This is a genomic window from Luteococcus sp. Sow4_B9 (assembly GCF_052116585.1).
Lineage (GTDB): Bacteria > Actinomycetota > Actinomycetes > Propionibacteriales > Propionibacteriaceae > Luteococcus.
Map to the genome: position 1 here is coordinate 113,132 of NZ_JBQKKT010000001.1, position 114,485 is coordinate 227,616.

Genomic DNA, 114,485 nt, shown 5'->3' on the forward strand with positions numbered 1-114,485 from the left:
GCTGTCCCTGTTCGGCCTGGACTACCGGATCGAGATCTACGTCCCGCAGGCGCGCCGGCGCCATGGCTACTACGTGCACCCCTTCCTGGTGGGGGAGGAGTTCGCCGCACGGGTGGACCTCAAGGCGGACCGGGCTGCGAGCGTGCTGAGGGTCAAGTCGAGTTGGTTGGAGGAGGGCACCAGCCATCCGGTGGACGTCGTGACGAACCAGCTCGCCGACGAGCTCGAGCTCCTGGCCCGCTGGTTGGGTCTGGGCGCGGTCGTCGTGGACGATGCGGGGGACCTGGCCGACGCCCTGGCCGCGGAGGTGCAGAGGCGGACCTGACCGCCGTGACGGCGAGGACATCGAGAGTTCCGCGCTGCTGGCTGTGATTTGCCTGCTGCCGCGGCGTTGCCGGTGTCGGATTGCCCGGAGCCCCCTAGGATGGGGTGGGTTCGGCCGCTCCGTGGGGGGCTGCCGCGACGGACCGGCACGCAAGACCTGCACGAAACACAGGGCGCACTGCGCCAACGAGTAACGGCTTAAGGAATCGACCACATGGGCTTCATGGACCGCCTGCTGAGCGTTGGCGAAGGCCGCACGCTGAAGAAGCTGGCCAAGATCGCCGACCAGGTGAACAGCATCGAGGACGACTTCGTCTCCATGTCCGATGACGAGCTGCGCGGACAGACCCAACTGTTCAAGCAGCGGCTGGCCGACGGTGAAAGCCTCGACGACCTGATGCCGGAAGCCTTCGCCGTCGTGCGCGAGGCCACCAAGCGCGTGCTCGGCAAGCGTCCCTATGACGTGCAGATGATGGGTGGCGCGGCGCTGCACCTGTGCAACATCGCGGAGATGAAGACCGGTGAGGGCAAGACCATCGTCGCCCTGATGCCGGCCTACCTCAATGCGCTCACGGGCAAGGGCGTTCACGTGGTCACGGTCAACGACTACCTGGCGCGCTACCAGAGCGAGCAGATGGGCCGCGTGCACCACTTCCTCGGCCTGAGCGTCGGTGTCATCCTGGCCAACATGGACCCGGCCGAACGTCGCGCCGCCTATGCCTGTGACATCACCTACGGCACCAACAACGAATTCGGCTTCGACTACCTGCGCGACAACATGGCGTTGAGCCTCGAGGACTGCGTGCAGCGTGGACACTACTTCGCCATCGTCGACGAGGTGGACTCGATCTTGGTGGACGAGGCCCGAACCCCGCTGATCATCTCCGGTCCCGCCGAGGACAACCACCAGTGGTATCCGGAATTCGCCAAGCTCGCCCAGAAGCTGGAGCGCGACGTCGACTACGAGGTGGACGAGAAGAAGAAGACCATCGCCGTCCTGGGCTCGGGCATCGAGAAGGTGGAGGACCGTCTGGGCATCGAGAACCTGTATGAGAGCGCCAACACCCCGCTGATCGGCTACTTGAACAACTCCATCAAGGCCAAGGAATTGTTCAAGCGTGACAAGGACTACGTGATCATGGACGGCGAGGTGCTCATCGTCGACGAGCACACCGGCCGTACCCTCATCGGGCGCCGCTACAACGAGGGCCTGCACCAGGCGCTGGAGGCGAAGGAGGGCGTCGAGATCAAGGACGAGTACCAGACGCTCGCCACGATCACGCTGCAGAACTTCTTCCGTATGTACGAGAAGCTCTCCGGCATGACGGGCACCGCCAAGACGGAGGAGAGCGAGTTACAGAAGATCTACGGTCTGGGTGTCGTCGTCATCCCCACCAACAAGCCGATGCAGCGCATCGACCAGAAGGACCTCATCTACCGCACCGAGCAGGCCAAGTTCGAGGCCATCGTGAAGGACGTCGCAGAGCGGCACGCCAAGGGCCAGCCTGTCCTGATCGGTACGGCGAGCGTGGCCAAGAGCGAGATCATCTCGCAGCTGTTGACCCAGGCCAATGTGCCGCACGAGGTGCTCAACGCCAAGCACCACGAGCGCGAAGCCGCGGTGGTGGCGCTCGCCGGACGCAAGGGGGCCGTCACCGTGGCCACCAACATGGCGGGTCGAGGCACCGACATCATGCTGGGTGGCAATGCCGAGTTCCTGGCCGACCAGGTGCTGCGCAACAAGGGCCTGGATCCGGTGGAGACCCCGCAGGAGTACGAGGCGGCCTGGCCGGAGACGCTGTCCGCGATCGAGGAGCAGGTGCAGACCGAACACGAGGAAGTGGCCGGGGCTGGTGGGCTCTACGTCGTGGCCTCGGAGCGGCATGAGTCCCGACGCATCGACAACCAGTTGCGAGGCCGCTCGGGCCGACAGGGAGACCCCGGCGAGTCCCGCTTCTACCTGAGCCTGGGCGACGACCTGATGCGCCTGTTCAAGGCCGACGTCGTGGAGCGCGCCATGGTCTCGCTCAAGGTGCCGGATGACCAGCCGATCGAGCACAAGTGGCTCAGCAACTCGATCGAGAGCGCCCAGAAGCAGGTGGAGGCCCAGAACTTCGAGATCCGCAAGAACGTCCTGAAGTACGACGACGTGATGAACCGCCAGCGCCACGCCATCTACGCCGATCGGCGCAAGGTGCTCGAGGGCGCGGATGTGGAGCAGCAGCTGCGCGACACCACCCAGCGCGTGGTCGAGGCACTGGTGCGCTCCCGCACGCAGGGCTTCCACGAGGACTGGGATCTGGCGGCACTGTGGACGGAGATGCGGACCCTCTACCCGGTGGCCTTGGTACAAGAGGAATGGGCCGACGAGCAGGACCAACAGACCATCGTCGACGCCTTCGTGGAGGACGCCATGGGCGCCTACGACGAGCGCGAGGAGGCTCTGGGCGCGGACAACATGCGCGAACTGGAGCGCCAGGTGCTCCTGACGGTCCTCGACCGGAAGTGGCGCGAGCACCTCTACGAGATGGACTACCTGCGCGAGGGCATCGGCCTGCGCGCCATGGCGCAGCGCGACCCGCTGGTGGAATACCAGCGTGAGGGCGGCACCATGTTCAACGCCATGATGGAAGCCTTCATGGAGGAGGTCGTCGGCTTCCTGTTCAACCTGGAGGTGCAGGTGAACGACAGCCCGCAGGTGGGGCTGGTCACCGGCAGTGATGGCCAGGCCGTGGATGTGGACAGCCTGCTGGGAGGCGTCGAGGCACAGTCAGCGCCGCAGGGTGGTGCGATCGGCGCACCGCGGATCGAGGCCAAGGGGCTGGGGGAGCGTCGCCAGCCGCAGAATCTCACCTACTCCGCTCCCGACGAGCAGGGCGAGGCCGAGGCCCGGCGCGAGACGCCTGCCGAGGACGAGTACGCCAATGTCGGGCGCAACGAGGCCTGTCCCTGTGGCTCGGGCAAGAAGTTCAAGATGTGCCACGGAGGCAAGGCACGCTGACGCGCGGGGAGTCCACGGCCTGCCCGAGCCCACGTTCGGTCAGGCCGCCCCAGCCGTGAGTGCCGGTGGACGCAACACTTCGAAGACGGTGACGCGCCACCGGCCGTAGGCATGCTCCACGCGGAGCATCAGCGCCCCTTGACTGTCCTCCTGCGTCAGCAGCACCGTTCCCTCGATGATTCTGAGGTCCACCCGGCAGCTGCGCACACCGGTGATCCGGGCAGCAGCCCACCGGTGCTGCCGGCTCCAGGCCCGGAGCATGTGCAGGCAGTCCTCGCTCATCCAGTGGGCTGCCTGGTCGCTGTTGCGTCGGCCCTGCAGCACCTCCAACAGAGCCCGGCCCAGGCCGGCCACCAGGCGTCGCGCATCATCGGAGGCCGGACGAGCGTCGTCCTGCGCTGCTGCCTGGTCCTGAACCTCTTCCAGGGGCAGCCCCGGCTGGCCTCCATCCGGAAGGGGAGTGGGATGCAGAAGAGGTGCGTTCAGGCGCAGTCGCTGACCGTGGATGGTGAGTTCGTGTGGTCTCATGCTGCCAGCGTGGTGCGACCGCGCCGCAGTGGGAAGGGATCGCGTGAGATCTGTGGATGAGGGTCCCGCTGCACCACTGCCGTGCCCGCTAGATTGGGCACATGAGCACAATCCTCGCCCTCATCCCCGTGGGCCTCGAACAGGTGCGGCAGCTGTGTCGTGACGGCCAGGTGCCGGACGCCCAGGCCTTCATGGTCAACGCAGCCCTGCTGGAAGCCCTGGACCTCGACGCCGGAGATGACGAGGAAGCCGAGTTCGGCTGCATGGTGCTTGCCTCGGTGTGGGGACTGGCCCACCAAGGCATGCGCGTGGTGCTGGCGGCGCAGGTGCGGGCGGCCCAGGTGCAGCCCGGCGCCGAAGCCCACAACGGCGGCATCACGGTCACGGGCGTGGGCCTGCGGCAGGTGCAGAGCTACTTCGCCGATGAGGATGGTCAACCGCTGCTGCAGCAGGCCGTGGCGGCAGCCCGGGGCCTCAGCCTGGACGATGCGTGGGAGACCGACGCCGTGCAGGAACTCGTGCAGCGGGCAGACCTGCTCTGGCACGGGGTCGAGGAACTGCCGCAGCTCCTCGAGGCAGACGACGAGACGACAGGAAAGGGTTGATCGCGATGGTGTCCAGGATGCACTTCGAGGATGAGGACGAGGCCATCAAGGCGGCCGAGGCGATCGACGCCGCGGGCCACGAAGTGGCGCTGGTCAAGGAACGATTTGCCGGTGAGGACGACGACGAGGACATTGACTTCGTCGTCGCGACCCCCGCCACCGTCGACCAGGTGAAGGCGCTGGTGGGCGAGGACGTCTTCGTCGAGGTCGACTGAGCACTACGTCACGCCCACTGGGCACTACGTCACACCCACTGGGCACTACGTCACCCAGGTCAAACCGTCCACCCCGTCCGGTCGGGGTGGACGGGCTGGCTCAGCTGTGAGCCGCCAGCCAGTCGTCGCCCGCGGACTGCTGGGCGTCGATGGCGTCCTTCACGTACGGGGCGGCCTGCTGTTCGATCTTCTTGCCCATGAACGGGATGTTGACCGTGAGGTCGCCGGTGTAGTCCACGACGGTGCCCTTGCCGCCCGGATACAGACGCGCACGTCCGTTCATGTGCACCGGCATGCCCGGAACCTCGATGACCAGGCTGCCCTCACGGGAACCGTCCGCGGCTGCGTCGCCCCACTGGATGGTCTGGTTAAGCTTGAGGGCGCTTCCGGCGAAGCGGGCCAGGTCCTGCGGCGCGGGAAGTGCCATCTGGATCCGGGTGGTGTCTCCCGCGATGTCGATGGTGTGGCTGGTGGCATCGGTCCGGCTGACCAGCTCCTCCAGCCACTGCTTGTTCGTCATCATCTGGTGAACGGTCTTCGGGTCGGCCGCGAACTCGAGGCGAGAGTTGATGTCCATGCCCCCATTGTGACGTGATCACGGCCATCCCACGAGCGCCAGGTACGGGAAGGCAGCCCGCAGGTGTGAAGAGACTCACGCGGGTCTCACAAGCTTGCCGCTTTCGTGGCGCGGCACCAGTACGTCGGGCATGATGGGGTTCATGCGGATCGATCTCCACACTCACTCGGTTGTCTCGGATGGCACCGACACTCCCACCCGGCTCGTCCTCAAGGCCCAGGAGGTGGGGCTGGACGTCATCGCACTGACCGACCACGACACCTTCGACGGCATCCCCGAGGCGGTCGAGGCAGGCAAGCGCATTGGCGTCAAGGTGCTGTGCGGCATCGAGATGTCCACCCAGTTCGAGGGCCGCTCGGTGCACCTGCTCGGCTATGGCTGCGACCCCTTCCATCGCCCGCTCGTGGCCGAGCTCGCGAAGATTCGCGTCGCCCGCACCGGACGCCTGAAGGCCTTCGCCGAGCGCATGACGGAGCTGGGGATGCCCATCACCGTCGACGACATCATCTCCACCGCGGGAGCATCGCCGTCGATCGGTCGCCCCCACGTGGCGGACACCCTGGTGGCCAAGGGACACGTGGCGAACCGTGACGAGGCCTTCGACCAGTGGCTGGCCGAGGACAAGCCGGGCTACGTTCCCCGCTACGCCTGCGAGCTCGGTGCCGCGATCGAACTGATCCATGAGGCCAAGGGCATCGCCGTGCTGGCCCATCCGTGGGCTCGTGGCAACGAGTCCCTGCTGACGGCCGAGGTGATCGAACGTCTGATGACCCAGCACGGCCTGGAGGGCATCGAGGTGGACCACCCCGACCACGACGAGCGCCAGCGTGAGCTGTTGTTCGCCCTGGGAGGTCGTCTGGGCCTGATCCGCACTGGCTCGTCCGACTACCACGGCGACGGCAAGCGCAACAATCCGCTGGGCGGCGAGGACACCCGCGACACGGCCTTCCGGGAGTTGATCCGGCGCATTCGCCTGCGTGGCGGCCTCGTCCCGCTCTGACCGACGGGGCGCCAGCGCTGCGCTAGGCTGGGCGCATGTTGATCACACGCACCTGCTGGTGGCCGTCCCGCGGCGGCCGTCCGATGCACTGATCAGCAGCACAGATCATGTGAACACACAAGGGTCGCCGGCTTCGGCGGCCCTTGTGTGCGTCCGTGGGGAGCCGGCCGGCACGACGAGAGGGATGTCATGAGCGATAAGCAGCACGAGATGGAGCCGGAACCGGCCGAGGAGACCTTGTCGGAGGAGATCACCGACGCGTCCCTGCAGCACTCCCTGGAGCGAAGCCGTCAGATCGAGGCGGAGATCGTCACCCATCCGGGCAAGTACCGCATCCTCACCGGTGATCGCCCCACCGGAAAGCTGCACATTGGACACTACTTCGGCTCTCTGAGCAACCGCGTGCGGTTGCAGAACCTGGGTGTCGAGACGATGCTGATCATCGCCGACTACCAGGTGATCTATGACCGCGACGGCGTGGGCACCCTGCAGGAGAATGTCCTCAACGGCATGGCGGACTACCTCGCCTGTGGAATGGATCCGGAGCGGTCGACGATCTTCACCCACTCGTCGGTGACCGCCCTGAACCAACTGATGTTGCCCTTCCTGAGCCTCGTGACGGTTCCGGAGTTGCACCGCAACCCGACGGTCAAGGATGAGATGGCGAACAACCCGCACCGGCCGATGAGCGGGCTGATGCTGACCTTCCCCGTGCACCAGGCCGCCGACATCCTGTTCTGCAAGGCCAATCTGGTGCCCGTGGGCAAGGACCAGCTGCCCCACATCGAGATCACCCGGGTGATCGCGCGTCGTTTCGACGAGCGCTATGGCCGCGCCGATGCAGACCAGCCGGTCTTCCCGCAGGCAGACGCCCTGATGAGCCCTGCGCCGGCCATTCTGGGCCTGGATGGCACCAAGATGAGCAAGAGCAAGGGAAACACCATCGAGATCGGCATGACGGCCGACGAGACGGCCAAGCTCATCAAGCGCGCCAAGACCGATTCCGACCGGCACATCACCTACGACCCCGCCAACCGTCCCGAGGTGAGCAATCTGGTCATGCTCACGGCGCTGGCCACCGGTGGCGACCCCGTCCAGATCGCCGACGAGCTGGGTGACGCTGGCGGCGGCGGCCTGAAGAAGATGGCCACTGAAGCCATCAACGAGCACTTCGCGCCGATTCGTGAGCGACGCGCCGAGCTGGCAGCCAATCCGGACCACCTGCGCGCAGTCCTGCGGGCAGGAAACGAGAAGGCCAATGCAATTGCCGAGCAGACCCTGGCCGAGGTTCGCCAGGCGATGCAGATGAACTACTGATCAGATGAACTACGGAGCAGATGAACTCCTGGTCCGGGTGAGCTACTGATCGGGAGCGATGGGCAGGAATCAGTAGGAGGAGCGGCGGGTCGGGTCGGCACCCCGGGTTGCGAACTCGGCCGCCAGCTTCTCCGAACCACGGGCCAGCATCGCGACATCGGCGGCCACCAGCATGTAGTCGATGCCGGACCGGAGCATCTGGTGGGCCTCCTGAGTCTCGAAGGTGTTCACGCCCACCGGCTTGCCGGCGGCTCGCACGACGTCGAAGGTGTGCTGCACGGCGGCGATGACATCGGGATGGGACTGTTGCCCCAGCAGTCCCATGGATGCGGCAAGATCAGCGGGTCCGACGAAGATGCTGTCGATCCCGTCGACGGCCGCGATTTCCGCCGCATTCTCGACGCCCTCGGCGTTCTCGATCTGCACGTGGACGCCGACGTGTTCGGAGGCCTGTTCCAGGTAGCCGTCCACCCGATTCCAGCGGCCTGAACGGGCCAGCGCCGAACCCACCCCGCGTCGGCCCCTCGGCGGGTAGTGGGCGGCGTCGACGATCCGTTGCGCCTGCTCGGCGGTGCTCACCATTGGCACCAGGATGTCCTGGGCCCCCAGGTCCAGCACCTGCTTGATCAGGACCGTGTCACCGACGGGAACACGCACGACCGGCTCGATCGGGTAGCCGCCGACCGCCAACAGCTGGGCCAGGACGGACTCGATGCCGTTGGGGGCGTGCTCCATGTCAATCAGCAACCAGTCGAGGCCGCTGCCGGCACAGATCTCCGCCACAAGCGGGCTGCCGGAACACACCCACATTCCCACCTGGGGGCGGTTGGCGGTCTTGAGGACGGTGGCAAAGGTCGGCTTCAGGGTGTGTGGCATGGCCCTGAGTCTGCTCCGCGCTGCCGCGCTTGTACAGCACCTGTCCCGCTGAGAGATTCCGTCGTCCGGTGAGCCCATGGAATGCGTCGGCGCCCCGACCACTGTGGGTCGGGGCGCCAAGGTCCAAGGGTGGGTGAGGAATCAGTTCTGGCTCGCGTCAGTCGTGGCTCGCGTCAGTCCCGGTCCCCGGGGCCTCCTGGGCGCCCGACTGCTCGGCGGTCTGTGCGGCGGCGGTGCCACGTCCACGACCGCGGCTACGACGGCGGCGACGGGGCTTGCCTTCGCCTTCGCCCGACTCGTTCGACTGCGCCGGTGCCTGCGAGTTCGCGTTTGGCGAGACCTGCGCCTCGTCAGCGCCTTCGGCCACCGGCTCGCCATTCTTCAGGCGACGACGGCTGCGGTTGCGGGCCGGACGCGGCTCGCGGGGGCGTTCGGTGCCCTCGTCGTTGGTGTGTCCACCGCGCCCACCGCGACCCGTGCGGCCTCGGTCGTCGCGCTTGGGGCGTTCCTTCGGTTCGGCACCCGGCAGGCGACCCTTGGTCCCTTCCGGGATGTCCAGATCGGTGTACAGGTGGGGCGAGGTGGAGTAGGTCTCCACTGGGTCGTCGAAGCCGAGTTCCAGTGCCTTGTTGATGACCTTCCAGCGCACGATGTCGGCCCAGTCCACGAGGGTGATGGCGACGCCCTTCGCCCCGGCGCGGCCAGTGCGACCGATGCGGTGCACATAGGTCTTCGCATCCTCGGGGCACTCATTGTTGATGACATGGCTCACGCCGGTGACGTCGATGCCTCGGGCCGCGACGTCGGTGGCCACCAGGACCTTGACCTCGCCAGCGCGGAAACGCTTCAGTGCCTTCTCGCGCATCGACTGGTTCAGGTCACCGTGGATGCTGGCAGCGGCGAAACCGCGATCCTCCAGGTCATCCGCAAGCCGCTGGGCGGCACGCTTGGTCTTGCAGAAGACCATCACCTTGTCGACGTCGTTGGCCTGCAGGACGCGGGCGACGATCTCGGGCTTGTCCAGGTCATGCGACTGGTAGACGAACTGGGTGGTGTCCGGCACGGTGGCCTGGGCATCGTGCCCTTCCGCCCGGACATTGATGGGCTGGTTCATGTGGGCGCGGGCCAGACCGACGATCGCGGCGGGCATCGTCGCGGAGAACATGAGCATTTGACGCTCGGCCGGGGTCTTCGCGATCAAGTGTTCGACGTCGGGCAAGAAGCCCAGGTCCAGCATCTCGTCCGCCTCGTCGAGGACCAGCATCCGCAGCCAGGACAGGTCCAGAGCGCCTCGATCAGCGAGGTCCTTGATCCGGCCCGGGGTGCCGACGACCACATCGACGCCGCGTTCCAGAGCCTCCAGTTGGGGCTCGTAGCCGACGCCGCCGTAGACGGTCAGCACTCGGACCTTGCGGATCGTGGAGGCCACTTCCAGGTCCTTGGCCACCTGCAGGGCCAACTCACGCGTGGGGCACAGCACCAGGGCCTGGGGCTTGCCCGGCGGCATGGCCAGTTCCTCGTAGCCTTCGTCGCCCTCGAGGAGGCTGCGCTGCAGGATCGAGATGCCGAAGGCGAGGGTCTTGCCCGTTCCGGTGCGGGCCTGGCCCATCAGGTCCGTGCCGGCCACGGCGATCGGGATGGCGAGGCTCTGGATCGGAAAGGGATGTGTGATTCCGACGCGTTCCAGAGCCTCCTGGATCTCCGGCATGACGCCCAGGTCATCCCAGGTGGTCTCGACGTCGGGCTTGGGGGTGGGGGAGGCGAGGTCGTCGCCCACCAGCGCATCGACGCGTTCCGCGTCGGCATTCAGTTCGTTGGTCACCGTTCATGACTTTCTCATCGACCGATCGTCAGACCGGCTCGTATCGCGCAGGCGGCCGCAACCGGCGGTGACCGTTCGCAAGCGTTCGGTTTCCAGGCTCGGGGCCCATCCTGCCCACTGCACGGGAGCGTGCAATGCCGCAAGTTTACCCGCTTGACGGATCTGGCGCAGTCAACCCCGGATTCGCGGCTCGTCGCAGGGCGTGGACGAGACTCCGCGGGACACGCGACGAAGTGGCGGAGTGGGGGCGGGGCTGCGGATAGATTGGCCACGTGAGCACCGCACGCAATGGAGCCGCCGTCCGCGCGGCAGAGGTCGAGTTGTTGGGTCTGGTGGCCTATGGGTCCTTGGCCGCCTTCGAGCGAACGGCCGCATCGTCGGCGGCCGCCGAGTCCATCGCGGACAAGCTGCAGCTGGCCAGGATCGCGGCCCAGCGCTTCAGCCATCTGGACCGGCTCGAGCAGGAGCTCGTGACGCGATCCAGCAATCTCCAGGCTGCGATGACGCCTTTTGCCCCGCCCGTGGACGCGTTCAACCAGCACACGGAGCCGAAGACCTGGAGCGAGGCGTTGGTGAAGCTGTGCGTCGTCGGCGGGCTGGTGCAGGACTTCGCATCGCTCGTCGGCCCGGGACTGGATCCCGAGCTGCAGGCCATCCTGACGGGGTCGATCGATGATGCCGAGCTGGCACCGGCTCCCGGCCGAATGCTCGCCGCGGCACTGGCGGCAAACCCTGATGACCAGGGACGACTGACGCTTTTCGCACGTCGGTTGCTGGGAGAGCTCCTCAGCCAGGCCCAGCGCGTCGCGGCCCGCCATCCGGGGCTCACGTCGTTGATCACCGGTCACGACCAGAACAGTGGCGATGACCTGGCCGAGGTCAGCGAACTGATGTCCCGCCTGGCCGCTGCGCATGCCGATCGCATGATCGCCCTGGGGCTCGCCCAGTAGCACACGCGTCATCTCTGGAGGAGCGTGGCGAAACAGCGGTCCGTTGCGCCGTTGGGACAGACGTGAGGGTCTGGCGGCGGGAGATCGAAGCGCTCGAGGTCCGCACCGGATGTGGGTGCGGACCTCGAGGGGTCTGGCTATTGTCGACGGGTCTGGTTCTTGGCGACGGGTCTGGCTCCGGTGGGCAGGGCTGGGGCCCGGTTTCCACCAAGTCTGATTTACACGAGGTCTGATTTACATCAGGTTTGGTCAGACGGCGCCGAACCCGACCGGGCGGCTGTGCTCCTTGCCAAGGTCCAGGTAGCCCACTTGTGCGGCCGGGACCACGACACGGCGACCCTTCTCGTCGGTGAGAGTGAGCAGACCGCCCTCAGTGATAGCGGTGCGCAGGGCCTGCTCGACCTCGTCGGCCGTGGCCTGGGTCTCGATGCTCAGCTCACGGGGAATGTTGTTCACGCCAATCTTGATCTCCACGCAGTCCAACCTACCCGGTGGGGGAAGGGGCTGCCATCAGCCGCTCCGTGGGGTCCAGGCGCACCAGGGCCGTCGTGATGTTGTCGCGGCCACCCTGTTCCTTGGCCCACTCCACCAGCGCCTCGCATGCCCGCTCCGGTGTGGAGTCATCGCCACCGGTCACCCGCCGGAGCAGGGTCGCCATGTCCTGCGGGGATGAGCAGTAGTTCCACAACCCGTCACTGCAGACCAGCAACCAGCCGGCCCCCGGGATGGGACGGGAGCTCTGACGGGGGATGACGTCGGTGGCGTCAGGGCCGAGCCACCGCGTGATCGCGTGCGCCTGGTAGCCCTGCTCCGCCTCCTCGCGGCTCATGCCCAGCTCGATCCTGGCCTGTGCCACGGAGTCATCGACGCTCAACAGCAGGGCCGAGCCGTCGTCGCCGATCCAGTAGGCACGGCAGTCGCCGATGTTGCCCACTGTGAGCTCGCCACGGAAGATCGTCGCGACGATGAGCGTGCAGGAGCCTGCCTGTCCGTCGGGGCCGGCGGTGGACAGCACGGCGTCGTGCGCGGCCGCGAAGGCGTCATCCATCGTGGCGGCAACCTGATCGGCCCCGGCGCTCGGCATGGAGCGCAGCATCGCCACCAGGGTGGAGCACGCCACCTCGGCAGCGGCGGCGGCCGACTTCTCGGAACCGAGCGAGGTGGAGACCCCGTCGCTGATGCAGACGATGGCGATGCGCTCGCCATCGGCCTCCCGGCCACCCAGTGCCATGGCATCCTGGTTGGTCTCGTGCCGGTGCCCACGATCGCTGGATCCGGCCAGCCACGTCAGCGGGGCCACGGTGTAGTGGTCGCGCAGCCGAATGGCGGAGTCCCCGGGGCCGACTGTGCCAACGGCCATCCGGTGGCTGGGGCCACCGCCAGCGCCGGTCTCGTGGTCGGTCATGGGTGCATCTCACCACGGGAGACGGGGCCGGTGCCAGTCCGTGAGGGGCACGAGAGCCCACTGCGGGTGCCCTGCCGCCGTGGTTGGTCCATCAATGATTGAAGGTCTGGCTGAATGGTCAGGAGCTCGACGCGATCTCGCGGATCCCTGTGGGGAGTGGTTCCTGGGGGGGGGGAGTGGTTCCTGGGGGGGATTGGTTTCGCGGCGTGTGGTGGGTAGCGCGCAGAAGGAGTGGGCCCCGGAGAGCGTGTCTCCGGGGCCCACTGGGTCGACGCTGACCCTCATGCGCATGACCCTCAGGTCCGCAGCCCGGGTGGCGTTGCTCGCACTCTAGCCCAGGTGAGACCAACCGCATGCGCCTGTCCGAAATTGTCGGAGGGCTCTGGTTGCATGGTGCACGTGACCGGACGACAGTTCCTCCTGACCCCGCCTCTGGAGCGAGGGGTGCACACCTTCACGCCCGACGACGACCAGCGACGTGTGCTGGAACACCGCGCGTCTGCCTCTGGTGGTGCCCTCCTGGTGGTTGGGGGGCCGGGCACTGGAAAGACTTCGACGCTGGTGGAATCGGTGGCCGCCAGGGCTGTCGACGGGGATCTGGGCCCCAGTCTGGTGCTGACCTGGTCGCGTCCGGCGGCTCAGGAGCTGCGTGCCCGGATCGTGCGCCGCCTGGGCCGCAGCCAGCTCGCCCCCAAGGTGATGACTGTACACGGCTTCTGCCACGCGCTGCTGCGGCGCCACGGTGCCGCCGAGGGTGAGGAGGCGGTGCGTCTGTTGACCGCTCCGGAGCAGGAGTTTCGCGTCCGCGAACTGTTGGCGGGACATGACAGCTCGGACTGGCCACAGGACCTCATGGCGGCCCGGTCCACCAGGGCCTTCGCCACGGAGGTCCGCGCCGTGCTGGCTCGCACCCGCCAGCTGGGGATGGACCCCCTGGACGTCGCCGCGGCTGGGCGTGCTGCCGGCCGGCCCGAATGGGTGGCTGTCGGGCAGTTCTACGACGAGTACCTGGACGTCCTGGATGCCGAGGGCGCCATCGACTACTCAGAACTCGTGCACCGCACGCGACTGCTGTTGCTGCAGACCCCAGTGCGGGAGAGCCTGCAAGCAGAGCTGTCGACGGTGCACGTCGACGAGTTCGCGGAGTTTGACCGTGCCCAGATCGAGTTGCTCGCAGACCTGGCCGGGCTGGGCCTCGACCTGGTTGCCTTCGCCGACCCGAGCACCACTGTCTTCGCCTTCCGGGGCGCGGAACTGCGCGGTGTCACGGACTTTGCCGAGATCATCGGCCGGGGGGCCATCCCGACCGAGCGGATCGATCTGGGCGTGAATCATCGCAACGCGGCGGACATCGTGCGGGCCTGTTCCGGGGTGTCGGCCAGGTTGCCCCGCAATGGCTCTGGCCCTGCTCCCCGTGCCGGCCGCGCGCAGGCCCGGGGGCGAGTTGTGGCACAGGTGCACGAAAGCTTCACCGCGATGGTCGAACACACCGCCGAGCTGCTTCGAACCGCTCATCTCGATGGCGGTCTGGACTGGTCCGAGATGGCCGTGATGACCCGATCCGGGCGAGGTGACCTGCCAGCGTTGAGCCGCGGTCTGGCGGCCGCAGGTGTGCCGGTGCAGGTGGCAGGAGATGACATCGCCCTGGCCGGCGAACTGTCCGTGCGCCCGCTCTTGATGGGACTCGAGGCGGCCTCGGACTTGGCGCGAGGTAAGGGGGTGGCGCCTGATCTGGCGGCCCGTCTGCTGCGCTCCCCGTTGGGCGGCCTGGACAGTCTCGAACTGAGGCGACTCGGGCGGCTCCTGCGTCGCGCTGAGTCGGCCGAAGTCGACGGTGAGATCCCGTTGACAGCATCCGCCCACCTGATTGCCGCTCTGGTGGCAGACCCGGGGGCGGTTCCCGTCGCGCTGCGTGAGTCCGACGAGCCATCAGCCGAACTGCGTCGCGCACAGGCGCTGGGCGAGCTTCTGGCCCAGGTGGGCGGCAGCATCAGCAGGGGTGGTTCGGCACAGATGGCGCTGTGGCAGCTGTGGAACGGCACCCCGTGGCCAGAACTGCTCCGCGCCCGGGCACTCGGCGGCGGCGACGGCGCCGATCGCGCCCATCGTGACCTCGATGCGGTCTGTGCCCTGTTTGATCTTGCTGCCCGCGAGTCCCATCTGGTGGGGGAGCAGGGTGTGCGTGCGCTCGTTGCGGAGGTCTCCGCGCAGGCCATTCCGGCGGACACCAATCGGGAGTCGGATCTGCGTGATCGCGGTGTTCGGGTCGTGACGGCGCATCGGGCCAAGGGTGAGCAGTGGCCCTTGGTGGTGGTTGCCGGGGTGCAAGAGGGAACATGGCCCAACCTCACCCGTCGCGGGACCCTGTTGGAACCGGACAGGATCTCTCGCCAAGGGGTTCTGCCCCCGAATCCCACCAGTACCGTCCTCGCGGAGGAACGACGGCTCTTCCACCTGGCATGCAGCCGCGCCACCGACACGCTCGTGGTCTGCGCGGTTGAGGGTGCCGAAGGGGAAGGGGAGCAGCCATCCCGTTTCCTGCAGGAACTCGGAGTCGACGTGGAATGGGTGCCAGCGCGTCGGCGCAGGGCGACCACCCTCCCGGCCCTGGTGGCCGAGCTGCGGTGCGTCTGCACCGACCCGACGGCCGCACCCGCGTTGCGTGAAGCGGCTGCGGTGCGACTGGCACGCCTGAGTGAGGAGACCGACCCGGCGGGCAAGCCACTGGTGCCAGGTGCCGACCCCGGCTCATGGTGGGGGATCCTTGACCACTCGCAGGCGACCTCAGCCGTGGTGGAGGCCGACAAGGAGATCACCTTGTCCGGATCCCAGGTGGAGTCCTTGCTGGACTGCCCCCGTCACTGGTTCCTGGCCCGACAGGCGAGAGCCGAGGCCCAGCGCGGCAGCGCAGCCTCACTGGGCTCGGTGGTGCACGTGCTGGCCCAGCACGCCATGAGTGATGACCTGGACCTGGAGGACCTGACCGGCCACCTGGACGAGGTCTGGGGACAGATGCGCTTCGACGCTGAATGGCTCTCGGCGTCGGAGCGAGTCGAGGCCCAGGCAGCCCTCGAGCGTTTCGTTGCCTGGGCCGACGCAGCCGCCGAGAGGGAGGTTCTCGGCGTTGAGGTCGCCTTCCGCACCACGGTCCAGATCGGCGATGAGGAGATCGTGCTGGTCGGCAGTGTCGACCGGCTGGAACGCGACGGGCAGGGCCGACTGCACGTGGTCGACTTCAAGACCGGACGAACGGTCCCGACCCAGGCACATGTCGACCAGATGGACCAGCTGGGTATCTACCAACTGGCGGCACAGCAGGGCGCATTCGATCATCTGGCGCCGGGTGAGCGCCGCGTCGGCGGGGCGGAGCTCGTCTACCTGCGCAAGCAGCTGGGGGAGAGCCCGTGGCCCAAGGTGCTCACCCAGCCCTCGCTGGAGGACCTGCCCCACGGCAGACGCGGGCAACCGCGGCCGGACAACGCTGCCGAGGATGGTCGTGACGCAGAGCAGAACCACCCCACGTGGGTTCATGAGCACCTGGATCGGGCCGCCCGGACGATCCGGTCCGAACGCTTCGAGGCAACCCGGTGTGACCGCTGCCAGTTCTGCCCCTTTGCCCTCAGCTGTCCCGCGATGACAACCGCCCCGGAGGTCGGTCGATGAGCATCTCCGCCCGAACACGACGCACGCTGGCCAGCACCGAGGAGTTGTGCGATGCCCTGGGCATCGGCTTCTCACAGGAGCAGTTGGCGTGCATCACCGCACCGCTGGAGCCCGCCGTGATCATCGCTGGCGCCGGCTCGGGAAAGACCACCGTGATGGCCGCCCGGGTGGTGTGGTTGGTGGGCACCGGCCAGGTGGCCCCGAACGAAGTGCTCGGGCTCACCTTCACGCGCAAGGCGGCAGCAGAACTGGCCTCGAGGGTGCGTCAGGCCCTGGACCGTGCCGGAGTGCTGGCTCGGGAGGGAGAGGATGCGGAAGGGGAGGAGGTCATCATGACCTACGATTCCTTCGCCGCGCACCTGGTCGACGAACACGGCCTGCGCATCGGGGTGGAGAACGATCCTCGAATGCTCACCGGAGCGTCGCGCCACCGGTTGGCCTCCCGTGCTGTCAGCGAGGCGACGGGGCCTTTCGAGCAGCTGTCTCGACTGCGACCCGTCAGCGTCACCGAACGGGTCCTGAAGCTCGACGCCGACATGACCTCACATCTTGTGGAACGCGAACAGGTGGTGGCGCACTCGCAGGAGTTCGTCGAACACCTGGCGGAGGCGCCCCGCAACAATCGCGGCAATGTCTACGCTGCCGTGGCCCAGGCGAGCGCGGCGGCCCAGGAACGGCTGGAGCTGTTGGATCTGGTCGACGGTTACCAGCGACTCAAGCAGGAGCTGGGTCTGGTGGAGTTCGCAGACCAGATGGCCGTTGCGGCGCGCTTGGTCCAACGCGTCCCTGCCGTGTCTGCCGTCCTGCGCGACCAGTTCAAGGTGGTGCTGCTGGACGAGTACCAGGACACGTCCTCTGCGCAGGCGCAACTGCTGCGCGGGTTGTTCAGCGGCCCGCACCCTGCACAGGGGCGTGGGCATGCCGTGACGGCTGTGGGAGACCCCTTCCAGGCCATCTACGGGTGGCGAGGTGCAGCGGCCAGCAACATTCTCCAGTTCGCAGAGGAGTTCCCCACAGCACAGGGCCAGCCTGCCGGCACCTACAGTCTCAGCACGAACCGGCGCAGTGGCCAGCGCATCCTGGACGTGGCCAATGTGGTGGCCACCAGCCTGCGCGACGATCCACTGCTGGTGCGCGACGGTCGCGTCCCCATCGAGCTCCGAGCTCCCGAGGAGAACCAAGGGGGAAGTGTCCGCGCGGCCACCTTCGACACCTGGCCAGAGGAGGTCGCCTGGCTGGCCAACCAGGTGGTGGCCGAAGGACAGGGTACGCGCGGGCCGCACGGAGAATCCGACTGGGCCCGCATCGCGATCCTCGTTCGTCGCAATGCAGACATCGCGCCAATCTTCCAGGCCCTGGCGGACCGCGACGTGCCAGTGGAGATCGTGGGGCTGGGCGGGTTGCTGCGACTGCCTGAGATCGCCGACATCGTGGCCACCCTGAGACTGGTGCACGACGTGACGGCCAACCCGGAGACCGTCCGGTTGCTGACTGGACAGAGATGGCGGATCGGTGAGAGGGATCTCGTCCTGCTGGGCCGTCGCGCTGTGGAGCTCGCGCGTGAGTCGCGGGGGGAACACCCCGCGGAATCCAACCTCCAATCGGACCTGGCCGACGCCATCGCCGAGGTGGATCCGGCGGAAGTCGTCTGCCTGCTGGACGCGGTGGACAGCCCTGGCAACCTGGACTACAGCCCGGAGGCTCGAGAGCGTCTTGCCCGCTTCAGCGCCGAAATGGCGCAGCTGCGCAGCCATGCCGACGAACCAGTCCCAGAACTGGTCCAGCGGGTGATCGAGGCCCTTGGGCTGCACATCGAGCTGGCGGCCAGTGAGGAACTGGTGCGCAGCAACCGGCTCGGTCAACTCACCGCCTTCACTGACGCGGTGGCCGAGTACACCGACGTCGACGGGGACGGCTCACTCGGGGGACTGTTGGCCTGGCTCGACGCAGAGCTGGAACATGGCGCCGGACTGGACCAGGCCACTCCGAGCGAGCGCAACTCCGTCAAGCTGCTCACCGTTCACCGATCGAAGGGCCTGGAATGGGACGTCGTCTACCTGCCCAGTCTGGTGGAAGGAGTCTTCCCCTCGGACCGGGTCAGCGACAACTGGACCAGGAATGGGGCGGTCCTGCCCGCTGAACTCCGCGGTGATGCCGCGGGGATTCCGCAGTTGCAGGATGCCACCAACCAGGCGCTCGACGACTATGCCAAGGAGCTGAGGTCTTCCCAGTCACGTTCAGAGGACCGCCTGGCCTATGTGGCCGTCACCAGGGCTCGCAGCCAGCTCACCGCCAGCGGTCACACCTGGCGGCCGGGGCAGTCCAGGCCCCGCAAGCAGGCCAAGTACCTGGGGGCAGCGATGGCCGAAGCTGAACGCCAGGGGCAGGTGCTTTCCGTGGCCGGGCCGGTGGCCGAGGAGAATCCGGTGGCTCCACCACAGGCTCGCGTGCCCTGGCCCGTGATGCCCGATCCGGATGCCCAGGAACGTCGCCTCCTGGCCGCCGAGCTGGTGGAGCGGGCTCGAAGCACATTCCGGGCCACCGGGTCCTTCGAGGCAACTGCCGAACCCCTGACCCTCGACCAAGAGGCGATCGTGGCCGGCTGGGATGTCGAGATCGACCAGCTGCTGGCCGAGGCCCACGACACTCGGCGTGAAGTGGTGGAGGTGGCCATGCCGTCAGCCCTGTCGGCCTCCGCGTTGATGGCGGCGCGACGAGACCCCGAGGGCTATGCCGCATCATTGGTGCGGCCGATGCCTCGCCCAGTCTCCGCCGCCGCGACATTGGGCACTCGCTTCCACGAATGGGTTGAGCGCCGTTTCGGGTTGGCGACGCTGGTTGACCCCGAGGACTGGCCCGAGACGGAGCTCACCGAGTCCGACCTGGCCCTCCAACGCCTCATCCGATCCTTCGAAGAAGGGCCCTACGCGAATCGACAGCCGCTGGCCGTCGAGGTTCCGTTCGTGCTGGTCCTGGGCAGCAGCCTGCTGCGCGGTCGCATGGACGCCGTCTACACGGCAGTGTCCGGCTCCGAGCACCGCTACCAGGTCGTTGACTGGAAGACGGCCAATCGCGCCAGCGACCCCACACAGCTCGCGATCTACCGGTTGGCCTGGGCGCAGGCCCGGCAGGTTCCGCCGGAGAATGTCGATGCCGTCTTCTATCACGTGCTCAGCGGGGAGGTGGAGCGTCCGCCGCAGCTGCCCGGAGAGGAGGAATTGTTGGAGCTGGCCCGCGGCGGGGCGCTCCCGGTGGAGAAGGTCGGCCGGTAGCCTCGGGCTCGTGAACCCTGCCTGGAATCTCGAGCCGCAACTGGACCGTCTGGCCCCGGTGAGGGCAGATCCTGGGAGTTTGCGCGCCCTGTGGCGTGAACCCGGAGCACGGCTGCTCGTCGTGGACCGCTCTGGTCGCGTCGCGCGTGACGCAGCGGGCGAGCCCACGCTCGAGTCGGGGCCGGACTTCGATCCACAGCGGCATGTCCTGCTTGGCCGGGTCGGCCGGACAGCATGGTTCTGTGCCCGCGGTGAGGTCGTCGACGGGTGCTCGTTGCGTGACAGTGTTTTCGACTCGGCAGCCTGTGAACTCGTCACGGCCGCCACCGCCGTGCTCGCCTGGCATGACAGCGCAGAGCACTGCCCACGGTGCGGAGCGTCGACCCGCATCGTCCATGGCGGCTTCCAACGCAGCTGCCCCAGTTGCGGCGCGGAGCACTTCCCCCGCACGGATCCGGCCATGATCGTCGCGGTTCTCGACGCCGAGGACCGGCTGCTGCTGGCGCACCACAGCGCGTGGCCCGAAGGTCGTGTCTCGATCCTGGCGGGCTTCGTCGAGGCCGGCGAGAGCGCCGAGCACGCCGTGGTCCGTGAGGTGCGGGAGGAGGCAGGGATCGACGTCGTGGAGGCGCGTTTCCTGGCCAGTCAGCCATGGCCCTACCCACGCTCGCTCATGCTCGGGTTCGTCGCCCGGGGCAGGGGACAGATCGAGGTGGACGGGGTCGAGATCGAATGGGCCCAGTGGTACACCCCTCGACGGTTGCGCGATGAGGTCGAGCGGGGATTGACCCTGCCGGGAACCGGTTCGGTGGCCGGCAGGATCATTGAGCTGTGGAGCAGGGGAGGGCTCCCAGCCCCGGAGGGCGCCATCCGGGTCTGAACCGGGTCACCAACCCCGGGCGAGCCCCGAGGCACGCACGGCGCGGTTCTCGATGGCCTTGGTGACGGCCTCGCGGCTGCCCACCAACCGCACCCGCTGGCTGGCCCTGGTCACGGCGGTGTACAGCAGCTCTCTGGTGAGCAGTGAGGACTCCGCTGGGGGGAGCACCACCGTCACGTCCTGGAACTGGCTGCCCTGCGCCTTGTGGATCGTCATGGCGTGCAGGGTGCCGACGTGGTCCAGCAGGAATGGCGAATAGGTCCGAGCCTGCTCTGCGGTTCCGATCGCCACTCGGGCTCCCTGCGGGGTGGCGACGACGACACCTGCGTCACCGTTGGACAGTTGCAGATCCCTCAGGTTCTGCGTGATCAGGACCGGGCGGCCCAGGTACCACTCGCCTTCCAGACCGTAGTCGGGGACCTCTCGGCGCAGCGTCTCCTCCACCATGCGTCCCCACCGGGAGACTCCCCAGCGCCCCTCGCGGTGTGCGCACAGGATCCGATGGGTGTCGAGGGCGGTCAGGGCAGCCGGCACATCACCTGCCACCGCCGCCGCGTGCACCGCGTGACCAGTCGCAAGGATCCGATCGTGCACCGCGCCCAGTTCCTCCAGGAGCAGCCCGCCCGCATCCGCATCGACGAGTTCCACGTCGTGTCCGGCATCGAGCAGGTCAAGGCTGGCCTGGGCCTCACCTCGTCGGATTGCCTCTGCCAGGGCCGCGATACCGCGTCCGAAGCGCCATGTGTGCGTGAGCACCGTGACGGCGCCGCGAGCTGGCCGCTCGGCGCCCTTTTCGAGGTCGGCCGCCCGGACCAAGTCGGACAGTACGGCACCGGCATCCACCGAGGTGAGCTGGTTCGGGTCGCCGACGAGTACCAGGCGGGTCTGCGGCCGCAGTGATTCGAGGAGCCGCGCCATCAGCGGCAGGGCCACCATGGACATCTCGTCCACCACCACGACGTGGTGCGGGAGGGGGTTGCTCGGTCCGCGCCCGAATCCACCACCGGGGCCCCGGGCATCGAGAAGTCGGTGCAGGGTGGAGGCGCTGGCGATGGCCGGCCGGGGGATGGTGTCGGGCAGATTGCCCAGTGCACTCGTCACGGCTTCCTCGAGCCGTGCCGAGGCCTTGCCGGAGGGGGCAGCCAGCGCAATGCGCAGCGGTTGGTCGCTGACGGTCTGCAGTACTGCCAGGAGCTTCGCGACGGTGGTCGTCTTGCCCGTGCCCGGGCCACCGGCCACGACGCTCGTCCAGTGGTGAGCCGCCTCGAACGCGGCATTGCGCTGGTGGTCCACCTCGTCCGGAGCGAGCCCTCGACCGTCGAAGAGTTGGTCGAGGACCTTGGTCAGGGCATCCTCATCCACCGCGGGCGGCAGCTGCTCGCCACGGTGGTCGAGCGCGAGCCGGACGGTGCTTTCCTCTGCCCAGTAGCGTTCGAGATAGAGCAGGTCTTCCACCAGCCGAACCGGACGTTGATTCACCTGGATCTCGGCTCCCTGCGCCACCAGGTGGGATTCGCGCAGACAGTCCAGCCAGTGCTGGGGCTCCGGCCACGCCAAGCTGGCCGCATCCTGTTGCGCGGCGGATGACTGTGCCAGTGCTGGGTCGAGCATTTCCGCCACCACGCGTTCCCGCACTCCCGACAGGTCCAGACAAACCGATCCCAGGCGGAGAGCCCGAACAGCCAGGGCGACGGCCAGCAGCACCTCCTGTGACTGTTCTGCGGCCAGCCGACCCAGTGTCTGGGCGACGTGGACGTCCGGCGGCAGCAGGACCCCCGCCTCGTTGAACTGCTGCAGCAGTCCGGTGGCCGAGACGACTTCCGCAGCCTTGTTCATTGCCATCCTCCTGCCTTGACGCGGCGGTTCATCGGGTGCTTCCCATCAGCTCGGAGCAGTGTTCCACCAGTGCGGCCGAGGGCAGCCAGGTGAACACGCCGCATGGGGTCTGATCGACGACTGGGGTGGCCTTGCCAGCCATTCCGCGGACGAACAGGTAACCGATTCCGCCCAGGTGCCGGGCCGGTGTGTACTCGGGAAGCCGCAGGCGAAGGTGGCGGTGCAGCGCCACGGAGTAGAGCAGTGCCTGCAGGGGGTAGTGGGCCTCGATCATGGCCCGGGCCATCGGCTCTGGCGTGTAGTGCTCGCAGCTCAGGGGAACGCCTTCCGGGACCGGGATTCGGTTGGTCTTGTAGTCCACCACCCAGAAGCGCTGGTCATTGCCACCCGTGCGCAGGACCGCGTCGATCGATCCGGTGAGGAATCCGTTGAGGGTCTTCTCCGCCACGGGACTCTGGGCGAGGTGCCGGCCATAGCGGGCGGCGAAGGCGTCGCCCCCGGTCAGCACCGGATCGCTCAGGGCATCGGCCAGGCTGCCCAGGGTGGCATGGGCGCGCTGCCGTCCACTTCTGTGCGTGCCGTCCGTGTGGGGTGCGCCCATGGGCAACTCGAAGTCGAGTTCGGCCAACCGGTCGGCGGGAGGGATCTGTCCCAGGGACAGTCCGTCGGCGATGCGGCCCAGTGGGGTTTCCAGCACCTGCTCGAGCCCCCGGACGAGCGCCTCCGGGTCCAGCCCGGTCAGGGTCTGACGCGCACTGTGGTGTGCCACGAGGTCTGTGAGGTCCTGGTGCAGGGTGTCAGAGGTGACGTCGACGGCCTCCAGGACGGCGTGCACCAGCGTGCCGAACTGGGTGCCACCGGGCAGTTCGGCCAGCGCCGAGGCGGGCCCGGCAGGCCGCTGCGGTCCGTCGGCCCTGTCGGGCGCGAGATTGCCCTGGTTGGCCTCCTCCAGCCCGGCCTCGTCCAGCCCGGCCTCGTCCAGCTCCACTTCGTCGGGCGGCATGTCGTCGGCTTCGGCGGCGGTCGAAGGGAGGGTGGAATGGCCGTGGACCTCCTGCGTCAGACCCGAGTAGGAGGTGCGCCGCCATGTCGTGTCGATGGCGCGGGTGAAGGGACGTGCCACCAGTGTCGGCATGGCTGTGGGCGGGATCTCGAGGCGGCCGGTGCCGCCGCTGCCCGCGCGGACCAGTGCTACCAGGGAGGTGTCCAGACCGACGACGGACAACGGGTCCTCGGGCAGTTCGTAGGCCGATTCGGGCTCGGAACCCGCTGTCCGGGGCCCACGCAAGAGGCGATGCAGGGCGGAACCCTGGGTGTGCGCTCGGGTGGGTGCCCACCACAGCACGAGGCGAGACTTGGCACGCGTGCTGGCCACGTAGAGGGTGCGCAGGGACTCCGCCCGCTCCTGTTGCTGCCGGATGGCCTGACGTCCCTGCCATTCGGCGTCGATCCCAACGTCCAGAACCCGTCGTCCGTCCAGCTGCAGGACGCTCGGATCGCCCTGCCGGGGCTCCCTGGGCGCCTCGTGTGCGGCCTCGGGCAGCAGGACGACGGGGAACTCGAGTCCCTTGGCTCCGTGGATGGTCATGACCTGCACACAGGAGGAGTCCGTCTCCAGCCGTCGGGTGCGGTCATCCGAACGGCTGCCGCGCGCCTCCGCGATGCGTTCCTCCAACCACGCAGTGAGCGCCGCCGGCCCCAGCTGGTTGCGCACGGCCGCGTCATTGAGCAGTTGGGCGACGTGGCGAACATCGGTCATGATCCGTTCCCCGTCAGAGCGGGACAGGAGCCGCCGGGACAGGTCGGTGTGGTCGGCCAATGCCTCGTGGACGGCGGCGATGCCCTGTGACTCGAGAATGCGTCCCAGGGTCTTCACGAGCACGGCCAGGGTCGCCAGGGACCGGGCGCCCGGACGTTCGTCGACCGAGGCGGCCAGACCCACCTCATCCCATCCGACGAGCGGGCCGAGCGCAGCTCGCTTCATGGCCTGGGCCGAGGGTTCCACCAGTGCCCGGAGCAGATCCAGCCATGACTGGGCGGCCTCGCTGGCCATGACCGTGCTGGCGCCACCGAAGACGGCACTCACGCCCGCGGCGTCAAGCGCGCTCTGGATCTGTTCGCCGCGCCAGTTCGAGCGGACCAGCACTGCGATGTCGCGTGGTCGCAGATCGCGCCACCCACCGCCGTCATCCACCTGCCAGCCGTCGCGGAGCATGCCAACCACCTGGTCCACCAGGTCGGCGTCCACGGCCCGAGCGGCGGTGGGTGACGAGAATCCGTGCCGGCCGGGTGCCTCCAGACAGCGCACCTGCACCGCGGGATCGGCCTGTGGCCCCCGGATGCGAGCTCGTGTGCAGCGGGCGGTGACCGGGCGCACCAGGATCCGCGGGGAACCCAGGGTGGACCCGCTGAAGAGCTCCAGGACGCCGTTCACGACGGCGGCATCCGAGCGGTGGTTGACCGACAGGGTGCGCACGTCCGTCGCACCCTCCACGGCGTCGAGGTAGCTGTACACGTCCGCACCTCGGAAGGCGTAGATCGCCTGTTTGGGATCACCGATCAGCACGACCGTTGACCTGCCCACGAAGGCGGACTCGACGATCTCCCACTGCACGGGATCGGTGTCCTGGAATTCGTCGATCATCACGAGCGGGTAGCGCTCTGCAAGCGCTGCGCGGGCCAGTTCCCTGGTGGGCAGGACGACGAGGGCATCGCGCAGGCGATGGACCATGTCGTCGAAGGTGTAGATCCCGCTGCGTCGCTTGCGAACGTCGAACTCGCGGCGAACCGCCTGGGCAAAGGCCACCCGCTCGGCGGACAGGCCGCGGGGCTCGACGGGGACCAGGTCGGCCGCCGACTCCCGCAGCGCAGCTCGGCCCACTGCGGCGAAGCGGGCGAAGGTTGCCAGGCGGCCCGGCGGGGTGGCGGAGCCATTCACCTCGTGGGCCAGATAGACGTCGTGGATCACCTGGGTGGCGAGGTCGTCCTCATCGTCCACGAAACGGGCGGTGTGATCGTGGTCCACCAGCAGACCGAGGCTGCTGATCATGCGTTGGCAGAACTCGTGGGTGGTGGCGATCGTCGCCGAATCGATGGAGGCGAGGGCTTCCTCGACGTTTCCCAGGCGGGCGCGGACCTGCTCGTCAGGTGCCCGGGTGAGGAAGAGGTCAACGTCTTCGGCTGGCGGCGTGCGCTCGGCGAGCCAGGTCTCCAGCGCAGCTCGCGTATTTCGCAGCCGGGCATGGACGCGGTGGCGCAGCTCGCCCGTCGCAGCCCGGGAGAAGGTCACCATCATGATCTGGTCGATCCGAAAATGCCCCTCTGCGATGTAGCGCACGGCAAGGGCCGTGATGGCATGGGTCTTGCCGGTTCCCGCGGATGCCTCGAGCACGGTGGTCCCCTCGGGCAGGGGACCGCACAGATCAAAGGTGGTCATCTCGGTCACGTCGTGGTCCTTCGGGCCGGTGGGGTCAGTCATCGCAGGTTCCCCACGCTCAGGTGCTCGCGCAGTGGTGTGAACAGCCAGTCGGCCAGATTCTCGAATCGGGACGGCCCGATCGGTCCCGGATCGCCGTCGATGCGCTCGATGCTGCGCAGCACATCGAGCCGGGGGCCCATGAAGCGGGCCCAGTCCGAATCATGTTCGTAGCGGAATTCGCTCACTGCCCGTGCCTGTGGATCGTGGTCTCGATAGGGGCGCAGCGGCGTGGCGCCGGTGAAGACCGCTGCCGTCTTGACTGGCAATGGAAGCAGCCTTCGCAAGCCTTGGTCGCGCATGCGGACCAGTTCGTCCAGGAGCCGAACGCACTGTTCGGGCGGCGGTGCGGTGAGCGTTGCGACGGCATCGCGGCCAATGTGCACCGAGCGCCAGCCGGTTGGTGGACTGGGATGGCAGGAGGACAGCGCCAACAGGTCGAACCAGGCCTGCAGGAGGTGCACCGCATTGGTTCGGGAGAAGCCGTACCTCACGCACTGGCTGCCATGGATCCGGACCCTGCCCGAGAGGCTCCCGCCACGGCTGACCTGGACCGAACAGTCAAGGTCACGGCCCTCCACGTCACGTTCGCGGTTCACGCAGTCCACCACGCGCGCGACGGTGGGCATCAACTTCTCCAAGGTGCGGCTGCCGAGCTGGCCCGGCGGAAGAGCGCCGCGCAGCCGCTCGGCCGCGGCCACCTGCCCGGGAGCCAGACCATCGAGCGCCAACCGCACCATGCGCTCCCCGATGGCCCATTCCTCGAGCCCATTGGGCTCCACGGGCAGGTCGGTGTGCAACTCCTGTCGCCACGCCGTCATGGTCACGCCGAGGCGTCTGCGCAGGAGTTCCCGGGCGGGATGGCGGTAGAAGTCCACCAGATCCGTGAGGTCCAGATCGGTCGACTCGTCCGCAAGGGGACCGAAGTCGGCCTGCCAGAGCGGGATCGACTCCTTCTCGATGCTGGAGAGCAACAGTTGCCTGGCACGAGCACCATGGGCTGCGGCCACGTCGAAACTGAAGGGTGGTTCCTCCTGCGCCGAGTGGAAGTTGAGGCTCGACTGTGGTTGCAATGTGTGCTGGTGTCGAGCCAGCCGCACCCGGGGGGATGCCGTGGCGGCAGTCACCAGGTCCACGACGGCCACGGGCTCCGGGACCGCCTCGTTGGTACGTGGATTGAGGCCTTGGTGGACCACGACGAGCCGTTCACGGGCACAAGCCGCTGCATCCAGGAGGAGCTGGCGCGATCGAGCCCGCGGACCAGTCTCTGGATCGCCACCGTGGCTGGTGGCCGTGAGGTCATCTCCGTCCAGCAGCAGGCGTCGCGGGAATCTCTGGTCGTCCAGGCCGAGCACCACCACGACCCGGTGTGGAACCCGCCCCAGATCTTCCAAGCGGGCGAAGAGGAGGGAGCCATTGCCAAAGTTGGGGCGGCCACCGGAGCCCGGCAGTAACCGGTCGAAGAGGGTTTCCATGTCCGGCAGGTCAAGCAGCGCCGTGCGGCCCGACGTCTGGTCGGCGAGTTCGGCCAGTTCGGTGCGGACCTCCGTGATCTGCCAGGAGTGCTCCGGCGGCATGTCCACCAGGAGGTCGAGTGCCTCCTGCAGACGCTCGACCCAGTGGTTGGCCGTCGCCGGAGTGCGCCACTGAGCAACGAGCTTGCGCGTGCGCGAGACCAGTTCCGCCAGGGCTCCGGCGGCCAGCACGTCGGTGCTGTCCACCTGTTCCACGGGCAGGGCGGTACCCAGCCAGGCAAGGGGCTCCGGGCCCATGGCGATTCCAGTGAGGATGCGGTCCAAGCCAGCCAGCCAGGTTGACTGTCGAACCTGGTCCAGGCCGAAGGCAGCGCGATGGTACCCGTCGAGCCCCCAGCGGATGTTTGCCTGTGCCACCAGTCGCGTGATGCGTTCGAGCTGGTCATCGTCGAGCCCGAAGGCATGCCTGACCGGCATGCTGGAACACAGGTCAACCAGGTCCTGCGAGCTGGCACGTTCCCCGGCCAGCCCCAGAAGGAGCCGCAGGGTGGCCAGCACCTGGTTCGGTTGTGACACCGACGCCCGAGAGACCTGCACGCGCAGTCCATGGCCCGGGTGGAGGGTCCCCTCGACGGCCTTCGGGTCAAGACAGAAGGCCGCGCGCACCAGCGGGGCGAATTCGTCCAGGTCCGTGCAGGCGACGATGACGTCGCGCGGCTGCAGGGTTGGATCGTCCTCGAACAGGCCACAGAGACGTTCACGCAGCACCTCGACCTGTCGGTCCGGACCATGCGACGCGTGGATCTCGACCCATGGGGGCAGCAGCTCGCCGTCCCCATGGGTCGAGCAGCTCGACGTTGAGGTGGCGACCGTGGTCCAACGCTGAAGACTGGTCGCCTCGGTGGCTCCCCACGCCTGGGCGAGAGAGCTGTGCGGGTGCGATTGCGCCACCTGCCACAGGGTGACGGGTCTGGTCCTGGCCAGGGCTGTCACCAGTTCGCGGTCGAGCGGAGAGCACGGGCTCTGGTTCACCAACAACAGCGGTGCTCGGTCCGTCTGGTCACGCGGTTGGTCAAGGCATTGCAGGAGCTGGTCATGTCGGCTGACCGGATCGGGCACTGGCAGGAGGGAACGGACCCGCCGCCACATCTGTGGCTGCCAGTCATGGCGCTCGTCCAGGGGCGTGCCGTCGGGCAGGACGTCGTCACCCGCGGTCCAGGCCCGGATGAGCTCGGGCGCTGTGCGGCAGTAGCGCACCAGGAGCTGCGCAATGCGATCTGCGGTGGCTGTTCGCCGCCCGGGACGAGCTTCCGGCGTCGTGCTGCTCGCCCCCAGATGCATCGCCACCGGCGCGAACCAGTGCTCGTCGTGGTTGGCGTCCATGACCTCGAGCACTGCGGCCGCCAGGCCTCGGCTGCGCCAGGGGTCCTTGCTGCCCACGATCCCCAACAGGTCTTCTTCGAGGCGCCGCCGCAGTGTGTGCAGGCCGATGAAGTCCACCCCCGAGCTTATTCCAGCGGCGCTGGCGAGCTCCTGCGAGAGGGCACGGCGGGCTGCTGGTGAGTCCGTGACGACGACGTGGGTGGCAAAGGGGTCACCCGGTGACTCCGCCAGCAGGGTGGCGGTGACCTGCCTGCTGACATCCTCCCAGCGTGGGCACAGCACCAGATGGAGCCCCGGCTGGCCGGGCTCTGGGCTCGCCGAGAGTACTCGAGGTGCTTGGGCACCGTGCTGGGGGGATTGCTGAGGGGAACTGGTCATCGTGCACCCAACCCTAGAGGCGGGCACTGACAGTTTCCGGCGACACCTCGACGACCACGGGCACCCGGGAGGTCGCGGGCGGGCACCCGGGGACTGTCATAGGTGGTGGATAGGGTGACCTTCGTGTCCAGTCCTGCCCAACCTCCCGCAGACCCGTCCGTCGTCCTGGAAGCCCTCGACGCCGAACAGCGGCAGGTTGCGACGACCTTCGATGCGCCCGTGGCCGTCATCGCGGGTGCCGGGACCGGCAAGACCCGCGCCATCACGCACCGGATCGCGTACGGGGCCCTGACCGGCGCTCTTGATCCGCGTGGTGTGCTGGCCGTCACCTTCACCACCCGAGCTGCCGGCGAAATGCGCTCCCGGCTGCACCAGCTGGGGGTCGGCAGCGTCCAGGCGCGCACCTTCCATTCGGCGGCGCTGCGTCAGATCCAGTTCTTCTGGCCCAGGGCCTATGGTGTGGAGCTGCCCGAGGTCACGGATCGCAGGATGTCACTGGTGGCCGAGGCCGCCTCCCGCAGCGGGCTGCAGGTGGACACCGGGCTCCTGCGGGACCTGGTGGGGGAGATCAGTTGGGCCAAGGTCTCCAATGTGACGGCGGGGGAGTACCCGGCCATCGCCCGGGCGGCGAACCGTGTGCTGGCAGGGGCAGACCCGGAGACCGTCGCGCGGGTCTTCACCGCCTACGAGACGGCCAAGAGAAATCGTGGGCAGATCGACTTCGACGACATCCTGCTGTGCACCGCCGCGCTCCTGAGCGAACACGAGGACGTCGCGATGCAGGTACGCCAGCAGTACCGACACTTCGTCGTGGACGAGTACCAGGACGTCTCGCCGCTGCAGCAGACCGTGCTGAACCTGTGGTTGGGGGAGCGGCGTGACCTGTGCGTGGTGGGAGATCCCCACCAGTCCATCCATGCCTTCGCCGGGGCGCGCGCGGACTTCCTGACGGGTTTTGCAGTGGCACATCCTGGTACCAGGGTGATCCGGCTGGTGCGGGACTATCGCTCCACGCCCCAAGTGGTTGACCTGGCCAACAAGGTCATGGCCCCACGTCGGGCGGCACAACTGGCGGCTCATGCCGCTGGCACGGCGGGCAGTCTGCAGGGCGTGAACCTGGTGGCACAGCAGCCCAGCGGTCCGGCCGTCGAGTTCGGTTCCCACCCGGAGGAGGCGGAAGAGGCCCGGGCCATTGCCGAGTGGTTGACGGCCCGCCATGGCGAGGGCGTCGAGTGGCGCGAGATGGCGGTGCTCTTCCGCATCAATGCCCAGTCACCTGTGCTGGAGGCCGCCCTCAGCGAGCGGAGGATCCCCTATCTGGTCAGGGGCAGCGACAAGTTCTACGAGCGGCCGGAGATCCGACAGGCGCTCGCGCAGCTGCGCGCTGCGGTGCGGGCTGAGCCGGAGGGGCCGGGACTGCCCCTGCTCAAGGATGTGCTCGCGGGAGTCGGGTGGTCGCAGGAGCCGCCGGAGGGATCCGGATCGGTGCGTGAGAAGTGGGAATCGCTGAACGCCCTGGTGGATCTGGCTCATGACATTGCCGTGGACAATCCGGAGCACGGTCTGGTGGAGCTGGTCGGTGCCCTCAACGAGCGAGCCGCCCTGCAGGAGGCGCCCGTCAGTCAGGGAGTGACCCTGGGCACGCTGCACGCCTCCAAGGGCCTGGAGTGGGATGCGGTGGCGCTGTTCGGAATGCAGGAGGGGACGCTCCCGTTCGTCCTGGCCACCACCCCGGAACAGCTCGACGAGGAGAAGCGGCTGCTCTATGTGGGCATCACTCGTGCTCGTCGCCATCTGCGCATCTCGTGGAGTCGGTCCCGTACCGGGGGCCGGGGCAACCGTGGGCCGTCCCGCTTCCTCGACGGGCTGACGCCGGCCGCCGTGGCGCAGGCCGCGGAACAGGCGGCAACTCCTCGACGCCGCAATCGACGCAGCGCGCAGTCACAGACCTGCCGGGTCTGTCACAAGAGTCTTGGCACCGGTGCGGAACGCAAGCTGGGTCGCCACGAGGGCTGTCCCTCGGACATCGACGAGGAGCTGCTGGCCCGGTTGAAGGCGTGGCGGCTCAGGACGGCGCAGGCGGCCAGCCTGCCGGCCTTCGTGATCTTCACCGACGCAACACTGGTGGCGGTCGCCGAGTCACGCCCTCGAACCGAGCAGGACTTGCTGCGCATCGCAGGGATTGGGCGTTCCAAACTGGAACGCCACGGGGCGGACCTGCTGGCACTCGTGGCGGGCGAGTCCCCTGGTGCCGATGAGGAGCTGCCGATGGACGGCGAAGGGCGTCAAGACCCCTAGTCAAAAATACCTTGCAGGTTCTTTCGGCAGACCATAGATTGGGCACCACGAACTCGCACGGAAGGGCCGTGTGGGACGAGATCCGAAGGGAGGGCTGAGACATGAACAACCAGAACACCGCGATTGCGATGAAGCTGCGTCCGTCGTCCGCCCTCGCCTCGGCTGGCTGGACCGTTCCGGGCACGCGTCGCCCCAAGACGGTTGGGGCCGACAACAGCACCCTCGTCAACCACACCCACCAGCACCCTTCTCCGAGTCCCATGGTCTGAGCCACGCACTGGCAGGCCGTGACGTCGGGGAAACCCGGAGTCACGGCCTTTTTCCTGCTCCGGATCCGCAATCAAGGCCTCCAGGAGTTTCCAGTCATGAGCAGCACCCTCACCACCGCCGACGCGTGGGATCTCGAGGAAGTGGATCTCAGCACCCCGAGCACGCCGGCGGCGTGTTCAGACGCCGAGCCAGAGCTCTTCTTCTCCGACGACATGGGCGTCGTGGACCAGGCGAAGCAGATCTGTCGCAGCTGCCCGGTCCGCGAGCAGTGTCTCGCCGCAGCTCTGGACCGTGCCGAACCCCACGGTGTGTGGGGCGGCGAGCTCTTCCAGGATGGCGTCGTGATCGCCCGCAAGCGGCCACGCGGAAGACCTCGAAAACATCCGATCCCGGACCAGACTCCCCTCGGGATGGGAGCTCGGGCGGCCTGACGCTCAGACGGGGGACCAGCAACAGCCACAGTCGTCGTGGTCCCCGAAGGTGGACCTACGGGGCCGTGGGTGCTGCAGGTCATGGAATTCGACGCACCCCACCAGGTGCTCCGCAGACCCGAGCGAGCGCGCCATCCAGCCGACCTCCAGCACCGTACGGGCTGCGATCCAGTTCTCCATGGCGGGGTGGGCTGCCGTCCGCATCCGGCACAGGTGGGCGAGGACCCGCGGCCAGGCAGGATCCGTGACACCCAGAGCCAGATCGTGGCACGTGACGCAGGGGGTGCGGCCCGGCAGTACCAGCGGGCCGATGCGGCCGATGTCGCCGTGACACCCCACCACCAGGTGGGGAAGATCGTGACGGGTGAGCTGGCTCAGCAGCACACGGTCCGCCTCAGCCCGGTCTGGTGCCACGACCACCAGGTCCACCTCGGCCCGGGCCATCGCTGCTACATCGTGCAGGGCCCGCACCCGCACGTGGTGGCGTGGCCGCAGCCAGTGGGCCATCGCCTGCCCTCCCGAGATCTGTGTTCCCTGTCCCCAGATCGTGCGATCGGGTCTGGCGGGATCATGACAGGTCAGCTGCATCCCGCCGGCGCGCAGGAGCCCCTGGGCGATTCCGCGCGCCAGCCGTCCCGATCCAGCCACGGCCACGTGGATGGTCGACATGGCGGAGCGGCCTACCTCGTCGACGCAGAGGCCGTGCTCGTCGAACAGGTCCAGCAAGCCGTCCAGCTGTTGCCGCTCGGGGCTGGCCAACCCGCGCACCAGACCATCCCGGGAGAAGGGGCTCTTGGCCCAGCCGAGCCGCGTTTCGATGCGTGGATCGGGCTGTTGGATCTCCGCCCAGCAGGTCTCGTCCACCCAGTAACGCACGGCGTCGCCCGTTGGGATGCGGTGGGCGCGCAGACAGGTCTTCATGAATCCCATCCTGCGACGGGATCCATCCGGTGTGGAGTGCGGACAACACCGTGACAACGAGCTGCCAACACCCCAGCGTGGGCGGGGGCTTCGGGTGGACTCGGAGACGACGAAGGGGGCGAGCCCCATGGGCTCGCCCCCTTCGAAGGAAGCAGTCGACGCCTGGGCGCCGTGTCCTGGACTACGCGATCACTTGGCCTTGCCGAGGATGCGGTTCAGATTGGTGCCACACTCGGGGCACTTGGCCTTGGCCATGCGGGTTCCCTTGTCGTTGACGACGACATTGCCCGAAGCCTCGCGCTTGTCCTTGCACTTCACGCAGTAGAACTCACCGCTGTAGGTCTCTTCGTCGGCCATGTTTTCCTCCTGAGGTGTGTTGTCCGGCCGGCAGCCAGAACTGAGGCGGCCACCGGGCTCGACGTTCACTGTAGCGATGCCCACACAGCAAAAGCGCGCCATCTGCCGCGGCACGCCGACGTGATGGGGGCAATTTCGCGCTCAGCGGTGCTCGGATGGTGCTCGCGGGGAACGGACGAGGCCCCCGGCGATCAAGATCGTCTGCCTTCCCCTGCACACGATCGACCAGCCGAGGGCCTCTGGAACAACGTAGTGGCGGCCGGGCCCTGCGTCAACCCTGACAGCCGACAGCCCCGTTCGTTCCTCTGCCAGACTGGGCAGGTGATCCAACCCTCCTGCGAACAGCTGGTCGTCGACGGATTCCCCGTGGCACTGCGGCGCAGTGCGCGACGTCGCAAGACCGTCTCCGCCCGCCGCGAGGGCGAGGGCTTCGTCCTCCTGCTGCCCCAAGGCATGAGCGCGTCCGACGAGCAGCAGTGGGCCGAGCGTCTGGTCCGACGCATCGTCCGGCGAGACCGGGCGCGTCGCAGCACACAGCAGCCCGACGCCCTACTGGATCGCGCGGTCCAGCTGGCCCAGGAGCACCTCGATGGGCCAGCAGGCCAACTCTTGCGCCCTGCCTCGGTTCGTTGGGTGGACAACCAGAACCATAGGTGGGGATCCTGCACCCCCGCCGATGGCACGATCCGGCTGTCATCGCGGTTACGGGACATGCCGCAGTGGGTCCGTGACTACGTCCTGGTGCACGAACTGGCACATCTGGCGGAAGTCCACCACACGCCGCGCTTCCACTGGCTGGTGGGCCACTACCCGCAGGCGGAACGGGCCCGCGGATTTTTGGAGGGCTGGACCTCGGCACGTGTCACGGCCGCTGGCGACGCCACGATCCCCGAGATCGACTGAAGTCGAGTCAGGGCAGGAATCCTGCGTGCGACCGGCTCAGTGATCGGTGGCAGGCGAGCCGGAGCCCGAGTCGCCCTCGTCGCGGCCCTCCTCGGCCAGCAGCCTGGCCAGCTCCGCATCCAGGTCGTCGGCGGCAGGGCGTGCATTCTCCCCACTCACGTAGCCCAGGGGATCGTCCAGATCTGCGGAGGTCGGGATCAGGTCCGGGTGGTTCCACACCGCGTCACGGCCCCCGACGCCCCGGTCGGCGGTCAGTGCTGCCCACAAGTTTGCGGCGTCGCGCACCCGTCGCGGGCGCAGCTCGAGCCCGACCAGGGACTTGAGGACATCCTCGGAGGGGCCACCAGCGGCGCGGCGGCGGCGCAGCGTCTCCGCCAGGACGGAGGAATTGGGCATCCAGCGTGCAGTGGCCTGGGCCACCACCTCGTCCACCCAGCCCTCCACCAGAGCCAGCAGATTCTCCAGTCGGCCCAGGATCTCCACTTGCTCCTGAGTCTGGGTGGGCTCGAACAGGCGGCCCTGCAGGTTCTCGGAGATCTCCGCCATCTTCTCCGGCGTCAGCTGACCCATGTCGTCGATGTCGATGGCACTCTCCAGGGCGGTCGCGTCGATCCGGATCTCACGCGCGTAGTGCTCGACGAGTGCGAGCATCTGTGGGGCCAGCCAGCCCACCTGGTTGAACAGGCGCTGGCGAGCCGATTCGCGCAGCATCAGGTACAGCAGCACGTCCTGGTCGCTGACTTCCAGCCCCTCGGAGAAGGAGCGGACATTCGTGGGCAGCACAGCGGCGCGAGCGTTGCGCAGCAGCTGGAATCCGATCTCCGAGCCGGTCACCACCTCGGTGGAGGCCTTCGCGATCGCCTGGGCCAACTGCAGCGAGTACATGGCGCCAGCCGCCTGGCGCAGCATGGGCTGCATCATGGCCCCGAAGGCCCCGAGCTCCGCGGGCAGATGAGCGGCCTGTCCGCCCATCATCTCGCCCATGGCCTCGGCAATGTTGGTGACGATGGGGCCCGTGACCTGCTCCCAGGCGGGCATGGTCTCCTCGATCCATTCCGCCCGGCTCCAGGCCACGGCGGGATGGGGCAGCTCGGCGAAGTCGCAGGCCTCGTCCAGCCAGAGGTTCGCGAGGCGCTCCGCATCGGCCACCTCGCGCTGCTGTTGCGAGGTGGTGCTGGGATCGGGGCCCAGACCCGCAGCCACCTGACGGGCCGCATGCCGGGTGCGTTCCCAGTTGATCCCGGCACCACTGGAGCTCTGGGCGGCAAAGGCACCCATCTGTTGCTGCAGTCGAGCCATCAACTGGTTCAGGTCGAGCTGGCCGTCTGCGCCTGGCGTGAGGCCCAGCTGGCGCAGGATCTCGGCCATCGGGTCGTTCGGCTGGTCGTCGCGGGGGGCTCCGGTCGGGTCGCTCATGGTCCCATTGAACCCCACGACCCAAGTCGTCCGCACGACACTGCCCCAAGTCGTCCGCACGACACTGCCCCAAGTCGTGCGCACGGTACTGCCCCAAGTCGTGCGCACGGTACTGCCCCGTATGTGCGCGGGGCGCGGCGGGATCATCATGGCTCGCGGATGCGGGCGGGGTAGGGTGGCGCCATGCTTCCCGTGCCCTGCGCGGGCGCCCCCGTGTGCCCTGCCCCGACCGCCTCCATGGTGGTGGGCCGTCGATGACCCGTCAGACCTGGACGGCCATCGTCTCGGCGGTCTGCTTCGTCGTGCTGGCGATGCTGCTGGCGCTGTTGCCCGTGCCCTTCGTGGCCTGGGGGCCCGGCCGCACCCTCAATCTGCTGGGCCAGGGCGACACCGGACAGCCCGCCGTGAAGGTCGACGGGCTGCGGAACCACCCCGTCACGGGCGAGCTCCAGATGACCACCGTGTCCGTGACGCGCGTCGATTCGCGGCTGAGCCTGCCCGAGGCGGTGATGGCCCACCTGCTCCCCAAGCGCGACGTCTTGCAGCGGGACGTGGTCTACCCGCCCAGCAAGACCGTCACCCAGGTGCGCACGGAGGAGGTGGCGATGATGGATGACTCGAAGTCCCAGGCTGTCGTCGCTGCCCTGCGCGCTGCCGGCGAGGAGGTGCAGCAGATGCCGGTGGTGAAGTCGGTGGGGCTGTCGGGCCCTGCCTACTCCCGGCTGGAACCGGGCGACCTGATCGAACGCGTGGACCAGACCGAGGTGCAGCGCCCGGCCGACGTCGATCGACTGGTGGCGCGCCACGCCGTCGGAGACCCGGTGGTGCTTTCCGTCCTGCGTGACGGCAAGCAGATGGACGTGACGGTGACTACCGTCTCGTCGAATGAGGACAAGAAGGTACCGGTGATCGGTACCCGCACTGCGGAGGGATACCTGTACGCGCCCAAGGTGACCTTCGGGATTGATCCGGCTGTGGTGGGTCCCAGCGCAGGGCTGGTCTTCAGTCTGGCGATCTATGACATGATCACGCCCGGTGACCTGCTGGGTGGCCGCAAGGTGGCCGTCACCGGCCAGATCTCCGCAGACGGCCGGGTCGGCCCGATCGGCGGCATCCAGGAGAAGATCGCGGGCGCCGAACGTTCCGGAGCCGAATACTTCCTGGTACCGAGCGGCAACTGCACCGACATCGCGGGCATGGAGAGTTCGATGGAGCTCGTGAAGGTCGGCACGATGGGGGAGGCCGTCAAGGCCCTCTCGGACCTGCGGGCCGGCAAGCAACCGGCCAGCCTGCCCCGGTGCCAGTGAGGGCACCCGCATCCGGACACGCATGACACGAGAACCAGTCACCGCAGCGAAACCGGTGACGACAAGACCGAAACAGAGATGAGCAGCATGACCGACGACAGCAGCGCCGAGACCCGACCTGCCGCCGAGCAGGTGTCCGAGCTCCCCGAGGCCCTGGTGGCCGCCCTGGTGGAGATCGAGCAGTATGTGGGGCAGTCCGGGTGGGACCAGCCTGCCCGGCTCTTTGCCCTGGTGCGCACGGCAGACCTGGTGGCCGCGGAGCCCCAGTTGGCCGAGCAGCTCACGGTCACCAGCGACGATGCGCTGAGTTCGATCGAGCAGGAGGACTTCCGAGATGGCGAGGACCTGTTCGAGACGCTCTCCCGAATTGGCTGGTCCGACGACGTGCACGGTTGCGCCCTGAGTCTGGAGCGTAGCTTTCTCCCGGCGGGCCTGGAGGACCAGATCCCAGCCCACCCCGACGACGCGGCGCGTTTCGTGGCCAACCATCCGCAGCACCAGGATGTGCGGGTGGTCGTCGGCGCCCTGCGCGATGGCAGCACCCACGGGTTGGCTCGTCTGGTCACGCAGCCCGACGAGTTGCTGGGGGGCCATGACCTCGTCCCCGGTCTGTCCCGCGTGCTCGCGGAGACCCTGAGGTGAATCGATGAGCACTGCACATCCCGCCGGGGGACCGGCTCGGCGCCCGGGCCGCCCCCGCCCCGCCCAGAGCGGAACTGAGCAGACCCGTCTGCCCCGTGTGTTGGCCGTGGCCGGTCTGCTGCTGGTGGCCATCGGCCTGTACGCCCGCATCTGGACCGACTGGCTGTGGTTCAAGCAACTGGGATTCACCAATGTCTTCCGCACCCGTCTAGGAACCGGACTCCTGCTGTTCCTCGTCTTTGGAGGACTCACCGCGGCGGTGGTGGCGCTCAATCTGTGGCTCGCGCACCGGATGCGTCCCCGCACTCGGGGGCCGGAGACTCCCTTCACCGGTGTGACCCGATCGCTGCTGGAGAGCAGGCACCGTTTGGCGATCGCCCTTGCCGCGCTCTCCTTCGGCCTGCTGAGTGGGCTGACCGCCTTCACACAGCGCGACCTCTTCCTGGCGTGGCGCCACGCCACTGCCTTCGGCACCACCGAGCCTTGGTTCGACCGAGACGTGTCCTTCTACGTCTTCGACTACCCGTGGTGGCGGTTCGTGCTCTCGCAAGCCTTCTGGATGGTGGGGGTGAGCCTCTTCCTGGTCCTGGTGGCGCATCTGGCGCTCGGCGCCCTGCAGTCCTTCACGATCACCACGACCCCGTCGGGGCAGAACATCGTCCGGCGCCAACCGGCTCGCCTGTCGGGAGCCGCCCAGGCCCACATGTCCGTGCTGGCCGGGGTGATGTTGGTGCTCTACGCGGTGGACTGCTGGCTGGACCGTTACGGATTCGCGGTCACGGACAACTGGCTGTTCACCGGCATCGGGTATGCGGACCTGCGCTCCCGCGTGGTGGCCAAGAACATCGTCGCGATGATCGCCCTGCTGTGTGCGCTGCTGTTCTTCCTCAACGCTCGGCTACGCCGCTGGAACATCCCGCTTCTGGCCGTGGTCCTGATGCTGGCCAGCTCGGTCCTGATCTCCGGTGCCTACCCGGCCGTCGTGCAGCGCTTCGACGTGCAGCCGAAGGGCCCGGCCCGCGAACGCGACTACATCTCGGAGAACATCACGGCCACCAGGGCCGCCTTCGGGATCAACTCGGTGGAGATCACCGAGGACTATGACGCGACCACCAGTGTCTCTGCCGGTCAGCTCAAGCAGGATGCCGAAGCCCTGCCCGGAATCCGCCTGATCGACCCTTCCCTGATTGGGCCCACCTTCGAGCAGCTGCAGCAGGTGCGTGGCTACTACTCCTTCCCCAAGGTGCTCGACGTCGATCGCTACACGATCGACGGCCAGTTCACCGATGCGGTGGTGGCCGCTCGTGAGATCAACCACGACAAGATTCCGGACAAGAACTGGACCAATCTGCACACCGTCTACACGCACGGCTACGGAGTGGTGGGGGCCTATGGCAACCGTCGCCAGGCCAACGGCGAGCCCGAGTGGATCGCCCGGGACATCCCCACCAAGGGCAAGCTCGGCGAGACCCAGTCCCGGATCTACTTCGGCGAACGCACCAACACCTATGCCGTGGTGGGCGCCCCGCAGGGAGCCGATCCCGTCGAGCTGGACACCCCCGGCGGTGGCAAGCAGGGCGCCGTCGAGACCCGCAACACCTATGACGGCAAGGGTGGCGTGGGCATCGGCAATCCCCTCATCCGAGCCCTGTACGCCATCCGCTTCGGCGACGTCAACCTGTTGCTGTCCACCGGCCGCGTGAACGAGGCCTCCCGGATCCTGTACGACCGGACGCCACGGGAGCGGCTGCAGAAGGTGGCTCCCTGGCTGACCCCGGACTCCGACGCCTACCCGGCAGTGGTCGACGGACGGATCGTGTGGATCGTGGACGCCTACACCACGTCGGGGCTGTACCCGAACTCCAACCAGGTGGAGTTCCGCCAGGCGACGTCCGACTCGCAGACCAGCGTGGCGCAGCAGTCACGTCCCGTGAACTACCTGCGCAATTCGGTGAAGGCCGTCGTGGATGCGGGTGACGGTGAGGTCACCCTCTACGCCTGGGACGAGGCCGATCCGATCCTGAAGACCTGGCAGAAGGTCTACCCCGGCAAGGTGAAGCCCCGCACGGCGATTCCCGAGGACCTGCTGGACCACATGCGCTACCCGTCGGACCTGTTCAAGGTGCAGCGCGAGGTGCTGTCCCGTTACCACACGACCAATCCCGACACCTGGTTCCAGCAGTCGGACCTCTGGGAGGTGCCGAACGACCCTGTGGCCGAGGGCAAGGAGGCGCCCAACTACCTGTCCATCAAGTGGCCTGGGGACAAGGAGCCGGTCTTCAGCCAGACCAGCGTGCTGGTGCCACGAGGTCGTGAGAACCTGGGTGCCTACATGGCGGTGAATGCCGATGCCTCGAGCCCTGACTATGGGCAGATGCGGGTGCTGAAGCTCAGCGACAGCAAGCAGGTGGCCGGCCCGGGGCAGACCTTCAATGCGATGAACACCGACGAGACGGTGGCCTCCAAGCTGCGCCCCTACCTGATGCAGGGTTCGGCCCAGGCGCACTTCGGCAATCTGCTCACCATTCCGGTGGGTGGCGGCCTGCTCTACGTGTCGCCGGTCTACACGCAGCAGAGCACCACCAGCGGTGGCTACCTGGTGCTGCGCTTCGTCGTGGTGCGCTTCGGTGAGCACATTGGCATCGGTGCCACCCTGCAGGAGGCACTGGACAGTGTCTTCAAGGGCGACGCGGGTGCCTCCACCGGAGAGGAGACCGCGGGGGAGACGCCCCAGCCCGGCGCCCCCGGCACGCCAGCGGAGCCGGTCACCGGGCAGGAGGCCGCCCAGAAGCTGCTGAACGAGGCGGCGACGGCCTTCGAAGCGGCCGATGCCGCCCTCAAGAAGGGCGACCTGGCGGGCTACCAGAAGCAGATGGATCTGGCCAAGCAGAAGGTGAAGGCGGCCGACGCGGCACTCCGCTGATCAGCGACGCTGGGGTGACAGTTGCTGGTGCCGCTCAGGGCACCAGCAACTGCACGGCGTAGCCGGCGTCCTCCAGCTGCGGGGTCAGGGCCTTCGCATCGCCCACCAGCACGACGTGCGCATTGTCCTTCCGCACGACACGTCGGTAGGCATTGCTGGCCGATGCGGTACTCACCTGGGCGATCCGACGAAAGTGCAGGTTGACGAAATCCGGGTGCCAACCCGCGGCTGCCAGGGTGGCCGCCTGGCTGGCGATGGCACCGGCCGTGTCATAGCGCAGCGGTGCGATGCCCAGCTTCTGGCTCACCGCGTCACTGATCTCGTCCGGGCTGAAGTCCTCATCGAGTTCGATGATCCGCAGCGTGTCCTCGAGGGCCTCGGCGGTGACCTCGGTGCGCACGCTGGAGGAGACGGCCCAGGTGCCGCCCAGGCGGCTGGGTGCGACGCTGAAGTGCACCCCGTAGGTGAACCCCTTCTCCTCACGCAGCACGGAGTTCAGCCGGCTGCCGAAACTACCGCCCATCGCATTGGCGGCCACCTGCAGCGGTGCGAAGTCCGGGCTGCTGCGGTCCAGGCCGATGCCGGTGACCCGGATCTCCGTCTGGACGGCATCGGGCAGGTCCACCAGGTGGACGACGCGTCGGCCCCCTTCCGTGGTTGGCAGTGCGCGTGGCATCGGGACGGTGTGCTGGGCGGGAGTACCCGAAGCAGGCCAGTCGCCGAAGGCGGCGTCGATGACGGCATCGACGTCCGCGTCCAGCTCTCCCGCGATCACCAGGGTGGCGCCGTCGGGCCGCCAGTGCTCGGCGTGGAAGGCGGCCACCGCCTCGCGGGTGATCGCGGCCACCGTGGTCTCCTCACCGCCCTGGATACGGGAGTCGCGTGAGGCGGGGTCGAAGAGGACCCGCCGCACCGCCAGGGCCGCCAGGGCCGGGGCGGAGATGCGGGTTTGTTCCAGCTCGGTCAGGCGCAGCGCGACGTGACGGGCGATGTCGGCAGCCTCATGGGTTGGTTGGCGGACGATCTCCGAGAAGAGCGGCATCGCGTCGGCGAACCGGGTGCGCGGGACGTCGAGCGAACAGACGGTGGCGGTGGCGCTGGCTCCTCCGTCATAGGCAGCGCCAACGGACTCCAGCGCGTCGATGATCTGTTCGCCGGGGTGCGGCACGGTGCCCTCGTCGCTGGTGCGCAGTGTGATGGTGGTCACGCCCTCCAGGGCCGGATCCTCGACGGACAGGGGCAGGTCCAGCACCAGCGTGGCGGTGACGACGTGCTGTCCCGGCAGGTCGAAGGCCCACACGCGAAGACCATTGGGCAGGGTGCGTTCCCGGGCCTGCGGGAAGCTCCATGGCCGGGCCGCCCGCAGCTCGGGGCGGGGGAGTCGCTGCTGGGTCATGCCTGCTCCTTGGTGGTGCCGGTGCTCTGTTCCGCAGTCTCGGTGTCCTGACCACGTTGGTAGTACAGGACGCTGCGCTGGTCAGGGTGCAACCAGTCCCGGGCGGCGCGCTGGACGTCCTGGACGGTGACGGCCCGCAGCCGCTCCAACTGCGTGTTCAGCCGGGTGGGGTCGCCGTGGAGAGTCGCGAAGGCGCCGAGCTGGTCGGCGCGGCTGTCGATCTGCGCCAGTTCGCCGAGCCATTCGCGCTCGTAGGAGGCGCAGGCTCGGTCGAGTTCCTCATCCGTGACGCCCTCGTCGATCAGCGCGTGGAGTTGTCGCAGGAGCTCCTCCTCCACGCGCTCCAGATCGACTTCCTCGCGCGCGCGGGCGGAGACCAGGGCGATCGAGCCGCGCTCCAGATCGATCTGGGAGGCGCCGGCACCCTCCGCCAATTCCAGTTCCCGGACCATCACCTTGTGCAGGCGGCTGGCTGGTCCTCCGCCCAGGATGGCCAGGGCCTGTTCCAGGGGCAAGTGGTCCGGATGGGTCAGGGGAGGCGTGCGCCAGCACAGATGGAGCGCCGAGCGGGGGACGTCGCGCACCACGTCCAACCGCGGGACTCCCGTATGGGGCGGCAGCGCCTGCACCGCGCGGCGCTCGGGCGCGGGGAGGGTGGGCAGCTGGCCGAAATACTTCTCGGCCAGGGCGAAGGCCTCGTCGGCCTCGATGGCTCCGGCGAGGGTCAGCACCAGGTTCGATGCCCGGTACCAGGTGCTGAAGAAGTCTCGGACGTCGTCCAGACTGGCTGCGTCCAGGTCCTCCATGGAACCGATGGTGGTGTGTCCGTAGGCGTGTTCCGACGGGTGGTTCAGCGCCAGCAGGAGGTGCAGCTGGTCGCCATAGGGCACGTTGTCGTAGCGCTGGCGCTTCTCCTCCTTGACCACCTCACGCTGGTTGTCCAGATTCTCCTGGCTGACGTCGAGCGTGCCCAGGCGATCGGCCTCCAGCCACAGCGCTAGTTCCACCGCGCCTTCCGGCACGGTCTCGAAGTAGTTGGTCCGGTCGAAGCTGGTGGTCGCGTTCACATGACCGCCGGCTGCCTGCAGGGCGGAGAGGTGTTCACCGCTGTCCACACCGGCCGAGCCCTGGAACATCAGGTGCTCGAAGAGATGGGCAAAGCCGCTGCGCCCTGGTACCTCGTCGCCGGAACCCACGTGGTACCAGAGGTTCACCGCCACGGCCGGGGAACTGGGATCGGGGTTGGCAACCACCCGCAGACCGTTCGGCAGGGTGCGCTCGACGATCTCGTAGTGCAGCGTCAGTGCTTGTGACATGCCCACCAGCGTGCCACATCACCGCGATGGGTGGCTCCCAACGGTTGGCGAGGTCACAGGCCGTCGACCACGCGCGAGACGAATCGGTCCAGATTGGCCTGCAGCCGTTCGACGCGGGCGGTCAGGTCCAGCGTCTCCTGGGGCTGGACCCGGCGGGGCTGTTTGATCTTGCGCGCGTACAGGGAACAGGCGAGATCGGCACACATCGCGGCGCCGACGGAGTTGCCCTCCCGTCCGCGGCTGCCTGCTCGCCGGGCACCCATCATGGCGACGTCGGCGCTGGGGTGGAAGGTATGGCACAGCGAACACATGCCCTGCTTCATGGAGGCCGTGCGGGCGGTGGCGCGCAGGGCGATCGATACGGTTTCGTCGCCGCGCCACAGTGCCAGTCCACCGACTGCGGGGGAGCCTGGGTCCCGCCAGCCGAAGTAGTCCAGGTTTTCCCAGTCCACGGAATCGAGCGATGGGAGGGCCATGCGCTTGGCCTCGCCCTTCGTGCAGTTCACGAAGCCGGCGCGGATCTGGTCGTGGGTGATGGGGTGCACCAACCGATCCTACTGCCACAGATCGGGATCGCCCGCCTCCCAGGCACAGCAAGGTCTCCCAGGGACAGCAAGGTCTCCCAAACACAGCAAAGTGCCGCTGGCTCGGGAGGTGATCCCGGTCCAGCGGCACTTTCATCTCGTAGCGGGGACAGGATTTGAACCTGTGACCTCTGGGTTATGAGCCCAGCGAGCTACCGAGCTGCTCCACCCCGCGTCGGTGAGAACTACATTACACGCCGACCAACGAAAGGCAAAATCGAGGATCAGTCCGCCTCCGGGACCAGCGCCCGGGACTCGGCATAGCTCAGTCCGGTCAGCTCCAGGAGGTCCACCAGCATGGAGCGAGACTGGGCCAGAACCACGATGCCGGAGAGCGAACCATGCACCCCGATCCCGTCGGTCTCCTCCGCGACGGCGATGATCCTCGGTCGTGCGCGTTCGGGCAGCCGGCGGGCGGCCAGCTCGGTGGCGCAGAAGTCCACGGCGTCGGCCAGATGGTCGAGCACGTCCAGATAGTCGTCGGGCACCGACTCGCTACGCCAGGTGGCGATCGTTGCGCGCCTGGCCAGGACGCGGAGATTGCGGCACAGCCGGTCGAGCGGCGCCACCAGTTCCGCGACGGCCTGCACGTGATGGCGCTCGGAGCGCAGGAAGGGGGAGTAGCGGGTCACGGCAACACCCTCCGATGCTGCGTCGGCCAATTGGCGCAGCTGCTGCTCGGTGGCTCTGGCAAGGTCCAGCACCTTTTCGCCCTTGGTGCGGTCCTGGGTCCGCAGGGCCTCTCGAGCCTCCCTGATGGTCCTGGAGCACTGTTCCAGTACGGCGCCGGCAATCAGCCGTGGCTTCTGGATTGGGCTGGTTGGCGCCACCAGGGCAAAGGCCATCGCCAGCGCACAGCCCAGCAGGGCGTCCTGCCATCGGCTCAGGCCCTGGCCTGGAGCTGGCATCAGGGTCATGACGGTGGCGGCCTGGATTCCGGACTGGTTGATCATCAGAGGTTTGGCATTGAACCAGGTGGCCACGGACATGGCGACGAAGCAGACGAGTGCGATCTGCCACGGGCCGGTGCCGAAGAGCATGACGAACAGGTCGCCCATGAAGACGCCGATGAAGACACCGAAGGAGACCTCGACGACACGCGAGACGCGCTGTCCGAAACTGAATCCCAGACACAAGATGGCGGCCACGGAGGCGAAGAAGGGCATCGGGTGGCCCAGGATGCGCTGTCCCAGGAACCATGCGGTGCCGGCGGCGAGCGCAATCTGGACGATCATGAAGCGGCGTGCGCGCCAGCGCTCCAGGCGTCTCTGCTGCTCGGCCAGCCCGAACCTCGCGGCCTGTTCGGACAGGTCGAAGGCCTGCAGCGTCATCTCATGCAGCGCAGAGCGCTTCCACCGCTCCTGCATCGTGGCTCCTTCCCAGGGACAGTTGGGCGGCGTGGTGCTCCATGATGGTCCGCTGTTCGATCATCCGGCTGGCCCCTGCATCCACATGTAGAGTTTGCCCGAGCCTCCGCTGCGCTGCGGGATGCTTGCCGATCAATGACTCAGGAGTGGGCGGATGGGATCTTTCAGGATGGGTGCGCGCAGGGCGGTGGCGTGTGCCGCCGCGCTGGTGCTGGCGGTTACGGCAGGGTGCACGGCCAAGACACCAGCCGAGGACTCCGAGCAGGCGAGAAATCTCGTCATCGGTGCCACGGCCCAGCCGCAGTCGATGGATCCCACCACGCAGAGCGGTGCTCAGATCCCCCAGGCCCTCCTGTACAACCTGTACGAAACGCTCGTGAAGATCGACGGTGACGGTCAGATCAAGCCGCTGCTGGCCCAGAAGTGGTCCACGTCGCCGGATCGGCTCACCTACACCTTCGACCTGCAGCCGAAGGCCAGGTTCTCCACGGGGGATCCGGTGGACGCCGAGGCCGTCGTGGCCAATATCAAGCGCATCCAGAACCAGAAGAATGTGCTTCCCCTGTTGAAGCGCCAGATGTCGGTGGTCTCGTCGGCCCAGGCCACCAGCCCGACGGTCGTGACGGTGAAGCTGAAGCGCCCGTCGCAGACCTGGCTCTATGACATGGCCTCCGCCACCGGCGTGATCGCCGATCCGAAGGCCTTCGGGTCGCTGGCCAGCACACCGGTGGGTTCCGGCCCCTTCGCCTTTGACGAGTGGAAGCAGGGCGAGTCCGTGGCCCTGAAGCTCAACGAGCAGTACTGGGGCACCCCGGCCCGTTTCGACCACGTCCGCTTCCGCTATTTCGCCGACGCCAACTCCATGAGCTCTGCGATGCTCGCCGGAGACTTGGACATCATCAGTGACCTGACGGCACCCGAGGCCCTGGACCAGTTCAGCGACACGTCGCGGTTCACGGTGCTGGAGGGCACCACCAATGGCGAGGTCGTGCTGGGCATGAACCAGGGCAAGGGCGGCAATCCCGCTCTGAAGAATGTCAAGGTGCGCCAGGCCATCCTGCACGCCATCGACCGCAAGGCGTTGTTGGATGCCGTGTGGGGTGGCAAGGGACAGTTGATCGGCTCGATGGTTCCGCCCACCGATCCCTGGTACGAGGATCTCTCGCAGGCCTATCCCTATGACCAGGCGAAGGCCAAGGCGCTGCTCGAGGAAGCGGGGGTCACCAACCTCAAACTTCGTCTGCGGGTCCCCACCCTTCCGTACGGCCCGTCGGCTGCGCAGTTCATCACCAGCCAGCTGAAGGCCGTCGGGATCACGGCGACGGTCGAGGAGCTCGACTGGGCCCGCTGGCTCAAGGAGGTCTTCACCGACGGGAACTACGACATGACGATCGTGAACCACGTCGAACCCAGGGACATCGTGAACTTCGCGGATCCGGACTACTACTGGCACTACGACAATCCAGCCTTCGCCAAGCTGGTGGAGCAGGCCGACCAGGCCGACGATGCGCAGCAGGTGGCGCTGATGAAGCAGGCCGGGAAGATGCTCTCGACGGATGCAGCGGCGAACTTCCTGTGGCTCTTCCCGCGCATCGCCGTCACCACGGCGGACATCACCGGAATGCCGGCCAATGCCACCAGTTCGAGCTTCGACCTGACGACGCTGGCGTCGCGCAACGGCTGATCGTTGAGCAGGTCCAGACTCCTGTTGCGCAGGCTCGTCACTTTCGTGGCGAGCCTGTTGCTCGCGTCCGCGATCATCTTCTGCCTGGTCAACCTCCTGCCAGGGGATGTTGCCACGGCCATCCTGGGTGACCAGGCCGACGAGGCCTCGCTCGCGGCGCTTCGCAGTGAGCTCGGTCTGGACCGACCCATCGTCGTGCGCTACGTCGAGTGGCTTGGCGACCTGGTCACCGGCAACTTCGGCACCAGCGTGCGCACCGGCCAGAGCGTTGTCAGCCTGATCGCACCCAAGTTGGCGGTGACGCTCTGGCTGGTGGGTCTCGGCATGCTGCTGGCTCTGGCGATCGCAGTTCCGGTGGGCATGTTCGCGGCCCTGCGCCGCCGCCGCTGGTCCGGCGCAGTCGTCTCCGCCCTCAGCCAGCTGGGCATGGCAGTACCCGCCTTCCTGGCCGGCATCATCCTGGTGGTCGTGTTTGCGGTGAAGCTGCGCTGGCTTCCGGCGAACGGCTATGTGCCGATCTCGTCGGATCCGCTGGAAGGGGCCCGGCGACTGGTCCTGCCGGTGCTCTCCCTGGCCCTCGTGCAGTCCTCCGTACTCACCCGCTATGTCCGCAGCGCCTTCATCGAGGTACTGGGAGAGGACTGGTTCCGCACTGCTCGATCCGTGGGATGGACCACGCGCGCCGCGATGGTGCGGCACGGGCTGCGCAATGCGGCCCTCAGCGTCGTGACCGTTCTGGGGCTGCAGTTGGCGACTCTCTTCGTCGGCGCCATCGTGGTGGAGAGCGTCTTTGCGCTGCCCGGGCTGGGACGCCTCTTGCTGGACGCCGTGCAGCAGCGGGAGTTGGTGCTGGTGCAGACCATCGTCATGATCCTGGTGGCGCTGGTGCTGGTCATCAACGCCCTGGTGGACATGTCCTATGTGCTGATCGACCCTCGCTTGCGCGGCAGTCAGGCAGGCCAGGCATGATGCGTCGCTTCTCGCTCTGGGCCGGTGCCGTGCTGGTGGGCGGTCTGGTACTCACCGCGCTCGTCTCGCTGGTGTGGACGCCCTTCGACCCCAATGACGTGAACCCGTCGACGCGGATGCTGCCGCCGGGCTGGCCCCACCTGATGGGTACCGACGTGATGGGTATCGACGTGCTGAGCCGCCTGATGGCCGGGGCTCAGATCTGTCTCCTCGTCGGTGTGGTGGCCGTGTCCATCGCTGCAGTGATCGGCGTGCCGCTGGGCATGCTGGCCGGCATGCGAGGCGGCTGGGTGGGGCGCCTCGTCATGCGCATCACCGACGTCCTCTATGCCTTCCCCGCTCTGCTGCTGGCCATTCTGCTGGCCGCTGCGGTCGGAGGATCAACGCTGACCGGCATGGTGGCCATCGGTGTGGCCACGATCCCTGTCTTCACCAGGATCACCCGCGCGGCCTGCCTGCAGGTGATGAGCCAGGACTACGTCTTGGCAGCCCGTGGTTGTGGCACCACGTGGCCGACCATTGCACGTCGCCATGTCTGGCCCAACATCGCCCCGCTGGTGGGGGTCCAGGCGTCGGTGAGCTTTGGCATGGCCATCCTGGCGGAGGCCGCGCTGAGCTATCTGGGGCTGGCCACTGCCATCACCACACCGTCCTGGGGACGCATGCTGTACGAGGCGCAGAGCAAGCAGCTCTTCAGCCACCCCGAGCAGGTGATCTGGCCCGGTCTGGCCATCGCCCTGGCCGTGCTGGGTTTCAACCTGCTGGGCGACGGGCTGCGCGAGCTGCTTGATCCGAGACTCCGGGAGGTGCAGTGAGTCCTCTGGTCGAGGTCAAGGAGCTCGATGTCAGCTTCGGTCGTCGCCGCGTGCCCGCGGTGACCGGCCTGTCCTTCACGCTGGAGCCCGGCCAGCGAGTGGGCCTGATCGGCGAGTCCGGCTCGGGCAAGAGCGTCACCGCCCTGGCGATGATGGGCCTGCTGCCGGACAATGCGCACGTGTCAGGCACCATCACGGTGGGCGGCCACCAGATCGTGGGGGCCAGTGACCGCGAACTGTCGAGGCTGCGCGGCGACCTGATGGGCATGGTCTTCCAGGAGCCGATGAGCGCACTGGACCCGACGATGACCTGTGGACGTCAGGTGGCCGAGGTGCTGCGCCTGCACCAGGGAGCTGCGCCCGGCCGGGCGCGTGACCAGGTCATCGACATGCTGGGGCGAGTGGGGCTGCCCACCCCGCAGCGGATCGCCGACTCCTATCCGCACGAATTGTCCGGCGGACAGCGCCAACGCGTGATGATGGCGATGGCGCTGGTCAACTCGCCCGATCTGGTGATCTGCGACGAACCCACCACAGCCCTGGACGTGACCGTGCAGGCCCGAGTACTGCGCGTTCTGGACGAGCAGCTGGACGCCGCAGGTGCGGCCTGCCTGTTCATCTCGCACGATCTCGCGGTGGTCAGCCAGGTCTGCGACGAGGTGATGGTGATGTGGCGCGGTCAGGTGGTGGAGCGGGGCAGCATCGCCCAGGTGCTCGGCGAGCCCCAGCACGGTTACACCCAGGGGCTGGTGGCCACGGCACGGCTCGACCTGGCCCAGCCGGGGGACCGCCTACCCGTCGTCGAGGACTTCTGGACGGGAGATCAGCGATGAGCACCGATCCGCTCTACCGGCTGCGGGGCGTCACCCGCCAGTACGGACGGGGTTCGTCGACGGTCAGGGCCGTCCAGGACGTTGGCCTGGACCTGATGCCCGGAGACCGGCTGGGCATCGTGGGGGAGTCCGGCTCCGGCAAGTCAACCCTGATCCGGATGATGGCCGCACTGGACCGCCCGACCGACGGCACCATCGAGTTCCGCGGAACCCAGATCCAGTCACTCCCGGAACGGTCCCTGGGCGATCTGAGGGCCAGCGTGCAGCTCGTCTTCCAGGATCCGCGCAGCTCCCTGAACCCGCGGATGCGGGTGGGGGAGATCATCACCGAACCCTTGCGGAGTCCCCTGCTGCGCCAGCGGGACGACATTCCGGTGGACCACGGCAAGCGCCTGGCCGAGGTGATGGAGCAGGTAGGGCTTTCCGCCGCCCAGGCAGATCGCTATCCACACGAGTTCTCCGGCGGCCAACGTCAGCGCATCGCCATCGCGCGGGCCCTGGCGCCCAAACCGGAGGTGCTGATCGCCGACGAGCCGGTCAGCGCACTCGACGTCTCCGTGCGCGCCCACGTGCTCAACCTCCTCCACGAGCTCGTGGAGGAGTACGCGTTGACGATGGTCTTCGTCTCGCACGACCTGATGGTGGTGCGGCACGTCTGTGACCAGGTTCTGGTGATGCGCCAGGGCGAGGTGGTGGAGCGAGGCAGCTGCGCGAAGGTCTACCAGGAACCGTCTCATCCCTACACCCAGGACCTGTTGGCAGCGGTACCACGGATTCGGTTGCAGTCCTGAACTTCTGACCTTGCGCCAGCAACTGTGAGACATGTTCGGCCCGCGACTGCCGGGGGCCTAGGATTCACCGGGTGAAGGCACTTCTGCTCGAGAACATCCATTCCGAAGCCACCCGCATCCTCACCGAGGCGGGCCTTGAGGTCGAGACTCGTCCCGGTGCGCTGGGTGAGGACGAGCTCATCGAGGCGCTGCAGGGCGTCAGCGTCCTGGGCATCCGGTCCACCACGCAGCTGACCGAGCGGGTCATTGAGGCAAGCCCGGATCTGCTGGCGGCTGGCTGTTTCTGCATCGGCACCAATCAGGTGGCCCTCGGCGCGGCAGCAGCCAAGGGAATCCCGGTCTTCAATGCGCCGTACAGCAACACGCGCTCGGTGGTGGAGCTGGCCATCGGGGAGATCATCGCCCTGGCCCGACGTCTGCCCGAGAAGAACCAGATGATGCACCAGGGCGTGTGGAACAAGTCGGCCAATGGGTCGCACGAAATCCGTGGCCGGGTGTTGGGCATCATCGGATATGGCAACATCGGCGCCCAGCTGTCGGTGCTGGCCGAGAGTCTGGGCATGAGCGTCATCTTCTACGACATCGCCGACAAGCTTGCCCTGGGCAATGCCCGTCGCTGCGACAGCCTGGAGGAACTGCTGGCTGAGGCGGACCTGGTCACCCTGCACGTCGACGGCCGTGCCTCGAATGAGAACTTCTTCGGCGAGGAACAGTTCGCGATGATGAAGGATCGCGCGATGTTCCTGAACCTGTCCCGCGGTCACGTCTATGACGTCGACGCGCTGGTGCGTCACCTGGAGAGCGGCCACATCGCGGGAGCTGGACTCGACGTCTTCCCCAGTGAACCGAAGAAGGCCGGCATGCCCTTCGAATCCCCGCTGCAGAATGTGCCCAATGTGATCCTGACCCCGCACGTGGGCGGCTCGACCAAGGAGGCGCAGGTGGACATCGGCCGTTTCGTCGCCGGCAAGCTGCTCGACCACGTGACCACCGGCGGAACCCAGATGAGCGTGAACGTGCCGGAGATCGTCGCCGGGGCGTTCGAGGGAACCCGTGTGCTGCACATGCACCACAATGTGCCGGGCGTGATGGCCCGCCTGAACCAGGTCCTGGCGCAGCACGACGGCAACATCACCTTCCAGACGCTGGCCACGCGCGGCGCGATCGGCTACGCGGTGATCGACGTGAGCGGGCAGCACCCGAACCTGCAGCACGAGCTGGCCGAGCTGGACGAGACGGTCCGGGTCCGCGTCATCTGATCATTGGACCCGTCGGACGAGGTCATCAGGCCGGATGGGGGAGCACCGCCCCGCCACGACCGTGGCAATGGCGAGTCCCAGGCCCGCTGACAGCACGGCCAACAGCGGCCAGACTGTCAGCGGGATGCCCAGCGTGATCAAGAGCGATGGCACTGCCAGGACCAGGACGGCGGTGGCCAAGAGCATTCCCCACAGCAAGACCTGTCCGGTATGGAGGACCATGACTCGGGTGCGCCAGCGTGCATCGGCGCCCACTGCCGAGAGCGAGGCCAGTACAGGTCGCAGTTCCGCGCCGGACAGTGCCAGGACCAGGAAGCCGAGCGCAAGCGCGATCAGGGTGATGGTCACCAGCCCGTAACCCAGCATCGCGCGCAGGACCGCGGCTGCGCGGGACCCTCGCTCGGTCTGCAGGATGTACCAACCCGAGCCAATGTCGGAGGACAGCATGCCCCTGATCTTCGACTCCAGGTCCTCGTCCACCGGTCCTGGAAGGACCCACATTTCGTTCTGCACGTAGGCGCTGCCCCCGAGCTCGCGGATTCCCTCAGCAGAGATGAAGGCCGTGGGCATCGACGAGTAGGTGCTCCGCTCGGTAATGGCGAGCGCTGGAGGAGTCATCGTCCGCAATGACTCGGCCTGGGTGCTCAGGGTGACCACACCTCCGGTCGACAGACGATCATCGGTCACCAGGACCGTCCCGTTGTTCCAGGCGGCCTCTTCCTGTTGCGTCAGTGACCGGCCGATCATGCGCTCGAGGTCTCCTCGCTCGGCCACTGTCAGACTGACGTCCGTCACGGGGAAGTCGTCAGGGGCTGTCACGGCCACCGCACCCCACCAGCTCAGGCGTGGCTCACCGGCAGATGGCGTCGGTTCGGGAGGAGCCGCATACGCGAAGCGGGCGAGCTCTCCGTGGCCAGCCAGGAGGTCCCTGATCGCCAACACGGTCGAGGGCTGAGGGGACCTGGTCATCATCACGACAGAACTGCCGTGCGGGGAGGTGGGCTGGTACTGGGCTCCCACCGAGGAGCCCTTGCCTCCGTAGGCACCCAGGAGCAGGCCAAAAGTGCTCACCAGGGTGCCGATCACTAGGGCCATCGTGGCCGTTCGCACCGGACTGCTGGTGGTGAGCCCGGCAGCGATCCTCGGCGCCGCCGATCCACGAGCACTGGCCCTGCCCTTGCGCAGATGGCGATGCAGCACCCCTGCCGCGGACAGCAGGGTGGCGAGAGAGCCCGCGAGCGTGAAGCCCGGGAACTGCCACATGGCCGCCAGCACCAGCAGCGACAGGCCGAAGACTCCTACTGTGCCGGGCCATTCCGAGAACCTGTGTCTGGCCGGCTTCCCTGCGGCACGTCGACGGCTTGGGCCCAGGGTCTCGGTCAGGGCAGGACGGGCCGCGACCCAGGACGCGATGGTGGGTAGGAGCAGCACCAGCAGGCCCAGGGCGGAAACCTGGCTCCAGGGGACCACCAGGGTTGCTCCCGCCAAGGACTGTCGGGCCAGGAACCAGGGCCGCAACACGGTGGCAATGAGCAGCCCACAGCCCAGGCCGACGAGGACGCCGGCCACTCCGGTCAGCAGTCCTTGGGCAGCGAACATCGTCATGAGCTGGTGACGATCGGCCCCCAGCGTCGCGAGCAGTCCCGTCTCCCGCCGCAGGCTCTGGGACGCGACGAGGTAGACGGCGAAGATGACCAGACCCAGTTCGAGCAGTACGAAGAGCAGAACTGACCAGGTCAGCGCGGTGGTCTCGTCCAGAGCCGAGGATGAGGACTCTTCTGCCAAGGTCTGCTGGAACTCGGCGCGGGTCTTGACCTGCCACCCAGCGGCCTCCATCTCGGTGGCGGAGGACGGGCTGGGTTCACTGGCGCAGTGCCAGACGATGTAGCTCACCGGCGCGGTGCTCGGCTGGTTGGCGGGCATCGTCGACGGTACGGGGACCACCGTGGAGGCAGTGTTCAGGCTTGTGACGACGAATGCCCTCGTCGTGTCCGTGGGCACGGCTGCCAGACCCACCACACGGAGCGGGACGGATGCGTCGCCCACACGGATCTCGTCGCCCACACCGATGTCCAGGAAGCGTGCGATGTGTCCCGCGATCATCGCCTCGCCGTCGGCAGTGGGCCAGCGGCCCTTGTCCAGGATGAAGCGTCCCGTGTGCTGATCGCTCTCTTCGAGGCCGTACACGATGCTTGCGACCTCACGGTCGTCGAGGCGCACATTGGCCGGGCCGATGATCTCTGGTGTTGCCGTGCCGGCGATGGTGGCGGGGAGGGCACGACGTTGTTGGGTGAGGGACTCCTCGACGGTCGAGCCCCAGCGATCCGTGGACAGAGTGGCCCTGCTTGCCCCGATCATCGACGAGACCTTGGTCTCCACCGAGAGTCGCGACGAGGCCTGGAGCGTCAGCAGGCTGACGGCGACGGCCAGCGGAAGTGCAAGGCAGGCGGTGATCAGCCCGGACCGCAAGGCCTTGCGCCGCAGGAGGATGAAGGCGAGCCGAGTCATCGTCCTCATCGTGTGGCCAGTCCAGACACCGGCAGGAACTGACCGTCCTGCATCCGGAGCACCCTGCTGGCACGAGCAGCCACGTCGGGGTCGTGGGTGGCGACGAGCAGGGTCGAGCCGCGCTGAGCCATCGTTTCCATGGCGTCCATGACGTGCTCCGAGTTCACGGAATCGAGGGCCCCCGTGGGCTCATCGGCCAGGATGAGTCGTTGTGTACCCATCAGCGCACGGGCTAGCGCGACCCGCTGCTGCTGGCCGCCGGAGAGGGTTGAGGGGAGCCTGTCCGCCTGGTCCACCAAACCGAGGGCCGCCAAGGCATCACGAGCCTCTGCGAGGCTGGCGCTTCGTGGTCGCCCGTCGAGTTCGGCCGGCAGCGCAACGTTGTCCAGCGCCGTCAGCATCGGAACCAAGTTGTAGTCCTGGAAGACGAAGCCGATGTGGCGGCGGCGGTGCCGGTAGAGCTGCTTCTCGGCCAGACCCGTGAGCTCCTGTCCGGCCACCTCGACCGTCCCGGAATCGGGATGGAGGAGACCGCCAGCGATGCTGAGCAGTGTGGACTTCCCACAGCCGCTGGGACCCATGATGGCGGTCATCGTGCCCGGTGCCAGGTCCAGACTGATGGACTGCAGGGCATGGACCGCCGCATCCCCGGCGTCATAGGTCTTGCTGACCCCGACCATCCTCAGCATGGCGGCTCCCTTGGGGTGACGAGGGGTGGTGCCCGGGACATGCCCGGCGCCACCACCGTTGGACATGTGAATCAGCGGTGCTGGAACTCACTCGAGTCCACTCCGAAGGTGCAGGAGTTCGTCGAGAAGTTCACTCCCTTGAAGGGGCCGCCCTGGTAGGGCGAATAGGCGTAGTTGGGCGACAGGTCACAGTTGGCGGCGAGGCGCACCTCGCGCACCTCGTTGTGGCTGCAGTTGTTGGCGAAGGCACGCCCGCCATTGCCGGTCTGGAAGGACTGCGACCCGCAGACGACGGTCGTTGCGTGGGCCGAGCCCACGGCGATTCCTGCGCCGCTCGCGGCGAGCAGCCCGATGAGAGCTGCCTTGACTGGGGTGGAAATGGATTGCTTCATTGCAAATCTCCTGACTCTTGTTGGGGGAATTGGGCCCGTTCAGAGGCTAAGGAGTCCAGGGGGGGGAACCTGCAAAGGGTGGGGCGAAGATGTATCCGATCGGATACTGGTCGCGGCACACCCAGGGGTCCACGGCCAGCGATCGCACCACCCAGCGGTGCCAGTGGGAGAGACGGTCGATGACAACAAGAGGACGCCGGAAACTGCAAGGCCGATGGTGCGCGGGATGGTCCAATCACTGGTGTTCATGGCTGCCATGCTGAGGGCGGTCCGGGTACTGCACCGCTTCGCGGAGAGACCGGTGCCCGATCGGAGAAACATCTTCTCCGATCGGCCCCCCGAGCCCCCCGCAAGCGATACTGATCGGGTGCAGGGAGGACAACGATGGCAAGCGGTTGTGCGTCACTCACCTGAACGCGCGATGTTCCCCTTGTTGGGTCTCATGGTGCTGGGTGTCGAGGTGTGGCCGGGGCTGGGGGTGATGCCAGCACGAGGGCCGATCCTGCTCACGTTGCCGTGCATCGGACTGATGATCACGGGTTGGCGCTGGCGTGGTGGGCCCGTGGTGACTGCTGTCGGATGCCTGTTGGTGATGGGGTTCGTCGACCCGAGGATCGTTGCCATGACGCTGGTTGCCCCGATGCTCCAGGTGGTGCACGTGGTCCAGAACAGAGGATTCCCCTTGGGGGTGGGGATTTCCGGCATTGGCTATCTCTACGCAGTCTGGGCCTCTATTCCGAACGCAACAAGTGCCTCGGACCATGTGGATATCTTGCTTGTCTGGGCCGTTGTCTATGCAATCTGCTGGGCCGTTGGCCTGCTACTTCCCGCATGGGTCACCTCGCGCGTGAGCTTCCTTGAAGGTGAGATCGAAAGGCAGCGATTCCAAATTGCGGCGGAGCTGCATGACACGGTGGCTCACGACCTTTCGCTGATCGTCATGACTGCTGAACGAGCGCGGGTCGATCCACAACTTGGCGGCCCAGAGGCACTGGGCCAGGTGGCGGAACGGGCTCGACGTGCCTCGATGCAATTGCGTGCTCTGATGACGCTCCTTGAGGTGGAGGCGGCACCGCCGTTGCTGGCCTTTCACAACGTGCTCGCCCACTCCAAGGATGCGCTTGCGCGCGCCGGGTTTGAGTCATCTGTGATGGTCCAAGGTGATCTTGGCAGGATCACTTCCTCGACGGGTGACCTCTTGTCGCGGCTACTCCGCGAGGCCGTGAACAATGTTGTCCGCCACGGCAGTCCCTCCGGTGGGTGCGTCGTGCTGATCAATGTTGAGGAAACGGTTGTCGAGCTGGGCGTCACCAATGTGTGTCATCGACCCACTGGGGAGGTCAGACCGGGGGTGGGCTTGACCGGCATGCGGGATCGTGTTGAAGCTGCGGGGGGCACCATGACCGTTTCGTCTCAATCTCCTGATTGGCGGCTGGCGCTGTCCGTGCCCATGCTGGGATGAATGATCTCGCGTCAGGGGTTCAGGTACCGCAGGGCCAATGCAGTCCGGTTTGCCACGCCGAAATGTCGGCACAGGCGGACGAGCGCCTTCTTCACAGTTGATTCGGACAGGAAGAGCGTGGCTGCAATTTCTTGGTTCGAGGCGCCTCTGCACAACAGGTCCAGAATCTCCTGCTCCCGGGACGTGAGGTCCGGGTGTTTCGGCTGCGACCCGGATGTCGAAATATTGGCGGAATTTCGAAAGGCGGGTGAGGTGGTGCTGATGGAAGAGTTGGCAAGACGGATGGCTGCCAGCAGACTCTCGGGTGCCAGGTCCTTGGTGAGCGTTCCCATGACATTTGGGGTGGGTCGCCAGGTCTTGTGCAGATCCGACGGATAGGACGTGAGGAGCAGGATTCGGACGCCTTCGTGCAGGGTGGCAAGTCGTTCGGCAACCTCGGGACCACTCATCGTGGGCATCCGGACATCCAGGATCAGAACATCGAGCTCGTCCTTGGAGGCGCGCTCGACAACCTCATGCCCGGAGCCGTAGCTGCCTGACAGCTCGACAGTGGGGTCGGTCCTGAGATAGGCGGCGAGCAACTCTCGCACCATGGGGTCGTTGTCGCACACCCCAACGCGGATCACGGGGCTTCCTCAGTCCTCGTCGTGGCGCTAGTCGGGCCTCAGGGCGTGCACAGCAGCCTCGTGCAGCAGACCATTCGTGGCGATGGCGCCCGGGCCGGCAACACCGTCCTGACCATCCAGGTTCGTGAAACGGCCGCCCGCCTCGCGGACGATGACGTCCAGGGCGGCCATGTCGTGCAGCGCCAGCTCGGGCTCACTCGCGACGTCGACAGCGCCCTCGGCCACCAACATGTAGCTCCAGAAGTCACCGTAGGCGCGGGTGCGCCAGCTCTCGCGCAACAGGTTCACGAAGTTCTGGCCGCGTCCCGAGGTCATCCACCCGTCGAGGGAGGAGTAGCTGAAGGAGGAGTCCGACAGGGCACCGACGCGGGAAACCTGGATGCGCTCGCCCTTGAGCAAGGTCTTTCCGGCGTAGGCTCCGTCGCCCTTGCTGGCCCACCAGCGTCGCCCCAGGGCAGGAGCACTCACCACCGAGGCGACGACCTCGTCGTTGACCATCAGTGCGATCAGTGTCGCCCAGACCGGGACGCCACGGACATAGTTCTTGGTGCCGTCGATCGGGTCGATCACCCAGCGGCGGGGACCCCACCCGGTGTCGTCGCCCTCCTCACCGTGCACGGCGTCCCGGGGGCGGGCCTTGGCCAGCGTCGTCCGGATCGCCTCCTCCGTGGCGATGTCGGCATCGGAGACCGGAGTCATGTCCGGCTTCGTGTCGATCCGAAGGTCGCCGGAGCGGAAGCGGCTCATCGTGATCGAATCCGCATTGTCGGCCAGCAGGTGGGCCAACCGGAGGTCATCGGTGTAGTTCTCGCGATTCAGGGGCGCCATGCAGGCCACACTAGCGGGTGCGGCCTCTCAGAGCTCCCACTCCTTGAGGCGACCTGCCTGCCACATGCGTCGGTAGCTGTCGAGCCGAGCAGCTCCCAGGTCACCGCGGGCCGCCGCAGCATCCAGGCCACACTCCGGATCATTGGCACCGTGCTGGCAGCCGCGCGGGCACTCGTCGGTGAAGCGTTGCAGGTCGCCAAAGGCCGCAAGCACGGACTCGGGGGTCACGTGGGACAGGCCGAAGCTGCGCACTCCGGGGGTGTCGATCACCCAGCCGTCCTCGTCGGGCAGCTCCAGTGCCATGGCACTGGTGGACGTGTGCCGCCCCCGTCCCGTGACGTCATTGACCACGCCAGTGGAGCGGTTCACCCCCGGGATCAGCGCGTTGACCAGGGTGGACTTGCCGACTCCCGAATGGCCGACGAAGACGGTGATGTGCCCCGCGAGCAGCTCTCGGACGGGGGAGAGGTCAGCGCCCGGTTCGGTCACCACGACCGGCACGTCGAGTGGGGTGTAGGCGGCCACCAGCTCGTCGGGTGAGGCGAGGTCTGCCTTGGTGAGGCAGAGGATCGGGCTGACGCCGGCGTCATAGGCGGCCACCATGATCCGGTCGATCATGCCCATCCGGGGTGGCGGATCCGCCAGGGCGGTGACGATCATGATCTGGTCGGCATTGGCGACGATCGGACGTTCGAACGGGTCGGTGTCGTCCGCGGTCCGGCGCAGGACGGTTCTGCGTTCCTCCACCGCGACGATTCGGGCCAGGGTTCCCTCGTCGCCGGAGACATCCCCGTCCAACCGGACCATGTCACCGACGATGACACCCTTGCGTCCCAGCTGCCGAGCCTTGGTCGCGGTGACCAGCACGTCGTCCAACTGGCAGCGATAGCGGCCGCGGTCAATGGTGATCACGCGGCCGATCGGCAGCTCGGAGTAGTCGGGGCGGTCCTTGGTACGCGGGCGGCTCCGCTTTCCCGGACGGTCGAAGCTCTCCAGATCGTCGGAGCGCAGGTTGCGGCCCATCGCCCCCCGCACGGCGCGCGGGCTCATCGGGTGGTCCCCAGCATGCCGGTCCACAGCTGGTCGAAGTCATTGATCGTCTTGGTGGTGCAGGCCACGTCATCCACTCGGCACCCGGGAACCACCAGGCCCAGCAGGACCGCGGTGTGCACCATGCGGTGGTCGGCATAGCTGCGCAGCAGCGCGGGAACCAGGCCCGTTCCAGCGGGGCCCACGCCGACGATCTCCAGCCCGTCGGCGGTCTGCCGCACCGTGCCACCGACGCGGCCCAGCTCGGATTCCAGTGCGGCCAGTCGATCCGTTTCGTGGCCCCGGATGTGGGCCACACCTCGAATCACACTGGTTCCGGAGGCGAGCAGCGCCAGGGCCGCCACCACGGGGGTCAGTTCGCTGGAATCGTGCAGGTCCACGTCGATCGCGGCCAGCCCACCGGATCCGCTGACGGTCAGCTCGTCGCCGACGAGCTCCACGTGCGCCCCCATCCGGGTCAGCACATCACGAATCCGGTCGCCGCCCTGGGTCGTGTCCGCGGGCCAGCCGGGCACGGTGGTGCTGCCACCGGTCAGGGCTGCGGCGGCCAGGAAGACGGCGGCACTGGTCAGGTCGGGTTCGATGCGTTGGTCGAGGGCGTGCACGGGGCCGGGCTCCACCTCCCACAGGTCGGCCTCCACCTCTCGCACGCTCACCCCACGCTCGTGGAGCATGGCGACGGTCATGTCCACATGAGGACGGCTGGGCACGGCTCGGCCCTCGTCCGAGACATGACGCAGCCGCAGGCCATTGGGGAAGCGGGCGCCGGCCAGCAGGAGGCCGGAGACGAACTGGCTGGATCCGCTGGCGTCGATGGTGACCTCGCGTCCGCCCAGGTGCTGCGATCCGGTCACCGTGCAGGGGATCGCGTCGCCCTCCACGTGGGCGCCGAGCTGGCGCAGGCCTTCCAGGATGGGGGAGAGCGGACGCTGGCTGGCCTCGGGATCCCCCGTGAACTGGGTTTGGCCGTCGGCCGTCGCGGCCAGCGGTGGGACGAAGCGCATGACGGTACCCGCCAGGCCGCAGTCGATGGGATCCTCCGGCGTCCGGAAGGTTGTCGGCGGATGCACCTGAACCCGGCCGCCGTCGGCCTCGATGCCGACCCCCAGTTGCGCCAGCGCCCTGCGCATCAGTGCGGTGTCGCGGGCGTCCAGAGCTCCGGTGATGGTGCTGGGGCCATCGGCCAGGGCGGCGAGCAGCAGTGCCCTGTTGGTCTCGGACTTGGAGCCGGGGACCTCCACCCGGGCATGGAACGACCCTGGCGCGACGGGAATCGGCCAGGGCTCGTTCGGGCTGTGCAGGGGCGTCACGTCTGTGGTCACGCCCCGATTGTGGCAGGTGTGGTCACGAGAGGAGGGACTCGACCTGCTTGCCGAACTGTTCGGCCTGCTTGCGGCCCTGCTTCTCGTACTTCTTGGCCTGCTTCTCCAGCTGCTTCTTCTCCTTGGCGGCCGCCTTGCTGATGGCCTGGGCCTGCTTGTTGGCGCGGTAGGAGAGCGACGGCTTGCCCTGCGTGTCCTGGCTGGCGATCAGTGCGGCACCCAGCAGGGCAACATTGCGGAGCATCAGGGAGCGAGCGGCGGTCTTCTCCTCAGCCGACGCGCCCTTGGCAGGACGCGAGGCCAGGACGTGGGGCACCATCGAGGCGCCCAGGACTCCTGCGGAGAGGCGCCGACCCAGGCCGGTGGCCAGACCGAGACCGCCGAGCACCTGGGCGATGCCGGTGGCGCGCACCAGGGTCTTGGTCTCCTCGGGAACATAGGTGGCGACGCTCGGGGGCGCCACCTGCTGGACCAGGGGCACGACCTTGCGAGCGATCGGCTCGGCGTCCGCGACCATCGATTCCGGCTTGGCCGCGGCCTTCGCGCCGTTGACAACGAAGAAACTGGCGAGCATGGTTCGCCCGGCTGCACGAGTGAGGTTCATGCTTCCTTCCTATCGGAGCACCCGAGAGCGTCACAAGGGATTGCGCACTGGGCGAAACTGCCTCCCTTTCTCTGGCAACATTCCTGTCGCTGGCAACCTCCCTGTCGCTGGCAGGGGGGCCCAGTCGCTAGCGTGGACACCATGTGTGGGCGATACGCGGCATCGGCGAGCCAGGACCTGCTGGTGGAGACCTTCGAGGTTGACGAGGTGGTGGAGCTGGAGAGCCTCCCTCCGCTGGCGCCGCGGTACAACATCGCGCCCACCGATCCCGTCCCGGCGATCGTGGAGCGTCACGACCGGGTGACGGGCGGGGTGCGACGCAAGCTCGTGCGCCCCCGCTGGGGTCTGGTTCCCAGCTGGGCCAAGGACCGCAGCCGGGCGGCCAGCCTGATCAATGCCCGCAGCGAGACGGTGGACAGCAAACCGTCCTTCCGCAAGGCCTTCACGCATCGACGCTGTCTCCTGCCCGCCGACGGCTACTACGAGTGGTACACCCGCCCCGCTGACAGCGGCACTGGACGTCCCACCAAGCAGCCGTACTGGATCCACCCGGTGGCTGGTCACGACGACGTCCCGCTCATGGTGATGGCCGGGCTCTACGAGTTCTGGCGTGATCCCGCCCTGCCCGCAGAGCACCCCGACGCCTGGCTCACCACCTGCACCGTCATCACCACCCAGGCCAGTGACGCCCTGGGCCGGATCCACGACAGGATGCCCATGCAGGTACGGCGTCGAGACTGGCAGGACTGGCTGGACCCAGACCTGAACGATCCGCTGGCGGTGCACGACCTGCTGCATGCCCCGGCACCGGACGAGATGACCGCGCACCCCGTCTCACCCCTCGTGGGGCAGGTGCGCAATGACTCGCCGAACCTGGTCGAACCCCTGCCCGACGGCGGCGATGCCCCCACGCTGCTCGCCTGATCGGCGGCGGCCGACCGCACGTCGCTTCGGCCGGGCGCGGAATAAAGATCCCGGCACGGTGCGTTCCCCAGTCGTGATGAAGCTCCTCGAACGACCAGTGCAAGGGCACGCCGCCGCGACGTCGCCGCAGGATTCGGTACTGTCGTACGTGATGACTCTTCCAGGTGCAACCCATGACGAGCTGGACGCCGCCGCGGACCAGCAGTCCACCACGCCCATCGGCGAGCTCGAGGAGGTCTTCGCCAGCGAGGAGACTGACGAGCAGCGGGCCGCACGTTTCGAGCGCGACGCCATGGTCTACCTCGACCAGCTGTACGGCGCCGCCCTGCGGATGACTCGTAATCCCGCCGACGCCGAGGACGTCGTGCAGGAGACCTACGCCAAGGCTTTCAGCTCCTTCCACCAGTTCACGCCGGGCACCAATCTGAAGGCGTGGCTGTACCGCATCCTCACCAACACCTACATCAACAGCTACCGCAAGGCGCAGCGACAGCCGCAGACCACCGGCGGGGCCGATGTCGAGGACTGGCAGCTCGCCCAGGCCGAGTCCCACACCTCGACCGGACTGCGTTCAGCGGAGATGGAGGCGCTCGACCGAATTCCGGACGGCGCGGTCCTCGAGGCACTGAACTCGCTGTCGCCGGACTTCCGTACCGCGGTCCTCCTGGCCGATGTCGAAGGCTTCGCCTACAAGGAGATCGCCGAGATCATGGGCACTCCGATCGGTACCGTCATGTCTCGGCTGAACAGGGGTCGCTCGCAGCTGCGCGCCAAGCTCGCCGACCACGCCCGTCGCGAAGGCATCGTGCGTTCGGCAGGTGACTCGAATGAGTGAGCTGCACGAGGAGGATGCGTGTGTGCGAGCACTGGGGCAGGTGCAGGCCTTTCTGCACGGCGAACTCGATGAGCACGACGAGGACCTGATTCGCCTGCACTTGGACGCCTGTGAGAAGTGTCTGGAGAACTTCGACGTGGAACAGGCCATCAGCGCGCTCGTGCGGCGCTGCTGTCCTCCGACGCACGCCAGCTCCGAGTTGCGGATGCGCATCGTCTCACTGTCGGTGACCATGCGCGGCGAACAGGATTCCTGACCTACGCGCCCCACACACGATTCAGCCCCCGACCAGACGGTCGAGGGCTGAATGTGTTGTTGCTCTGTGGTGCGGAATCAGGCGTTGGGACGCTTGCCGTGATTCGCGCCATTGTTCTTGCGAGAGCGACGCTTGCGTCCACGCTTGCTCATGACGACTCCTCATCCAGGTCTTTGGTCAGCGACGGCACCCGCGGTGCCGCGCTCCCGGCTGCGCCGGGCACGAGACACGATTATTCCACCCGGGGCCCCGGGGACGCCAAATCGGCGCGCTGGCTAGGGTAGTGGGCATGCTCTCGATGTCACAGGTCGTCAAGGATCACACCGTTCTCGGGGAGGCGGACAGGGCCTGGTTGTCCGGCCTGGTCAACGAGTGGCACCTGCTGGCCGACGTGAGCTTCAGCGATCTCATCCTGTGGGTTCCGGATGGGGACGACAACATCTTCTGGGCCGCGGCGCAGATCCGCCCCAAGACCGGGCCGACGGCGCTGGAGGACGACGTCGTGGGCGACGACATTGCCTACGATCCCGAGCACCTGGTCACCTCGGCCTACCTGTCCGAGTCCATCTGCGAGACCAGCGACAACAAGCTCAGCGCCGGAATCCCTGTGGACGTGCAGGCCATCCCGATCCTGCGGGACGGTCACTGCATCGGGGTGGTGGAGCGGCACACCAACCAGATGGGCGTCCGCGCCCCCGGCGCGCTGGAGGACACCTATCTGGAGGTCGCCGACATCCTGGTCGAGATGTTGCACCACGGAGAGTTCCCCATCTCCCCACCCAGTGACCAGACCTTCAGCCCCAAGGTGGGCGATGGGCTGATGTCGCTCTCTCCGCTGGGCAGCATCAACTTCGCCAGCCCCAATGCCGTGTCCGCCTATCGGCGTCTGGGGCACCTGGGCGACGTGGAGGGCGAACACTTCCGCGCCTTGACCCAGAGTCTCGTCGACGGTCTGCAGGAGGTGGGGCAGAGCGTCGGGACCGACCTGTCCGCTCGTCGCGTCCTGGAGCACGAGGTGGCCAATTCTCGGGCCAGCGTCCGGCTGCGGATCATCCCCCTGGTGTCCGACGGCGAGATGGTCGGGACCCTGGTCCTGTGTCGAGACACGACCGTCTTGCGGCTCCAGGAGCGCCAGCTGGTCACCAAGGACGCGACCATCCGGGAGATTCACCACCGGGTGAAGAACAACCTGCAGACCGTCGCGGCGCTCCTGCGCCTGCAGTCGCGCCGAATCCAGTCCGACGAGGCCCGCGGCGCACTCAAGGAGGCCATGAGCAGGGTCTCGGCCATCGCGGTGGTGCACGAGATCTTGTCACAGTCCTTTGACGAGGAGGTCGACTTCGATGACGTCGCCGATCGGATCCTCAAGATGGTGGGCGACGTGTCCGCTTCATCCGGAAAAGTGATCGGGCGACGTGAAGGTAGCTTCGGTCTGGTGCCTGCCGGAGCGGCCACCTCACTCTCCCTGGTGATGACCGAGCTCTGCCAGAATGCCGTGGAGCACGGCCTGGACTCTTCCTCGGGCGTGGTTGTCGTACGGCCGCAGCGCTCAGCCGAGGAACTCGTCGTGGACGTGCTCGATGCCGGGGCGGGACTGCCCGATGGCTTTGACATGACCAACACGAACAGCCTCGGGCTGTCGATCGTCGGGACTCTTGCACAGGATCTGGGCGGAGGCTTCGAGCTGACCAATCGTGAGGATGGCCAAGGGGCCAGGGCCCGGATCACGATTCCGACCAGACGCTGGTGATCACTGCCCGACGGCGGCACATGACGACAGCCGCCCGTATTCCCGGGCGGCTGTCGTCATTGAGCAGCAGGTGAGTGGATTCTTGGGTCAGGAGTTGCGAAGGCGGGAACGCGCCTGGCGCCGCTTCATGGCGCGACGCTCGTCCTCGCTCAGTCCGCCCCAGACCCCGTGGTCCTGTCCGGCCTCGATGGCCCAGGCCAGACACTGCTCGCGAACCTCGCAGCGGCGGCAGACCTTCTTGGCCTCCTCGATCTGGAGGATGGCCGGCCCGGTGTTCCCGATCGGGAAGAAGAGCTCGGGGTCCTCGGTGAGGCAGGCGGCCTTGTGGCGCCAATCCATCAGTTGTACTCCTTAGAAAAAGTGAACGGGTCGCAGTCCGGCACGCCCCGGGTGAGGGGTTGGCGGCGGGCAACCAGGGCAGGGTCCACGGACGACCGAGAAACCAGCCTAGATGAGTGTGGCAACTAGTGGGCCGGATGACAAGGGATTGGCTCACACTCGTCGAAAACCCACATAGAGTTAGCGGGTGTCCGAAATCGACAGCATGAGCCATCCGTCCTCGTCAGGGAACCTGACATCACGAAAGCTGGCGATCGGTGGAACGATCATCGCCGCGGTTCTATTCCTGGTGGTCGGCATCGGATCGCTGGTGGTGAACAACGGGATCTTCTCCGCCGGCATCGCGGTGATGCTGATCCTCTACGCCTGTGCCCTGCTGGGGTTGGCCTGGCTGTCCGTCAAGGGACTGGGGGGCATCGCCAATGGCCTGATCGCCGCCGCGGCGGTCCTGCATACCTTCGTCGCCGGTTCCACGGCCAAGGGCTCCGACGCCTGGTGGCTCTGGATCTTCGCGGCGGTGGCGGCAGTCACCGCCATCGCAGCGGGCAAGGTCCATCTCGACGAACTGAAGGTCAGCGTCTGAGAAACCTCCGGATCGTCACACGAGCGACTGGGGCGGGGCCTCTGGAATGATCCAGGAGCCCCGCCCCAGTGCGTGTCTCAACGTTGCTCGCCTCGTGCCCCGGTGCGGGCCGCGAAGAAGCGCTCAGTCGTCCTCGTCGTCGAGCCTGGCGAGCCAGGTGGCCAGCCGCTCCACCGGAACCTCGAACTCTGGGTTCAGGTCCACGAAGGTGCGCATCTGCTCGGCGAGCCAGTCGAAGCTGACCTCCTCGTCTCCACGACGGGAGGCCAGCTCCTCCAGGCCACGATCGGTGAAGTACATCAGTCGGCGAAGGCGCGCGCCATCAGGTCACGCTCCTGGTCCATGTGGACACCATGCGATCCCACCGACGGCGCGGCAGCAGCCGGGCGGCTGATGACACGCATCTCGAGATCGCGCGACGGCAGGTACTCCTTCACGGCCGCCGGCAGGTTGAGCGCCAGGAAGGGCCACGGGCCCTGGTTCTCGGGCTCGTCCTGCACCCAGCGGATGTCGTTGACGTGCCCATAGGCCTTGAGCTCGTTGGCCAACTCCTCGGCAGGCAGCGGGTACAGCCGCTCCAGCGGGATGATGGCCACCTTGCCGTCCAGACCAGCCTTGGCGCGGGCCTGCACCAGCTCCCAGCGCACCTTGCCGGAGCAGAGGAGAACCTTCTCCACAGCGCTCGGGTCGGTGATCGTGGGATCGGCCAGCACCGGACGCCACGTGCCATTGGTGAAATCCTCCGGCTGGCTGGTGGCCAGCTTGTTGCGGAGCATCGACTTCGGCGTGGCGATGACCACCGGGCGGTGCCAGTTCACGTAGGCGTGCTGACGCAGCAGGTGGAAGTGGCTGGCCGGCGTCGAGGGCTGGCAGACCGCCAGATTGTTCTCGGCACAAAGCTGCAGCCACCGCTCGATGCGGGCCGAGCTGTGGTCCGGTCCCTGACCCTCATAGCCGTGGGGGAGGAGCAGGACGACGCCCGACTTCTGGCCCCACTTCACGAATCCGGAGGAGATGTACTCGTCGGAGACGCTCTGGGCGCCGTTGACGAAGTCACCGAACTGGGCCTCCCACATCACCAGTGCCTCGGGAGCAGCCACGGAGTAGCCGTACTCGAAGCCCAGCACCGCGTACTCGCTCAGCAGCGAGTCGTAGATGTCGAAGCTGGCCTGGTCATCACTGAGGTGCTTCAGCGGCACGTAGGCCTCGTTGGTGTTCCGGTCCACGATCGCACCGAAGCGCTGGCTGAAGGTGCCACGACGCGAGTCCTGGCCGGTCAGGCGGACCGGGCGTCCCTCCATCAGCAGCGAACCCATGGCCAGCAGCTCGCCGGTGGCCCAGTCGATCGGGCCCTCCTTGATCTGCTTGGCACGGCGGGCCAGCTGCGGCAGCACCTTCGGGTGGCCGGTGAAGCCCTCGGGAATCTCTGCGTGCACCCGGGCCACCGCATCCATCATGTCCTGGCTGATGGCCGTGCCGGCATTCTCGTTCGGCTTGGTGGGGTAGTAGGGCACGCGCGTGTACTCGTCGTCGTCACCGGAGAGCTGCTTGGCCTCCTTGAAGACGTCCTCCAGGCGGGCGCGGAAGCGGTTCATCACGTCCTCGGCGTCCTCGGTGGTGATGAGGCCACGGCCGATCAGGCTCTCCGTGTACAGCTTGTGGGTGGATCGCTTCTGCTCGATGAGGTCGTACATGTTGGGCTGGGTGAAGCTCGGGTCATCGCCCTCGTTGTGGCCGCGACGGCGGTAGCAGACCAGGTCGATCACGACGTCCTTGTTGAACTGCTGGCGGTACTCGAAGGCGATTCGGGCAGCCCGGACGCAGGCATCCGGGTCGTCACCGTTCACGTGGATGACGGGAGCCTGGATGACCTTTGCCACATCGGTGCAGTAGACGCTGGTGCGCGACTCGACCGGGGACGTGGTGAAGCCCACCTGGTTGTTGACCACGATGTGCACGGTGCCGCCCACGCGGTAGCCGCGCAGCTGGCTCATCTGCAGCACCTCGTAGACGACGCCCTGGCCGGCGAAGGCCGCGTCTCCGTGCAGGAGGATCGGCAGCACCGGGTATCCCTCGCCGCCATTGAGCGCGCTGGGCAGACGATCCAGCTTTGCTCGGGTGATGCCCTCCAGCACCGGGTCCACGGTCTCCAGGTGCGACGGGTTGGCCGCCACCGAGGTGCTGATCGTGTTGCCGCTCGCGGCACTGAACTTGCCCTCGATGCCCAGGTGGTACTTCACGTCACCCGAACCCTGACCACCTGCGACGCCGATGTTGCCCTCGAACTCGCGGAAGATCTGGCCGTAGCTCTTGCCGGCGATGTTGGCCAGCACGTTCAGACGGCCGCGGTGCGGCATGCCGATGCAGACCTCGCTGAGGTGCTGGTCGGCAGCGAGCTCGCAGATCTCGTCCAGCAGCACGATGGTGGACTCGCCACCTTCGAGGCTGAAGCGCTTCTGGCCGACGAACTTCGTCTGCAGGAAGGTCTCGAAGATCTCCGCTTCGTTGAGCTTGTCGAGGATGCGCAGGTGCTCCTCGCGGGGCAGCGGCGTGTGCGGCTTCTCGAACTTGTCCTGGAACCAGTTGCGCTGCTCCAGGTCCGAGATGTGCATGTACTCGATGCCCATGGTGTGGCAGTAGGAGTCACGCAGGATGTCGAGGATCTCGCGCAGGGTCATGTAGCTGCGGCTCTCGCCAGCGAAGGTGCCGATGGCGAAGTGACGATCCAGGTCCCACACGGTCAGCCCGTGGGCCTCGAGCTCCAGCTCGGGGTGGCTGCGCTGGCGGTACTCCAGCGGATCGGTGTCCGCCATCAGGTGGCCCAGACTACGGTAGGCCTGGATCAGCTCGACGACGCGAGCCTCCTTGGGGACCTGGCTGTAGCGGTGGGCGCTGACATCGGTGTCCCAGCGCAGCGGCGGGTAGGGAATGCGCAGGCTCTCGAAGATCTTGTCGTAGAAGCCGTCCTCGCCCAGCAGCAGCTGGTGGATCTTGCGCAGGAACTCACCCGACTGAGCACCCTGGATGACGCGGTGGTCATAGGTGGAGGTGAGCGTCATGATCTTGCTGACGCCCAGCTCGTTGATCCTGCTCTCGCTGGTGCCCTGGAATTCCGGGGGGTAGTCGATCGAGCCGACGCCCAGGATCACGCCCTGACCGTTCATCAGGCGGGGGACCGAGTGGTTGGTGCCCAGACCACCGGGGTTGGTCAGCGAGGCGGTGACCCCCTGGAAGTCGTCGACTCCGAGCTTGCCCTCGCGCCCCTTCTTCACGACCTCCTCATAGGCGGCCCACCACTGCATGAAGTCGAGCTGCTCACAGCCCTTGATGGCGGGGACGACGAGGTTGCGGGTGCCGTCGGGCTTGACCAGGTCGATGGCCAGGCCCAGGTTGATCGACGGGTTCTCGACAAGGACGGGCTTGCCGTTCTCTTCGTCGTAGCCATTGTTCATGGCGGGGATCGCCTTGAGCGCCTGGATCATGGCGAAGCCGATGATGTGGGTGAAGCTGACCTTGCCACCCTTGGAGCGCTTGAGGAAGTTGTTGATGGCCGTGCGCTGGTCGATGACCAGCTTCATCGGCACCGAGCGCACGGTGGTGGCCGTCGGCATGGACAGGGAGGCGTCCATGGCCTTGGCCGTACGCATCGGGACACCCTTCATGACCGAGCGCTTCGGCTCCTGCTTCTCGGTCTTGGGGCGGTTGGCGGGGTTCGGGGCATTGGCGCTCAGGCCCGAGGCATGACCTGGGGTTGCCGGGGCCTCGGTGCGGACCTCACGCTGCTCGACCTTCGTGGCAGCGGGCTGCGCGGCGGACGCATCGGAGCCCTTCTCAGGGGTCTTCTCAGTGGCGGGCTTGGCGGCCGGGGCCGCGGCCTTCTGGGTGGCGGGCTGCTGGGTGGCGGCCTTCGGGGCAGGAGCCGACGGTTGCGAGGGAGCAGGCTTGGGCTGCTTCGAGGCCGCAGTGTCACCTGCCGGCTTGTTCTTCTCGAAGTAGGCAGCCCACGTGGCATCGACGCTGTTCGGGTCGGCCTTGTACTGCTCGAACATTTCCTCGATCAGCCAGTCGTTGGCGCCGAAGTCGCTTGAGGGGTCTTTGTGGGACATGTGTGTGTCGGTGGCCCGGGCCACCATCGCCTTCTTCCGGTGTGTGTTGGCCTGCGGCAGGCCCCTGTGCCTACCTGGGGTTGATGTTAGTCGTTCCACCGGTGGCTTGGGCAAACCGATGGGAAAGGAGTGCGGACAGCGTCCACCAGATGGTCAACAGTGTCAGACTGGCGAGACCCACATTGCGCAGCAACAGTGTCCAGGTCACCCAGGTGTTCGAGGGATCGGCTGACAGCAGTTCGCCGTATCGACGCGGGTAGATCGTCTGGGTGGCGGCGGACAGCACCAGACAGATCCCGCAGACCACGAGCGCACGGTTGCGATCACGTCCCGCGGGGGTCAGTGCCAACCATGCAGCGCTGACCGCTCCGAGCCAGGCCATGTACTGGGGCGAGAGGGCCTTGTTGGCGGAGATCATCACCAGGACCAGCGCCAGACAGGCCAGCGCCCGAGTGGCGGGTTCCATCGGACGGCGCCAGAACAGCCAGCCGGTCAGGATCGCGAACAGGACGCCGAGACCCATGGCGATGCTGGCAAGGTTCAGCAAACCCTCAATCCCCGGACCGGTGATCTCGTAGGCATTGAAGGGGGACATCTGGACCTGCCAGCGTGCATCGGCGCCTGCCGTCTGCTCGGGCCCACCGAGCGAGCGCAGCACCATCGGACCCGTTGCCCACACGCTCTCGATCTGCAGCCCTCGTTCCGACTGCCATCCCAGGGGCGAGAAGAGTCGGGTGAATCCGGCCGTGAGCAGGGACAGGAAGGCTAGGCCCAGACCCGTGGCCCAGAAGTGGATGGTGCGTCGACGCGACTGGGGCTCGTGCCCCACGAATCCTGCCAGGAGCAATGCTGGCCACAGCTTGATGCCGGCGCCAAGGGCCAGCAATGAGCCGCTGAGTCGAGGGCGCCGGGCCACCAGGAGCACGGCGGCACCGACGACGACTCCGGCCAGCAGGTCATAGCGGAACCAGATCAGGGGTCCCATGGCAAAGGTGAAGGCGGACCAGTAGATGGCCGCCGTTCGGGAACCCTCCGTCCACAGCCACACCGCAAAACCAAGGTCGAGGATGGCCATCAGGAGGGCGAAGACGATCACGTAGACGTTGACATTGGTGTCGGCGGGCCAGCGCATCAGATCCAGGAGCCACACCACGGGCATCGGGTACTCGCGCAGGGTCACCGGATAGCCGCCGCTTTGGTTGAGCTGCGCAAAGTAGTACTTCACGTCGTTGACGATGTACTGCTGGTGCATCGTCCACTGGCGCAGCATCCATCCCCGCGACACGATCCAGAGTGCGATCCAGGCCACCGGGTGGGTCACGAGGCGCCGCAAGGCGTCTGCCGAGGGGCTGTCGGTTCGGGACGTGCTCGGAGTGCTCATGATCTGGGAGTCCGGTGCCTTTCGAGGCTCGACGATGTCAGCTGGCCGGATCCAGACCCTGGGGCTCGTCGCGAGGGAAGAGGAAGCTCCAGATCCAGGCGCAGACAACGTACAACGTCCAGCACAGGAGAAGGTTGCGCGCCACGAGAACACCGGTGGCGGCGATCATGCCAGGGCGGTGCCCGACCAGCGACGCATACCCGATGGGATAGATCACCTGGGTGAGCAGGCTCACCAGCAGGGTCCACTCACTGATCTCGGCCAGATGGTGCTCGTCGCAGCGGGCCTGGTGGCTGCCGCGCACTCCCTCACTGGCCATGGCCCAGCCGGCGGCCAGCGGACCGCCCACCCAGATGATGTACTGCGGGGAGAAGGTCTTGTTCGTGACGATCATCACGTAGACCACCAACAGCATCAGGGCGGCGCCCTCGATGAGTCGCTGTTCAGGACGTCGGACCCACACGACGTAGGCCGCCACGGCGCCGAGCAGGCCGATGGCGGTGGCCACCGTCGACGCCTGCTGGAAGGCGTCGGTTCCCGGGCCCGAGATCTCCCACGCATTGAAGTCGCTGACCGCCACCCAGTAGGAGTGCGGATCCACGAGGCGTCCGATCATCGGGATGCTGGCCCAGACGCTCTCGATCTGCAGTCCTCGGTGACCCTGCCAGCCCAACGGGGAGACCAGCCGGTCCCACCCGGCCCACAGCAGACTGGCGAGCGCCAGTCCGCAGCCGGCACCCCAGAATCCGATGGTCGTCCAACGACGATTGCGGCGGTTGACCTCCCGGGGCGTGCCGGCGAACAGGGCGGGCCACAGCAGCGCCGGCCAGAGCTTCAGGGCGGCGCCGATGCCCACCATGGCGCCGGCTGCGGTGGGGCGGTGCTTGCGCAGCAGCAGCAGTGCCCACCCCGCGAGCACTGCGGTGAGGATGTCATAGCGCAGGTACGCGGTGGTTCCCACCAGGGGGACGAAGGCAGACCAGAAGGCGATCGCCTTGCCACGCAGACGGCCACCCTCGCGCCACAGCGTCCAGCTGAACAGGGCGTCCACCAGGAACATCAGGAGGAAGAAGGCCGCCACATACGCCCACCGGTGCCCGAAGCTGAACAGGTCCGGCAGTTTCAACAACCACAGCACGGGGGTGGGGTACTCGATCATGGTCGCCTCTGGGCCGTAGAGGTCCATCGTCGAGATGTTCTCGTAGTAGTAGCGCGTGTCTCCCAGGGTGAACAGCATCGCCGCCCATTCCAGGAAGAGGACGACCCTGCTGATGACCCACACCCTCAGCATCAGTCGAGGATCGTTCAACCGCTCGGAGTCCCACCAGGACCGCCACGGGCTCGACGGGGTGAAGAATCTGCGCTCAGTGGCGCCTGGCGGCGTGACGACGGTTCTCTTCTCGCTCACGTGACCCCCGGTAGGCGGGCCGCGCCCGCGACGACTGACTTGACTGTCGCACCACCGGTCCGGGTGATGACTGGGTCCTGGTGATGATGGCGCCCCCGGCAGGATTCGAACCTGCGCTCCCGCCTCCGGAGGGCGGTGCTCTATCCCCTGAGCTACGGGGGCCAGCCCCAACAGGGGCAGGGAACACCCTAGCAGGCTCGGGACGGGTCTCGTGACACGCGCTGCGCAGACGCTGCTGCGGCGGGTGTCAGCGGATGGAATGTGTTCGTCCTTCCACAGGAGGTCTGAGAGGATTCGGGACATGACGCACACCCATGTCGCCGGTTCCATCCACGCCGACGCAACCGCCGCCGGCCCGCAGTGGCTCGAACGGCCGGACGATCTCAATGCCCTGGACCCTGCCCTGTGGAGCAGCACCGTTGTCCGCGGCGATGACGGGGTGGTGAGCGTCGGCGGACGGAGTCTGGTGGACCTCGCCCACGAAGAGGGCACGCCCACCTATGTCTTCGACGAGAAGGACTTCCGCCAACGCGCGCGTGACTTCCGCGACGCCTTCGAGGGCTGGCAGGTCTACTACGCCGGCAAGAGCTTCCTCACGCGGCGGGTGGCCCGCTGGATCCATGAGGAAGGGCTCTACCTGGACGTCTGCAGTGGGGGAGAGCTCACGGTGGCGCTGGCGGGTGGCATGGACCCGGCGAGGATTGGCCTGCACGGCAACAACAAGTCCGTCGAGGAGCTCTCACTGGCGCTGTCCCGTGGCGTCGGAAGGATCATCGTCGACTCCCTGGACGAAATCGGCCGCATCGAGGACCTGTGCAAGGAGAACGGCTGGACCGCTCGGGTGATGGTTCGGGTGACCACGGGCGTGGAGGCGCACACCCACGAGTACATCGCCACGGCGCACGAGGACCAGAAGTTCGGCTTCAGCATCGCCAACGGGCAGGCCATGGTGGCGATGGTGCGCTGCCACTACAGCGAGCACATCGAGCTCCTGGGCGTGCACTCCCACATTGGTTCGCAGATCTTCGACACCCACGGTTTCGAGGTGGCGGCGCGACGCACGATGAAGTTGATGGCCCAGTTCGCCGCGGCGTCCGGCACCGAGCTTCCCGAACTCGACCTGGGGGGCGGCTTCGGCATCGCCTACACGTCCGCCGACACCCCCGCCACGCCTGATGCCCTGGCCGCGAGCCTGCGCGAGATCGTCGCGCACGAGGCCCGTGGGTACAACATCGCGATCCCGACCATGTCGATTGAACCGGGACGTGCCATCAGCGGCCCGGCGGGTCTGGCCCTCTACGAGGTGGGCACCGTGAAGGTCGTCGACGTGGATGGTGGCCTGAGCCGTGTCTATGTCAGCGTCGACGGCGGTATGAGCGACAACATTCGGCCGGCCCTCTACGCGGCGGAGTACTCGGCCGCCCTGGTCTCCCGCTCCTCCGAGGCCTCCGCCGTCATGTGTCGGGTGGTCGGCAAGCACTGCGAGGGTGGTGACATCCTGGTCCGCGACGTCTTCCTGCCGGCCGACATCAAGCCGGGTGACCTGCTGGCGGTGCCCGCCGTGGGTGCCTACTGCCGCGCCATGGCCAGCAACTACAACATGATCACCAAGCCTGCCGTGGTCAGCGTCTGCGATGGGCAGACCAGCACCATGCTGCGCAGGGAGACGCTCGACGACCTGATGCGTCTCGACGTCGGCGAGTGACGCCCGCTCGCGGCGGCCCCATCCCAGACCCCATATTCTCCCGTCAACCCACAAAAGGACTGATGATGAACAGGCTTGAAACCCCGGATCCCAATGCCCTGCCCCCGCTCAAGGTGGCCATGCTCGGCTGTGGTGTGGTCGGCAGCCAGGTGGCCCGTGTGATCACCGAACAGGCCGATGACCTGGCGAGCCGGATCGGCCGTCGTCTCGAGCTGGTCGGGATTGCGGTGCGCTCCCTCGACCGTGACTTCGCGGGTCTGGACCCCGCCCTGTTCACCACGGATTCCGAAGCGCTCGTCGCCCGTGGCGACCTGGACATCCTGGTGGAGCTGGTGGGCGGGATCGAGCCCGTGCGCACCCTGATCCTCAAGGCGATCGAGAACGGTGCCTCCGTGGTCACGGCGAACAAGGCCCTTCTGGCCCAGGACGGGGAAGCGCTGTTCAGCGCCTCCGAACAGCAGGGCGTCGACATCTACTTCGAGGCGGCGGTTGCCGGGGCTATCCCGATCGTCCGCCCGCTGCGCGAATCGCTGGTCGGTGACGAGATCACCGCCGTGATGGGCATCGTTAACGGCACCACCAACTACATCCTCGACCAGATGACCACCACCGGCGCGGACTTCGACGATGCGCTGGCCCAGGCCCAGGAATTGGGCTACGCGGAAGCAGATCCGACCGCCGACGTCGAGGGCTATGACGCAGCAGCGAAGGCTGCCATCCTGGGGACCCTGGCCTTCCACACCCGCGTGCGTGGTGCCGATGTCTACCGTGAGGGCATCACCCGGATCACCGCGGAGGACATCCAGGCCGCTCGCAAGCTGGGCTGCGTCGTCAAGATGCTGGCGATCCTGAAGGCCACCGATTCCGGGGAGGTCAGCGTCCGGGTGCATCCCGCCATGGTGGGGGCCCAGCACCCATTGGCCAGTGTCGGCGGTGCCTACAACGCCATCTTCGTGGAGTCCCGCGAGGCCGGACGTCTGATGTTCATGGGCCCGGGTGCCGGCGGCGCCCCCACCGCGTCGGCTGTGATGGGTGACCTGGTCACCGTTGCTCGCAATCGGGTGCGCGGGGTGGCCGGTCCGGGGGAGTCCGTCTACGCGAAGCGCCCCATCTCGCCGATGAGTGAGGTCACCACCGGCTACTTCGTGCGTGTGGAGGTCGTCGACGAGCCCGGAGTTCTGGCCGCTGCGGCGTCGGTCTTCGCCAGTCACAATGTCTCCGTCCAGACCGTCGACCAGGTGGCCAAGGCCGCCGACGAGTCGGGGGTGGCCACGGCAGTCCTGGCATTGAGCACGCACGAGGCCCGCGAATCGGACATCCAGGGGGTCATCACCGAGCTCGAGTCCCGCCCGTTCATCCGGGGCGAGGTCTCCGTGATTCGCGTCGAGGGTCGCTGAGGTGCCTGACGGCATGATGCTCCCGGTGGGCGCGCGGGCCCAGGTGAGCGTGCCGGCCACCAGTGCCAACCTCGGCCCCGGCTTCGACTGCATGGGGCTGGCCGTGGAGATGCGCGACCGTCTCGGTGTCGAGGTGATCGCGTCGGGTCTGGACTTCGACATCACCGGCGAGGGCGCGCAGCAGGTGCCGCGCGACGGCTCCCACCTCGTGGTCCGGGTGCTCACCCAGGCTCTCGACGAGCTGGGTGCGAGCGCACCGGGACTGCGTCTGAGTGCCCACAATGTGGTGCCGCACAGCCGCGGACTGGGGTCCTCGGCCGCGGCCATCGTGGCCGGGCTCGCGCTGGCATGGGCACTGGTCCACCCCGGTGAGGATCTGGACCTGGACTGGCTCTGCGAGCGCTCCACCGAGTGGGAGGGGCACCCGGACAATGCGTGCGCGGCCGTGCTGGGTGGCATCGTGCTGGCCTGGAGTGAGGAGTCGACCCAAGTGGTCCGTCTGGCTCCCGCCGCGGGCCTGAGCTGCATCGCGTGGGTGCCGTCCTTCGAGGTTCGCACCGCGGATGCGCGGGCTGTGCTGCCTGGCAGCATCCCACGCGCTGACGCCGTCGCGCAGGCCGCATGCTCTGCTCTGCTGGTGCACGCCCTCACCCAGGATCCCGCGCGCCTGATGGCTGCCACCGTGGACCGACTGCACCAGCCCCAGCGGGCGCCGTTGATGGAACCGTCCGCCGCATTGATCCGCGATCTGCGGGCGGTGGGGGTTCCGGCGGTGGTCTCTGGTGCCGGGCCCACGGTCCTGGCGATCGGCACGGATGCCCACTTCGCCCGGGTGGACGAGGTGGTCCAGACCGGTTTTGTCCGGCATGACCTGGCGATCGGTTCGGGTGTTCGTCTGGAGACCAGCTCGAGCTGAAGATGGGCCCAAGTCGCACCCCGCGGTGGGTCGTGCGTGGTGGCGACGGCCGCAGGGGTGCTAGCCTTTGGGGACAGTGGTCACCAACGGTGCGCCACTCGCACCTCACAGGTCAGGTGCCTCCTCCACCCCGGAGTCGGGTCGGAGACGAACTGCCCACATCTTTCGTGTCGATGATTTTCCACCCATGGTGGAACGCGCGGAGGGCAGTGAGAACTCCGTTTGAGCCGCAGTCCGGGAAGCACATGTGAACTGTCGCGCGTCTTCGGCACGGGCAGTCCCGACCTGATTCGAATCCGGGCGATTCCGGCAAGCGTCGTGCTGCCACCCCATCCCGCGCCCGGGTCGCGAAAGGAAACCAGTGACTGAGAACGTGGCCGAAGCGGCCGGTGGCCAGACGGCAGGCGGTCTGTCGGCCAAGAAGCTGCCCGAGTTGAAGGCGATCGCCTCCTCGATGGGCATCCGGACCACCGGCCTGAAGAAGGCCGAGATCGTGGCAGCGATTGCTGCCGGGGGCAGCAACAGCTCCGCGTCGGCGCAGCGTCGTACCCGCAAACCCGCCAACCAGGGCGATGACGCCTCCACCAGCTCATCGGCCCCAGAACAGAACCGTTCACAGGCGCGCCAGCAGTCCTCGGACGAGTCCGCTTCGGGGGCAAGCGACTCCCAGCCCCAGACGGCGCAGCCCCAGACGGAGCAGCGACAGCGTCGTCAGCGCCGCACTCAGCCCACCGAGGCAGCGCCGGCCGCGGGGGAGTCCGCAACCAGCGGCGCTGCGGGCGATGCCGATGTCTCCGCTGAGGTGGGTGCGCGACTGGCAGAACTCAGCAACCAGAGCGGTCGCCAGCGTCGCCGCCGCGGCAACGGGGATGACCAGAACGGTGCCGGCCACCAGCCCCAGCCGTCGAGCAACGGCGGTCAGGGTGCCAACCAGTCCTCTGGCGGTCAGGCTGGCAACGGTGGCAACAGCAACGGTGGCAGTGGCAACGGCGGCAATGGTGGCAGTACCAATGGTGGAAATGCCGGCCAGAACCAGGGCAACCAGAACCAGGGCAATTCCCGGGACTTCGACGACGACGGATCCGGCAGCGGACGCCGTGGTCGACGTCGCCGCCAGCGTGACCGCGGCAACCGTCGCAACCGTGGTGGCCAGAACATGGATCGCTACGATGCCGAGCCGGTGATCAGCGAGGACGACGTCCTGCTCAACATCGGCGGCATCCTGGACGTGCTGGACAACTATGCCTTTGTCCGGACCTCCGGCTACCTGCCGGGCAACAATGACGCCTACGTCTCGCTCGGCATGGTCCGCAAGTACGGACTTCGCCGTGGTGACGTGGTCACGGGTGCCATCCGTCAGCAGAAGGAGGGGGAGCGCAAGGACAAGTACAACCCTCTCGTGCGGTTGGACACGATCAATGGCGTCGACCCCGAGCAGATGAAGAACCGCCCGGACTTCAACAAGCTCACCCCGCTCTACCCGCAGGAGCGTCTGCGGCTCGAGAACGGCCCCACCAACATGACGGGCCGCATCATCGATCTGGTCAGCCCGATCGGCAAGGGCCAGCGCGGCCTGATCGTCTCCCCGCCGAAGGCAGGCAAGACGATGATCATGCAGAACATCGCGAATGCCATCACCTCGAACAATCCCGAGGTGCACCTGATGGTGGTGCTGGTGGACGAGCGCCCCGAGGAGGTCACGGACTTCCAGCGGACCGTCTCCGGCGAGGTCATCGCCTCCACCTTCGACCGTCCCGCCGGTGACCACACCACGATCAGTGAGCTGGCCATCGAACGCGCCAAGCGGCTGGTGGAACTGGGGCATGACGTCGTCGTCCTCCTCGACGGCATCACCCGTCTGGGTCGTGCCTACAACCTGGCCGCACCGGCCTCCGGTCGCATCCTGTCCGGCGGTGTCGATTCGGCAGCGCTCTACCCGCCGAAGAAGTTCTTCGGCGCGGCCCGCAACATCGAGAACGGCGGCTCGCTGACGATCCTTGCAACCGCCTTGATCGAGACCGGCTCGAAGATGGACGAGGTGATCTTCGAGGAGTTCAAGGGCACTGGCAACATGGAGCTGCGCCTCAAGCGCAATCTGGCCGACAAGCGCATCTTCCCCGCGATCGACGTGGATGCCTCGGGCACTCGTCGCGAGGAGCTGCTGTTGGGCCGCGAGGAGCTGGCCATCATCTGGAAGCTGCGCCGCGTGCTGTCCGGCATGGATGACCAGCAGGCATTGGAGATGCTGCTCAAGCAGATGCGCAAGTCCCAGAACAACTCTGAATTCCTGGTCCAGATCAGCAAGACCACGCCCAACGCAGAGTGATCCCGTCCGCGGCGATCCCGGCGCCGGTTTGGTGTCGCGGGCCGCACGCGGCATACTTGATCGTCGGTGCCGGTTCACGCCCAACGTCCATGTCAGGCGACCCGGTGCACACAGACCTAGGAGACATGACATGAAGCAGGGAATTCATCCCGAGTATGTGGAGACCACGGTGACCTGCACCTGTGGCAACACGTTCACCACCAAGAGCACCAACACGTCGGGCACCATGAGCGCCGATGTCTGCGCCGCCTGCCACCCGTTCTACACGGGCAAGCAGAAGATCCTCGACACCGGTGGTCGCGTGGCCCGCTTCGAGCGTCGTTACGCCAAGAAGAAGTAACTTCTTCGACGAGCGCTGGGCGGCAGGGAGACCTGCCCCCAGCGCTCGTTTTTTCTACCCGGACGCCCTGAGGGAAGAGACCCACGAATGTTCGAACAGGCCGAGGGCCTTCGCCACGAGTTCGCCGACCTGGAGCGGCAGATGGCCGATCCCGCCATCCACGCAGACATGGCACGCTCCCGCAAGGTCGGACGCCGCTATGCCCAGTTGACCCCGATCGTGAAGGCGCTGGCCGAGCGCGAGCAACTGGCCGAGGACCTGACGGCGGCCGATGAGTTTGCGGATGAGGACCCCTCCTTCAAGGCGGAGGCACAGGACCTGCGCGCACGTCTGCAGACGGTGGAGGAGAGGCTCGCCCGCCTGCTGGCGCCACGAGACCCCCACGACGACCTGGACGCCCTGCTGGAGATCAAGTCCGGCGAAGGGGGTGAGGAGTCGGCGCTGTTCGCCGGCGACCTGCTGCGCATGTACGGCCGCTTTGCTGAACACAAGGGATGGAAGGTGGAGGTGCTCGACGAGCAGACCACCGACCTGGGCGGCTACAAGAGCGTCACGGTCGCCGTGAAGGCGCCCCAGGGCACTGACGAGACCCCCTACGGTGCGCTGAAGTTCGAAGGTGGCGTCCATCGGGTCCAGCGGGTCCCGGTCACCGAGAGCCAGGGCCGCGTCCACACCTCCGCGGCGGGCGTCCTGGTGATGCCGGATCTGGACGACCAGGATGAGGTGGACGTGAGCGAGGATGACCTGCGCATCGACGTCTACCGAGCGTCGGGCAAGGGCGGTCAGGGAGTCAACACCACAGACTCCGCGGTCAGGATCACGCACCTGCCGACGGGGGTGGTGGTGACCTGCCAGAACGAGCGCTCCCAGTTGCAGAACAAGGAGCAGGCGATGCGAATCCTGCGGGCCCGCCTGGTGGCCCTGGCGGAGGAACAGGCAGCCAACGATGCGTCTGCCGCTCGTCAGTCCCAGGTGCGCACGGTGGACCGCAGTGAGCGCATCCGCACGTACAACTTTCCGGAGAACCGGATTGCCGACCATCGGATCGGGTTCAAGGCGCACAACCTGGACCAGGTCCTCGACGGCGATCTCGGACCCGTGGTGGAGGCGCTCCGGGCCGCTGACCTGGCCGAGCGGCTGCAGCACTCGGGCGAGCAGTGAGCGGCATGCGTCCGGGACAGGCCGTCCGATGGGCCCAGGGGCGGCTTGCCGAACTGGGGAGCCCTTCGCCAGCGGCTGAGGCGCGCATCCTGGTGGCCCACTGCGTCGGCCGCGAACCGCGTGAGCTGCCTATGGCCGACGACCTCACCTCAAAACAGGTGGCTGAGCTCGAGCTGCTGGTGGGGCGCCGCGGAGAGGGCATCCCGGTGCAACACCTCACCGGTGAGGCCTTCTTCCGCACGGTCCGCCTGGCTGTGGGGCCGGGGGTCTTCATTCCGCGGCCGGAGACAGAAGTGATGGTCGGGTGGGCGCTGGAGCAGCTCCGTTGCGTGCCGGAGCCCGTCGTGGTGGAGCTGTGCGCAGGCTCGGGGGCCATCAGCAAGGCGATCGCGGCCGAACTGCCCAGTGCGAAGCAGCATGCAGTCGAGCTCGATGAACGGGCCCATGACTGGTGCGCGCGCAATCTGGCCGGGACGGACGTGACGCTGGTTCACGCAGACATGGCTGACGCCTTGCACCATTTGGATGGCCATGTGGACCTGGTGATCGCCAACCCGCCCTACATCCCCCTCGAGGCCTGGGAGTCGGTGGCTGCCGACGTTCGTGATCACGACCCGGCGTTGGCCCTGTGGTCCGGTGACGACGGACTGGACGCCACGCGGGTGGTGGCCGACGTGGCTGCGCGTCTGCTGCAGCCAGGCGGGTGGGTGTGCAGTGAGCATGCCGAGGTCCAGGCTGAATCGGCGCCCCAGGTCTTCGTCGAACAGGGATCCTTCGGCCAGGTCCGCGACGAGCGGGACCTGGCCTCTCGTCCGCGCTTCGTGACCGCGCGGCGTCGCTGACTCACGAACGGGCCAGCCTGTCACGAACGGGCCCGTCTGCGGTGCCATGGCAGGATGTACGGGTGAGCGAGGAGCAGACCCCGGTTGATCAGCAGGAGATCGTCGACGCGCAGGGCCCGGTCGACGAGCACAGGGCGGCGGATGCCCAGGCCGTGACCGACGATGGTGCGCCCCAGTGGCAGCGCTTCGACGTCAAGTCCGACACATCGGCAGCGCTCGCGGCAGCCCAGGCGGCCGTGGCTGCGGGGGAGTGCATCGTGTTGCCGACGGACACGGTCTACGGGATCGGCGCGAATGCCTTCTCCGCGGCGGCCGTCCAGGGCTTGCTGGATGCGAAGCACCGCGGACGCGACATGCCGCCGCCCGTGCTGGTGGCCGAGGCCGGGATGCTCGAGGCACTGGCCGATGATCTACCGGCGCACGCCCTGCGGCTGGCGGAGAAGTTCTGGCCCGGCGCCCTGACCTTGATCGTCCCGGCCCAGCAGCACCTGCGCATGGACCTGGGTGAGACCAGGGGAACCATCGCCGTGCGCGTGCCGGACCACGACTTCACCCGCGACCTGCTCCGCCGCACCGGCCCCCTGGCCGTGAGTTCTGCGAATGTCTCAGGCCAGCCGTCCTCCACGACGATCGACGCTGCAGTCGAGCAGCTCGGGAACTCCGTGCACGTCTACCTGGACGCTGGTGCGACTCCCGGGTCCACGCCCTCCACCATCGTCGACTTCGTGAGCGAGACGCTCGGCCGGGTGGTGCGAATGGGGGCTATCGGCATCGAGGAACTGCGCGAGGTGAACCCCTTCATCGTCTGGGAGGACGAGGTCACGCAGGACGATGCCATCGAGGCGGATCTGGTGGGCGACGATCCTGCCGGCGACGAGCCTTCCGGCAGCCTGGACGAATCCAGCGCCCCAGCTGACGACGAAACAGGGATTCCCCCGGGCGAGGCAGACGAGACAGGGCAGGCAACGGCCGAGCGCGATGCGTGAGTACTCGCTGGTCCTGCTGACCGCCTTCGCCACGACCTACCTCCTGGCAGGCTTGTGCCGTCGGCTCGCGCTGCGCACTGGCGCCGTGGCGCAGGTCCGTGACCGGGACGTGCACGCCGTCCCCATCCCGTACTTCGGGGGCATCGCCATGCTCGGGGGCACGGCGGCGGCCTTCCTGCTGGCAGCCCAGCTGCCCTTCCTTGGGCGTCTTGCCGTCGTGCGCAATGATGCCGCGGCGATCCTGCTGGCGGGGGCGGTGATCTGCGTGGTGGGAGTCCTGGATGACATGTACGACCTGCCGGCGCGGGTGAAGGCTGCGGGCCAGGTTCTCGCGGCCGGCATCGTCGTGCTCTATGGCGTGCGGATGTTCTGGATCGCTCTGCCCAATCGGATCATCGTCCTGGACACTGCGAGTTCGATCCTGATCACGGTGATCTTCATCTTCCTGTGCGTCAATGCGATCAATTTCGTCGACGGTCTGGACGGGCTGGCCTCCGGAGTGGTTGCGATCGGGGCACTGGCCTTCTTCAGCTACACCTACCTGCTGGCCCACGAGCAGGATCTGGTGCTGGCCACGACGGCGAGCCTGGTGACCGTCACGGTCGGGGGAGTGTGTCTGGGCTTCCTGCCCCACAACTTCTTTCCGGCCCGGATGTTCATGGGTGACTCGGGGGCAATGCTGCTCGGGTTGTTGATGGCGGCCTCGACCATTTCGTTGACCGGACAGGTGGATCCGGCCGCCCTGAGCGCCCGTGGAGGTGGTCTGCTGCCCAGCTATCTGCCCATCATCCTGCCCTTTGCGATCATGGCGCTGCCCTTCCTTGATCTGGTCCTGGCCTATGCCCGACGCACCAGGGCCGGCACCTGGTGGTTCGTGGCCGACAAGAACCACCTGCACCATCGCCTGCTGCAGCGTGGGCACTCCCAGGTCAGGGCATGTCTGTTGATGTACCTCTGGACCGGCCTGCTGAGTTTTGGCGTCGTGGCCGTCGGAGTCATCCAGAGCTGGTGGGTCGTTGCCCTCGTCCTCGCGGTTGCTGCCCTGGCCGTGTGGCTCACCTGGATGGGGCCGCGTCGCCGGATGCGTGCCGCCACGGGGGACGGGGCCTGAGGTGTTTCGACATCAAGAGATTGATTGTGCTACGTTTCACAAGCACTCCGAGAGAGCTCTCGGAGGTCATTCCGGCAGACGGGAACCCACGACTGATGAGCGCGCTGGCCATGCCTGAGCAGCGAATCCCCGTGTGGCGTCTGCCCCATCTCACGCTCTCCTTCCGCATGATGAGCGGTGCGCTGGTGGCCTCGGTCCTGGCCACCGCCGTCTGCGCCGGGGGAGCCTTCCTCACTGCCGGGACGCCCGGCGTCCTCTCGTCGCTGCTGGGCTCGGTTGCCGTCATCGCCTTTCTTGGCGGCGGCTCGCCCGTACACCTGGCGGCCATGGGGCAGGGGAGCCAGCAGGCGGTGGGGGTCGTGTTGATCTCCTATGTCTCGCGGGTGGCGATGCTGGGGCTGGTGCTGCTGGCACTGGGCCCCGGCAGGAGTCACTGGGAGCCGGTTCCGCCGGTGCTCGCCGCATCGGTCGTGGTGACCTGCATCGCGTGGATCGCGGGGCTGATCGGCACCAATCTGCGCTCCAACGTGCCGGTCTACGACACGGAATACACTCGCGTTCCAGAAGGGGGAGAATGAGATGTCACAGCACGTCAGGACTGGTATAGTCCAGCACGAAATGGACGAGCATTCCAAGCCCCGTGCGACTGGTCGCCAGGCTCCGACGGCGGGGCCTCGCGGTGACGAGGGGAATGCTGCTCTCAGCTATGTGCTCGCCGGGATGATCTTCTACGGCGGCCTCGGGTGGCTCGGCTCTCGCTACCTGCATCAAGCGTGGATGCTCCCCGTCGGACTTGTTCTCGGCGTGGTGGCAAGCATGTATCTCATCATCAAGCGCTACGGAAAGTCTGACGTGACCATGAATCCCAGGGGAGTTGACCAGTGATGCTGCACCTGTTGAATGCACTCCCGATGAATCTCGTGCCCATGGAGGGTGGCGGCTGGGTCACCCCGGGCGTCAAGGACTTCCAGTTCGACGGGAACTACGGCATCGACTGGCTGACCAAGCCGGCGATCCAGGCCATTCTTGCAGCGATCATCGTCATCGCCTTCTGGCTGTGGGCCTCCTCGGGCCTCAAGGTCAAGCCGACCAAGAAGCAGGTGGTGATGGAGCGCGCCTACGAGTTCGTGCGCAATGCCATCGCCCGTGACACCCTGGGCCGTGACTACCGCAAGTTCCTGCCCTACCTGCTCGCGCTGTTCAGCTTCATCCTGATCAACAACTGGTTCGGCGAGCTCTTCTTCTCGATGTTCCCGACCTTCTCGAACATCGGCTACGCCTACGGTCTGGCGATCGTGACCTTCTTCGTCTACGTCGGTGCTGGCTTCGCCAAGCACGGTGTGGGCGGCTACCTCAAGCACACCCTGATGCCTCCGGGCGTCCCGTGGTGGATCATGCCGCTGATCATCCCGCTGGAGTTCCTGTCGAACTTCATCACCCGCCCGCTGACGCTCTCCATGCGTCTGTTCGCAAACCTGTTCGCGGGCCACCTGGTGATCATGCTCTTCGTGGTGGGCGGCGCCTTCCTGCTGACCTACCCGGACAACCTGTTCTTCAATGTCTCCGGCGCGCTGTCGCTCATCTTCAGCTTCGCCCTCCTCGGCCTTGAGCTCTTCATCGGTGCTCTGCAGGCCTACGTGTTCACTGTGCTGACGGCACAGTACGTCTCGTCCTCCATCGCGGACGAGCACTGACCCATAGCTTTCTTCACACAGAAGAAAAACCCGAAAGGAACCACAATGCCCCTCATGGAAATCAGTGGCTCGATCAACGTCATCGGCTACGCTCTCGCGACCCTCGGCCCGGCCCTTGGTGTGGCCTGGATCTTCGCCTCCGTGATCAACGGCACCGCCCGCCAGCCTGAGGCCCGTGGCGCCATGTTCAGCACCGCCATGATCGGCTTCGCCGTGGTCGAGGCCCTCGCGCTGTTCGGCTTCGCCCTCGCCTTCGCCGTCAAGTAATGAGTCCTCTGATGGTGCCCAACGCTTGGGTGCCGCTGGAGTCGGCTCTGGGGCCGCTGTGGCCGCATCACCCGTCCGAAGCGATCATCGGGATCATCCTGATCCTGATCATCACGGCGGTCTTCGCCAAGAAGGTCGTCCCGGCCTTCGAGACGATGTATGCGGAGCGCAGCGATGCCATCCAGGGCGGCATGGAGCGCGCCGAGCGCGCCCAGGCCGAGGCCGAGGCTGCTCGCCAGCAGTACGACGCCCAGCTCTCGTCGGCACGTGATGAAGCGGCCCAGATTCGTGAAGAGGCCAAGAACCAGGGCGCGCAGATCCTCGCGGAGATGCGTGACCAGGCCACCAAGGAATCGAATCGCATTCTGGAGACCGCACAGGCCAAGATCGCTGCAGAGCGTGAGCAGGCCATGAACCAGCTGACCAGCGAGGTCGGTGGCCTTGCCACCACGCTGGCCGGACGCATCGTCGGCGAGAGCCTCGACGACGACCAGCGTGTCCGCGCCACCGTCGACCGCTTCCTGGCTGACCTGGAGAACCAGTCCGCCAGCAATGGGGGGCAGCAGGCATGACCCTGACTGCAACCGAAGAGGCCCGGCGCAGCGATCTGGACAAGGTTCTTTCTGACCAGTCCTTCGACGGTGCCACGCCGGGGGAGCTGTTCGCCGTCGTGGACGCGCTCGACTCGCAGTCGGCGTTGAAGCGAGCGCTGACCGACCCGGCCACCCCGGTGGAGGTTCGTCAGCAGCTGGCCGAGCGGTTGCTCGAGGGCAAGGTCGGTGGCCAGACGATCTGGATCGTCAAGCAGGCCTCCGCCCAGCGCTGGAAGTCCGGGCGCGGCCTGGCCGACGCACTCGAGCGTCAGGCCGTGCGCGGTCAGCTCCGTCAGGCGCAGGACGCCGGATTCCTCGATGAGGTCACCGAGCAGCTGTTCGGCTTCCTCAAGACCGTGCGCTCGGATGCCGCCCTGCGGGAGGCACTCGACGATCAGCGCAAGCCACTGGTCGCCCGTCAGCAGCTGGTCCACCAGTTGCTGCAGGGCAAGGCCCATGGCTGGGTCGAGGCCCTCGCCGCCCGTGCGGTGGCCGGTCGCGAACGCAATTTCGAGCTGACGGTCGAGAACTACTTGGCCATCGCCTCGCAGCTGCGCAACCGCAACCTGGCCAAGGTCACGGTGGCGCGGCCACTCGACGAGGGCCAGCTGGCCCGCATGCGCACCGCGCTGACCCGCATCCACGGCCGGGAGGTCGACCTCCAGGTCACCGTCGAACCGTCGGTGCTGGGTGGTGTTCGCGTGGAGCTCGGAGACGAGGTCTTCGAGGGCACCGTGTCCGGCCGACTTGACCAGGTGCACCAGCAGCTGTCCTGACGGACAGCTCGGGGCCAACCCACAATCCAGCGCTCCCTGGCGGGTGCGCACATCGAAAGAGTAGGGACGCAATGGCGGAACTGACGATTCGTCCGGACGAGATCCGCGACGCACTGGACAACTTCGTCCAGAACTACACCCCCGCGGCGGCCGAGCGCGAAGAGGTCGGCACCGTGGTCACCTCGGGCGACGGCATCGCCCGCGTCGAGGGTCTTCCCTCCGTGATGGCCAACGAGCTGCTGAAGTTCGAGAACGGCACCACGGGCATCGCCCTGAACCTCGACACCCGTGAGATCGGCGTCGTCGTGCTGGGCAACTCCGAGGGCATCGAGGAGGGCTCGAAGGTGCGTGGCACCGGAGAGGTCCTGTCGATCCCGGTGGGCGAGGGCTACCTCGGCCGCACGATCGATGCCATGGGCAACCCGATCGACGGTCTTGGTGAGATCCAGAACATCGAGGGTCGTCGCGCCCTCGAGCTCCAGGCGGCCGGCGTGATGGACCGTCAGGAGGTGCGCGAGCCGCTGCAGACCGGCCTGAAGGCCATCGACGCCATGATCCCGATCGGCCGTGGCCAGCGTCAGCTGATCATTGGTGACCGCAAGACGGGCAAGACCGCCATTGCGATCGACACGATTATCAACCAGAAGGCCAACTGGGAGTCGGGCGACCCCAAGAAGCAGGTCCGCTGCATCTACGTCGCCATCGGCCAGAAGGGTTCGACCGTCGCCGAGGTGCGTGGCGCGCTCGAGGCCGCAGGCGCGCTGGAGTACACGACGATCGTGAACGCCCCGGCCTCCGACGCCGCCGGCTTCAAGTACATCGCCCCTTACGCCGGCTCCGCCATCGGCCAGCACTGGATGTACCAGGGCAAGCACGTCCTGATCATCTTCGATGACCTGACCAAGCAGGCCGAGGCCTACCGCGCCATGTCGCTGCTGCTGCGTCGTCCGCCGGGCCGTGAGGCCTACCCCGGCGACGTCTTCTACCTTCACAGCCGTCTGCTGGAGCGTTGCGCCAAGCTGTCCGACGAACTGGGTGGCGGCTCGATGACCGGCCTGCCGATCATCGAGACCAAGGCCAATGACGTCTCGGCCTACATCCCGACCAACGTGATCTCGATCACCGACGGCCAGATCTTCCTCCAGTCCGACCTGTTCAACGCCAACCAGCGTCCCGCCGTGGACGTCGGCATCTCGGTCTCCCGAGTTGGTGGCGCCGCGCAGATCAAGGCCATGAAGAAGGTCGCCGGCACGCTCAAGATCAGCCTGGCCCAGTACCGCGACATGCAGGCCTTCGCGATGTTCGCCTCCGACCTGGACGAGACCTCGCGTCGTCAGCTCGATCGTGGTGCCCGTCTGGTGGAGCTGCTGCGTCAGAAGAACTACGAGCCCTACGCGGTTGAGGACCAGGTCGTCAGCGTCTGGGCCGGAACGAACGGTCACTTCGACGAGGTTCCCGTCGAGGACACCCTTCGGTTCGAGCAGGAGCTCCTGGAGCACCTGCGACGTAACACGCCGATCCTGTCCACCATCGCCGAGACCAAGCAGTTCGACGATGACACCGCCAAGGCCACCGCGGACGAGATTGCGAAGTTCAAGCGCGATTTCCGTACCACCGACGGCCGCACGATCGCCGAGATCAATGCTCCGCTCGAGAATAAGGACGTCTCGAACGAGCAGATCGTCGTGAAGCGGAGCTGAGCGCATGCCGGCAAGCCTGAGGGAACTGCGACAGAGGAAGGCCTCTGTCGCATCGACCAAGAAGATCACCAAGGCGATGGAGCTCATTGCGGCCTCGCGCATCGTGAAGGCAGACCGCGCTGCTCGCGCGGCCCTGCCATACACGAGCGTGCTGAACCGCGCCGTGGCTGCAGTCGCCCAGCACACCGACATCGAGCATCCGTTGACCCTGGAGCCCACCCAGCGTCGTCGCGCCGTCGTCGTGTTGTTCACCTCGGACCGAGGGCTGGCCGGTGGCTACTCGTCCAGCGCCATCAAGCAGGCGCTGCGGTTGAAGGACAAGCTCGAGGGTGAAGGCCTCGAGGTCGTCATCTTCACCAGCGGCCGCAAGGCCACCGACTTCCTGCGCTTCCGGGACATCCCGGTGGCGAAGGACTGGACGGGCTACACCGACAACCCGACGTACGACGACGCCGTTGCCATCAGCGACGCCGTGCTCGAGTCCTTCCTCAAGCCGTACGAGGAGGGTGGCGCGGACGAGGTCTACGCCGTCTACACCCGCATGGTCTCGATGCTCGTTCAGGAGCCGCGCGCTCGTCGCGTGCTCCCGATCGAGGTTGTCGAGGAGGGCGACGACGTCGAGAAGGCCATCGATGGCGAAGCTGATCTCGAGTACACCTTCGAGCCCGATCCTGAGTCGGTGCTTGATTCGCTGCTCGGGCTCTATGTCCGCAACAGGATCTGGTTCTACCTGTTGGAGTCGGCGGCCTCCGAGCTGGCCAGCCGACAGAAGGCCATGAAGTCGGCGACGGACAACGCGCAGCAGCTGATCAACAGCCTGACCACCGAGATCAACCAGGCACGTCAGGCCCAGATCACCCAGGAAATCACCGAAATCGTCGGCGGCGCCTCGGCGCTGACCGAGGCCTCCCAGGCCGAGTGAGCGAGGAAGTACGAAAATGACTGACACCCTTGTCAATCCCCAGACCGAGCAGCGGGCCGGCGGTACCGGTCGCGTTGCCCGGGTCATCGGCCCGGTGGTGGACGTCGAGTTCCCCGCCGACGCGATGCCCGACATCATGAATGCCCTGACCGTCTCCGTCGATGACATCGACGGCGAGGCTGGCTCCAAGCGCACCTTCACCCTTGAGGTCGCGCTGCACGTGGGCGACAACATCGTCCGCGCCATCTCGCTCAAGCCCACCGACGGCCTGCGCCGCGGCGATCTGGTCACCGATACCGGTGCCCCGATCTCCGTGCCCGTTGGCGATGTCACCAAGGGCCGCGTGTGGAATGTGACTGGTGACTGCCTGAACGAGGACCTCCAGGCCAATGGCGTGGAGATCAACGAGCGTTGGCCCATCCACCGCGATGCGCCCAAGTTCGACCAGCTCGAGAGCAAGACCGAGATGCTGCACACCGGCATCAAGGTGCTCGACCTGCTGACCCCCTACGTGCAGGGCGGCAAGATCGGTCTGTTCGGTGGTGCCGGCGTCGGCAAGACCGTTCTGATCCAGGAGATGATCTACCGCATCGCCCACAACTTCGGTGGCACCTCGGTGTTCGCCGGCGTGGGTGAGCGCACCCGTGAGGGCAATGACCTCATCATGGAGATGGACGAGGCAGGCGTCTTCAAGGACACCGCCCTGGTCTTCGGCCAGATGGACGAGCCGCCGGGCACGCGTCTGCGCGTCGCCCTGTCCGCCCTGACCATGGCGGAGTACTTCCGCGATGTGCAGAACCAGGACGTGCTGCTGTTCATCGACAACATCTTCCGCTTCACCCAGGCCGGCTCCGAGGTCTCGACCCTGCTGGGTCGCATGCCCTCCGCCGTGGGCTACCAGCCCAACCTGGCTGACGAGATGGGCCAGCTGCAGGAGCGCATCACCTCGGTCCGCGGTCACTCGATCACGTCGATGCAGGCCATCTACGTGCCCGCCGATGACTACACCGACCCGGCTCCGGCGACCACCTTCGCCCACCTGGATGCCACCACCGAGCTCAGCCGTGACATCGCGTCGCGTGGTCTGTACCCGGCCGTGGATCCGCTGACCTCCTCGTCGCGCATCCTCGACCCGCAGTACGTGGGCCAGGATCACTACGACACCGCGGTGCACGTGAAGCAGATCCTCCAGCGCAACAAGGAGCTGCAGGACATCATCGCCATCCTCGGTGTGGACGAGCTGAGCGAAGAGGACAAGATCACGGTCAACCGTGCTCGTCGCATCCAGCAGTTCCTGAGCCAGAACACCTACATGGCCACCAAGTTCACCGGCGTCGAGGGCTCGACCGTCGACCTGAAGGACACCATCGAGTCGTTCAAGATGATCTGCAATGGCGATGTGGACCACATCCCCGAGCAGGCCTTCTTCAACGTCGGTGGCATGGACGACGTCGAGCGTCAGTGGCACGACCTGCAGAAGGGCTGATCACATGGCTGACCCAATCAACGTCGAGGTCGTCGCTGCCGACCGGCGTGTCTGGGAGGGCAAGGCGAGCAACGTGATCGTCCGCACCACTGAGGGCGACATCGGCATCCTCGCCGGTCACGAGCCCTTGATGGTGGCACTGGTGCCCTGCGCGGCTGAGATCGTCACGGTCGACGGCAAGCGAGAGATCATCGCTGTCGACGGCGGTTTCATGGCCGTGGTGGACAACAAGGTGAACCTGGTTGCCCAGAAGGCGTCGCTGTTCGACGAGATCTCGTCGGACGAGGCCCAGCGCGAGTACGACCAGCTCTCGGTGAAGCACGCCGCGGGCGAGGCGACGGATGACGAGGTCCACCGCCTGCACCTGGCCGAGGCGCAGCTCAAGGCCGCCGCGAAGAGCAACAAGAAGGGTCACTGATCCTTCCCCCGAAAGGGCCGATCGGCAGTCGCTGATCGGCCCTTTCGCCATGCCAGTGAGATATCCCGCACGATGCCGCGCACTGGCGTCTGATCAGGTAGTTTGTCGTCATGGAATGGATCGTGGCGATGGAGACGGTGGTTGCCCTCCTCCTGCTGGTCTTCCTGCTTCCGATCGCCGGTCTCTACGGACGCCGAAGGTGGCTCTCCAGCCGCGGTGGCGTCTTCGACTGCGCGCTCAAGCTCCGCAGCGGCAACTGGGCCACGGGCGTCGCGCGATATGAGGGCAATGAGCTGCAGTGGTTCCGCATCTTCTCCTTGCGGATGTCTCCCACGGTCACGCTGACGCGAGATGACACCAGTTCGATCGGCCGTCGCAGTCCCGATCCCGATGAGGCGGTCGTGCTCTTCAGCGACGACGAGATCATGCAGGTTCGTTCCACCGATGGTGGACGCGCCCAGACCTGGGAGTTGGCCATGCACCCGGCCTCCGTCACTGGCCTGATGAGCTGGCTGGAGGCTGCGCCGCCGCGCGGCGACAGCTATGGGGTCCACGAGCTGGGCTGAGTTCTCCCGGCTCGACCGGTCAGTGTGGCTTCGTCGCAGCGGCCGGATCAGTCCTCGGGCGTCGGTTGGGGTGAGCGTTCCCCGCCCGGAACCCAGAGCACTTCGGCCTCGCCGTTGGCGGCACGACTCATGATGAACAGCAGGTCCGAGAGTCGGTTGAGGTACTTGATCGCCAGCTGGTTCACCCCGCCTGGGATGTTCTCCGGATCAGCGCTGGTCTCGGTGCCGTACTGGTCCGCGGCCAACCACGCCGCCCGCTCTGCCCGCCGCACGATGGTGCGTGCGACGTGCAGCTGCGCCGCGGCCATGGTTCCCCCGGGAAGGATGAAGGAGCGCAGGTTGGGCAGGTCCTGTCCGAACTCGTCGCACCAGGTCTCCAGACGGTCGATGGAGGCCTGCACGATGCGCAGCGGCTCCCACTCCGGCTGGGCGACCAAGGGATTGGACAGGTCTGCCCCCAGGTCGAAGAGCTCATTCTGGATGATGCCCAGGGCCTGTACCGACCTCTCGTCGAGCTGCCCGGTGGCGAGCGCCACACCGATGGCCGAATTGGCCTCGTCGACGTCGCCATAGGCCTGCACGCGAAGATCCGTCTTGCGGGCCACGGAGTTGTCACTGAGGCGGGTCTCCCCAGCATCGCCGGTACGGGTGTAGATGCGCGTCAGGTTCACCATGCCGCCAGCCTAGTCGTGTCCTCGCCGTCCAGATGGCCCGGGCTCGATATGGTTTCGACATGCCGATCGTGAATTCGCGCGGACTGCGCCTGCTGGCCGTGACCGCACTCCTGCCCTCCACCGTGCTCGCCGGCTGTGCGAAGGGCTCCGGTGACACGGAGTCTGCGGCGGGGGGCGCTGCTGCGGGCTGCAGCTTTCCATCGTCCGGCTCTCCGGTGAAGCCCGTGGACCCGCCGTCGGACAAGAACATCTCCACCACCGGTTCGGTGACGGCGACGATGACGATCGACGGCGAACCGGTGACGATGACGCTGGACCGGGAGCAGACCCCCTGCGCCACCCACAATTTCGAGTCCCTGGCGAAGCAGGGCTGGTTCACCGACACGCGGTGCCATCGACTCACCGACCAGGGCATCTTCGTGCTGCAGTGCGGTGATCCTTCGGGCACTGGCAGCGGTGGCCCCGGTTACTCCTTCGCCGATGAACTGTCATCGGCCGAGGCGCTCGCCGAGGTGGGTCAGGGAAGTGACGGGAACAAGCTGGTGAACTACGCCAAGGGCACCGTGGCGATGGCCAATGCCGGCCCGAACACGAATGGCTCGCAGATCTTCCTCGTCTACCAGGATTCGACGCTGCCGCCGGCGTACACGGTCTTCGGGACCATGGACGAGAAGTCGGTGGACGTGATCGGCAAGATCGCAGCCCAGGGCGTCGCGGCGGACAACACCGCCCCCAATGCCCCCGCCAAGATCACCGACGTCACGCTGGGCTGACGCGGGAGGAGCCGCCGGTGGTCACTCCAGCTGCAGGAAGTGACGCAGGGTCGCAATGAAGGCTTCGGGCTGTTCGGAGTGAACCCAGTGGCCGGCGCCCTTGATGGTGACCTGCACGTAGCGGGGGAAGAGCCTGCGCATGGTGGGCGCGGCATCCTCGCGCACGTAGTTGGACTTCTCCCCGGCGACCCAGAGCACCCGCCCGTCGTAGACCTTCGAGGACTCGGGCCAGTCCGAGATCCCGCGCTCGAGCTCGCGCTCCAGCAGGTCGAGGTTCATCTGCCAACGCCAGTGGCGGGCTCCGTCGTCGCCCTGCTCGTGCCGCAGGTTCTGCATCAGGAAGCCGCGGACGGTGTCATTGGGGATGCCTTCGGACAGGAGGCGATCGGCGTCTCGTCGGCTCTCCAGTGAGCCCAGGGGCAGTGCCTGCATGGCCTCGAAGAGCGGGCCGAAACTGCTGCCCAGGCCGACGGCGGGGGAGATGTCCACCACCATCAGCCGGTCGACGAGTTCCGGATGGTCCAGAGCGGTGCGCATCACGACCTTGCCGCCCATGGAGTGGCCCACCAGACACGCGGGGCGGCCGATCTCCTCCAATACCCGCGCGAGGGCCTCGGCCATCTGCGGGTAGTCGATGGTCTCGGTCCAATCCGAACGGCCATGGTTGGGCAGGTCCACCAGCGTGCAGGTGGCGAGGTCCTGGACGGCCTTGGCGACGGCGGTGAAGTTCTTGCCCTGGCCGAACAGGCCGTGGACGAAGACCACGTGCGCCGGGCCGTCGCCGATGGTCGTGGTGTGCAGGCGGGGGAGTGTCATCAGTGCTTCCTTGCCCAGCACCCGGAGTGCCAGTGTCGTCGTTCGGCGGCGGGTGAGGCGGCCTGGTTGAAACCCGTCGGGGCAGCTGGCCAGGCCACGACATGTGGGGTGCCCGGGGTGATGGCGCGCTGGCAGCCGGGGCAGGTGTAGGTCTTCACCGCACGGTCTCCCGGGACGGAGCGCACCACCCAGCGGCCGTCAGCCTTGGTCGCACTGGTGGCGTGTCCGGCGCCCAGAGGACGGGCGGGTCGCAGGTGCTTGCTCGGTCGCTTTGCCACGCACCAACCCTACCGGGGTAGGTTGTGCGGGTGCGTTTGGTGATTGCCCAGTGCCAGGTCGACTACGCCGGTCGACTGACGGCCCATCTGCCCATGGCGAAGCGTCTGATCATGGTGAAGTCCGACACGTCGGTCTCCATCCATGCCGACGACCGTGCCTACAAGCCGCTCAACTGGATGAGCCCGCCGTGCACCATGACGGTGCAGGAAGTGCTGCCCGGCACCGACATCGCGGCCACCACCGAGGACCTCGACGCGGAGATCACCCAGGTCTGGGAGGTCAAGGGACCCCAGGGCGACACGCTGCAGATCTCCATCGGACAGGTCTACTACGACGAGGAGCACGAGTTCGGCATCGATCCCGGACTGCAGAAGGACGGCGTGGAGGCGCACCTGCAGGCCCTGCTGGCGGAGAACCCCACCACCTTCGGCGAGGGGTGGCAGCTGGTCCAGCGCGAGTTCTACACGCCCATCGGTCCCGTCGATCTGCTGCTGCGCAATGACGAGGGACAGTACGTCGCGGTCGAGGTGAAGCGACGCGGCGAGATCGACGGTGTGGAGCAGCTGACCCGCTACCTGGAGCTGATGAACCGCGATCCCTTGATGAGTCCCGTCAAGGGGGTCTTCGCGGCCCAGCAGATCAAGCCCCAGGCGCGGACCTTGGCCACCGACCGCGGAATCAGCTGCGTCACGGTGAACTACGACGAGCTGCGCGGCCTGGACAATCCCGAGGACCGGCTGTTCTAGGTCAGTTGCGATCGTCCAGATTGATGATGGAGGTGGCCTCGTCATCGGGGCGGCGGAAGATCGCCGTGCGCTCCTCCTGCGGGGTCAGGCCCTGCTGACGGTCCGGCGCCGCCACGACGCTGGTCTCCTCATGGTCCACGGCGTGCATGACCCGCGTACTGTCCGCCTCCTGGGGATCGCCCTGCGGCTCGCTCCGGTCGAGATCTCGAGCAGGCGGGATGTCGTCGGCGGCCTGTGCCGAATCGTCGTCCTGCGGCGCATCGTCGTCCTGGGCTGACGATGCCGCGATGCGCCAGGAGGCATGCTGGTCGTCTCGCGGGTCCGACGTGCCCAGCGGATCATCGTCGGGGAAGTCCAGCGCGGAGTCGCCGGCGAGCTGACGCAGGTTGGACAGCTGGGCCACCACAGAGGCCTTGCGGCTCAGCAGCGCAGCAACCTCGCGCTCCAGCTGCTCCTTGCGCCAGGCGTACTGCTCCTCCAGACGGTCCTTCATCATGGCGGCCTGCCGATGGGCGGCGGCGAGGGTGCCCTCGGCATCATTGGCCGCGGCGACCTTGGTCTTCTCCGCATCCTCCAGCGCCGTGGCCCGGATCTGCTGGGCCTTCTCGTTCTCCTCGCTGATCAACGCCGCCGACTCCTCATGGTGTCGAGTGGCGTCGGCCAGCAGGGCAGTGGTCTTCTCATGCGTCTCGTCGAAGCGCATCCGGGCCTCGGCGATGATCTCATCCGCCTGCGTCCTCGCCTGGGAGACGGTGTCGGCGGCCGCCTTCTCAGCGGCGTGGGTGGTGCTCGCGGCGGTCACCTCGGCCTGCTGCAGCAGCCCTGCGGACTTCTTCTGGGCCTCGGTCACCACCGCGTCGGCCTGACGGGTGGCTGCCTCGACGATGCTGCGGGCCTCGGCGCGGGCCTTTTCAAGCGTCTCGCGCGTGTCCTGGTCCAGCTGCTCGCGCAGCGTGCGCAGGTTGGCCAGCCCCGCAACACGGATGTCGTCGGCCTCGGTCTGGGCATTGGAGCGAAGATCAGCAGCGACCCGTCGTCCTTCTTCCTTGATCCGCTCAGCCTCGAGCTCGGCCTTGTGCACCAGGTCCTTGCCCTGGGCCTCGGCGGAACGCAGGATCCCGGTGGCGTGGGCTCCCAATCGGGTGAAGTCCGTGGTGCCCGCGGCCCGGGCCGCGGTGGCCGCCTCTCGTCGCAGGTGGCGCGTGAGCTGCTTGAGCGTCGAGAGCTGCATCTCGATCTCACGGACGTAGTTGTCCACGGAGGCCCGGTCATAGCCCATCATCGCCTTGGGAAAGGCGCCTGCCACCGACGCGGAGTCGTCGAACAGGTTCAGGCCGGTCTCCTCGTCGTGGACCGTGTCGTCGTCGTAGTAGTCGCTCACGCGTGAAATTCCTCTCCGCCGGCCCCCACGGAGCCATTCGCCTAGAAGGCTACCAATCAGCGGAACGCGCTGAGGGCGGCACTCCGTGGGAGTGCCGCCCTCAGCGGTGCGACCAGCTCAGCGCGGGTCAGTGGGTCGCGTCAGCCGGGGGCTGGGTCAGCTCCAGCAGGACGCCACCGGCATCCTTGGGGTGCACGAAGTTGATCCGGGCGCCGCCGGTACCCGTCTTCGGCTCGGGGTAGAGCAGACGCAGGCCGCGCTCGCGCAGGGTGGCGCACACGGCGTCGATGTCAGCCACGCGGTAGCAGAGCTGCTGCATGCCGGGGCCACCATTGCGGCCAAGCCACTTGGCGATGGTGGAGTCCTCGTTCAGCGGGGCGAGCAGCTGGATCTGCGCGCTCTCGGGCTCCTGGGTTCCGGTGCCCAGCATGGCCTCGGCCACGCCCTGCTCCTCGTTGACCTCTTGGTGGAGGACGCGGAAGCCGAGCTTCTCGGTGTGGAACTTGATGGCCTCGTCGATGTCCGGGACAGCCAGACCGACGTGGTCAATGCAGATGAAGAGATCGCTGTTGTCCATGTCCCAATGTTCCCACACGGGCTGGTCTGACCACATGCCGGGGGGCGGAGTTCACCCAGAGTTCCCGGTGGCTGGGCCTACAGCAACGCTGGAGAGTTGGTGCGTGGGACTGGGCGTCAGCAGCTTCGTGCGGCATAGTTGACGTGACTGGATGCTGCGCGAGCCGTGTCCTGGCCGCGAAACTTCCCCAAGACCCGCGGGTCACATTCACGAGGAGACCGTCATGCCCGATTGGGCCAAGAAGATTCTGTGGACGCTGGTGATCGCGTTCATCATCTATTACATCGCCACGCAGCCGGAGGAATTCGCTGCGGGTGTGAAGTCGGTCGTGACGGCGATCCAGCGCCTCTTCGAGGCACTCGCCAGTTGAGCGCTGAGTCCGCAGACCGCGGCAGCCGGGCGGTCCGATGAGTCGGGTCTCCCGCTTCCTGGCCCCGGAGGTGGATCGCCACCTCCTGGTGGATCAGGGTGAGTTCATCATCGACGAGGTGGCCCGGCACTGGGTGACTGTCGTCCCACCCGCCATGGGGCTGGTGGCCTGCATCCCGATCTTCTGGTTCATGTCCGTCCTGGGGCCCTTCTGGTGGCTGGGGCTGATCGCGGGGCTCGCACTCTTCTGCTACTGCATGGTGCTCATCCATGTGCAGTTCATGGACCGTTTCGTCATCACGAACATGCGGGTCTTCCGCGTCCACGGCGTCCTGGACCAACATCTGGCGACCATGCCGATGACCCGAATCCTCGACATCTCGGTCCTGCAGCCCTTCTTGGGGAGAATCCTGGGCTTTGGCCACTTCGTCTTCGAATCCGCAGCCCAGGATCAGGGCCTGCGTGACATTCGCTATGTCGGCCGTCCAGAGCAGCGCGACCTGACCATCCAGCGGGTCATCCAGCGCGCCGGTCTGCGGGCCCAGCTGAAGGCCGCGGAATTCGACGACGACGAGTTCGAGGACTGAAGAACTCCCCGACGAGGGGACAGGCCCCCGGGAGGAGAACCTCCCGGGGGCCTGCACATCTGTCCGTCGGATCCGATCAGCCGTTGAGGGCCGCGTTCACGACCTCCTTGGCCTCCGCCTGGATCTGCGCCAGGTGCTCGGCCGACTTCAGGCTCTCGGCGTAGATCTTGTACTTGTCCTCGGTGCCCGACGGGCGAGCCGCGAACCAACCATTCTCGGTGGTGACCTTCACGCCACCGATCGCCGCGCCATTGCCGGGGGCCTCGGTGAGGATGGCAGTGATTTTCTCGCCGGCCAGTTCGGTGGCGGTGATGTCGGCAGGCGATAGGGCCTTGAGACGGGCCTTCTGCTCACGGTTGGCATCGGCATCGATGCGTGCGTAGTAGGACTTGCCGTACTTGGCCTCCAGCTCGGCGTAGTGCTGGCTGGGGGTCTTGCCGGTGACCGCGAGGATTTCGCTGGCCAGCAGGTCCAGGATGATGCCGTCCTTGTCGGTGGTCCAGGTCTGGCCGTCGAGGGTGAGGAAGCTGGCACCGGCCGACTCCTCACCACCGAAGCCCATGTCACCGCTGATCAGCCCGGGCACGAACCACTTGAAGCCGACGGGAACCTCCACCAGCTCGCGGCCGATCTCGGCGGCCACCTTGTCGATCATGGAGCTGGAGACCAGCGTCTTGCCGACGCGCGCACCCTCGCCCCACCCGGGACGGTGGGTGAACAGGTACTGGATGGCCACGGCCAGGTAGTGGTTGGGGTTCATCAGGCCGGCGTCGGGCGTCACGATGCCGTGACGATCGGAGTCTGCGTCATTGCCGGTGGAGATGTCGAACTTGTCGCGGTTCTGGATCAGGCTGGCCATGGCATTGGGCGAGCTGCAGTCCATCCGGATCTTGCCGTCGGTGTCCAGCGTCATGAAGCGCCAGGTGGGGTCCACCTCGGGGTTCACGACGGTCAGGTCGAGGCCCGACTTCTCGGCGAGGTACTGCCAGTACTGGACGGCCGCGCCACCCATCGGGTCGGCACCGATCCGGACGCCGGCCTTCTTGATGGCCTCCAGGTCGATGACGTTGACCAGGTCCTCGCAGTAGGCGGTGCGGTAGTCGAAGCGGGTCACCTGGGCAGCGGCCTCGTCGTAGGCGACGCGCTTGATGCCGGACTGGTCCTTCATCAGCTCATTGGCGCGGTTGGCGATCCAGCTGGTGGCGTCCGTGTCGGCCGGGCCACCATTCGGCGGATTGTACTTGAAGCCACCATCGCGCGGCGGGTTGTGCGAGGGGGTCACGACGATGCCGTCGGCCTGCGGACCTTCATTGTCCCGGTTGTACACGATGATGGCGCGGCTCACGGCGGGGGTGGGGGTGTACTCGTCCTCGTTCTCCGCGCGCACCTCGACGCCATTGGCCACCAGCACCTCGGTGGCGGTCTTCCAGGCCGGCAGGCTCAGGGCGTGGGTGTCCTTGCCGATGAACAGGGGACCGGTGGTTCCCTGTTCCGCGCGGTACTCGACGATGGCCTGCGTGGTGGCGGCGATGTGCAGTTCGTTGAACTTGCCGTCCAGGCTCGAACCACGGTGCCCCGAGGTACCGAAGACCACCTGCTGGTCCACATTGTCCGGATCGGGGGTGATGTCGTAGTAGGCCGACAGAACCTCGTCGACGTTGATCAGGTCTTGTTCCTGGGCCACCTGCCCAGCGCGTTCGTGTGCCATGACCCCATCTTGCCTGCTTCCGGGGGTCCTTGGCAGGGGCTTTGCCGCTTGTTGGTCCATCCTTCGCCCAGTTGGGTTCTGGGCTTCGTCGCGGAAGAATGGGCGTCATGACTTCTGCGAGTTTCAATCATCCCGGCGCCGTGGACCTGTCCTCCCTGGCGGGTGGCTCGGGCGCCAGCAATGCCGGCCCGTCCTCCACCGGATCAGCCGGCGGCAGCTATGTGCAGCAGGTGGGCGAGGCCGACTTCGACGCCGTGGTGCGCAAGTCCGCCACGCACCCGGTGATCATGGAGCTCTACTCGCCCCGGGCCAATGCGCAGGAACTCTCCGACATCCTGATCCAGGCCACGAATGCGGCCGCCGGTCGCTGGCTGCTGGCCCGGGTCAACATCGACGCCGAGCAGCGCATCGCGCAGGCCATGGGGGTGCAGGCCGTCCCGACGGTGGTGGCCATCATCGGCGGCCAGCTGGCACCGCTCTTCCAAGGCACCAAGCCCGCCGAGGAGGTGCAGGCCTATTTGGACCAGGTCACCCAGATCGCCGTGGCCAATGGCCTGACCGGCCGCGCCGAGCCGGTCGGCCCGACCACCCCCGACGACGGTGGTGAGCCGGCGGCCCCCTCAGCAGACCCGCGGTTCGCCCCAGCGGACGCCGCGCTCGAAGCAGGCGACTACGCCCTGGCCGTCGATGAGTTCCAGAAGGTGCTCGACCAGTCGCCAGCCGACGGGGAGGCCCTGCAGGGCCTGGCGCAGGCGAAACTCCTGGAACGCTCCACCCGTTTCGACCCGCAGATCATCGTCACAACAGCCAACGCGGAGCCGCAGAACTGGTCGGTCCAGATGGACGCTGCAGACCTGGAACTGATCAATGGCGATCCGGCGGCGGCCTTCGACCGGTTGCTGCAGATCATCCGCGAGACCCGCGACGAGGAACGTGAGGCCGCCCGACTGCGCCTGCTGGAGCTCTTCGACGTCGTCGGCAAGACCGACAAGTCGGTGCTGAAGGCGCGGCGTCAGCTGTCCACGGCGCTGTTCGCCTGATCCTCTCGGCACGCCACGAAGGCTCCTCTCCGTGATCCCGGAGAGGAGCCTTCGTGGCGCCATCTGCTCTTGACGCTTTCGTGGAGCAGAAAGTTCAGACTGGGATGCCGTCCTCGGTGAAGCCGGTGAAGCCGTCCAGGACCAGCGCGATGCGTCGGGCGGACAGGGGCGAGACCCTGTTGGGCAGGTCCTCGGGATCGACCCAGTTGATCGATGCGATCTCGCGCTCCTCCCGGACGAAGCCCGCGATGGTCGCATCGTCCAGCACACCGCCGTCGTAGATGAACTCGAGGGCGTCGCTCCAGCCCAGACTCGGCGGCATCCAGTCCACCAGGGCGGGGGAGCCGAAGGTGACCCGAAGGCCCAGCTCCTCGGCCACTTCGCGCTCGGCACCGATCCGGGGCGGCTCGCCGGGCTCCACGACGCCGCCCGGCAGCTCCCAGTCGGTCTTGTAGGTGGTTCCCAGGAGCAGCACCTGGCCCAGTGCATTGCGGAAGAGTGCATGCGCGATGAGGCGCTTGGTGGGCAGCACCGAGTTCATCACGGAGCTGAAGCCCTCCGGGCCGTAGACGATGTCACCGGCGAGCCGCGAGTACAGGTGGACGTCGACGTACTGGCCACCGTCGACCGGCCATCCGTGACGACGCACGCCCTCCCGACGAAATCCCGCCAGGTGCAGGGCGCGGCGCGCCATCTGGTCGGTGGCGGGGATCGCCACCTCCAGACGGCGCACCTCGTGGCCCAGCAGGATGTCGTCGGCCGCCATGCTCACGGCCTTCGCCAAGGTCTCGGCATCGGTGGCGCCACTCCACTGGATGACGCCGATGTCGCCGGTGACCTCGACATTGACCGAGAACTGCTCGGCCATGGATCAGGCCATGCCGATGTCGTCGGGCAATTCGGCCGTGGCCTTCGCGTCGTACTTGAGCCACAAGCCACCCAGCGGCGGAATGCAGACCGTCGCCCAGGCATCGTCACCCCAGGGGGCCGCACCCGTGCGGGCGATGACCTGCCCGTAGTTGCCGAAGTTGCCGTCGCCATCGTAGGTGGGGGAGTCCGTGTTCAGGATCTCGCGCCACACGCCGGCGCGCGGCAGGGTCAGGCCATAGGTGTTGTGCGGGTTGGGTGAGAAGTTGAAGATGCAGGCGATCATGTCGCCCTTGGAGTCCTTGCGCACCCAGGCGAAGACATTGCCCGCGGCATCGTCGGCAGCCAACCACTGGAAGCCCTGCGGGTCGGAGTCCAGCTCGTACAGCGCGGGCTCGGCGCGATAGATGTCGTTCATGTCCTTGAACTGGCGCTTGAGGCCGCCGTGGCCCCACATGTCGGCCACCCACCACTCGAGCCCCTTGGACTCGCTGAACTCGCTGCGCTGGCCGAATTCCTGGCCCATGAAGATGAGCTGCTTGCCCGGGAAGGACCACATGTAGGCGTAGAAGGCGCGCATGGTGGCGAACTTGCGCCAGTCGTCCTGCGGCACCTTGTTCACCATGGAACCCTTGCCGTGCACGACCTCGTCGTGGCTGATCGGCAGGATGAAGTTCTCCGAGTAGGCGTAGACCATCGCGAAGGTCATCAGGTGGTGGTTGTACTGGCGGTGGTAGGGATCCGACTCGATGTAGCGCAGCGAGTCGTTCATCCAGCCCATGTTCCACTTGAAACCGAAGCCCAGACCGTCGTTGTGCACCGGCCGGGTGACGCCGGGGAAGCTGGTCGACTCCTCCGCGATCATCAACACGCCGGGATGACGCTCGTACAGGTGCTTGTTGGTGTAGCGCAGGAAGTCGATCGCCTCCAGGTTCTCGCGGCCGCCGAAGACATTCGGCACCCACTCACCTTCCTTGCGGGAGTAGTCCAGGTAGAGCATCGACGCCACGGCGTCCACGCGCAGGCCGTCGATGTGGAATTCGCTGATCCAGTACAGCGCATTGCTGACCAGGAAGCTCTTCACCTCATTGCGACCGTAGTTGAAGATGTAGGTGCCCCAGTCCATGTGCTCGCCCTGACGCGGATCGGCATGCTCGTAGAGGGCCGTGCCGTCAAAGCGTCCCAGGGCCCACTCGTCCTTGGGGAAGTGGCCGGGAACCCAGTCGAGGATGACGCCGATGCCGGCCTGGTGCAGCTTGTCCACCAGGTGGCGGAAGTCATCCGGACGGCCGAAGCGGCTGGTTGGCGCGAAATAGCCGGTCACCTGGTAGCCCCACGACGGCTCGAAGGGGTGCTCGGCGACGGGCATGAACTCCACGTGCGTGTAGCCCTGCCACTTCACGTACTCGACGAGCTCGTCGGCCAGGTCGAGGTACGTGAGGCCCTTGCGCCAGGAGCCAAGGTGCAGCTCGTAGATGCTCATCGGCTCCTGATGGGCGCTGGCCTGCTCCCGGCGGGCAATCCACTCGTCGTCGCCCCACACATACTGGCTCTCATACACGATGGAGGCTGTCGACGGGGCGGACTCGCAGAAGGAGGCCATCGGATCGGCCTTCTCCCGCCACACGCCGTCCGCGCCCAGAATGCGGAACTTGTAGAGGGTGTCGGTACCGCGCTGCTCGATGAAGCGGCTCCAGACTCCTGTACCGGGCAGCCGGTACATTTCGTCGCCACTCCAGAAGTTGAAGTCGCCGATGAGCTGCACGGCCTGGGCATTGGGAGCCCAGACAGCGAAGCGCGTGCCGGTGACGGTGCCGCCGTCATCCGTGGGGATGGTGACGACGTGGGCGCCGAGGCGCTTCCACAGCTCGGTGTCGCCACCGCTCTGGAAACCCTCCATGTCCCAGCCCGTGAGGCCGCCTGCCAAGTCGTAACCCATCTCAGTTCTCCTGCTCTGCAGCCGGCTCGGCCGCGTCGGACACCGGCTCCACACCGGCGGTCTCATGGGCACTCGGAGCAATCGCCGCGAGTGCGCCCAGGGGGATTTCGACCCAGTCGGGCCGATTCCTGGTCTCGTACACAACTTCATAGATGGCCTTGTCGGCCTCGTAGGCGGCCAGCACGGCCGCATCGATGGGCCCAGCGGCAGCCGCGTAGGCATCAAGGAAGGCCGAACGCGCGGATGCAAGCCATGCCTGGGCGGCCTGGCCCGAAGGCTCGGCGAAGGCGCTGGTGGCATAGCTGAAGCTGCGCAGCATGCCAGCGACATCGCGCAGGGCACTGTCTGGTTCCAGCCGCTCGGCGAAGCCCTTCATCGGCTCCCCCTCGAAGTCGATGATCTTCCATCCCTCGGGGGTGAACAGCGTCTGTCCCAGATGGAAGTCACCGTGCACCCGCTGCACGGCCAGGCGCTCGCCGCGCAGTGATTCGAAGGTCTGCGCCAGCCCTGCCCGGTAGGGCTCCAGGGATGGAGCCTGGCAGGCAGCTGCGTCCAGGCGCAGCAGCATGGTGTCGACCACCGATTCGCCCTCCACCCCACCGGGGCCGAAAGCCTCGGCCAGGGCAGCGTGCACCTCGGCGAGCGCACGGCCGAGGGCTGCCGCATGCTCGGAGAAGTCCCGGCCCTGCCCGGCGTACTCGGTGGCCAGTTCCCAACCATCGGCGGCATCGCGCAGCAGCTGGCTGATCATGATCAGGTCCACGCGCTGCGGATCTGGCGCATCGGCACCGTCATGCCAACCCTCGTCGCTGAACGGGGTCAGCGAACCGGAGACCCAGCCGTACAGCCGGGCGGCGGAGGCCACGTGCGAACGGCCCAGCGCGTCGTGCATCTGGATGTCCAGATTCGGGCCCACCTCGAGCTTGCGGAAGACCTTCATCAGGGCCACGTCACCCAGCAGGACATTCGTGTTGGACTGCTCGCCCCCGAAGACCCGCGGTTCCAGATCGGCAGAGAGCTCGACACCGTCCACCAGCGACTCCTGCCAGGCATGCGGCACATCGGAGCCGTCGAGGATGGCCCGCAGGACGCCCCGCATGGCCTCGATGTCCCGAGGTGCGTCGTGGGCGAAGCCCAGGTCTGGATCCAGGGCCGGGCCGATCAGGCAGTCGTCCAGCGGTTCGGGCCGGTAGCTCACCAGGAGCTGGTAGTACTCGTGCGATTCGTCCGGGTAGACGACCGTCACGTATTCAGCCCGCACGGGCGGCGTGGGCCCACCCGGCGGCACGATCCAGTCAGGCTGCTCGAGCCCGGCCAGCTGGCCGTCGCGTCCCTTGCCGCCGAACCACCGGGCCTGCAGGACGAAGTCCTGCAGGGCGTCGATGGCCGGCTCCGGCGCGTCGTCATTGCGGTGGTCGTCGTTCTCGTGATGCTCGCTCATCGGTTCCTGTCGGTCTCAGACGTGCGGTCTCGTGGGTGTCCAGATGCTTCCCGGATCACTTGACCCGGAGGGAGAAGATGTGGGCCGGGTTGCCCGGGTGCAGGCTGACGAAGCCGCGGGCCCCCCAGGTCCAGGTGCCGCCGCCGAGCTCGTCATGCATCTCGATGACGCTGTCCTGGTCGAGTCCCAGGCGGGACATGTCCAGGTAGACCTCGCTCTCCTGGGCATTCCACGGATCCAGGGAGCAGACGACCAGGATGCGGTCCTCGCCCTCACACTTGGTGTACGCGATCACCTGGTTATTCGGAGCGTGCTGGAAGTCGATCTTGCGCAGCTGCTGCAGCGCAGGGTGCTCCCGTCGGATCTGGTTGAGACGGCCCAGCAGCACGGAGAGGTTCGGCTGGTGGTTCTGCCAGTCGCGCGGCCGGTACTCGTACTTCTCGGAGTTCATGTACTCCTCGCCACCGGGGCGGAAGACCTCGTGCTCACACAGCTCGAAGCCGGAGTAGACGCCCCAGCTGGGAGACATGGTCGCGGCGAGGACCGCCCGGATCGAGAAGGCCGTGGGATTGCCCGACTGCAGGAAGGCCGGGTTGATGTCCGGAGTGTTCACGAAGAAGTTCGGGCGGAAGACGTCGGCCGTCTCGCGGGAGAGCTCGTTGAGGTAGGCCTCCAGTTCCCACTTGGCATTGCGCCAGGTGAAGTAGGTGTAGCCCTGGTGGTAGCCCACCTTGCCCAGCGCCTGCATCATCTGAGGACGGGTGAAGGCCTCCGCCAGGAAGATCACCTCGGGATTGGTCTTGCGCACCTCGCTCATGATCCAGGCCCAGAAGTCGACGGGCTTGGTGTGCGGGTTGTCCACGCGGAAGACCGTGACACCGTGGCCGATCCAGAACTTCAGCAGGCGCAGCGACTCGCGGTAGATCCCGTCGCGGTCATTGTCGAAGTTGATCGGGTAGATGTCCTGGTACTTCTTGGGCGGATTCTCGGCATAGGCGATCGTGCCGTCCAACCGGGTGGTGAACCACTCCGGGTGCTCCTTGACCCAGGGATGGTCAGGGGAGGCCTGCAGTGCGAAGTCCAGTGCGATCTCCAGGCCCAGGGACTTGGCCTTGGCGACGAAGGCATCGAAGTCCTCGATGGTGCCCAGATCGGGGTGCACGGCGTCATGGCCGCCGGCCTCGCTGCCGATCGCCCACGGGGAACCCGGATCGTGCTCGCTGGGTGTCAGGCTGTTGTTGCGACCCTTGCGGAAGGCCGTGCCGATGGGGTGGATCGGCGGCAGGTAGACGATGTCGAAGCCCATCGTCGCAGCAGCTTCGAGGCGCTCGTGGGAGCTGGCGAAGGTGCCGGAGTGCCAGCACTGCTTCTCCTCGTCCCACCACGCGCCCTGGCTGCGGGGGAAGAACTCGTACCAGCTGGAGAACAGCGCACGGCGGCGATCCACCTGCAGGCGTTGCTCACGCGTGGGCGTGACCAGCTCGCGCGGGCCGTACGTGCGCATGGCCCGCAGCAATGACGTCGCGGCCAGGGTCTCCAGCAGGTCGGATGGTGTGCGGGCCGGGATCATCAGGGCGGCGGAGGCGCGCAGCACACTGGCCTGCACCTCGTCCTGGGCGGCGCTGGCATTCTCCGCTGCGCGGTTCACGGCCTCCTGGACCTCCAGGCAGACCAGCTCCACGTCCATGCCGGCCTGCAGCTTGGCGACGGCATTGTGGTGGGTGGTGCCCCAGACGTCCGACCAGCCCTCGACCCGGAAGGTCCAGTCGCCCTCCTCATCGGCCTGGGCCCAACCCTCCCAGATGTCGAGCCCGCGGGGCTCCTGCTGGAGCATGGGGAAGCTCGTGGTGCGGCCCGAGGGTGCGGTGAGGACGATGGTCGCGTTGACCGCGTCGTGGCCCTCGCGGAAGACATTGGCCCGCACCGGGAACCATTCGCCGACGACTGCCTTGGCCGCGCAGGCACCCTCCTCGACCGAGGGGCTCACGTTGGTGACGGGGATACGTCCGAAACCGGGCACCGGCTGGACGGGATCGGTGGACGGAATTTCCTTGCGGACGGTCTGGTTAGCGCTCACGTTGACCACACTAGCGGCGGCCAGTGCCCAGTGCGAGGGATGGTGAGAGGTGTTCGCCACACGCGCATGTCCCTGCGCGAGGGGTGCCCCAGGCAGAGGCGAAAAGGATCACGAATTCAGTTAGTCTCGGTACGTGTCCAACACTGATGCGAAGCTCGCCATGTCCCCGGAACACTCCGATGAGTCTCCGAGCACCGGCAGCCACAAAGGTCCCCAGTTCGCCCCGACCCACCCCGTCGCCAAGGCCCCGGTAGGCACGCCTCCGGTCACCGTCGACGGTTTCGTGCGCGAGTTCCTGCACGAGCTGAACTCCAACCAAGGTGTCTCGCTGAGCAACTCGAGCGTCAATGACCAGTACATGGCACTGGCGTCGACCGTCCGCAACTACCTGATGGCCCGCTGGCTCGAGACCGAGCGCATGCAGCGTGAGAACCCCCACAAGACGGTGGGATACCTCAGCGCCGAGTACCTGCTGGGCCGCCAGCTCGGCAATGACCTGCTCTCCAGCGGTCTGATCGACATTGCGGAGGAGGCCCTCAAGCAGTGCGGCATCGACTTCGCGGTGCTGCGCGCCCAGGAAGTTGAGCCCGGCCTCGGAAATGGTGGCCTCGGCCGCCTGGCCGCCTGCTTCATCGATTCCCTGGCCACGATGAACGTGCCGTGCATCGGCTACGGCATTCGCTATGAGTACGGCATCTTCCGGCAGACCTTCGTCGACGGACGTCAGGTGGAGCAGCCCGACAGCTGGCTCGCGCTCGGTTGCCCGTGGGAATTCGCCCACCCCGAGCACGGCGTGCAGGTGAACTTCGGCGGCCGCACCGAGAAGACCGTTGATGCCGACGGCAACGAGAAGTCCACCTGGATCCCGGACTGGAATGTGCTGGGCGTCCCGTACAACTACATGGTGCCGGGCTACCTGAACGGCCGCGTGAACACCCTGCGTCTGTGGAGCGCCCAGGCCACCAAGGCCTTCGATCTGCAGATCTTCAACTCGGGTGACTATGCCGACGCGGTGCGCGCCCAGACCTTCGCGGAGAACATCTCCAAGGTGCTCTACCCGGAGGACTCCACGCCCCAGGGCAAGGAGCTGCGCCTGCAGCAGCAGTACTTCTTCGTCGCCTGCTCCATCTCCGACTTCATCAACCACCAGCTGGAGGAGGGCTTCGACCTCCACAAGCTGGATGAGCGGATCATCTTCCAGCTCAACGACACCCACCCGGTGATCGCCGTCCCCGAGCTGATGCGCATCCTGATCGACGAGAAGGGCTTCGGCTTCGACGAGGCCTGGGAGGTCACGCAGAAGTGCTTCGCGTACACCTGCCACACGCTGCTGCCCGAAGCACTCGAGGTCTGGCCCGTTTCGCTGCTCGGCCGCCTGCTCCCGCGCCATCTGGAACTGATCTACCAGATCAACGACCAGTTCCTGGAGGAGGTCCGCGAGAAGTTCGGCAATGACGAGATGCGCGTGCGTCGCATGTCGATCATCGCCGAGCACCCCGAGCGTTCGGTCCGCATGGCCTACCTGGCCACCGTCGCCGGTTCCAAGGTCAACGGCGTGGCCGCCCTGCACAGCCAGCTGCTGCGCGACAAGGTGCTGCCGGACTTCAACGAGATGTACCCCGGCAAGTTCACCAATGTCACCAATGGCGTCACCCCGCGTCGCTTCATCCGCCTGGCCAACCGGTCGCTGTCCACGCTGATTAGCGACTCGATCGGCAAGGGATGGGTGAACAACCTGGAGCGTCTGCAGGAGCTGGAGCCCTACGCGGAGGACGCCGAGTTCCACGCGGCCTTCCGCGCCGTGAAGCTGGAGAACAAGCAGAAGCTCGCCAAGCTGCTGGAACAGCGCGACGGCATCGTGATCCCCGAGGACCACATGCTCGACGTGATGGTCAAGCGCCTGCACGAGTACAAGCGCCAGTCCCTCAAGCTGCTGCACGTCGTGACGCTGTACAACGAGATCATCAGCGGTCGTCTCGACCCGGCCGATGTCCAAGGCCGCACGGTGCTCTTCGGCGCCAAGGCAGCCCCGGGTTACAAGATGGCCAAGGACACCATCCACCTGATCAACAAGGTGGCGCAGGTCGTCAACAACGATGAGCGTGTCCAGGGCAAGCTGACGGTGGCCTTCCCCGCCAACTACAACGTCACGCTGGCCGAGAAGCTCATCCCTGCCGCCGAGCTCTCCGAGCAGATCTCGCTGGCCGGCATGGAGGCCTCCGGCACCGGCAACATGAAGTTCGCCCTCAACGGCGCGCTGACCATCGGAACCGATGACGGCGCCAATGTGGAGATCCGGGAGAAGGTCGGCGACGAGAACTTCTTCCTGTTCGGCATGGTCGAGCCGGAGGTGGCCGAGCTGGGTGCCAAGGGCTACACGCCCTCCGAGTACTACGAGAAGGACGAACGCCTCAAGGGTGCCATCGACCTGATCGCCTCGGGTGCCTTCTCCGACGGTGATCGTCAGGTCTTCGAGCCGATCGTCTCGAACTGGCTGTACTCGGACCGCTTCATGGCCTTGGCCGACTACGCCTCCTACATGGACGCGCAGGCCAAGGTGGAGGCCTACTACGCAGACGAGGAGGCGTGGACCAAGTCCGCGATCCTCAACGTTGCGCGCAGCGGCTACTTCAGCTCCGACCGTTCGATGAAGGACTACATCCGCGAGATCTGGCACACCCCGCCGGTCCTGTGACCGACGGCCACCAGGCGCGCTGACGCCGAACGGCGGCTCTCCTGCAGGGGAGCCGCCGTTCTGGGTTTCGCTGGCGGTTGCCGGGGGCATGGCCCCGGCGACCGCGAGCTCAGAACTCCAGGTCGTCGCGATCGCTCGACGGCAGACTCTCCGCCTCGGGCAGGGCTTCCTCGAAGTCGTCCAGGACCGGCACCGGGGCCACTGACGGCACCTCGCAACGCAAGAGGGTCACGCTGCGTCCCGGCAGGTCGAACTCCTGGCCGGGCGCAATGGGCGACTCGGGCAACTCAGAGCGATGGGCAGTCGTGGCCACCACCTGGTAGCCCTGCGACCAGGGCTCGCCGGGCAGTCGCACCAGGACATTGTTGGCCGCACCGTTGAAGAAGATCAGGAAGGCAGCTTCGGCATCGGAGACGTACATGCCCAGATGGCGCCGCCCGCCGTCGTGCCACTGCTCGTCGCGCATCTCGCCATCCCAGCCATCGAACCAGGCAAGATCGAAGCGTCCCAGACCATTGCCCTCCGCATCGACGACCTCGGTGTGGTCGCGGAACTGCGTGGGGCGCAGCGCTGCGAAGTCGCGGCGGGCCTTCAGCAGGGTGGACGTCAGTTCCGACAGGTCGCCCCACTGGTCCAGGGTGTCCCAGTGCACCCACGAGATGGGGGAGTCCTGACAGTAGGCATTGTTGTTGCCGCCCTGCGTGCGGCCGAGCTCATCACCGGCCGTGATCATGGGCACGCCTGACGACAGGATGAGGGTGGCCATCATGTTCTTCACCTGGCGGTGACGGAAGTCGTTGATGCCCTCGTCGACAGTCTCGCCCTCCCAGCCGCAGTTCCAGGAGCGGTTGTCGTCGGCACCGTCGCGGTTGGCCTCACCATTGGCATCGTTGTGCTTGATGTCGTAGGTGGTGAGGTCACGCATCGTGAAGCCGTCGTGGGCCGTGATGAAGTTGATGCTCGAGTCCAGCCCGCGCTCGCCGTGGTTGAAGATGTCCGGTGAACCGGACAGACGGGTGGCCAGGGTGGCCACCCCGTGCGTGGCGCCGCGCCAGAAGTCGCGCATGAAGTTGCGGTACTGGTCATTCCACTCGCTCCATCGAGGACCCCAGTTTCCGACCTGGTAGCCATACGGGCCCATGTCCCAGGGCTCGGCGATCATCTTCACGCCCTCGAAGGCGGGATCCTCCGCGACGCGACGCTTGAACTCGTGGTCCTGGTTGACGTGGTGCTTGTCGTCGCGGATCAGGGTGGTCGCAAGGTCGAAGCGGAAGCCGTCGACGCCCATCTCCTGCACCCAGTACTTCATCGAGTCGATGACCATGTTGAGCACGCCCGGGTGCGAGGTGTCCACGGAGTTGCCGCAGCCCGTCACGTCGTAGTCATTGCGCAGGTCATTGGTCAGCCGGTAGTAGCCGCGGTGGTCCAGGCCACGGAAGCTCAGCGTCGGACCTTCGTGGCCGCCCTCCGCGGTGTGGTTGTAGACCACGTCGAGGATCACCTCGATGTCGTGCTCGTGCAGCTTGGAGACCATGTCCTTGAACTCCTGCACCTGCTCGCCCAGGGTGCCCACCGACGAGTAGGCGGCGTGCGGTGCGAAGAAGCCGAGGGTGTTGTAGCCCCAGTAGTTGGTCAGCCCACGGCCCACGATGAAGGGCTCGCTGACGAAGTGGTGCACGGGCAACAGCTGGACGGTGTTGATGCCGGTCTCCACCAGATAGTCGATCACGGCGTCGTAGGCGAGCCCCGAATAGGTGCCCCGGAGATGTTCCGGCACGGACGGGTGCAGGTTCGTGTAGCCCTTGAGGTGGGTCTCATAGATGACGCACTCGGACAACGGGCGACGACGCGCGATCGGGGTGGGGGCCGGTGAGTCGGCCACCACGACGCTCAGCGGCACGGACTCGGACGAGTCGCGCGGGTCCGGCTCATAGTTGGACCCGACGACATGGTCGAGGATCGGGCCGGAGTAGTCGACACCTGCGGTGATGGCCCGGGCATAGGGGTCCAGCAGCAGCTTGGCGGGGTTGAAGCGCATGCCCGCGTCCGGATTCCAGTCGCCGTGGACGCGGTAGCCGTAGCGCTGACCAGCGACGATCCCGGAGACGTGGGCGATCCAGACGCCATCAGGATTGCGGGCCATGTCGAGGTTGTGCTGGGAGCGGTCGTCGCCCACCAGGGAGAGCTCCACCCGGGTGGCCCGCGGAGCCCAGAGTGCGAATCGACAGCCGTCATCGAGGAGCTTTGCGCCTAGGATCGAGGAATCGACCGGGGAGGGGGTCTCTTCGTTCATTCTGGTGTGTGCCTAACTTCCACGAACCGGACATCCCGGCTCCAACATGCGGGCAGGAAGCGGCATCCGACCACCCCCGGCCTCACTGGATCAATGGTCCGGGCCAGTGCACCATGGGGGGTGCGGCCGTTCGGACGCAAGGACCAAGTCTGCCATCAATTGCGATTCTATGCGGAGCGGCGGCTGTGAACATGCTGAATGGCGGCCGCGTGCCGCACTGCACGGTTGCCTCTTCTGCAGTTCCGGGAGCAGGCGGGGTAGCGTCAGCACCATGAATTCCGACCCACGACCCATCATCTCTGGCCAGAGCGCTGATGGGGGGCGTACCGAGGGTCCTGCAGGCGAGCGGATCCATCTGGACCACGCCGCGTCCACCCCGATGCTGCCGTGCGCCGTGGATGCCCTGCTGGGTAGGGCGCGGCTCGTCGGGAATCCGGCAGCGCTCCATGCCTCCGGACGGCGGGCCCGCGCGGTTCTCGAGGATGCCCGCGAGGAGCTTGCCGTGGCGCTTGGTGCCCACCCCAGCGAGGTGATCCTGACATCGGGGGGTTCGGAGGCTGACTCCATCGCCCTGTGGACGGGGTCTCGTCGACCCGCACGGCGCGGTGTCCTGATCGGGGCGACCGAGCATGCGGCGGTGGCCCAGGCCCGTACCCGTTTCGACGGCGTCGAAGTGCTCGGCTGCGACCGCGACGGGCTGCTGGACCCGGACGAGCTGGCTCGTCGGACCTCCACATCCACGGCCATGGTCTCCGTGATGACCGTGAACAACGAGACCGGGACCGTGCAGGACCTGGCACCGGTGGTGGAGACGGCACGCAGGAATGGAGCCTGGGTGCACACCGACGCGGTGCAGGCCGTGGGCACACTCGATTTCGACTTTGCAGGCTCCGGCGTCGACCTGGCCAGTGTGTCCGCCCACAAGTTGGGCGGGCCCGTGGGCGTCGGCGCGCTGCTGGCTCGTCGAGACGTGGACCTCACTGCGTTCGGACTCGGCGGCGGTCAGGAGCGCGGGGTGCGTTCCGGAACCCAGCCGGTGATGCTGGCGGCCTCCTTCGCCGCGGCCGCGACGGACACCGTCGCGCACCGGTCTGCCGAACGGGCACGTCTTGCTGGCCTGCGTCGTCGCCTCGTGGAGCAGCTGCGTACCACCATCACCGGGTGTTTCATCAATGGCGCGGACCAGACCAGCCCCGCCATCGTCAATGTCACCTTCGACCAGACCCGAGCTGATGACGTCTTGATGCTGCTGGACCGGGCCGGGGTGGACTGTTCCACGGGCTCGGCCTGCCACGCGGGGGTGCACCAGCCCAGCGATGTGCTCCTGGCCATGGGGCGGACCGCAGAGCAGGCCAGTGCCTCGGTGCGATTCAGCATGGGGCGCTCCACAACGGCGGCGGAGATCGACCGGCTGTGTGAATTGCTACCGGACGTGGTCTCCCGGGCCCGTGCGGCACATGTGCCCGGGGCCTGAGCCCGCGGGGCGTCGGTGCTGTGGGGAGCCGGTGTTGTGGGGATGAGTGACGGCCAAGGACGCAGCTAGCATGGGTGCCTCTGCAAGGGAGGGTGCTGGATGAGGGTTCTGGTGGCGATGTCAGGTGGCGTCGATTCCGCCGTGGCGGCCGCGCGCATGGTGGCGGCCGGCCATGACGTGACCGGCGTCCACCTGGCGCTGAGCAAGAATCCGCAGAGTTTCCGCAGCGGAGCGCGCGGGTGCTGTTCCCTGGAGGACAGTCATGATGCGCGACGCGTCGCCGATCGGCTGCAGATTCCCTTCTACGTCTGGGATCTGAGCGACCGCTTCAAGTCCGATGTGGTGGACGACTTCGTCGCAGAGTACGCCGCTGGCCGCACGCCCAATCCCTGCCTACGGTGCAATGAGAAGATCAAGTTCGCTGCCGTGCTCGAGCGTGGCATCGCCCTGGGTTTCGACAAGGTGGTCACGGGGCACTATGCCCGGCTGGAGGAGGGCCCCGACGGCGTCAGCCTGCACCGTGCCGCGGATGCCGCCAAGGACCAGTCCTATGTCCTGGGCGTTCTGGACCAGCGGCAGTTGTCCCGTTCCCTGTTCCCGCTGTGCGATGTGCCCAAGAGCCAGGTGCGGGCCGAGGCGCGGGAGCTGGGGCTCGGGGTGGCCAAGAAGCCGGACAGCCACGACATCTGTTTCATCCCGGACGGGGACACGGCCGGGTACCTGTCCCGAGCCCTGGGGGAGCGCGAGGGGGTCCTCGTCGATGAGTCGGGTGCCGAGCTGGGCCGCCACAGCGGCTTCCACCAGTTCACCATCGGGCAGCGGCGTGGGCTGCGGCTGGGGGTCCCGGCGGCCGACGGGCAGCCCCGCTTCGTGCTGGACATCGAGCCCGTCACCAACACGGTCACCGTCGGTCCCAAGGAGCATCTTGCCGTCGACGGGATCCGCGGCATCCGGCCCACCTGGACCCAGTCCTTCGTCCCGGGACCGTGGCGGGGCATGGCGCAGGTGAGGGCCCA

General features: G+C 67.0%; 98 protein-coding genes, 2 tRNA genes and 1 pseudogene (2 of these 101 running past the window's edge). 58 read left to right on the forward strand and 43 right to left on the reverse strand.

What is annotated here, in order from left to right:
* The 3 genes and pseudogenes from ACTQ49_RS00520 to ACTQ49_RS00530 all read left to right on the forward strand — a co-directional run.
* A protein-coding gene (locus ACTQ49_RS00520) for a winged helix-turn-helix domain-containing protein (protein ID WP_441825888.1) crosses the window boundary here: on the forward strand, window positions 1-325 show its end. It extends 902 nt beyond the left edge of the window; only the last 325 of its 1,227 coding nucleotides appear in the window; its start codon lies off the left edge, out of view; its stop codon occupies window positions 323-325.
* Window positions 326-538: 213 nt separating this feature from the next.
* A pseudogene (secA, locus tag ACTQ49_RS00525) lies at window positions 539-2,992 on the forward strand (preprotein translocase subunit SecA); the annotation flags it as partial.
* Window positions 2,993-3,061: 69 nt separating this feature from the next.
* A complete protein-coding gene (locus ACTQ49_RS00530) occupies window positions 3,062-3,325 on the forward strand; it encodes an SEC-C metal-binding domain-containing protein (RefSeq protein ID WP_441826039.1) in 264 nt (87 codons plus the stop codon).
* A 39-nt stretch (window positions 3,326-3,364) separates the two neighbouring features.
* Here ACTQ49_RS00530 and ACTQ49_RS00535 read toward each other — a convergent pair whose 3' ends face one another.
* A complete protein-coding gene (locus ACTQ49_RS00535) occupies window positions 3,365-3,853 on the reverse strand; it encodes an Rv3235 family protein (RefSeq protein ID WP_441825889.1) in 489 nt (162 codons plus the stop codon).
* 101 nt (window positions 3,854-3,954) lie between these two features.
* Here ACTQ49_RS00535 and ACTQ49_RS00540 point away from each other — a divergent pair, with 101 nt between their 5' ends.
* On the forward strand, window positions 3,955-4,458 hold the full coding sequence (locus ACTQ49_RS00540; protein WP_441825890.1) for a DUF6912 family protein: 504 nt from the start codon (window positions 3,955-3,957) through the stop codon (window positions 4,456-4,458).
* A 17-nt stretch (window positions 4,459-4,475) separates the two neighbouring features.
* Window positions 4,476-4,673 carry a hypothetical protein gene (locus ACTQ49_RS00545; RefSeq protein ID WP_441825891.1) on the forward strand — a complete coding sequence of 66 codons (198 nt, stop codon included), beginning with the start codon at window positions 4,476-4,478 and terminating at the stop codon, window positions 4,671-4,673.
* A gap of 100 nt (window positions 4,674-4,773) precedes the next feature.
* Here the strand turns inward: ACTQ49_RS00545 and ACTQ49_RS00550 are convergent, their stop codons facing one another.
* The gene (locus ACTQ49_RS00550; protein ID WP_441825892.1) at window positions 4,774-5,250 is read right to left on the reverse strand and encodes a DUF2505 domain-containing protein; all 477 of its coding nucleotides are present in this window, start codon (window positions 5,248-5,250) and stop codon (window positions 4,774-4,776) included.
* A 142-nt stretch (window positions 5,251-5,392) separates the two neighbouring features.
* On the opposite strand from ACTQ49_RS00550, the gene ACTQ49_RS00555 reads away from it, so the two are divergent.
* Window positions 5,393-6,250, forward strand: coding sequence for a PHP domain-containing protein (locus ACTQ49_RS00555; RefSeq protein ID WP_441825893.1), 858 nt, complete (start codon window positions 5,393-5,395; stop codon window positions 6,248-6,250).
* Between the two features lie 210 nt (window positions 6,251-6,460).
* The gene (trpS, locus tag ACTQ49_RS00560; protein ID WP_441826040.1) at window positions 6,461-7,567 is read left to right on the forward strand and encodes a tryptophan--tRNA ligase; all 1,107 of its coding nucleotides are present in this window, start codon (window positions 6,461-6,463) and stop codon (window positions 7,565-7,567) included.
* 69 nt (window positions 7,568-7,636) lie between these two features.
* On the opposite strand, the gene ACTQ49_RS00565 is transcribed toward trpS, so the two are convergent.
* Window positions 7,637-8,443: an HpcH/HpaI aldolase family protein gene (locus tag ACTQ49_RS00565; RefSeq protein ID WP_441825894.1), complete on the reverse strand. Its 807-nt coding sequence runs from the start codon at window positions 8,441-8,443 to the stop codon at window positions 7,637-7,639.
* A gap of 157 nt (window positions 8,444-8,600) precedes the next feature.
* Window positions 8,601-10,151 carry a DEAD/DEAH box helicase gene (locus ACTQ49_RS00570; protein ID WP_441826041.1) on the reverse strand — a complete coding sequence of 517 codons (1,551 nt, stop codon included), beginning with the start codon at window positions 10,149-10,151 and terminating at the stop codon, window positions 8,601-8,603.
* Window positions 10,152-10,537: 386 nt separating this feature from the next.
* Here ACTQ49_RS00570 and ACTQ49_RS00575 point away from each other — a divergent pair, with 386 nt between their 5' ends.
* The gene (locus ACTQ49_RS00575) at window positions 10,538-11,215 is read left to right on the forward strand and encodes a ferritin-like fold-containing protein (protein WP_441825895.1); all 678 of its coding nucleotides are present in this window, start codon (window positions 10,538-10,540) and stop codon (window positions 11,213-11,215) included.
* Window positions 11,216-11,464: 249 nt separating this feature from the next.
* Here the strand turns inward: ACTQ49_RS00575 and ACTQ49_RS00580 are convergent, their stop codons facing one another.
* Both ACTQ49_RS00580 and ACTQ49_RS00585 read right to left on the reverse strand, forming a co-directional pair.
* Entirely contained in the window at window positions 11,465-11,689 is a 225-nt protein-coding gene (locus ACTQ49_RS00580; protein WP_441825896.1) for a DUF3107 domain-containing protein, read from the reverse strand.
* A 10-nt stretch (window positions 11,690-11,699) separates the two neighbouring features.
* The gene (locus tag ACTQ49_RS00585) at window positions 11,700-12,620 is read right to left on the reverse strand and encodes a PP2C family protein-serine/threonine phosphatase (protein WP_441825897.1); all 921 of its coding nucleotides are present in this window, start codon (window positions 12,618-12,620) and stop codon (window positions 11,700-11,702) included.
* A gap of 399 nt (window positions 12,621-13,019) precedes the next feature.
* Here ACTQ49_RS00585 and ACTQ49_RS00590 point away from each other — a divergent pair, with 399 nt between their 5' ends.
* From ACTQ49_RS00590 to nudC, 3 genes are read left to right on the forward strand one after another with little or no spacing between them, the layout of a single operon-like run.
* Window positions 13,020-16,283, forward strand: coding sequence for an ATP-dependent helicase (locus ACTQ49_RS00590; RefSeq protein ID WP_441825898.1), 3,264 nt, complete (start codon window positions 13,020-13,022; stop codon window positions 16,281-16,283).
* The gene (locus tag ACTQ49_RS00595) at window positions 16,280-19,555 is read left to right on the forward strand and encodes an ATP-dependent DNA helicase (RefSeq protein ID WP_441825899.1); all 3,276 of its coding nucleotides are present in this window, start codon (window positions 16,280-16,282) and stop codon (window positions 19,553-19,555) included. Before ACTQ49_RS00590 ends, ACTQ49_RS00595 begins: the two co-directional genes overlap by 4 nt.
* A gap of 10 nt (window positions 19,556-19,565) precedes the next feature.
* Window positions 19,566-20,435: an NAD(+) diphosphatase gene (gene nudC / locus ACTQ49_RS00600; RefSeq protein ID WP_441825900.1), complete on the forward strand. Its 870-nt coding sequence runs from the start codon at window positions 19,566-19,568 to the stop codon at window positions 20,433-20,435.
* 6 nt (window positions 20,436-20,441) lie between these two features.
* On the opposite strand, the gene recD is transcribed toward nudC, so the two are convergent.
* Genes recD through ACTQ49_RS00615 form a run of 3 tightly spaced genes read right to left on the reverse strand, consistent with a single transcriptional unit; the run spans window position 20,442 to window position 28,982 of the window.
* Window positions 20,442-22,271, reverse strand: a complete 1,830-nt coding sequence (gene recD / locus ACTQ49_RS00605) for an exodeoxyribonuclease V subunit alpha (RefSeq protein WP_441825901.1) — start codon at window positions 22,269-22,271, stop codon at window positions 20,442-20,444.
* A 28-nt stretch (window positions 22,272-22,299) separates the two neighbouring features.
* Window positions 22,300-25,749: a UvrD-helicase domain-containing protein gene (locus ACTQ49_RS00610; RefSeq protein WP_441825902.1), complete on the reverse strand. Its 3,450-nt coding sequence runs from the start codon at window positions 25,747-25,749 to the stop codon at window positions 22,300-22,302.
* On the reverse strand, window positions 25,746-28,982 hold the full coding sequence (locus ACTQ49_RS00615; protein ID WP_441825903.1) for an exodeoxyribonuclease V subunit gamma: 3,237 nt from the start codon (window positions 28,980-28,982) through the stop codon (window positions 25,746-25,748). Before ACTQ49_RS00615 ends, ACTQ49_RS00610 begins: the two co-directional genes overlap by 4 nt.
* A 123-nt stretch (window positions 28,983-29,105) precedes the next feature.
* Between ACTQ49_RS00615 and ACTQ49_RS00620 the strand changes: the two genes are divergently transcribed.
* The 3 genes from ACTQ49_RS00620 (at window position 29,106) to ACTQ49_RS00630 (ending at window position 31,981) form a co-directional block, all read left to right on the forward strand.
* On the forward strand, window positions 29,106-31,280 hold the full coding sequence (locus tag ACTQ49_RS00620) for an ATP-dependent DNA helicase UvrD2 (protein ID WP_441825904.1): 2,175 nt from the start codon (window positions 29,106-29,108) through the stop codon (window positions 31,278-31,280).
* A 101-nt stretch (window positions 31,281-31,381) separates the two neighbouring features.
* Window positions 31,382-31,549, forward strand: coding sequence for a hypothetical protein (locus ACTQ49_RS00625; protein ID WP_441825905.1), 168 nt, complete (start codon window positions 31,382-31,384; stop codon window positions 31,547-31,549).
* Between the two features lie 96 nt (window positions 31,550-31,645).
* Window positions 31,646-31,981 (forward strand): WhiB family transcriptional regulator, encoded by a 336-nt coding sequence (locus ACTQ49_RS00630; RefSeq protein WP_441825906.1) that lies wholly within the window; start codon window positions 31,646-31,648, stop codon window positions 31,979-31,981.
* A 3-nt stretch (window positions 31,982-31,984) separates the two neighbouring features.
* On the opposite strand, the gene ACTQ49_RS00635 is transcribed toward ACTQ49_RS00630, so the two are convergent.
* Window positions 31,985-32,902 (reverse strand): hypothetical protein, encoded by a 918-nt coding sequence (locus tag ACTQ49_RS00635; protein ID WP_441825907.1) that lies wholly within the window; start codon window positions 32,900-32,902, stop codon window positions 31,985-31,987.
* 189 nt (window positions 32,903-33,091) lie between these two features.
* Window positions 33,092-33,259: a DUF5679 domain-containing protein gene (locus ACTQ49_RS00640; RefSeq protein ID WP_420175378.1), complete on the reverse strand. Its 168-nt coding sequence runs from the start codon at window positions 33,257-33,259 to the stop codon at window positions 33,092-33,094.
* 321 nt (window positions 33,260-33,580) lie between these two features.
* On the opposite strand from ACTQ49_RS00640, the gene ACTQ49_RS00645 reads away from it, so the two are divergent.
* Window positions 33,581-34,162 carry a M48 metallopeptidase family protein gene (locus ACTQ49_RS00645; RefSeq protein WP_441825908.1) on the forward strand — a complete coding sequence of 194 codons (582 nt, stop codon included), beginning with the start codon at window positions 33,581-33,583 and terminating at the stop codon, window positions 34,160-34,162.
* A 36-nt stretch (window positions 34,163-34,198) separates the two neighbouring features.
* On the opposite strand, the gene ACTQ49_RS00650 is transcribed toward ACTQ49_RS00645, so the two are convergent.
* Complete coding sequence (locus ACTQ49_RS00650) at window positions 34,199-35,578, reverse strand: zinc-dependent metalloprotease (RefSeq protein WP_441825909.1); 1,380 nt, start codon at window positions 35,576-35,578, stop codon at window positions 34,199-34,201.
* Between the two features lie 254 nt (window positions 35,579-35,832).
* Between ACTQ49_RS00650 and ACTQ49_RS00655 the strand changes: the two genes are divergently transcribed.
* The 3 genes from ACTQ49_RS00655 (at window position 35,833) to ACTQ49_RS00665 (ending at window position 40,450) form a co-directional block, all read left to right on the forward strand.
* Complete coding sequence (locus tag ACTQ49_RS00655; protein ID WP_441825910.1) at window positions 35,833-36,885, forward strand: YlbL family protein; 1,053 nt, start codon at window positions 35,833-35,835, stop codon at window positions 36,883-36,885.
* A gap of 87 nt (window positions 36,886-36,972) precedes the next feature.
* Window positions 36,973-37,527 carry a PPA1309 family protein gene (locus ACTQ49_RS00660; RefSeq protein WP_441825911.1) on the forward strand — a complete coding sequence of 185 codons (555 nt, stop codon included), beginning with the start codon at window positions 36,973-36,975 and terminating at the stop codon, window positions 37,525-37,527.
* 4 nt (window positions 37,528-37,531) lie between these two features.
* Complete coding sequence (locus ACTQ49_RS00665; protein ID WP_441825912.1) at window positions 37,532-40,450, forward strand: UPF0182 family membrane protein; 2,919 nt, start codon at window positions 37,532-37,534, stop codon at window positions 40,448-40,450.
* 34 nt (window positions 40,451-40,484) lie between these two features.
* Here ACTQ49_RS00665 and ACTQ49_RS00670 read toward each other — a convergent pair whose 3' ends face one another.
* From ACTQ49_RS00670 to ACTQ49_RS00690, 5 genes are all read right to left on the reverse strand, one after another.
* Window positions 40,485-41,846, reverse strand: a complete 1,362-nt coding sequence (locus ACTQ49_RS00670; RefSeq protein WP_441825913.1) for a M16 family metallopeptidase — start codon at window positions 41,844-41,846, stop codon at window positions 40,485-40,487.
* The gene (locus tag ACTQ49_RS00675) at window positions 41,843-43,162 is read right to left on the reverse strand and encodes a M16 family metallopeptidase (RefSeq protein ID WP_441825914.1); all 1,320 of its coding nucleotides are present in this window, start codon (window positions 43,160-43,162) and stop codon (window positions 41,843-41,845) included. Before ACTQ49_RS00675 ends, ACTQ49_RS00670 begins: the two co-directional genes overlap by 4 nt.
* 53 nt (window positions 43,163-43,215) lie before the next feature.
* Entirely contained in the window at window positions 43,216-43,707 is a 492-nt protein-coding gene (locus tag ACTQ49_RS00680; RefSeq protein ID WP_441825915.1) for an FBP domain-containing protein, read from the reverse strand.
* A 140-nt stretch (window positions 43,708-43,847) separates the two neighbouring features.
* Window positions 43,848-43,921 (reverse strand) — tRNA-Met (locus tag ACTQ49_RS00685).
* Between the two features lie 49 nt (window positions 43,922-43,970).
* The gene (locus ACTQ49_RS00690; protein WP_441825916.1) at window positions 43,971-45,113 is read right to left on the reverse strand and encodes an FUSC family protein; all 1,143 of its coding nucleotides are present in this window, start codon (window positions 45,111-45,113) and stop codon (window positions 43,971-43,973) included.
* Between the two features lie 154 nt (window positions 45,114-45,267).
* Between ACTQ49_RS00690 and ACTQ49_RS00695 the strand changes: the two genes are divergently transcribed.
* The 6 genes from ACTQ49_RS00695 (at window position 45,268) to serA (ending at window position 51,464) form a co-directional block, all read left to right on the forward strand.
* Window positions 45,268-46,797 carry an ABC transporter substrate-binding protein gene (locus ACTQ49_RS00695; protein WP_441825917.1) on the forward strand — a complete coding sequence of 510 codons (1,530 nt, stop codon included), beginning with the start codon at window positions 45,268-45,270 and terminating at the stop codon, window positions 46,795-46,797.
* Window positions 46,798-46,818: 21 nt separating this feature from the next.
* Window positions 46,819-47,766, forward strand: coding sequence for an ABC transporter permease (locus ACTQ49_RS00700; RefSeq protein ID WP_441826042.1), 948 nt, complete (start codon window positions 46,819-46,821; stop codon window positions 47,764-47,766).
* The gene (locus ACTQ49_RS00705) at window positions 47,766-48,581 is read left to right on the forward strand and encodes an ABC transporter permease (protein ID WP_441826043.1); all 816 of its coding nucleotides are present in this window, start codon (window positions 47,766-47,768) and stop codon (window positions 48,579-48,581) included. The genes ACTQ49_RS00700 and ACTQ49_RS00705 overlap by 1 nt, the downstream gene beginning before the upstream one ends.
* Entirely contained in the window at window positions 48,578-49,414 is an 837-nt protein-coding gene (locus ACTQ49_RS00710) for an ABC transporter ATP-binding protein (RefSeq protein WP_441825918.1), read from the forward strand. Before ACTQ49_RS00705 ends, ACTQ49_RS00710 begins: the two co-directional genes overlap by 4 nt.
* Window positions 49,411-50,205 (forward strand): ABC transporter ATP-binding protein, encoded by a 795-nt coding sequence (locus tag ACTQ49_RS00715; RefSeq protein ID WP_441825919.1) that lies wholly within the window; start codon window positions 49,411-49,413, stop codon window positions 50,203-50,205. The genes ACTQ49_RS00710 and ACTQ49_RS00715 overlap by 4 nt, the downstream gene beginning before the upstream one ends.
* 71 nt (window positions 50,206-50,276) lie before the next feature.
* Window positions 50,277-51,464: a phosphoglycerate dehydrogenase gene (gene serA / locus ACTQ49_RS00720; RefSeq protein WP_441825920.1), complete on the forward strand. Its 1,188-nt coding sequence runs from the start codon at window positions 50,277-50,279 to the stop codon at window positions 51,462-51,464.
* On the opposite strand, the gene ACTQ49_RS00725 is transcribed toward serA, so the two are convergent.
* The 3 genes from ACTQ49_RS00725 to ACTQ49_RS00735 all read right to left on the reverse strand — a co-directional run bounded on the left by ACTQ49_RS00725 (window position 51,465) and on the right by ACTQ49_RS00735 (window position 55,053).
* Window positions 51,465-53,972 (reverse strand): FtsX-like permease family protein, encoded by a 2,508-nt coding sequence (locus ACTQ49_RS00725; RefSeq protein WP_441825921.1) that lies wholly within the window; start codon window positions 53,970-53,972, stop codon window positions 51,465-51,467.
* Between the two features lie 5 nt (window positions 53,973-53,977).
* Entirely contained in the window at window positions 53,978-54,661 is a 684-nt protein-coding gene (locus ACTQ49_RS00730) for an ABC transporter ATP-binding protein (protein ID WP_441825922.1), read from the reverse strand.
* Window positions 54,662-54,732: 71 nt separating this feature from the next.
* Window positions 54,733-55,053: a hypothetical protein gene (locus ACTQ49_RS00735; RefSeq protein WP_441825923.1), complete on the reverse strand. Its 321-nt coding sequence runs from the start codon at window positions 55,051-55,053 to the stop codon at window positions 54,733-54,735.
* Between the two features lie 247 nt (window positions 55,054-55,300).
* Here ACTQ49_RS00735 and ACTQ49_RS00740 point away from each other — a divergent pair, with 247 nt between their 5' ends.
* On the forward strand, window positions 55,301-56,515 hold the full coding sequence (locus ACTQ49_RS00740) for a sensor histidine kinase (RefSeq protein ID WP_441825924.1): 1,215 nt from the start codon (window positions 55,301-55,303) through the stop codon (window positions 56,513-56,515).
* Window positions 56,516-56,526: 11 nt separating this feature from the next.
* Here the strand turns inward: ACTQ49_RS00740 and ACTQ49_RS00745 are convergent, their stop codons facing one another.
* From ACTQ49_RS00745 to ACTQ49_RS00765, 5 genes are read right to left on the reverse strand one after another with little or no spacing between them, the layout of a single operon-like run.
* Complete coding sequence (locus ACTQ49_RS00745) at window positions 56,527-57,141, reverse strand: response regulator transcription factor (protein WP_441825925.1); 615 nt, start codon at window positions 57,139-57,141, stop codon at window positions 56,527-56,529.
* A gap of 27 nt (window positions 57,142-57,168) precedes the next feature.
* Complete coding sequence (locus tag ACTQ49_RS00750; RefSeq protein WP_441825926.1) at window positions 57,169-57,969, reverse strand: inositol monophosphatase family protein; 801 nt, start codon at window positions 57,967-57,969, stop codon at window positions 57,169-57,171.
* A 27-nt stretch (window positions 57,970-57,996) separates the two neighbouring features.
* Window positions 57,997-59,019 (reverse strand): ribosome small subunit-dependent GTPase A, encoded by a 1,023-nt coding sequence (gene rsgA, locus ACTQ49_RS00755; RefSeq protein WP_441825927.1) that lies wholly within the window; start codon window positions 59,017-59,019, stop codon window positions 57,997-57,999.
* Window positions 59,016-60,341: a 3-phosphoshikimate 1-carboxyvinyltransferase gene (gene aroA / locus ACTQ49_RS00760; RefSeq protein WP_441825928.1), complete on the reverse strand. Its 1,326-nt coding sequence runs from the start codon at window positions 60,339-60,341 to the stop codon at window positions 59,016-59,018. The genes rsgA and aroA overlap by 4 nt, the downstream gene beginning before the upstream one ends.
* Before the next feature lie 22 nt (window positions 60,342-60,363).
* Window positions 60,364-60,945 carry a DoxX family protein gene (locus tag ACTQ49_RS00765; RefSeq protein ID WP_441825929.1) on the reverse strand — a complete coding sequence of 194 codons (582 nt, stop codon included), beginning with the start codon at window positions 60,943-60,945 and terminating at the stop codon, window positions 60,364-60,366.
* A 141-nt stretch (window positions 60,946-61,086) separates the two neighbouring features.
* Between ACTQ49_RS00765 and ACTQ49_RS00770 the strand changes: the two genes are divergently transcribed.
* The 3 genes from ACTQ49_RS00770 (at window position 61,087) to ACTQ49_RS00780 (ending at window position 62,960) form a co-directional block, all read left to right on the forward strand.
* Window positions 61,087-61,869 carry an SOS response-associated peptidase gene (locus ACTQ49_RS00770; protein WP_441825930.1) on the forward strand — a complete coding sequence of 261 codons (783 nt, stop codon included), beginning with the start codon at window positions 61,087-61,089 and terminating at the stop codon, window positions 61,867-61,869.
* A gap of 151 nt (window positions 61,870-62,020) precedes the next feature.
* Window positions 62,021-62,704 (forward strand): sigma-70 family RNA polymerase sigma factor, encoded by a 684-nt coding sequence (locus ACTQ49_RS00775; RefSeq protein ID WP_441825931.1) that lies wholly within the window; start codon window positions 62,021-62,023, stop codon window positions 62,702-62,704.
* Window positions 62,697-62,960 (forward strand): zf-HC2 domain-containing protein, encoded by a 264-nt coding sequence (locus ACTQ49_RS00780; protein WP_441825932.1) that lies wholly within the window; start codon window positions 62,697-62,699, stop codon window positions 62,958-62,960. The genes ACTQ49_RS00775 and ACTQ49_RS00780 overlap by 8 nt, the downstream gene beginning before the upstream one ends.
* Window positions 62,961-63,037: 77 nt before the next feature.
* Here the strand turns inward: ACTQ49_RS00780 and ACTQ49_RS00785 are convergent, their stop codons facing one another.
* The gene (locus ACTQ49_RS00785; protein WP_420177056.1) at window positions 63,038-63,112 is read right to left on the reverse strand and encodes a 50S ribosomal protein bL37; all 75 of its coding nucleotides are present in this window, start codon (window positions 63,110-63,112) and stop codon (window positions 63,038-63,040) included.
* 137 nt (window positions 63,113-63,249) lie between these two features.
* Between ACTQ49_RS00785 and ACTQ49_RS00790 the strand changes: the two genes are divergently transcribed.
* Entirely contained in the window at window positions 63,250-64,710 is a 1,461-nt protein-coding gene (locus ACTQ49_RS00790; protein ID WP_441825933.1) for a sensor histidine kinase, read from the forward strand.
* Window positions 64,711-64,797: 87 nt separating this feature from the next.
* On the opposite strand, the gene ACTQ49_RS00795 is transcribed toward ACTQ49_RS00790, so the two are convergent.
* Complete coding sequence (locus ACTQ49_RS00795) at window positions 64,798-65,049, reverse strand: WhiB family transcriptional regulator (RefSeq protein ID WP_094764718.1); 252 nt, start codon at window positions 65,047-65,049, stop codon at window positions 64,798-64,800.
* A 187-nt stretch (window positions 65,050-65,236) separates the two neighbouring features.
* Here ACTQ49_RS00795 and ACTQ49_RS00800 point away from each other — a divergent pair, with 187 nt between their 5' ends.
* Window positions 65,237-65,632: a hypothetical protein gene (locus tag ACTQ49_RS00800; RefSeq protein ID WP_441825934.1), complete on the forward strand. Its 396-nt coding sequence runs from the start codon at window positions 65,237-65,239 to the stop codon at window positions 65,630-65,632.
* A 123-nt stretch (window positions 65,633-65,755) separates the two neighbouring features.
* Here ACTQ49_RS00800 and ACTQ49_RS00805 read toward each other — a convergent pair whose 3' ends face one another.
* From ACTQ49_RS00805 to ACTQ49_RS00825, 5 genes are all read right to left on the reverse strand, one after another.
* Window positions 65,756-65,932: a DUF6104 family protein gene (locus ACTQ49_RS00805; RefSeq protein ID WP_441825935.1), complete on the reverse strand. Its 177-nt coding sequence runs from the start codon at window positions 65,930-65,932 to the stop codon at window positions 65,756-65,758.
* Window positions 65,932-69,738 carry a multifunctional oxoglutarate decarboxylase/oxoglutarate dehydrogenase thiamine pyrophosphate-binding subunit/dihydrolipoyllysine-residue succinyltransferase subunit gene (locus ACTQ49_RS00810; protein WP_441825936.1) on the reverse strand — a complete coding sequence of 1,269 codons (3,807 nt, stop codon included), beginning with the start codon at window positions 69,736-69,738 and terminating at the stop codon, window positions 65,932-65,934. Before ACTQ49_RS00810 ends, ACTQ49_RS00805 begins: the two co-directional genes overlap by 1 nt.
* Before the next feature lie 70 nt (window positions 69,739-69,808).
* On the reverse strand, window positions 69,809-71,119 hold the full coding sequence (locus tag ACTQ49_RS00815) for a glycosyltransferase 87 family protein (RefSeq protein ID WP_441825937.1): 1,311 nt from the start codon (window positions 71,117-71,119) through the stop codon (window positions 69,809-69,811).
* Window positions 71,120-71,156: 37 nt separating this feature from the next.
* Window positions 71,157-72,527 (reverse strand): glycosyltransferase 87 family protein, encoded by a 1,371-nt coding sequence (locus ACTQ49_RS00820; RefSeq protein ID WP_441825938.1) that lies wholly within the window; start codon window positions 72,525-72,527, stop codon window positions 71,157-71,159.
* Between the two features lie 87 nt (window positions 72,528-72,614).
* Window positions 72,615-72,689: transfer RNA gene (locus ACTQ49_RS00825), tRNA-Arg, on the reverse strand.
* Between the two features lie 139 nt (window positions 72,690-72,828).
* Between ACTQ49_RS00825 and lysA the strand changes: the two genes are divergently transcribed.
* From lysA to ACTQ49_RS00925, 20 genes are all read left to right on the forward strand, one after another.
* A complete protein-coding gene (gene lysA / locus ACTQ49_RS00830; protein WP_441825939.1) occupies window positions 72,829-74,232 on the forward strand; it encodes a diaminopimelate decarboxylase in 1,404 nt (467 codons plus the stop codon).
* A gap of 65 nt (window positions 74,233-74,297) precedes the next feature.
* A complete protein-coding gene (locus ACTQ49_RS00835) occupies window positions 74,298-75,629 on the forward strand; it encodes a homoserine dehydrogenase (RefSeq protein WP_441825940.1) in 1,332 nt (443 codons plus the stop codon).
* Window positions 75,630-75,645: 16 nt separating this feature from the next.
* Complete coding sequence (gene thrB / locus ACTQ49_RS00840) at window positions 75,646-76,545, forward strand: homoserine kinase (RefSeq protein WP_441826044.1); 900 nt, start codon at window positions 75,646-75,648, stop codon at window positions 76,543-76,545.
* 361 nt (window positions 76,546-76,906) lie between these two features.
* Complete coding sequence (rho, locus tag ACTQ49_RS00845) at window positions 76,907-78,871, forward strand: transcription termination factor Rho (RefSeq protein ID WP_441825941.1); 1,965 nt, start codon at window positions 76,907-76,909, stop codon at window positions 78,869-78,871.
* Between the two features lie 130 nt (window positions 78,872-79,001).
* Complete coding sequence (rpmE, locus tag ACTQ49_RS00850; protein WP_441825942.1) at window positions 79,002-79,211, forward strand: 50S ribosomal protein L31; 210 nt, start codon at window positions 79,002-79,004, stop codon at window positions 79,209-79,211.
* Between the two features lie 87 nt (window positions 79,212-79,298).
* Window positions 79,299-80,372 (forward strand): peptide chain release factor 1, encoded by a 1,074-nt coding sequence (gene prfA / locus ACTQ49_RS00855; protein ID WP_441825943.1) that lies wholly within the window; start codon window positions 79,299-79,301, stop codon window positions 80,370-80,372.
* Window positions 80,373-80,377: 5 nt separating this feature from the next.
* A complete protein-coding gene (prmC, locus tag ACTQ49_RS00860; protein ID WP_441825944.1) occupies window positions 80,378-81,214 on the forward strand; it encodes a peptide chain release factor N(5)-glutamine methyltransferase in 837 nt (278 codons plus the stop codon).
* A gap of 62 nt (window positions 81,215-81,276) precedes the next feature.
* Complete coding sequence (locus ACTQ49_RS00865; protein ID WP_441825945.1) at window positions 81,277-82,200, forward strand: L-threonylcarbamoyladenylate synthase; 924 nt, start codon at window positions 81,277-81,279, stop codon at window positions 82,198-82,200.
* A complete protein-coding gene (locus tag ACTQ49_RS00870) occupies window positions 82,193-83,311 on the forward strand; it encodes an MraY family glycosyltransferase (protein ID WP_441825946.1) in 1,119 nt (372 codons plus the stop codon). The genes ACTQ49_RS00865 and ACTQ49_RS00870 overlap by 8 nt, the downstream gene beginning before the upstream one ends.
* Window positions 83,312-83,406: 95 nt before the next feature.
* The gene (locus tag ACTQ49_RS00875) at window positions 83,407-83,889 is read left to right on the forward strand and encodes a hypothetical protein (protein WP_441825947.1); all 483 of its coding nucleotides are present in this window, start codon (window positions 83,407-83,409) and stop codon (window positions 83,887-83,889) included.
* 40 nt (window positions 83,890-83,929) lie between these two features.
* Window positions 83,930-84,196, forward strand: a complete 267-nt coding sequence (locus tag ACTQ49_RS00880) for an AtpZ/AtpI family protein (RefSeq protein ID WP_441825948.1) — start codon at window positions 83,930-83,932, stop codon at window positions 84,194-84,196.
* Between the two features lie 26 nt (window positions 84,197-84,222).
* Window positions 84,223-85,005: a F0F1 ATP synthase subunit A gene (atpB, locus tag ACTQ49_RS00885; protein ID WP_441825949.1), complete on the forward strand. Its 783-nt coding sequence runs from the start codon at window positions 84,223-84,225 to the stop codon at window positions 85,003-85,005.
* Window positions 85,006-85,059: 54 nt separating this feature from the next.
* Window positions 85,060-85,272 carry an ATP synthase F0 subunit C gene (locus ACTQ49_RS00890; RefSeq protein WP_342091259.1) on the forward strand — a complete coding sequence of 71 codons (213 nt, stop codon included), beginning with the start codon at window positions 85,060-85,062 and terminating at the stop codon, window positions 85,270-85,272.
* An 11-nt stretch (window positions 85,273-85,283) separates the two neighbouring features.
* The gene (locus tag ACTQ49_RS00895; RefSeq protein ID WP_441825950.1) at window positions 85,284-85,844 is read left to right on the forward strand and encodes a F0F1 ATP synthase subunit B; all 561 of its coding nucleotides are present in this window, start codon (window positions 85,284-85,286) and stop codon (window positions 85,842-85,844) included.
* Window positions 85,841-86,641: a F0F1 ATP synthase subunit delta gene (locus tag ACTQ49_RS00900; protein ID WP_441825951.1), complete on the forward strand. Its 801-nt coding sequence runs from the start codon at window positions 85,841-85,843 to the stop codon at window positions 86,639-86,641. Before ACTQ49_RS00895 ends, ACTQ49_RS00900 begins: the two co-directional genes overlap by 4 nt.
* 71 nt (window positions 86,642-86,712) lie before the next feature.
* Complete coding sequence (gene atpA, locus ACTQ49_RS00905) at window positions 86,713-88,341, forward strand: F0F1 ATP synthase subunit alpha (RefSeq protein ID WP_441825952.1); 1,629 nt, start codon at window positions 86,713-86,715, stop codon at window positions 88,339-88,341.
* A gap of 4 nt (window positions 88,342-88,345) precedes the next feature.
* Window positions 88,346-89,263: a F0F1 ATP synthase subunit gamma gene (locus tag ACTQ49_RS00910; protein WP_441825953.1), complete on the forward strand. Its 918-nt coding sequence runs from the start codon at window positions 88,346-88,348 to the stop codon at window positions 89,261-89,263.
* A 16-nt stretch (window positions 89,264-89,279) separates the two neighbouring features.
* Window positions 89,280-90,749, forward strand: a complete 1,470-nt coding sequence (gene atpD, locus ACTQ49_RS00915) for a F0F1 ATP synthase subunit beta (RefSeq protein WP_441825954.1) — start codon at window positions 89,280-89,282, stop codon at window positions 90,747-90,749.
* A gap of 4 nt (window positions 90,750-90,753) precedes the next feature.
* Window positions 90,754-91,167: a F0F1 ATP synthase subunit epsilon gene (locus ACTQ49_RS00920; RefSeq protein WP_441825955.1), complete on the forward strand. Its 414-nt coding sequence runs from the start codon at window positions 90,754-90,756 to the stop codon at window positions 91,165-91,167.
* Between the two features lie 110 nt (window positions 91,168-91,277).
* Window positions 91,278-91,733, forward strand: coding sequence for a DUF2550 domain-containing protein (locus ACTQ49_RS00925; RefSeq protein ID WP_441825956.1), 456 nt, complete (start codon window positions 91,278-91,280; stop codon window positions 91,731-91,733).
* Between the two features lie 47 nt (window positions 91,734-91,780).
* Here the strand turns inward: ACTQ49_RS00925 and ACTQ49_RS00930 are convergent, their stop codons facing one another.
* Entirely contained in the window at window positions 91,781-92,407 is a 627-nt protein-coding gene (locus ACTQ49_RS00930; protein WP_441825957.1) for a cob(I)yrinic acid a,c-diamide adenosyltransferase, read from the reverse strand.
* Window positions 92,408-92,466: 59 nt separating this feature from the next.
* Here ACTQ49_RS00930 and ACTQ49_RS00935 point away from each other — a divergent pair, with 59 nt between their 5' ends.
* Complete coding sequence (locus ACTQ49_RS00935) at window positions 92,467-93,180, forward strand: peptidylprolyl isomerase (RefSeq protein WP_441825958.1); 714 nt, start codon at window positions 92,467-92,469, stop codon at window positions 93,178-93,180.
* A gap of 21 nt (window positions 93,181-93,201) precedes the next feature.
* On the opposite strand, the gene ACTQ49_RS00940 is transcribed toward ACTQ49_RS00935, so the two are convergent.
* Both ACTQ49_RS00940 and ACTQ49_RS00945 read right to left on the reverse strand, forming a co-directional pair.
* Entirely contained in the window at window positions 93,202-93,996 is a 795-nt protein-coding gene (locus ACTQ49_RS00940) for an alpha/beta fold hydrolase (protein ID WP_441825959.1), read from the reverse strand.
* A complete protein-coding gene (locus ACTQ49_RS00945) occupies window positions 93,996-94,274 on the reverse strand; it encodes a hypothetical protein (protein WP_441825960.1) in 279 nt (92 codons plus the stop codon). Before ACTQ49_RS00945 ends, ACTQ49_RS00940 begins: the two co-directional genes overlap by 1 nt.
* A gap of 30 nt (window positions 94,275-94,304) precedes the next feature.
* Between ACTQ49_RS00945 and nucS the strand changes: the two genes are divergently transcribed.
* Window positions 94,305-95,021 carry an endonuclease NucS gene (gene nucS, locus ACTQ49_RS00950; RefSeq protein ID WP_441825961.1) on the forward strand — a complete coding sequence of 239 codons (717 nt, stop codon included), beginning with the start codon at window positions 94,305-94,307 and terminating at the stop codon, window positions 95,019-95,021.
* Window position 95,022: 1 nt separating this feature from the next.
* Here the strand turns inward: nucS and ACTQ49_RS00955 are convergent, their stop codons facing one another.
* Both ACTQ49_RS00955 and mce read right to left on the reverse strand, forming a co-directional pair.
* Window positions 95,023-96,402, reverse strand: coding sequence for a DivIVA domain-containing protein (locus ACTQ49_RS00955; protein WP_441825962.1), 1,380 nt, complete (start codon window positions 96,400-96,402; stop codon window positions 95,023-95,025).
* 127 nt (window positions 96,403-96,529) lie between these two features.
* Window positions 96,530-96,979, reverse strand: a complete 450-nt coding sequence (gene mce / locus ACTQ49_RS00960; RefSeq protein WP_441825963.1) for a methylmalonyl-CoA epimerase — start codon at window positions 96,977-96,979, stop codon at window positions 96,530-96,532.
* A gap of 223 nt (window positions 96,980-97,202) precedes the next feature.
* Between mce and ACTQ49_RS00965 the strand changes: the two genes are divergently transcribed.
* The gene (locus tag ACTQ49_RS00965) at window positions 97,203-97,349 is read left to right on the forward strand and encodes a hypothetical protein (RefSeq protein WP_441825964.1); all 147 of its coding nucleotides are present in this window, start codon (window positions 97,203-97,205) and stop codon (window positions 97,347-97,349) included.
* A gap of 37 nt (window positions 97,350-97,386) precedes the next feature.
* On the forward strand, window positions 97,387-97,935 hold the full coding sequence (locus ACTQ49_RS00970; RefSeq protein ID WP_441825965.1) for a PH domain-containing protein: 549 nt from the start codon (window positions 97,387-97,389) through the stop codon (window positions 97,933-97,935).
* Window positions 97,936-98,011: 76 nt separating this feature from the next.
* On the opposite strand, the gene pgm is transcribed toward ACTQ49_RS00970, so the two are convergent.
* Window positions 98,012-99,643, reverse strand: coding sequence for a phosphoglucomutase (alpha-D-glucose-1,6-bisphosphate-dependent) (gene pgm, locus ACTQ49_RS00975; RefSeq protein ID WP_441825966.1), 1,632 nt, complete (start codon window positions 99,641-99,643; stop codon window positions 98,012-98,014).
* 107 nt (window positions 99,644-99,750) lie between these two features.
* Here pgm and ACTQ49_RS00980 point away from each other — a divergent pair, with 107 nt between their 5' ends.
* Window positions 99,751-100,683 (forward strand): co-chaperone YbbN, encoded by a 933-nt coding sequence (locus tag ACTQ49_RS00980; RefSeq protein ID WP_441825967.1) that lies wholly within the window; start codon window positions 99,751-99,753, stop codon window positions 100,681-100,683.
* Between the two features lie 94 nt (window positions 100,684-100,777).
* Here ACTQ49_RS00980 and ACTQ49_RS00985 read toward each other — a convergent pair whose 3' ends face one another.
* Genes ACTQ49_RS00985 through ACTQ49_RS01000 form a run of 4 tightly spaced genes read right to left on the reverse strand, consistent with a single transcriptional unit; the run spans window position 100,778 to window position 107,007 of the window.
* Window positions 100,778-101,551, reverse strand: coding sequence for an NUDIX hydrolase (locus tag ACTQ49_RS00985; RefSeq protein ID WP_441825968.1), 774 nt, complete (start codon window positions 101,549-101,551; stop codon window positions 100,778-100,780).
* 3 nt (window positions 101,552-101,554) lie between these two features.
* Window positions 101,555-103,489, reverse strand: a complete 1,935-nt coding sequence (glgB, locus tag ACTQ49_RS00990; RefSeq protein WP_441825969.1) for a 1,4-alpha-glucan branching protein GlgB — start codon at window positions 103,487-103,489, stop codon at window positions 101,555-101,557.
* Window position 103,490: 1 nt separating this feature from the next.
* Window positions 103,491-104,930, reverse strand: a complete 1,440-nt coding sequence (locus ACTQ49_RS00995) for a phosphotransferase (RefSeq protein ID WP_441825970.1) — start codon at window positions 104,928-104,930, stop codon at window positions 103,491-103,493.
* 55 nt (window positions 104,931-104,985) lie between these two features.
* Window positions 104,986-107,007 carry a maltotransferase domain-containing protein gene (locus ACTQ49_RS01000; protein ID WP_441825971.1) on the reverse strand — a complete coding sequence of 674 codons (2,022 nt, stop codon included), beginning with the start codon at window positions 107,005-107,007 and terminating at the stop codon, window positions 104,986-104,988.
* 133 nt (window positions 107,008-107,140) lie between these two features.
* Between ACTQ49_RS01000 and ACTQ49_RS01005 the strand changes: the two genes are divergently transcribed.
* Window positions 107,141-109,702 (forward strand): glycogen/starch/alpha-glucan phosphorylase, encoded by a 2,562-nt coding sequence (locus tag ACTQ49_RS01005; protein ID WP_441825972.1) that lies wholly within the window; start codon window positions 107,141-107,143, stop codon window positions 109,700-109,702.
* 109 nt (window positions 109,703-109,811) lie between these two features.
* On the opposite strand, the gene glgX is transcribed toward ACTQ49_RS01005, so the two are convergent.
* A complete protein-coding gene (gene glgX / locus ACTQ49_RS01010) occupies window positions 109,812-111,995 on the reverse strand; it encodes a glycogen debranching protein GlgX (RefSeq protein ID WP_441825973.1) in 2,184 nt (727 codons plus the stop codon).
* A gap of 271 nt (window positions 111,996-112,266) precedes the next feature.
* Here glgX and ACTQ49_RS01015 point away from each other — a divergent pair, with 271 nt between their 5' ends.
* Both ACTQ49_RS01015 and mnmA read left to right on the forward strand, forming a co-directional pair.
* Window positions 112,267-113,469: a cysteine desulfurase family protein gene (locus tag ACTQ49_RS01015; protein WP_441825974.1), complete on the forward strand. Its 1,203-nt coding sequence runs from the start codon at window positions 112,267-112,269 to the stop codon at window positions 113,467-113,469.
* A 99-nt stretch (window positions 113,470-113,568) separates the two neighbouring features.
* A protein-coding gene (mnmA, locus tag ACTQ49_RS01020) for a tRNA 2-thiouridine(34) synthase MnmA (protein WP_441825975.1) crosses the window boundary here: on the forward strand, window positions 113,569-114,485 show its 5' portion. Its footprint extends 181 nt past the window's final position; 917 of the gene's 1,098 nt are visible here — the first part of the coding sequence; the start codon lies at window positions 113,569-113,571; its stop codon lies off the right edge, out of view.

Excerpts from the sequence above, each read along its gene's own strand:
- ACTQ49_RS00535 (WP_441825889.1), bottom strand. The coding sequence starts at position 3,853 with ATGAGACCACACGAACTCACCATCCACGGTCAGCGACTGCGCCTGAAC.
- ACTQ49_RS00540 (WP_441825890.1), top strand. The coding sequence starts at position 3,955 with ATGAGCACAATCCTCGCCCTCATCCCCGTGGGCCTCGAACAGGTGCGG.
- ACTQ49_RS00545 (WP_441825891.1), top strand. The coding sequence starts at position 4,476 with ATGCACTTCGAGGATGAGGACGAGGCCATCAAGGCGGCCGAGGCGATC.
- ACTQ49_RS00550 (WP_441825892.1), bottom strand. The coding sequence starts at position 5,250 with ATGGACATCAACTCTCGCCTCGAGTTCGCGGCCGACCCGAAGACCGTT.
- ACTQ49_RS00555 (WP_441825893.1), top strand. The coding sequence starts at position 5,393 with ATGCGGATCGATCTCCACACTCACTCGGTTGTCTCGGATGGCACCGAC.
- trpS (WP_441826040.1), top strand. The coding sequence starts at position 6,461 with ATGGAGCCGGAACCGGCCGAGGAGACCTTGTCGGAGGAGATCACCGAC.
- ACTQ49_RS00565 (WP_441825894.1), bottom strand. The coding sequence starts at position 8,443 with ATGCCACACACCCTGAAGCCGACCTTTGCCACCGTCCTCAAGACCGCC.
- ACTQ49_RS00570 (WP_441826041.1), bottom strand. The coding sequence starts at position 10,151 with ATGCCGGAGATCCAGGAGGCTCTGGAACGCGTCGGAATCACACATCCC.
- ACTQ49_RS00585 (WP_441825897.1), bottom strand. The coding sequence starts at position 12,620 with ATGACCGACCACGAGACCGGCGCTGGCGGTGGCCCCAGCCACCGGATG.
- ACTQ49_RS00595 (WP_441825899.1), top strand. The coding sequence starts at position 16,280 with ATGAGCATCTCCGCCCGAACACGACGCACGCTGGCCAGCACCGAGGAG.
- recD (WP_441825901.1), bottom strand. The coding sequence starts at position 22,271 with ATGAACAAGGCTGCGGAAGTCGTCTCGGCCACCGGACTGCTGCAGCAG.
- ACTQ49_RS00610 (WP_441825902.1), bottom strand. The coding sequence starts at position 25,749 with ATGACTGACCCCACCGGCCCGAAGGACCACGACGTGACCGAGATGACC.
- ACTQ49_RS00615 (WP_441825903.1), bottom strand. The coding sequence starts at position 28,982 with ATGACCAGTTCCCCTCAGCAATCCCCCCAGCACGGTGCCCAAGCACCT.
- ACTQ49_RS00625 (WP_441825905.1), top strand. The coding sequence starts at position 31,382 with ATGAACAACCAGAACACCGCGATTGCGATGAAGCTGCGTCCGTCGTCC.
- ACTQ49_RS00630 (WP_441825906.1), top strand. The coding sequence starts at position 31,646 with ATGAGCAGCACCCTCACCACCGCCGACGCGTGGGATCTCGAGGAAGTG.
- ACTQ49_RS00635 (WP_441825907.1), bottom strand. The coding sequence starts at position 32,902 with ATGAAGACCTGTCTGCGCGCCCACCGCATCCCAACGGGCGACGCCGTG.
- ACTQ49_RS00640 (WP_420175378.1), bottom strand. The coding sequence starts at position 33,259 with ATGGCCGACGAAGAGACCTACAGCGGTGAGTTCTACTGCGTGAAGTGC.
- ACTQ49_RS00650 (WP_441825909.1), bottom strand. The coding sequence starts at position 35,578 with ATGAGCGACCCGACCGGAGCCCCCCGCGACGACCAGCCGAACGACCCG.
- ACTQ49_RS00655 (WP_441825910.1), top strand. The coding sequence starts at position 35,833 with ATGACCCGTCAGACCTGGACGGCCATCGTCTCGGCGGTCTGCTTCGTC.
- ACTQ49_RS00660 (WP_441825911.1), top strand. The coding sequence starts at position 36,973 with ATGACCGACGACAGCAGCGCCGAGACCCGACCTGCCGCCGAGCAGGTG.
- ACTQ49_RS00665 (WP_441825912.1), top strand. The coding sequence starts at position 37,532 with ATGAGCACTGCACATCCCGCCGGGGGACCGGCTCGGCGCCCGGGCCGC.
- ACTQ49_RS00670 (WP_441825913.1), bottom strand. The coding sequence starts at position 41,846 with ATGACCCAGCAGCGACTCCCCCGCCCCGAGCTGCGGGCGGCCCGGCCA.
- ACTQ49_RS00675 (WP_441825914.1), bottom strand. The coding sequence starts at position 43,162 with ATGTCACAAGCACTGACGCTGCACTACGAGATCGTCGAGCGCACCCTG.
- ACTQ49_RS00690 (WP_441825916.1), bottom strand. The coding sequence starts at position 45,113 with ATGCAGGAGCGGTGGAAGCGCTCTGCGCTGCATGAGATGACGCTGCAG.
- ACTQ49_RS00695 (WP_441825917.1), top strand. The coding sequence starts at position 45,268 with ATGGGATCTTTCAGGATGGGTGCGCGCAGGGCGGTGGCGTGTGCCGCC.
- ACTQ49_RS00705 (WP_441826043.1), top strand. The coding sequence starts at position 47,766 with ATGCGTCGCTTCTCGCTCTGGGCCGGTGCCGTGCTGGTGGGCGGTCTG.
- ACTQ49_RS00715 (WP_441825919.1), top strand. The coding sequence starts at position 49,411 with ATGAGCACCGATCCGCTCTACCGGCTGCGGGGCGTCACCCGCCAGTAC.
- ACTQ49_RS00725 (WP_441825921.1), bottom strand. The coding sequence starts at position 53,972 with ATGACTCGGCTCGCCTTCATCCTCCTGCGGCGCAAGGCCTTGCGGTCC.
- ACTQ49_RS00730 (WP_441825922.1), bottom strand. The coding sequence starts at position 54,661 with ATGCTGAGGATGGTCGGGGTCAGCAAGACCTATGACGCCGGGGATGCG.
- ACTQ49_RS00735 (WP_441825923.1), bottom strand. The coding sequence starts at position 55,053 with ATGAAGCAATCCATTTCCACCCCAGTCAAGGCAGCTCTCATCGGGCTG.
- ACTQ49_RS00740 (WP_441825924.1), top strand. The coding sequence starts at position 55,301 with ATGGCTGCCATGCTGAGGGCGGTCCGGGTACTGCACCGCTTCGCGGAG.
- ACTQ49_RS00750 (WP_441825926.1), bottom strand. The coding sequence starts at position 57,969 with ATGGCGCCCCTGAATCGCGAGAACTACACCGATGACCTCCGGTTGGCC.
- rsgA (WP_441825927.1), bottom strand. The coding sequence starts at position 59,019 with ATGAGCCCGCGCGCCGTGCGGGGGGCGATGGGCCGCAACCTGCGCTCC.
- ACTQ49_RS00765 (WP_441825929.1), bottom strand. The coding sequence starts at position 60,945 with ATGAACCTCACTCGTGCAGCCGGGCGAACCATGCTCGCCAGTTTCTTC.
- ACTQ49_RS00770 (WP_441825930.1), top strand. The coding sequence starts at position 61,087 with ATGTGTGGGCGATACGCGGCATCGGCGAGCCAGGACCTGCTGGTGGAG.
- ACTQ49_RS00775 (WP_441825931.1), top strand. The coding sequence starts at position 62,021 with ATGACTCTTCCAGGTGCAACCCATGACGAGCTGGACGCCGCCGCGGAC.
- ACTQ49_RS00780 (WP_441825932.1), top strand. The coding sequence starts at position 62,697 with ATGAGTGAGCTGCACGAGGAGGATGCGTGTGTGCGAGCACTGGGGCAG.
- ACTQ49_RS00790 (WP_441825933.1), top strand. The coding sequence starts at position 63,250 with ATGCTCTCGATGTCACAGGTCGTCAAGGATCACACCGTTCTCGGGGAG.
- ACTQ49_RS00795 (WP_094764718.1), bottom strand. The coding sequence starts at position 65,049 with ATGGATTGGCGCCACAAGGCCGCCTGCCTCACCGAGGACCCCGAGCTC.
- ACTQ49_RS00805 (WP_441825935.1), bottom strand. The coding sequence starts at position 65,932 with ATGTACTTCACCGATCGTGGCCTGGAGGAGCTGGCCTCCCGTCGTGGA.
- ACTQ49_RS00810 (WP_441825936.1), bottom strand. The coding sequence starts at position 69,738 with ATGTCCCACAAAGACCCCTCAAGCGACTTCGGCGCCAACGACTGGCTG.
- ACTQ49_RS00815 (WP_441825937.1), bottom strand. The coding sequence starts at position 71,119 with ATGAGCACTCCGAGCACGTCCCGAACCGACAGCCCCTCGGCAGACGCC.
- lysA (WP_441825939.1), top strand. The coding sequence starts at position 72,829 with ATGACGCACACCCATGTCGCCGGTTCCATCCACGCCGACGCAACCGCC.
- ACTQ49_RS00835 (WP_441825940.1), top strand. The coding sequence starts at position 74,298 with ATGAACAGGCTTGAAACCCCGGATCCCAATGCCCTGCCCCCGCTCAAG.
- thrB (WP_441826044.1), top strand. The coding sequence starts at position 75,646 with ATGCTCCCGGTGGGCGCGCGGGCCCAGGTGAGCGTGCCGGCCACCAGT.
- rpmE (WP_441825942.1), top strand. The coding sequence starts at position 79,002 with ATGAAGCAGGGAATTCATCCCGAGTATGTGGAGACCACGGTGACCTGC.
- prfA (WP_441825943.1), top strand. The coding sequence starts at position 79,299 with ATGTTCGAACAGGCCGAGGGCCTTCGCCACGAGTTCGCCGACCTGGAG.
- prmC (WP_441825944.1), top strand. The coding sequence starts at position 80,378 with ATGCGTCCGGGACAGGCCGTCCGATGGGCCCAGGGGCGGCTTGCCGAA.
- ACTQ49_RS00870 (WP_441825946.1), top strand. The coding sequence starts at position 82,193 with ATGCGTGAGTACTCGCTGGTCCTGCTGACCGCCTTCGCCACGACCTAC.
- ACTQ49_RS00875 (WP_441825947.1), top strand. The coding sequence starts at position 83,407 with ATGAGCGCGCTGGCCATGCCTGAGCAGCGAATCCCCGTGTGGCGTCTG.
- ACTQ49_RS00880 (WP_441825948.1), top strand. The coding sequence starts at position 83,930 with ATGGACGAGCATTCCAAGCCCCGTGCGACTGGTCGCCAGGCTCCGACG.
- atpB (WP_441825949.1), top strand. The coding sequence starts at position 84,223 with ATGAATCTCGTGCCCATGGAGGGTGGCGGCTGGGTCACCCCGGGCGTC.
- ACTQ49_RS00890 (WP_342091259.1), top strand. The coding sequence starts at position 85,060 with ATGGAAATCAGTGGCTCGATCAACGTCATCGGCTACGCTCTCGCGACC.
- ACTQ49_RS00895 (WP_441825950.1), top strand. The coding sequence starts at position 85,284 with ATGGTGCCCAACGCTTGGGTGCCGCTGGAGTCGGCTCTGGGGCCGCTG.
- ACTQ49_RS00900 (WP_441825951.1), top strand. The coding sequence starts at position 85,841 with ATGACCCTGACTGCAACCGAAGAGGCCCGGCGCAGCGATCTGGACAAG.
- atpA (WP_441825952.1), top strand. The coding sequence starts at position 86,713 with ATGGCGGAACTGACGATTCGTCCGGACGAGATCCGCGACGCACTGGAC.
- ACTQ49_RS00910 (WP_441825953.1), top strand. The coding sequence starts at position 88,346 with ATGCCGGCAAGCCTGAGGGAACTGCGACAGAGGAAGGCCTCTGTCGCA.
- atpD (WP_441825954.1), top strand. The coding sequence starts at position 89,280 with ATGACTGACACCCTTGTCAATCCCCAGACCGAGCAGCGGGCCGGCGGT.
- ACTQ49_RS00920 (WP_441825955.1), top strand. The coding sequence starts at position 90,754 with ATGGCTGACCCAATCAACGTCGAGGTCGTCGCTGCCGACCGGCGTGTC.
- ACTQ49_RS00925 (WP_441825956.1), top strand. The coding sequence starts at position 91,278 with ATGGAATGGATCGTGGCGATGGAGACGGTGGTTGCCCTCCTCCTGCTG.
- ACTQ49_RS00930 (WP_441825957.1), bottom strand. The coding sequence starts at position 92,407 with ATGGTGAACCTGACGCGCATCTACACCCGTACCGGCGATGCTGGGGAG.
- ACTQ49_RS00935 (WP_441825958.1), top strand. The coding sequence starts at position 92,467 with ATGCCGATCGTGAATTCGCGCGGACTGCGCCTGCTGGCCGTGACCGCA.
- ACTQ49_RS00940 (WP_441825959.1), bottom strand. The coding sequence starts at position 93,996 with ATGACACTCCCCCGCCTGCACACCACGACCATCGGCGACGGCCCGGCG.
- mce (WP_441825963.1), bottom strand. The coding sequence starts at position 96,979 with ATGGACAACAGCGATCTCTTCATCTGCATTGACCACGTCGGTCTGGCT.
- ACTQ49_RS00965 (WP_441825964.1), top strand. The coding sequence starts at position 97,203 with ATGCCCGATTGGGCCAAGAAGATTCTGTGGACGCTGGTGATCGCGTTC.
- ACTQ49_RS00970 (WP_441825965.1), top strand. The coding sequence starts at position 97,387 with ATGAGTCGGGTCTCCCGCTTCCTGGCCCCGGAGGTGGATCGCCACCTC.
- pgm (WP_441825966.1), bottom strand. The coding sequence starts at position 99,643 with ATGGCACACGAACGCGCTGGGCAGGTGGCCCAGGAACAAGACCTGATC.
- ACTQ49_RS00980 (WP_441825967.1), top strand. The coding sequence starts at position 99,751 with ATGACTTCTGCGAGTTTCAATCATCCCGGCGCCGTGGACCTGTCCTCC.
- ACTQ49_RS00985 (WP_441825968.1), bottom strand. The coding sequence starts at position 101,551 with ATGGCCGAGCAGTTCTCGGTCAATGTCGAGGTCACCGGCGACATCGGC.
- glgB (WP_441825969.1), bottom strand. The coding sequence starts at position 103,489 with ATGGGTTACGACTTGGCAGGCGGCCTCACGGGCTGGGACATGGAGGGT.
- ACTQ49_RS00995 (WP_441825970.1), bottom strand. The coding sequence starts at position 104,930 with ATGAGCGAGCATCACGAGAACGACGACCACCGCAATGACGACGCGCCG.
- glgX (WP_441825973.1), bottom strand. The coding sequence starts at position 111,995 with ATGAACGAAGAGACCCCCTCCCCGGTCGATTCCTCGATCCTAGGCGCA.
- ACTQ49_RS01015 (WP_441825974.1), top strand. The coding sequence starts at position 112,267 with ATGAATTCCGACCCACGACCCATCATCTCTGGCCAGAGCGCTGATGGG.